Below are 115343 nucleotides of genomic sequence, written 5' to 3' on the forward strand. Positions count from 1 at the left end.
GAAACAGATTTTACTTTATTAAGGGCAACCGGCTTTTTACTGTTTTGATTTTTCTTATTCTGGTTATTCATGATGCTGATAGTTAATGTTATATTATAAAACCTGATAAATAAATGAAGCAAACCAAGGGCCGCGAAGGCGGTGTTGCCGTTAGTTTTTTTTCTTAATCTCTTCAAAAAGTGAGTTCAGTTCATCTTTGTTTTTGACAAGTATCAGCTGAAGCCTTTCTAACATTTCGTCCTTACGGCCTTCTCTGAAAAACAAATCATCTTCGGTAAGTACCGAAAATCTCTTTAGCAGTTTTGCTTTTTGTTTATTCCATTCCTCCCTTATTTCTTCTCTGTTCATTTTTATTCATGTTTGTTTGCAAAAGAATCTTTGCATCATAAAGATGCGCTATTTTATGACTAACCCCGTTATACAATTATTCAGAATACTTATATAATTCACACATACGGTAATTCGGGTGTTTGCAGGCAAATGCGCAGGTTCAGATATTTTCAATGGGTATGCGTTTTTTGTCTCTCAGCGATTTAAAAAAAGAAGGAGTAAGGCCGGTTACCTTTTTAAACTGATTAGAAAGATGCGCCACACTGCTGTAATTAAGCTTGTAAGAAATCTCGGTAAGATTTAGTTCGTTATAGATGAGCAACTCTTTTACCCTTTCTATTTTATGAATAATAATAAACTGCTCAATAGTAATGCCGGTGGCTTCTGAAAACAAATTGGCCAGGTAGGTGTAGTCATAATGAAGTTTTTCGCTGATGTATTCTGAGTTTTTCATTTTGGGCAGCTCGTCGTCATAATGCACCATTTCTATAATTACATTCTTTATTTTTTGTATCAGTATTGCCTTTTTATCGTCCATCAATTCAAGGCCCGACCTCAACAAATTAGCTTTCAATAGTTTGTGCTGCTCTTCTGTAATATTTCCTTCTATTTCAATTTCGCCCAGATCAATAGACCTCCACCTGAGCCCCAGTTTATCGAGTTCGGCTTTTACAAGCATTTTACAGCGAATACTCACCATAAATTTTACATATAGTTTCATAAGGCCGAGTTAAAAGTTTTAACATGGTAATACATTAATAAAAGTTTTTGACCTGCCGCAAAACATTTTCGAGACAATAAACAACTACCCTGTTTTAAAGGCTTTCAAGGTAACCAGCCCGTGCCTGGCAGTTGCCACCAACATTATTAACATTATCAAAAGCTAACATTAAATATGGTGGTATCAAAGCATATCAACACTTTGTGTGGCTGGTTTATGAGCGCTACGCTTAAACGTGTTGCAGCAGTACAGCATTAACAGTTGCCAGGTTAGTAGTTTTATAGGCTGCTAAAGACAATAAAACAGTAATAAAAAATACCACCTAAATTAGATGGCATTTTATGTCCGATTAACCTTTAACAAAAAAATTTGGGTTACAAAAATTTAAGGCTTGTCACGCCAAAAGGTATTATTTGTGCTGCCAATGGCTTTACCTGTTTTTATGAGAAAAGCATTCAGTTGTTGCTGAATAGACTCCAGGTATTGCTCAAAATTGATGGTACTGATGCGCTTCTCTTCATACGATAGAAACAAAGGTGTTTCGCCAAGATGAGCATACAATTCCGGATACTGGTTCTGAATCTGCTCGGTTATCAGAAAGATACCGGCTATTAATTGCCTGTTGGTTTTAGGTTTCATAACCACTTTTTATAACTGTCAATATCATTTTGAATCTGCCGTTGGCTTTTATCAAATTCGGGGCATGAGCCGGTATGATAATAGACTGCCCCGTTTTTAACTCATGCGATTCGCCATTAATTACCATATTGGCCGTACCTTCTATGATTTGAGCGTAGGTGTCAAATGGAGTGGTTTTCTCTGTCAGCCCTTCGCCGGCATCAAAAGACATTACGCTGATATTCCCTGTCGATTTCTTAAGAATGGTTTTAATAACTACAGAATTGGGCACATATTCGATAATTTCCACAGTGATGTGTACTTTGGACTTTTCAATTTCCGGAGTTCCCATACAATATTATGAAGTTTTATTTTGCTAAAAACAAATGATTTTTTATACCTGCCATTGCTATTATGGCTGGTGAAGTATGCTATGCTGAAATGATAAATGGTGAGATTAACTGTTAAATACCGTAGGTACTGTTCGAATTTTTAGAAATTCAGGTGGATTAGTCAGATTTAGTTCAGCATACAAACAGATTGTTTAAAGTACCAAAGATGGAACTATTACTCCGGAAAAACATTACAAAAATCTGTGAAAGATTTACATGATTCACACATTGGCTTGGCCTGCAACTTTATCCAGCTTATTTTTTATTTCTTCCAGCAACACAAATTGTCGGGCCTGGGTATCAAACAAAGTTTTTATTTGCTTTTCGAGCAGTAAATCTACTTTCTGATTCAAGCTTCTGATTTGCATTTCGGCCTTCAGGTTAATCAGGTAATCGTTCTCTGCCCTTTTTCTGTCTTTTTCTTCCTGCCGGTTCTGGCTCATCATAATGATAGGCGCCTGAAGCGCCGCAATGCACGACAAAATGAGATTCATTAAAATAAACGGGTACGGGTCAAACCTGTGGGCCTTAAGCACTACCCCGTTTAAAATAATCCAGATTATCAGCACCAGCCCGAAAATGATTATGAACTTCCAGCTGCCGCCGAACCTGGCAACTTTATCAGAGAGCCTCTGCCCTCCGGTAAGTGTTTCAATCGGCGGGTTTAAAAGATTCTGAATAATCAATTTTTCGGCTTTTATGGCTTCTTTTACAATCTGGTGCAGCTTGTCAAGATGCGCGTCTTCATCAGACAAAAGCTGGTTAATTTCGGTGTTTTCCATATTTAAAGGTTTTGTTGCCCGGGTAAGCAGTTACAGCTCGCTCATAACACCCACTTCTGGCGATGAGATATGTTTTATTGCTTCCGTCAGCTTGTTGCACAGGGTGTCAGAATCGTTTGGCTTTTGAATAAACCCCTTTGCCCCCAGCTGAAACAACAACGATTTTTGCGCGGCATCGGTTGAAAGAAATACAACGGGTATATTTTGGGTTTGCGGGTTCTTGACAATTTCTAAAAAGCATTCAATTCCGTTCATTAAAGGCATGTTGATGTCGGTAAAAATAATATCGGGCAGCACTTTAGTAGTACGCAGCATTTCTATGGCCTCTTTGCCGTTTCTGGCAATGTAAAACAACTTGGTATCTCTTATTCCGCGCAGTGCCTCAATAAAAAACTCCTGGTCGTCTTCATCATCTTCTATTAAAAGAATCATATTAGTTTTTTTCATTTCATCCAATTTTTAGAATATTGAAATAGGTTATCAGGCGAAAAATCAAACTTTTTGATGTTGAAAATGGCAAGCGGGTTGCCTTCAATAGGGGTTAGCAGTTAGCTGGCATGAGGGGGCAGTTTCTTATTAAATCAGTACTTTTTAACAGTTTTGCCGGGTTGCAGATACTTATATTTAGCTTAACAAAGATGATATATTTACCTGGGTAAGTTATTACACAATTGAGCAAATGTGTTACATTATTCTTACATATCGGTATTGAAAGGCTTTTAGTACTAATAAGACCCGGTAAAGAAATACCCAGTTAGTACAAACCAGCTGCGATCGTTGACGTTTTGAAAAAACTGAAAATGAACAAATAATGAAGTAGAATTAAAAGAACAAAATTGCGCCTTAGGCGGGCCCGAATGAAGCTGTTCAGCAATCAACAAGCCACCGTGTTTTATATCCATACGTCTTTGGGTAATACTTGAGCCAGCAAGACAACAATTACCCGTTGTCAGGGGGCAACAATGGTAAAAAGATAGATTATGAAAATAGCTATTAATACTAATCCCTGCATCAGATTGGTTTTGCCGGTTGTTAAAGAAATAGTTATAATAAACAAAGACAAACCCAACAGAATAGTTGATTTGATATCGATTCCTACGATCATTCTAATACCGGTAATGACAGACGTAATAGCTATGGCAGGAATACTAAGCCCGATGCTTGCAAGCGCCGAGCCAAATGCCAGATTTAACGAAGTTTGTATCTGGTTAGACCTGGCCGCACGGAAAGCCGCCATGCCTTCGGGCAATAAAATAATGGCAGCAATAATAACACCCACCAGCGACCTGGGCGCGCCTGCCCATGCCACTATGTGTTCTACATCTGCCGATAGTAATTTGGCCAGCAAAACCACTATGCCCAGACAAAGCACCAATAACGCAATGCTCACATACATTTCTTTTTTTGAGGGTTTTTCCGGAAGGTTTTCTTCTTCGTCATGGCCAATGAGCTTATTGGCCGGCGATATAAAATAACTACGGTGCCTGAAGGTTTGCACCATTGCAAAACCCACATACAAAACCAGACAAACGATGGCAATAAAAAGCAGCTGATAGGTGGTGTATTCGCCTTTGCCCTGGCTTATTGTATAATTGGGCAATATGAGTACAAAAATTATGATTGAAGTAAGCGTAATTAAGGCTGTGCTTACACCCTGAAGCGTAAAGCTCTGCTCTCTGTATTTAAGCGACCCTACAATGATGCACCCGCCTATAATACCGGTTAGAATAATCATAACGGCGGCAAAGATGGTGTCTCTGGCCAGCGTAATAGATTCGAGGCCTTTGGCGCCCAGTATAATAGAAATTATCAGGGCTACTTCAATTACGGTTATGGCAAAGGCCAGCAGTAATGTACCGAAAGGTTCACCCAGCCTGTAGGCAACCACTTCTGAGTGGTGCACTGCCGCTAAAACGCTACCCGTCAGTAACAAAGCCAGCAGGCCTGAATAATAATTATTGGCAAAATAGGTATGCCCGAAATATGCCAGCCATGCTAACGCCGGCACCAGGATTGTCCATAGCAAAAGGTAAATTTTTTTCTTCATTTTTTAATTGTGTGGTAAATCTAAGCGTGCTCAGGTTATAAATAAAAAAGTCTTTTACTTATAAACCAATCAGGCAAAGGCCATCCAGTCGCTGTTGCCGGCAATTTCATCAGCAGCCTGTATGTTTTTATGCCGGCTCATAGAGGCCAGCAGCACACCTATTTCATGTTTTACCAGTTCAATGCAATTATCTGTAAGGGCCTGGTTAAAACCTGTATCATTCAGTTTCAGCAAATCATTAACCGTAATAACCCTGGCCACAATTTTACCGAGGTCAACCATTTTGCGCTGTGGCAGCGTGCCGCTGATACTGAAATTCAGTTCTTCGGCATATATTTTTCCGGCATCTGCAGTCAGTTCGTTTTCGTACATATAGCTTCCTAAATGCTCAGTTTTTTTCTTTTTCATATCCTTCAGAATCGCTTCTGAAATCTGCGTATAAAGCATTTCGTTTGAACCCTCGAAAATCTGAAACGGCCGGCTATCCATAATTCCCCTGCCACCGATATGGCTTTTCCGGTAACCTTTGGCCCCAAACAACTGCACATTTATTTGTGCCGACTCTTGCATCATGTCAGTTACCAGTGCTTTCATGCTGTTGGCTTGCAAACCGCTGGCGGCTACATCGTTTTCAATTCCGCTTACCGAACAACTTTTTGCACACATGGCCGAACACAAAGTATAATACGACTGCATTTTTAAAAGCTGATACTGCACCTGGTCTAAAGACAACAGATTACCACTGCCTACTATTCTGTCATTACAATGCTGCATGGCATCGGCCATCATGCGTTTCAGAAAACCCATGCCCATGCCCGGAAACTGTAACCTGCTTCTATGAAGCGTATCGAGCATCATTTTCAGGCCGGTAGTTTCTGGTATCAGTTTATTTTGCAGCGGCAAATCAATATCTATTTTATTCAATCCGTAAGGAATCATATCTAAGCCGGCGTTATCGTAATATTCCAGCACTTTCACATTCTGTTCCTGATGGTGGGTATCGGCAATAAAAAAATCTACGTCTCTGTTCAAGCTACCGCTCGGCGATAAATTTCTTGATGTAATGAGCCAATAATCGGCCATTCCGGTAAGCCCCTGCCAATGCTTGGTACCGCTGATATGGTAAGAGTCGCCTTTCAGTTCGTTGCTGGTTTTCATATTCAGGGCATCACTACCAAAATCGGGCTCGGTTATCATTAAACCACCCATGGCGCCTTTGTTAAGAAAGTGCTCAAAAATTTCAGGTTTTATCAGCTCATTGCCATATTTGGCAACAGGCTCTAAAAACAAAGCTATATTGATACCGAATATTAAAGACAAGGATAGCGACTCATAAGATGCCGCTGATAAAATGCCCAGGCATTCTTTTACGCTTGTGCCTCTGCCGCCGAACATCTTCGGAATAGCAACCGACAAAGGTTTTAGATTCATGATTTCTTTCCAGACATGCGGAGGCAACCCTCTTGAAAGACTGAGTTGGTCAATATTTTCTCTTTTGAAAAGAGAAGAAAGCGAAGTTTTGAAACGGTTGAGAAAATCTGAGTACAATACTTCAGGCAGGGATACGGCAAATTGATTCATGCTGAGAACTTGGGGTAAAGTGCTGCATGCCGTATATACAACAATAAAAAAAGAGAGAGCAACTAGAGAATACTAATTAAGAATCTAAACCGGCAGATTTAATACTATAACGCAAAAATACTGGAAAAAGTTGTGTATTGAGGGGGGATAGTTTCATGCCTGGCGTACAGCCAGGTTTTCTAACAACCGAAACTCTACATTTTATAGATACCCATACGCCGCTAAAAACAAATAATTTCTGGTTTATGGTAATTGATTTATGAAATGATTTTAGCTGACTTTGCTCAATAAAGACGTACTTAAACTTACCAGTATTCAAGCGGCTGGCTTTAACCTTGAAGCCGGATTTCTGCATTTCAGTTCCGATTTTCCTCACTTCAGTCAGAATGACACAATGGCAAGGTTATAGATACGCTAATTTTGATAAAAGAATTAGTTAAAATCGAAGAAAAAATGAAGTTTTTGATGCCCCAAATCAAAAGATGCTTAGCGCTGTTTTTTGTGTTTATGATGCTTTTTCAAAGCTGTAAAAAAGACCAGAATGATACCCTCAGCGAATCGAAAAACATACAGGCTGAAATCATCGTGCTGCAACCAACCGAAGCCTTGGTCAATCAAACGTATCCAACCAGTTTACAGGGTAAGGAAAACGTACAACTCCGCCCGCAGATAAGCGGTTACATAGAAAAAATATATGTCGACGAAGGCGCTTTCGTAAAAGCAGGGCAGCCCCTGTTCAGGATTAATGCCAGCATTTACCGTGAACAGAAAAATACGGCATCGGCGGCGCTTTTAATTGCCAAAGCACAACTGGCGGCGGCTCAGCTAGAACTTGACAAATACAAAGTTTTGAGCGAAAACAAAGTGGTAGCAGATTTTCAATACGAAAAAGCAAGAATCAACTACGAAAACGCCAGGGCTGCCGTACAGCAACAACAAACATTGGTTGCGTCTGCTGATATAAATCTTGGCTTTGCTATTATAAAAGCACCCATCAGTGGCTACATTGGCAGAATCCTGAAACGTACAGGCGCGTTGGTAGGACCAAACGACTCTGAGGCATTAACCACTTTGTCGCAGGTAAATGAAATCTACGCCTACTTCTCGCTTCCTGAAAATGAAATACTGAAAATCAATGCTTCGCGCCCAGGAAAAACCCTGATTGAAAAACTGAAAAGCTATCCTGAATTAACCTTGTTGCTCGCCGATGGTAATAAGTACGGGCATTCCGGAAAAATTGATATGATGGACGGCCAGTTTGACCAGTCTACCGGCTCGGTTATAATCAGGGCTTCTTTCCCCAATCCTGAATCATTGCTCAGAACCGGTAACACAGGCAGAGTATTGTTAAGTTCAACCCTGCAAAACGTTTATAAAATTCCGTTACTGGCTACTTACGAGGTGCAAGACAAATTGTTTGTGGGCTTACTTGATAGTAAAAATAAAATGGAATGGGTGGCGCTAAAAGACTATGTTAAATCAGGAGATTATTTCATTGTGAAGTCAGGTTTCAAAGCTGGCGACAGAATTGTGGCCAATGAATTGGCGAGCATCCCTGAAAACTCTATTATAACACCTAAAGGGGTTAATTAAAATTTGAAAAAATGTTAAACAAGATTATAAAAAGGCCCGTACTGGCTACCGTTATTTCAATTATACTGGTTCTTTTAGGTATAGTGGGTTTATTGAGGATTCCGATGACACAGTTTCCTGAAATTGCGCCGCCAACTGTATTTGTATCGGGCGTTTATCCCGGAGCCAATGCTGAGAGTGTAATTCGTTCGGTGATTACACCATTAGAGCAGGCAATAAACGGGGTAGAGAATATGCAGTACATGACCTCCGGCTCATCTAACGACGGCAGCTTTTTTATTACCGTCATCTTTAAACAGGGCGTTAATCCGGATCAGGCTGCTGTAAATGTGCAAAACCGTGTGGCACAAGCTAACGCGCAACTACCGGCAGAGGTGATTCGCCTCGGGCTGAATACCACCAAGCAGCAGACCAGTAATCTGATGATTGTAAACATCAATAGCAATAAACCCGATAAATACAATGAGGCTTTTCTACAGAATTACGCCAATATTAATCTTATTCCTGAGCTGAAGCGAATACCCGGTGTAGGAAACGTGAATATGTTTGGGGCAAAAGACTATGCCGTAAGGGTTTGGATTAACCCGGCCAAGCTGGCATCTTATGGCCTTGTGCCTGCCGATGTTGAGACAGCCATACAAAACTATAGCTTTGAGGCATCGCCGGGAAGCCTGGGTCAGGAAACTGACGCATCTTTACAGTATGTTTTACGCTACAAAGGCAAGTTAAACAAACCGGAAGACTTTGAGCAGATTATTCTCCGTTCAAAAACCAATGGTTCAGTATTGAGGCTGAAAGACGTTGCCCGCATAGAGTTTGGTCTTTCCAATTATTCAAGCGATACCTTTACAGACGAAAAACCCTCGGTAGTTTTTGCAGTGATTCAGGCCAGTGGTTCTAATGCCAACAGCATTGCCATTGAGGTAGAAAAATCGCTTAAAAAGTTTCAGACAACAGCGCCTGACGGTATTTCGTTCGAGATAATTCAAAGTATGAAAGACCGGCTGGATGCTTCTATCTCTCAGATGAAATGGACATTAATAGAGGCCTTTATTCTGGTATTTATTGTGGTGCTGGTTTTTCTTCAGGATTTCCGCTCAACCATTATACCGGCCATAGCCGTGCCTGTCTCTATCATCGGCACATTCTTTTTTATTTATCTCATTGGGTTTTCTGTTAATGTATTAACCCTATTTGCGCTGGTGTTAGCTATTGGTATTGTGGTAGACGATGCCATTGTGGTTGTTGAGGCCGTTCATGCCAAAATGCAGCAAACCGGCGACACCGCCCGGGTAGCCACGGCCTCGGCCATGGGCGAAATCAGCGGTGCCATTATTTCTATTACACTGGTTATGTCGGCAGTTTTTCTTCCGGTAGGCTTTATGGAAGGCCCGGCGGGTGTATTCTATAAGCAGTTTTCGTACACACTTGCCATTGCCATTCTTATATCTGCAGTAAATGCACTTACATTAAGCCCGGCATTATGCGCCTTGTTATTGAAAAATACACATAATGATTCGGGCAAAGATAAACAGAATTTTACCCGGCGCTTTGCTGTTGCCTTCAATGTGGGTTTTGAGCAACTGACCCATAAATACATAAGGGCCGTAAAGTTTTTTGGTAAAAGAAAAATGATAACCGTGGTAGCGCTGGTAGCTATTTCTACCGGTGCATTTTTTCTGATGAATACAGCTCAGAAAGGCTTTGTACCGGAAGAAGATGACAACAACCTGACATTTGTGGTTAACCTTCAGGCTGGTGCCAATTTACAGTTTATTACAAAAGAAATGGAGAAAGCCACAAAAATTGTAATGGCACAGCCGGAGGTAAAAAGTATAAGCACAGTTACGGGCTTCAGCCTTTTCAGTTCGGGGTCTTCGCCAAATGCCGCTATGGGTTTTATTACTTTGAAAAACCCGAAAGACCGCGGAGAAACATCAGAAATTAACCAGGTGATGCACAAAATAGAAAGTGCAATGAAAGGAAAAATACGTGGCGAAATTCTTATATTCCGCAACCCTGCGGTAGAAGGTTTTGGTACGGCGGGCGGCGTAGAATTTGTGTTACAGGACCGGACTTCAGGAAACATTTCTGCCTTTGAATCCATCAGCCAAAAAGTTATAACGGCATTGAACGGACGGCCAGAGATTGGTACGGCATTTACTACATTCAGAAGTGATTACCCACAATATGAGGTGATACTAAACGAAGATAAGGCACAACAACTGGCATTAACCCCAAAAGAAGTAATGGATGCCCTTGAGCTTTATCTGACGGGGTCGCAAACAACAGACTTTGTGCGTTTTGGCAGGTTGTACAGGGTAAATGTACGCTCAGAGGCCGAGTTCCGGAAAGACGAATCTTCATTGAACAATATCATGATACGGAATAACCTAAACCAGATGGTACCCATTGCCACGCTTGTTACACTCAAAAAAGTATATGGCCCACAGGGTATCAGCCGGTATAATTTGTATAACAGTATCAGCGTAAATGTGAATGCTGCACCCGGTATAAGCAGTGGTAAAATTATGGATGTAATAGATGAGGTAATGAAAAAAGAACTGCCCAAAGGTATTAGTTACGAATATGCCGGGCTGAGCCTTCAGGAACGCAATTCAGGTTCGCAAATGGTGTTTATTTTTGGGCTAAGCATATTATTTGTGTACTTTCTGCTGGCTGCCCAGTACGAAAGCTACCTGCTGCCTTTGTCGGTTATGTTATCGCTGCCAACCGGTATTCTTGGGGTATTTCTGGCTACCAGGCTGGCAGGTATTGATAACAACATTTATGTGCAGATAGCCTTAATTATGCTTGTAGGGCTATTGGCCAAAAATGCTATTCTGATTGTTGAGTTTGCCATTCAGCAACGCAAAGCCGGGATGTCTGTTTATGATGCAGGTATTGCCGGTGCCCGATTACGCCTGCGGCCTATTCTGATGACATCTTTTGCTTTTATAGCCGGATTAATACCGTTGATTTTTGCCAAAGGCGGAACAGCCATCGGTAATAAGTCTATCAGTATCAGCGCTGCGGGTGGAATGTTAAGTGGGGTAATATTGGGTATAATAATAATCCCGGTTTTGTATATGATTTTCCAGAACCTGCAGGATAAAATAACCGGTAGCAGGCAAGCAAACTAAAATGAAAACACTCATCAAATATAGCATAGCCATTGTGTTGGTTGCTGGCGTCTTGCAATCGTGCAAGGTAACGAAAGACTATGCCCGCCCGGAGCTGCGCCTTCCGGCCTCATTCGGTAATTCAATATCAGTAGCCGACAGCGTGGCCGAATTACCCGCCTACCAGCAGTTTTTTTCAGATGTGTATCTGATAAGATTGCTTGACCAGGTGATGGAAAACAATCCTGATTTACTTGTGGCATCAGAACAGATGGTGGCCTCAGAAGCATCCTTAAAAAGTGTAAAACTCAATTATCTGCCTGATATTAACCTGCAGATTAATTCGGGTGCGCAAAGAATTTCAAAAAACAGTATGGTGGGGTCTTTTGCTGGCAACCTTTTGTTTGAAGAATATAATCTGGCCACGGCTGTATCGTGGGATATTGACTTCTGGGGCAGGCTTAAAAGACAACGTGAAGAGGCCCTGGCAAATTACCTGAGCCGTGCCGAAAACCGCCGGGCTTTACGGGTACAATTGGTGGCCCTTACTGCCCAGGCTTACTATAATCTGCTTGGTCTTGACGAACAACTACGGATTACGCAAGCGGTGGAGAAAACCATGACGGAAACACTTGGTTTACTAAAAACACAATGCTCTGTAGGAGACGCCACCTCGCTGGCAGTACAGCAATCAGCCGCACAATTGGCAGAAACCCGGGCATTAATTCCGGAAATAAAAGCCAGCATACAGGCGCAGGAAAATGCCCTGCGAACCTTAAGCGGCAATTACCCGGGTAACATTCAGCGCCCGGGGGCATTGCAAGGCAGGGCCTTCAGAATAGATATTGATGCCGGTATTCCTGCCGGATTGTTAGCCAACCGCCCTGATGTAAAACAGCAGGAATTACTTTTACAGGCCGCCAATGCAAGAATTGGCATAGCAAAAACAGCGTTTTACCCTGGTTTAATTGTTACGGGGCAAGGTGGGCTGAACGCAATTAAGGCAAGTACCTGGTTTTCAGTACCCGCTTCTCTGTTCGGAACCTTCTCGGCAGGTTTAACCCAGCCGGTTTTTAACAGGCGCAATATTAAATCTGCATACGAGCAGGCGGTGCATCAAAAAGGAGCAGCCGTGCATGAGTTCAGGAAGTCGGTGCTGGTAGCGGTTGAAGAAGTAAGTACTTCGCTGGCCCATATCGACCAGATAAAAGTGCAGTTGGCAGAAGTAAACAACCGCAAAATAGCTATGGAAAAGGCAATAGCTGATGCCCGGATGCTCTATGCGGCCGGAGAAGCCAACTATCTGGAAGTGCTGGATGTACAGCAACGCTACCTGCAAGCCAATTTGGCGTTTATAACTGTTACGCAAAAAGAAATAAATGCTTATATTGCCACATACAAAGCCTTAGGAGGAAATTAAATGGAGAACCAGGAAACAACCCGCAGCAGCCTTTTCTGGAAACGTGTTTTCCATTGGAGTGGCGTGCCGGTTTCTTTGGCATTAGCTAATTTTATCCAGTATCTTCTTAACCCAAAAAGTAGTTGTTGGTATTTTTATGTAGAAGCCAAATGGTTTGAAATCGGCCTTAACATTGCCGGTGGTATTTTGATGTACGGCATTCTGTTCTGGATGATCAGACTCATTTTCGGGTGGATTAATCAAAAAAATGTATTCAGAAATCACATGCTTCTGCATTTTCTCATCACTACCGGGGTGGTTATCTGTTGTATGTTCTTATTGCTATATCTTGAAAACGTGATTTATGATTGGAATTATCCGCAGACAGCGACAGACATCAAAGAGAGCGAACAAGGTCTGAGAAGTTATCTGGTGGTTAATATGCTAGTAGCTGCTTTTGTAAACAGCTTTTACCATTCTTATTACTTCTTTGAACAATGGAAAGCTAAAGTGATTGAAAGTAGTAAATTGGAGTTATTTTCTCATCAGTTGATAGAAAATGCCCTTCAGTCTGAATTGCAGATACTCAAGTTACAACTTGACCCGCATTTTCTGTTCAATAATTTTAGCATACTAACCCAACTGATTGAAACCGACAAAAAAGCCGCGCAGGAATTTTTGGCTAACTTATCAAAGGTTTATCGGTATATTCTGGCCACCGGAAAAACGGATGTAGTACCTCTGACAGAAGAACTGAAGTTTTTAGAAACCTATTTTCATCTTATTAAGATACGGCATGGTGAAACCATTCATTTAACGGCCAATATTTCAGATTCAGATAAAAGAAAGGGTATTCCACCCGTAACCTTACAACTATTGCTCGAAAACGCCATCAAACATAATATTTCAACCATTAAACAGCCCTTGAATTTAACTATTGAAAGCGCAGAAGATGGTAAAATTGTAGTAAAAAACAACCTGCAGCCCATCAATATTGATTATAAAAGTACAGGAATGGGCTTAAAAAATATTATGGAACGGTACCAGCTATTAGAAGGCAAAATACCGGAAATCACTAAAACGGCGTCTTCATTTGAAGTAAAACTGCCGCTGTTAAATGTATTGGTTGCACAATGAATTACCTGATTATAGAAGACGAACAGCACAATGCCGAACTACTGAAAAGCATGGTAGAAAAGGTAGCCAGAAATGCTCATTTACTGGCGGTTTTACCTACTGTTCAGGAGAGTATTGAATGGCTGAATGCCAACCCGGCTCCGGACCTGATTTTTATGGATATCCGCTTGGCCGACGGTTTGTCTTTCGAAATATACAAAGAAGTAAAGATTGAGTCGCCTGTTATTTTTACAACAGCTTATGATGAATACGCCTTGCGAGCCTTTAAGGTTTATGGTGCCGCTTACCTGTTGAAACCTGTGGCAAAAGAAGAGTTGGAAGAAGCCATAGAAAAAGTAAACGAATACCGTTCATTACTATCGGCGCAAGATGTGAATGGTATTTTTGATATTCTGCGAGCTCAGCAAAAAACATATAAAAGCCGGTTCCTGTTGCATTATCGCGAAACATACAAGGTAGTTTCGGTAAATGATATAGATTATATTTTTCTCGAACACAAGATAGTACATTTTAAGCTCCTTGATGGCTCAACCATTGCTGTCCCTTACACACTTGAGGAGCTGGAAGAACAACTAGACCCGGTTTTTTTCTTTCGGGTAAACAGGCAGTATATTATACATATTAACAGCATTGAAGGTATACACAAGTACTTTAGTGAGAAAGCCAAAATTGTATTGAAGAGTGATCGCAATGCAGAGGTAATTGTAAGCCGAAGCCGGATGCCGCAATTTAAACTGTGGCTTGGCGGATAAGTAGTTATAAAAACTAAACCCCGGATTCCGGAGCCTAAAACGCGGCTGTAAATTTAACTGAGTCAGGTGAAAATTTAGTTAAAATGACACAGTTCAGTTTACATAACCGTTAACAGGAATAAAAAAGGAAATGATAGATTTTAATTCCAGATTAATCGTTTCTTTTTTTGAAATGTCATCAGGCATACTTAAATTGCAGATATTTATTCATTGTGACTTTATGTTATTTATTGTTGGACAAAAATACTTCTGAAAATAAGTAATTTGCTAAATATCAATTCCTGAAACATTTCGCATCAAAGTTACTCTTTGGGTTTGCAAACTTTTTATTTCTGTTATCAATCATAATGAAAAAAAATCTACTAGCTTTTAGGTTTCTGCTTATTTGTATATTTCAAGAAGTTAAATCTCAGTCCATCAGTATGGGTTATTTATCTCCGGCACAATGTGCAGGCAACCGGATATAAGTACTTTTTTCAACCAGTGGTATTCGTCTATTCCTGAAAATAGTTGACTAAATCAAGGTAGAGTTACGGCAAACGTATATTTCTATGAAAGACCTATAAAACCACTAAATTAAAGAGTTCGTAACCAGCTTAAAAAAGGTAGAGCTAAAACACATAGCATAGAAGAAATTAGTAGCTATTGCAGATGAAACAGAAAGGATACCTATACTAAAAAAGGCAAAGCCAAACAATTGGCTAGCTGATACAAACCTATCCAATAAAAACAGGTATGCCTCATGAGTTACTTCGCCATAAACTTTACATTGACATGGTAATTTACGGTGCATAGAATAAAACCAGGCAGAGCATTTTTGCCTGGGATTTTAAGCAGTAAAGGTCTCTTCATAGAAGAGTAAAAGAGATTTAAACTCGCAACCAATTGTCCATTTCTAACTAATTGTATCGATTATTTAGACCTTGAAAATTGAATGGATTCCGTTGTTTCAGCACTGTAAATAATTAACAAAAAATTGTTTAATCAAAAACTTGAAAAATATTTATTAATTCATATTTTGCGATTCTTTTAAATCAATCATATAAGTTCTATTAATATTTCGAATGGCAATCACATTAACAAAAGGACAAAAAGTAGATATTGGTTTATCTAAAATTAGTGTTGGGCTTGGCTGGACACCCAACGAAGGTACTGGATTTAAGTTCGATTTAGATGTCTCTGCAATCTCGATTGATAAAAACAGACTCCTTCCTGAAGAAGAGTTTTTCGTGTTTTATGGTAATAATGATTCTCCGGATGGAGCAATTCATCATACAGGTGATGACCCTACCGGTGGAAATAGTGAAGAAGGAGACGATGAAACAATTGAAATTGATTTAAATAAGATTGACAATAGAATATTGGAAATACTATTTATTGTGACTATTGACGAAGCTTTTGCAAGAAAGCAAAATTTCGGACAAGTACGAAATTCCTATATTCGTATCGTTGATGACTCTACAGGTACTGAAATAGCCAAATACGAACTTGGAGAAGATTTTTCGATTGAAACCGGTATAGAATTTGGCAGACTTTATAAGCGTGAAGGTAAATGGAAGTTTGAGGCATCTGGTATTGGCTATAAAGAAGATTTGGCGTTTTTTCTTGCTAAGTACTTTAAAGGGCAAATTATTAAATAAAAAAACCTACTATAAATAAAAATGAACAATTCATTATTGCAATTTGCAATTTCTTTATACGCTGCTGACTTACCTCACGAAAGTATTATCAACTCATTGATTTCCAAAGGAGCAAGCCCTTCCGAAGCACAGCATATTTTAGACATCGCCACTATTACGTATTGTACTCAAAATGGACAAGTTTCGCAGCAGTCTGAGCCTGCCGAAGAAGAAGTTGGCTTTGGCGCAATAATAAAAGTCATATTTTCTATTATTGGTTTAGTCCTGGCGGTTGTTAAGTGTATGAATTAAAAAACTATTCAAAAGAGTACAAAAATCTTCAAAAAGTATGGCAATAAATCTTCAAAAAGGGCAAACTATCGACTTAAGAAAAAATGATAAAGGCGAAGTATATGATTTGACCAGAGTAATTATTGGTTTAGGTTGGGATATTCGTAAAAAGAACTTAAATTCGTCTAATTCGGATTACGACCTGGATGTTGTTGCTTTTGTTCTAGATTCAAATAAGAAAATTGCAAATCTGGGTAGAATGGTTGAATTTAATGGTAATAAATTTAACTTTATAGGCAGCGACATTATATTTTATAACAATCAAAAACACCCATCCGGACATATTAAATCAACAGGTGATAACCGGACAGGAGATGGTGATGGCGATGACGAACAAATCATTGTATCTTTAGATTCATTAAGTTCTGAGTATCAAAGTATCGTTATTTTAGTTACTATCTACCAGGGAAGATTAAATAATCAGCATTTTGGAATGGTTAATAATGCCTTCATAAGAGCGATAGATGCGAGGGGTAAAGAAATAGCTCGTTATAATCTTTCAAATGATGCTACTTATAATGGGATGTGTTCGATGACTTTTGCGGAGATTTATCGTAAAGATGGCACATGGAAATTTAGAGCAATTGGTGATCCTAGTCCCAATGATAATTTTACCGAATTGATAGGTAAATATCTAAATTAAAGCTTAGTTTAGTTTGAGAGTAGAAATAAATGTTTCTACGAGGTAAATTACTTATTGGTAATTGCGTATCAAATGCAAAATACCGCGGTTAAAAGTTTTAATTTATTAAGAATAAAGTCTACATACCGTTTGTAAACTTGGTGAGGTGTTTAATAAGTTTGATTTTACCTGAGCCGCTGTGCAAAATATTTATTATTTGAAAGACATAAGAATCAATATTGAGAGTTGTCAATCATTAGAAATAAAGCCTCTTTAAATTTTAATTCTCTGTTGTTAGATATAACCTATAGTAATAAAATTGATAAAGAAAATCTGTTCAGATGTAACCAAATCGATTATAAACCACAATATAAAACTTTTAAGAATGTAATAAAAAGTAATAAATAGAATAGAAATTCTCTTCTATCAACTTTGTGACTAATTGATGATTAGAAGAAACTGCCCAAAATCGTTTAATGGAAAAAAGACCAGCTTGTTGACTAAAATTACTACTTAACCGTAATACAGTTCTTAAAACATCTGGAAAACAGAAACTTAAGCAACATTAAAATTTCTATTATCAAATTGCTTTGCCGGTTATAAATAATTTAACTGAGCAAATCTTCCCAATTTTAAATTTTATAGTAAAGTAAATTAAAATTTGCAACGATAGAATATTTGACATTAACTAGGTTTAGCGTTAAAATATGAAAGTAATTGCCCACAATTGAACGCTAAACCAGTGTTTGTGATGACAGGTTTTAATGAAGACCAAAGCGATTCTTTCTTTGTTGCAATTCAATCAATGTTAAAAAAATTAAATTTTCAAGCAATTAGTATTGGTTAAACTCAGCGTAGCTAAACAGTAAAAAAAGAAATAGTTGAAGCTATTACAGGTTCTTCTTTAGAGGTTTCGGTTTTGGCAAGTGAGTGGCAGATTTTCATTATAAAGTTGGCTGTGGTATCAATGCCAATAAAGCAGTGGTATGACTTACCAAAAAAAACTGCCGTACACATTGATTTTGCGGTAAACAATACTTTAGATAATAAACATTTCACCAATCTATTTGAAATTTTGGCGAGCATATTGAAATCGATGGTCAAGAGTTAAGGATTTTCAAACAGTTAAAAAGAAATCCTTAGTACAAAATAGTTCATGAAAGATTTACTCGGCTTTTCATTATTTCAAAATAAATCGTGGTTTTAAACCTGGTAGAAGGTCAAATTATCGACTTATGAAAAAATGACATAGTAAAAAACATTCGTCTCAACTTTTATCATTAATGGTTTAGGCAGGGATGTAAAACCAAAAACCGATGATAAACTAATTGTACAAACTAGAGATAATTTGAATGGCAAATGAGATTGAATGACGAGCAAATAACTGTAAAACTGAATTCTGCTCCTGTTAGGTAAATTACATTCATGTTTATTTTCTGTATCTATCAAGGGTATCTAAAAAGCTGGCATTAGGGTAGTTTAGATAATGATTCTATTTAATCATCTGATACAAATAGTAAGAAAATTGTGCTTTACAGTATTTCAAATAGTTTTTAATGTAACGGAATGCGTTCAATGATTTTTAAAGAAACCTATCGTCAAAATAATAATTGGAAGCACTCTGCCATTGGTGAACCGCGTTCAGCAGACCATTTTGTAGGGATTTTAAAAGGACATATATATTTCTAGAAAGTAAATTTTTCTTTAATGCAACTTTATAAACATTACTCATTTGACCTGTGGCTAACACTTATCAAATCTAATCCTGATTTTAAGAAAGAAAGAGCCTTATTTTTTTACAGAAACTTTAATTTCAGCCCCAAAAAAAGTATTGAAGAAATAGAGAAAATATTTAGGCACGTAGATATTATATGCAACGCTATTAATGAAAAAACAGGTAAAAACATTGATGCTGATGAGATGTATTTAATGGTTATTTATCTGATAAATGATGGTTCAGCTGCTTTTTTAGACATTAATTTAGAAAAGTTATATCAGGAAATGGAGACTCTGGTTTTTAATTATCTGCCAATTCTATATAGCAACGAAACACCAGAAATACTAAAAAGAATAAAGGAATCAAATATAAGTACCATTGGAATTTTAAGCAACACAGCATTTATAAAAGGCCAAACGTTACGCAGAGTATTAGAAAAGCTTCAAATTGCTCAGTATTTTGATTTTCAACTTTATTCAGATGAAGTTGGTTTATCAAAACCTAATCGTTCTTTTTTTGATGTAATGATACAAACTGCTTTTGATAGTCACAACGAGTCACCAATAAAATTAAACGACATTATTCATATTGGCGATAACCCTAAGGCAGATATTGAAGGTGGTCTGTTAGCAGGGGTTAATGTTTTTCAAATAAATTCAAATGACAAAACTATTTTAAATTTGCTGAATTAAATGATTCATTCATTCTCTCTACACAAAATCTCCGATATTGACAGCTTTAGTTTTAATCCTGACGACTACAGCCGTTTCAAGTTTGGTGATAATCTTGCCGCTAAATTATTTGGCAAAAATTTAGCAATTGAATTCATCAATCAAGTGCTCATTTGTAAATATAATAAGGAACAGCTTGTTGTGATTTCGAGCCCCTACTCTTTTATACCTACTGCCACTTTTGCCATGAAAAACCAGTTCGTATTTACACTCAATCGTTGGTTATCAGAAAACGGTTTTCAGGTAGTGCAGGAAACCAAAGTCAGTCGCACAATAACATACAAGGAGGATTATGGCGAACTGAACGCAGAAGAAAGAATAAATTTAATTAAAAATGATTCTTTTCATATTGACAAAGAATTTATCAAAGGGAAAACACTTTTGTTCCTGGATGATATCCGAATTACTGGCAGCCATGAAATGATGATAACCCGAATGTTGACAGAATATAATCTAACCAATGAAACGTATCTGGTTTATTTTGCTGAGTTGGTAAATAAGAACATTCATCCAAACATTGAAAACTTTCTAAATTACCATTTTGTCAAATCAATCTTTCATTTGAATAGTATCATTAACAGTGAAGGCTTCAATTTTAATACACGGCTGGTAAAATACATACTTAACACCGAACCATCTGTTTTCAATTTATTTATACAAGAGCAAACTACAGAGTTTATTAATCTTTTGTACGATTTGGCACTGGGTAACGGCTACCATATAATTGAATCATACAAACCAAATTTGAATAATATTAAAAAGTTTTTACTTAATAATCATAAACTTTCATACAATGGCAATTAATCTTCAAAAAGGGCAAAGAGAAAACATTAACGCCCCAAAATTTACCATCGGTCTAGGATGGGATACCAACAACTCCTCAACAGGTTCAAATTTTGACTTAGATGCTTCTGTTTTTGTGTTAGGTGATAACAAAAAATTACTTTCTGATAATCATTTTGTTTTTTATAACAATTTAAAAACACCTTGTGGCGGTGTAGAACACACTGGCGATAATACTGATGGAGATGGAGACGGAGATGATGAACAAATTAAAGTTGATTTGTCAAAAATTGATCCCAATGCAAATGAAATTTGCCTCGTTGTAACTATACATGAAGCAGAGAGCAAAAGACAGAATTTTGGACAAATCCGTAACTCTTTTGTTAGAATTTTCAACTCCGATAATGTTGAAATTTTAAAATATGAGTTAGAAGAAGACTTTTCTGTAGAAACTGCTGTAGAATTTGGACGCATCTATAAACGCAACAACGATTGGAAGTTTGAAGCAGTAGGCACTGGTATGAAAGGAGGACTAGAAGACTTTTTAAATAAATATAACTAATAAAACAATGGCAATTAATTTAACCAAAGGTCAAAGAATTGACCTTAGAAAAGAAAATGGCTCAACACTTACTAATTTTTGTGTCGGCGTAAACTGGGGTGCAATTGAGACAATAAAGAAGGGCTTTTTTGGAGATAAAAAAACGATAGAAAAAGTAGATTTAGATTTGAGTTGTATATTGTTTGACAATCAGAATAACCTTTGCGACCACCTTTATTCACCATTATATCGTGTTGAAGTTTTGCAAAAATTTGGATTACCAAAAGGAAAATTACAAACCGTAGATAATGCGTTACGACATACCGGAGATGATTTGGCAGGAGATACCGGTGGGGATGATGGCTTGGATAACGAAATCATAACCGTTGATTTATCTAAAATTGCCGCAAATGTGAGCCAAATATTTTTCTTCTTAAATAATGCAGGTAAAGAGGACTTTTCGCAAATACCATACTCAAAAATTCGTATGTATGAAGGAACTCCAACATTTGTAAAAGAAGTTTTTGCTTCTTATAACGTAAGTGCTGAAAATCAATATTCGGGCAAAAAATCAATTATAATGGGGAAACTCTATAAGAAAGGTAGTGAATGGAAATTTAATGCTATTGGAGACCCTACCGAAGATATATTTTTAGGACAGACTATTCATCGCATTATAAAGAGTTATTTATAACAAATAGCATATCCTATGTGATGCTATTTGTTAAAGAAAAATTAAAGCCCTGTTTAGTATGTCAAGCCAAATAAATAATATCGAAGGTTTATCGGTTGGTCAAATTAAATCCTATTTCAACCATGGTAGAAAATTTGTGCTTTATCCATTTACAGTTTCCTTCTTTATAATGACACCTTGACGTAGTTCCGACATATATTTTATCTGGGCAGGTAAAAATCCGGCTAAATATTGATCAGGATTCATGAACATGAATTTGTTACCTGGCTGGCAGGATATGCTATGGGTACCCGCTTACACCATTGGTGCTTTAATAGAACACATAGGCGGCATAAGAGATATTACCTCAGAAGTGATGTCTTAACTTAATGCAAAATGATCTAAACGATGCAACGAACACGTAAAATAATGCTTTAGAAAATGATACGTCGTTGCAAACTGGAAGCTCAGTTTACAATAACTTAAATTTAAACAAAGGAAACTCTTCGAGTTGCCCTTACAATATCCAATAACAATGAGAAGACTACCCGTTTATTTATTATTAGACACTTCAGGGTCAATGAGTGGCGAGCCAATTGAAGCAGTAAAAAATGGTGTCCAGATAATGATAAGTTCATTGCGTCAAAATCCACAAGCAATAGAAACAGCCTTTCTTAGTATTATTACTTTTGATAGTTCTGCTAGGCAAATCATTCCACTCACTGATCTAGCATCTTTTCAAATGGTAGATATCAAAGCCTCCGGAACCACTGCTCTAGGTGAAGGACTAAAATTAGTGGCTGCTTGTATTGATAAGGAAGTTGCCAAAACCACAACCGAAAGTAAAGGTGATTGGAAGCCTCTAGTGTTTATTATGACAGATGGTGTACCTACTGATGATTGGAAAAGTGGACTAAATGAGTTCAGCAAAAGAAAAACCGCATACACTGTTGCTTGTGCCGCTGGTAGCGGGGTAGACACTTCGGTTTTAAGACAAATTACTGAAAATGTTGTAAGTTTAGATACTGCTGACGGGCAAAGTATTGCTAAATTTTTCCAATGGGTAACAGCATCAATTGGTGTTTCTTCTACAAAAGTGGAGGATTCAGGTAAAGAAGTTACCGGCTTAAATGAATTGCCCCCTCCGCCGCCAGAGCTGAACATTGTTGTTTAAATTTTATTTTACGAAAACAATTGTGCTGGAATAATATCACAAATTTATAATCACGAAATTTCCGGCACAATTTAGTTTTTCAGACATTTTTTAGATTGTGAAGAACGAAATTAATTTTTATTAACAATGCGACGACTCCCCGTTTATTTTTTGTTAGATACCTCAGGGTCAATGTATGGTGAGCCAATCCAGGCATTAAACAATGCACTTATCGGAATGTTAAATGCCTTAAGGTCAGATGCACAGGCATTAGATTCGCTTTGGCTATCAATGATAACATTTGATAGAGAAGTAAAAGAACTTATGCCGCTTACTGAGTTGGCTTTATTCCAGTTGCCAGAAATAACTTGCCCTCAAAGTGGGCCAACCCATACTGGGAAAGCACTTGAGATGCTCTATGAAAAAACGAAAAAAGAAGTAATTAAAGGCACTGAAACTCAAAAAGGAGATTGGAAACCTCTATTGTTTATCTTTACTGATGGTAAGCCTAATGACTTGATGTTGTATAGAGAAATGATTCCTAAAATAAAATCTTTAAACTTTGGAGCGATTGTCTGTTGTGCGGCTGGGTCAATGGCAGATGACAGCCTGTTGAAAGAATTAACACCCGATGTGGTTCATCTTGATAATGCAGATAGCACAACATTGAAACAGTTTTTCAAATGGGTTTCAGAAACTATTGAGCAGGGCAATAAAAGTCAAGGAACCGGCGAAAGCGTGGCCTTACCACCACCTCCGAGTGAAATAAATTTGGTGATTTGATTTATAATTTCCCTGAACATCTTTAATTCTCTATAAACCATTTAAGTAAAATAGCCTAACCCAACCTTCAGATGCTAATAAAACTATTTCTAAATGTATTAATAACAGGCTTATTTATTTTTTCAAAACTACTACCATTTAAGGACAAGTTAAGCAATAGTTATCTGGGTGTGTTTATTTTTTTTGAGAAGATTTTCAGTCCGATATTAAATGGTTTAAAATCATTCATAAGGCCATTCAAAGTGGGCAATGGTTTGTCGCTTGATATGACGCAAATAATTTTATTGATTATACTTTTGGTACTAAACAACTTTTTTTGACAACATGAGACGACTACCCATTTATTTTTTAATTGACATCTCTGAATCAATGGTAGGTGAGCAAATTCAGCAGGTAGAAGAGGGTATAGCTACTATTATTCAGACACTTAAGGCAGACCCCTATTCAATTGAAACGGTTTGGGTTTCGATAATAGTCTTTGCCGGGCAACCAAAAACAATTGTTCCATTACAAGAAATTGTAAATTTTTACCCTCCAAAGTTTCCAATTGGTAGCGGAACTTCATTGAGCAAAGGCTTGGGGCATTTAATGTTTGAACTCCGTACTAATATAGTAAAAACAACTTATGAACGTAAAGGAGATTGGAAACCAATAGTCTTTTTGTTTACCGATGGTGTGCCAACTGATGATACATCTGCTGCCATTGCTGAATGGAAGCAAAATTGGGCAAGAACGGCCAATATGGTTGCTATTTCGTTTGGAGATGAAAACAACACAAATCTTCTGGGAGAATTGACAGAGAATGTACTTTTATTTAAAAACACTGATGCTCAATCTTATAAACAGTTTTTCAAATGGGTAACTGACTCTATCAAGACAAGTAGCGAAAGGGTTGAACAAAATACATCTGGATTTGAGTTATCGAAACTAGACGAAGAAATAGTTACTAAAATCGATTTGTCTAAATCAAAACCATCTCGTACCTATGTAGATAATAATTTTGTGGTGCTGTCAGGCAAATGTCAGAACACAAAACGCCCTTACCTAATGAAGTATAAAAAAGTTATTAATAACTCTGGTTTTGCTGGACTAAATTATCAAACCGTAAGTTATCGATTGGTTGGTGCTTTTCAATTGGATAACACATATTATGAATTATCAGATGGAAATGATGCCAATCTAAAAATTAATACAAGCGAATTGATAGGTGCTCCTACTTGCCCTTGCTGTGGTAATCAATTTGCCTTTGCATTATGTGTGTGTGGCAAAATTCATTGTGTTGGATCTGAAGAAGTCAGCACTTGTCCTTGGTGCAATATGACTGGAACGTATGGATATGGTGGTGCAAACTTTGATGTAAACAGAACTCAAGGATAAACCAAAAGAAAGATGTCAGAAATTAAAGCATATATTAAAGCAATTTTAGAAAAACATAAACTCTCAATTTCTTCTAATAAAACCTTGCTTCTGGATGAATTTGTTAATGATGAAACTAACATTAATCTTTTTAATCAAATAAAAGAAACCCAACAATTGCTAATGGATAAATGGCTTTTAAAAAATAGAATTGACGATATTAAAAGTCAGGTTATTTCTATTCCGAACGGAACGGTAGGTAAAGCGTACTCTGCAAAAATAGAAATCGAAAAATGGCAATGGAGAGATATTGCATATTTAGAATTTGAAGGACTTGAAAACTTAAATCTACAATACAGCGACAAAACTGAATGGATTACTGGTATTCCCAGTCAAAGCGGCGAGCTAAAAATAAAAATGAAGTTCAGAATAAAAGGAGAAGCTGACGACTCTTTTCTTAACGAAAAGATTGTTTCTCTTGTTATCAACCCTGATCCAAAATCACTTTGGAAAAATATTGAAAGCGATAAGAATGCACTCTTTTGGAAAGAAGATAATATTAACGAATTAATTCCATTAGGTGATAGACATTTGGTTGTGGCATCAAAAAGAGGGCGCTCTCATGCAAATGTTGGTTCCTTCAGAGATGATGATTATGCGTTTAAGCATTTTGAGGAAAACGATTGGAGTATCGTAACCGTAGCTGATGGAGCGGGTTCTGCAAAGTATTCAAGGCAAGGCTCGAAGCTGGCGTGTCAGAAAACAATAGAGTTTTTTGAGACACAATTTTCAAAAGATTTGGTTTCAGAGATAAATGCTTTTTTTGAAAGTGAAAATACCCGAGGAGTTACAGAAGTACCCCAGGACTTAAAAAGAAAAATAATCCAAGAATTATATAAAATTACACTTTATGTTCATAACGAAATTGTAAGTTTTGCAAAGGCCACTGAAAATAATTTAAAGGACTTTCATACAACTCTTATTTTTAGCTTGTTCAGGAAGATACCAGAAGGATATATAATCCTGTCTTTTGGTGTGGGAGATTGCCCAATTGCATTACTTAACAGAGAAATCTCTGAAGTTTCATTACTTAATTGGCTTGATGTAGGAGAATACGGCGGTGGAACTCGTTTTATAACTATGCCAGAAATTTTTAGTTCTGAAAAAATGAGTTCAAGATTTAACGTAAAAATCATTAAAGATTTTTCATTTCTGATGCTAATGACAGATGGAATTTATGACCCAAAATTTGTGGTAGAAGCTAATCTCGAAAAAATTGATAAATGGAAAGAGTTTTTATTGGATTTAGATGGCAAAAACGATGAAAACTTAAAAGTTGATTTTCAAGCCGATAATAACAAGATTGCCGAGACATTAAACAGATGGTTAGATTTCTGGAGTCCTGGTAACCACGATGATAGAACTTTGGCAATAATATTTTAAAAGAAAAATATGAGTAATATTATTACAGTAAAATCAATAATTGATGCCACAAAAACATATCAGTATGTTGATGGCGAACCCAAAAGAGGTGGTGTAAAAGATGTTTACTTTAGCCCGGACAGAAAATATGTAGTGGCCATTTTTAGAGATAAACAGGATTTTAACCAACGAGAAAGACTCATACGGATTACAGACAAATATTATAAGCAGATTAAAGAAAAAGAGGCAGGTGATTATTATTTGGAAGAAATATATCGTTGGCCTACCGACGTAATTGAATTTGATGGCAAACTGGGGATTATTGTTCCGATTTATAAGCCAAAGTTCTTTTTCAAAAAAGGATATGTTTCAAGTGATTTGATAAAAGGAGAAGAGAAAAATGGAAAATGGTTTGCAGGTGCGAAGTTTAGAAATAAAAAATTTCCACTTAGCTTGGATGAGTCTGAGCTGGGAAACTGGATGAGTTATTTTCAGGTGAGCGTTAATATTGCCCGTGGTGTAAAAAAAATGCACTCAATGGGTTTATCTCATTCTGATCTATCTTATAATAATGTACTGGTAGACCCCGTATCAAAATCGGCGTGCATGATTGATTTGGATGGTTTAGTTGTGCCAGGTTTATTTCCGGCAGAAGTAATAGGTACTGCTGATTTTATTGCGCCTGAAGTACTGGCCACTAAGCATCTTAACAAATCTGACCCAAACCGGAAACTCCCTAAACGAGAAACAGATTTACACGCGCTCGCTTGTCTGATCTATATGTATTTATTACATCGCCATCCGCTAAAAGGTGGCAAAGTACATGATTTAGATACAGAAAAAGACGACTTGCTGTCAATGGGTGAGAAAGCACTATTTATTGAGCATCCCTCAGATAAGGCAAATCGGCCTAAATTAGACCAGGTATCTAAATGGGATTTGTTTTGGGCGGATGTTTCCCAATTACCTTACACTATCACCGGCCCATATTTGAAAACTCTGTTTGATAAAGCATTTATTGATGGTTTACATAATCCAATGCAAAGACCAACCGCCGATGAATGGGAACAGGCATTATTAAAAACAACCGATTTAATGCAACCATGCAGTAATACTGCCTGTGAGCAGAAATGGTACGTTTTTAATAATACTAACAAACCCAAATGCCCTTTCTGCGGAACTTACCACCAAGGTACCTTGCCTGTTCTGGATTTGTATTATCAGTTTAAGCCTGCAGTCTGGAAGCCTGAAAATCATCGCCTGATGGTTTATCATAACCAATATTTGTTTCAATGGCATGTAAATAGAAATATTATCCGTAACGAAAAACTCACTGATGCACAAAAAGTACCTCTTGGTTATTTTACTTTTCATAATGGCAAATGGGTATTGGTCAATCAAAAACTAACTTCCTTAAAAGACTTGACTGAAGATAAATTAATCCCGATCAATTCTATGGTTGAATTAACTGACGGTAAGAGACTTTTACTTTCAAATGAAGAGGGGGGGCGTGTAGTTCTTATTACTATGGCAAATAAATAATTCTATTTATTTTATGATTAGAAACACGCTACAATCTGGGTCACATTCAAATAATGCCTTAAAAAGTTATGTTGAAGATAATAAAATTTTGTTCAATGAACCGGTAATTCTCCAAAACAGCTCAAACATTATCGTTAAGCACTATTTATATTCCTGCCATTCTGAATAGTGGCTATAATTTACATTGCTTGGGTCTTCAGGCCTTGGCCATAAACTGTTAATCTGTAATACTTTTGATGTACAACTTAAAGCGGAATAATAACTATCAGAATAAATTAATAACTATAATACAAAAATAAGAATGAACGATTTTTTCCAAAACACCAGTCATTTATGGCAAGAAATTATTAATAACCCACTCCCATCATTGGCAATTATTGGAAATCTGATTATTATTGAAAGCTTACTTTCGGTCGACAATGCGGCAGTTTTGGCTACAATGGTGATGGATTTACCAGAAAAACAAAGAGACAAAGCACTAAAATATGGGATTTGGGGCGCTTACATTTTCAGAGGATTAGCAATGATTTTTGCAGCGATTTTAATTACCATTTGGTGGTTAAAACCTCTTGGTGGCGTATATTTACTTTACTTAGTGTGGGATTGGTGGAAAGGAAAACAAACCGAAACGAAAGAAGATGATATTATTGATAAAAAAGGCAATTGGCTATACCGCTCTACAGTTGGTTCTCTAGGTAACTTTTGGGCAACGGTCTGCATGGTTGAATTAATGGATATGGCTTTTTCTATTGATAACGTATTTGCAGCTGTAGCTTTCACACCGAACATTATTTTGGTTTGTACCGGTGTTTTTATCGGAATTTTGGCAATGCGATTCATAGCTCAGTGGTTTGTAAAATTGATGGAAAAATATGATTTTCTTGAAGGGGCTGCTTTTATTGTAATTGGTATCTTAGGTATTAAACTTGTTTTATCTCTATATGAGCATCTTTACCCCACAAGTGCAATCAGTAAATTTTTAGGCAGTCACGCCGCAGATATAGGCATTTCAGTTCTAACTGTTGCAATTTTCTTTGTGCCCATTCTCACCTCAACTTTATTTAATTTTCCAAAGAAAAACTAAAATGTACTGTTTAAACCTGACACCGATAAATTGTATTTCATAACGATTCGCTGCATCAAAGTATATAATAAATTTTAGTATAATTTGGCCACCCTTGGTAATTGTAAAAAGGGTAATCTTTATGGGGAATCCAGACTGCAAAAGCCTGGATTCTCTATTTAAGGAATCCGGGTCTTTGTTTTGTGCGATTTTCGGAAAAAGGATTATTGGATTTTAGGCCATCAGATTTATATTGAAAGTTTTCTTAAATGAAAACTATTTCGCATTATTTCGCTGATTTTTTCCGTTCTGAAGGCGTTGAGAGTGAAGGTTTCGATATATATAGAAACAGCGTTTAGTAAAAAAAGCAAGTTCACCAGATTAAAGCTGATTTAAAGAATGTGCGGCTATTTTATTACCACAAATACCCGCCAATTTTATAATTATATGCTCGTTGTTGGGTAATGGCTTGCAAACGCCACTGGGTGGTTTTAATATACAACTACACCATAATCTGCACTACTCACTACTCATCTGGTTTCTGATAACCCGGGCTTCACTGTTTTACATATCTAAAGTATAAAATTCACGTTTTTGAGCCTAAGCGTGCTTCCTTCTTGCTCTAATTCACATATAATTCTTATATTTAGCAGGTTTTGAAATAAACAACCACCGGAACAATAAACGATTACCATGTTATGAAAAAACTCCTGCTTTTTGTCTTTCTTCCCTGTTTCTCATTTGCGCAGATTGATAGTACTGATATCATCGTCAAAAAGATGATGGAGAAGCAAAAAATTGTTGGGCTTTCGTTGGCTGTTATAAAAAATGGTAAGGCCATTGTAAATAAAGGCTACGGGCTGGCTAATGTAGAGTTAAATGCACCGGTTACTTCTGAAACGGTAATCAGGCTGGGGTCGGTTAGTAAGCAGTTTTTTACAACCGCTGTCATGAAATTAGTGGAAGAAGGAAAACTAAGCATTGAGGATTCGGTGCATAAATTCTTTCCGGATGCGCCGGATACCTGGCGACCTATCCAAATTAAACACCTGATGTCGCACACATCGGGCCTGCAAAGAGAAGCGCCGGCCTACGACAATTTTAAAATCCAACCTGATTTAGATGTAATCAGGTCTGCCTATAACTTACCGTTGGTTTTTAAAACCGGTGAAAAATACCAATATTGTAATTTAGCATACTTTATGCTGGCTGAAATTATTAAACAGGTTAGTGGCAAGCCCTGGCAGGATTACATCCATGAAAAATTATTTGTACCTGCTGGCATGACCCATAGCTACCTGACAGATTTTTATCGGATTATCCCAAATCGCGCTGCCGGTTATATGCATAAACGCGACACCCTGATTAATGCAACAGCCATGCTTGGTATTAGGCCGAGTGGCGGATTTCTTTCTACTTCTTCTGATATGATTAAATGGGAGAAGGTATTAAGCAAAAAGGATATTATTCTTAAAAAAGCCAATTGGGAAAAGCTATGGGACCCATTCATTAAAACTACCGCCAGGGCTGAATCAAAAGAATACTATGGTTTTGGATGGTTAATAGATGAATACAAAGGGCATAAATTAATTATCCATGGTGGTTCAAATATTGGATTCAGGTCTGTGTTTGCACGCTTTGTAAATGACGGGCTTTCAATTATTATTTTAACCAATACAGACGAAGCAAATCCACGTGCAATTGCAAACGCGCTTGCAGATTATTATTTCAGAAAATAGTGATTTTATACGGTTTCATATTGAACTACAAATTTTAAGAGAAGGTACAGGCGCCAAATCAAGCTTTACCACAACCGTTTTTGGTGGCTTTCAGGTTCTGTACATCTCTGTTAACCCATAATGGTTGCGTCGGGGTCAACTTCTACCGAGGTTGGCTCATTGTTTACGATAAATTCTATCTTCATAGATACATTTTCCGGTTATTGAATAAGGAATTTGGCTTCACTAAATACAAACAAATACCATGAATATTTCTAACGGAGTGTTTCCGGTTTAAACAAAACACGTCCGTCTGGTTTAATTTGCCAGGCTGTAACCGGGTTCATGTGGTAGCCACCTTCGCTGCCTCTGGCCTCAAATAACTGCTTTAATGTGGGTTGTGTATAGCCTGTTTCATCAGTTACCCGGCTTAAAATCTCGGTTTCCTGCCCTTTCCAATGCCATAAATGCCTGAACTGCACGTGTGCTTTGTCTAAAACAGGTTCGTTGAGCTGTGCCGCCTGCCAGTTTTTACCGGCATCGGTGCTTACTTCAACTTTAATCACCTTCCCTCTGCCTGACCAGGCCAACCCCCGAATCTCTATCCAGCCTTTTTCAACTTTTTGCGGATACGACGGAAAAGTAATAATAGAGCGCGCATCTATATCGAAACTGAAAATCCTGTATTTCCCGTCTTTAATGGGCTCGGTATATTTGGAGGTTTCTTCTCTGGTATAGTATGGAGCATCTGATAATTCCAGTCTGCGGAGCCACTTGACACTGGTATTACCCTCCCAGCCGGGCAGGAAAAGCCTGACAGGAAAACCCTGCTCTGGTCTGATCGGCTCTCCATTCTGAGCATAAGCCACTATAGCATCGTCCCATCCTTTTTTTACAGGAATACTACGGGTCATTACGGCAGCATCGCCACCTTCAGCCAGAAACCACGTGGCATTGGGTTTCACCCCCACTTCTCTGAAAAGCGTTGAAAGTTTAACACCTGTCCACTCACTCTGGCTGGTTAGTCCACAAATATCCTGTGGAGTAAGATTCTCTTTTCCTCCTCTGAAATTTCCTGAACATTCTAAAAAAGCAATGCGCGAAACAGAAGGGAAACGCTTTAAGTCAGCAACGGTAAAAACCAATGGTTTTTCTACTAATCCATGAATGAGTAATTCATGTTTGGTGGGGTCAATGGCTGGCACGCCCGCATGATGACGTTCAAAATGTAGGTCTGATGGGGTAATCATTCCGTAAAAATCCTGCAGTGGCGACCTCGACGAAATATCAGAAAACTTTTTAACAGATTTCACAAAAGGCGAGCGCGTTCCGACTTCACCCGCAAGGACACCTAATTTTTTGGTGGGGTCATCAACAACATTTTCCGCAATACCCTTTTGTATGGTTTGCCCTTTGGCTGTCTGTATAATAGCCACCGCTGCCGTAGCTGCACCGCCCAGCAGTTTTCTTCTGGATATTTTCTTAGGAAACTCCTGCGTTATTTCAACAATCTTATCCATTTTCATCGGATTTCCGCCCCTCCTTTGCGGTCGTCAGGTATAAACAGTTTTCTGGCAGGCATCTCTATTTTTGAAAGGTTCTGGTCGTTAATTACAGTTTTTTCATCAATTATCTGGTTGGCATTTAATAAATAGGCTGTTAAATGATACACCTCTTCATTGCTTAGCGAGCCGGGCGCATTAAATGGCATTGCCCGGCGGATGTAATCAAAAACAGTGGTGGCATAAGGCCAGTAATTGCCAATCGTTTTTTCCTTACGGCCATTAGCAGGGGTTTTGCTGGTTACCAATGAGCCATTTGGGCCACCGACTCCCCCTGCCCCATGGCAAGCCGCACATTTGCTATCAAAAATTAGTTTACCTCTGGCTGCTATACCGGCCCCAGCCGGCAAGCCTTTTCCATCAGGGCGAATGTCAATATCCAGCCGGTCAATATCTGCTTGTGTTGCTTTTCTGCCAAAGCCAAATGTGTCCGGGGTGGTATCGCTAAACATCTGCGTATTAGTAAAAACAGCAGCGGGCTTCCCGCTTTTTACGGTTGAATCGCCGGTATGATAACCCACCTTCAGAATAATGCCCCCAATTAGTGGAAACACCAGTTTTATGATTGTTTTTTGTGTATAAATCACTTTTTCTGATTTTTAAAAAAATGCAAGTCGAACCGAATTTTAATCATACTTTCCGGCTTCAAGTGTACTACGGGAAAGCACATATTGTTTATTGAATCTGTCAAGCACTACCTTGATTGAATCTTTCTTTTCGTTAATACCAGACAAAACCACTCTGTTGCCACCGTTCAATACTGAATAATTCAATACCATCCGGTTACGTTTGGTAGGGCGACTTTCAGCCTGGATGCCTTTTGTGCGACGCGCTGAATAGGCAATTGGCTCAATTTTCTTATCTTCCGACCCTATAATTGCTTTTGCTTCATCCGGTATCCAATTATCAGCCTTTGTTTTTTCTGTTCTTTTTGTTGGCCGGGCGGCAGACCGGTTATCGCCTCCAAAGTCTGTCCTGTTACCTAAAAACTCGCGGCCTTCCTGCCTGTTACCACGGTTTTTATCCTGTAAATACAATACATGGTTTATGGTGTCTGCTTCATAGTAAAATACCCGCTGGCCACCGGCCACACCTGTCAATTCAAAAGTACGGTTAATGTCGCGCATCGGAGCACCTCCCCCATTCGACAAGTCCAGCTCTACAGGTTTGTTAGTTTTGAAAGTAAGCGTTGTCCATTTTTCAAAAGTTGCCTGTTGCCATCTGATAGAGTCTAAGGGTGAATATGGAATAACCTGATTATTGATTCTGAACTCAGTTACATTATAGTTGCCCCGTAATTCTTTTATGCCCTTCAGGGCCGGTTGTTTGTATGGGTCATATAAAAAATTGACTACTGCCAGATAAAGAAACACCGGCAGAAACAGCACAATGGTAGCTGTTTTCAAAGAAATACGGGTGATTTTCTGCCATGCCTTTGAAAATACCGGATAGTAAACCACCGGCACGGTATATTTCTCAAGAATCAGCAGGTTGTAGATTTGCGGAATATAACCAACCAGCAAAAAGGCAGAAAACAGAACGAAATATGAACTATATACATGCACCCCGCCATCATAAGCAAAATTGACATACACGATGTCTGCCAGCGCACCGAAAAGCAACACCGCCCCCCAGAATGTAGTGGCTCTGAAAAACAATAAAGCGCCTGCGGCTACCTCAACAACGCCTGTAAAAACCTCGTACCAGGGTACAATACCTATCGACAGCCAGTAAATCTTCTGAAGTGTCAAATCTCCGAAATTGGTGTTCAGTACACCCCATGACGGATACGGCAACTGAGTGGGTGTCAATTTTGTAAAACCAAATCCGATAATGCCAATACCAGCCCGATAACGCACTATTACATTGAGCCAATAATATAATCGATTATACTCGGCACGTTCAATTTTTCTGTATTTAGCAATGGCCGTCCAGACCAGACCCACTGCCACCGCAAAAATGAGCGTTATTACCCAAATGGCATAACCATTCAGAGTAGAACCAAAAATCCGGTTGCCAAAAATATTAAGACCCGAGCCAAAACGTGCAATATCATATAAATCGCGGTAGTGGAGGTGCAGCCAGTTGAAATTAAAAATTTCCTTATACCAGTCTGTGCTATTAGGCAAGCTCATGGCAATAAAAAACACGAACGCAATGCGAAATGCTATTTTCTGCCAGTTTTGCCATGGTTTATATGCGTTGTCTTTTGATTTTCTCTCAGGTAATTCTTCTCTCAAATCTCCCTGAACTATCTTTAGGTTTGAATCAGACATAATTGTGATGCTTTATGAGGTTGAGAATTATAATTTGAGCGCATTTCTGCGACCAGCTTTTTTGGCTTCAATTGTGAGATACTTTTTATTGATTTTATGTAGTACCGCATAAACAGAATCCTTGCCGGCACTTAAGCCAGTCAAAACAATTGTGGAGTCGTTCTTTTTTTGAAACGACAGCACCAATTGGTCTGAAGGATAATGTCTGTTCCGATTTTTCAGCCTTACTACTGATCGGGTCGAGTCAAAATCATAACTGTAATAGTGCCGCCCCTGAGTGCCCGCCAATTCATAAATACGGTCTTTGTCATCTGAATAGATTTCTTCAGTGTCCAGATTTTCTAACACAACCGCCTTGTTTGATTGAATACTAACGGTATTCCACTTTTCAAAAACCACGCTCTGCCAGCGGGTAGAGTCAGTTCTGGAGTATGGTATTAGCTGGCCATTCCATCTGAACTCACTTACGTTATAAAGGCCGCTTGTTTGTTCAATTCCTTTCTTTTCGGGAAAATGGTATCCGCCTTTTTTATACCCTGCATAGGTTTTGGCACCATACAACACCACAAAAAACAATATAAAGACCGATTTTAAACTCAGCCGGTATGGTTTCCATTTGTTATCAAAAACAGGCTGATAGTGGTTTGGCTGAACAGGCTTTTGAAGCGACAACAGATTAAACAGACGTACCGCATCAAAAGCGAACAGATAGAGCGCAAGGCTAACCAGATAAAAAGCATATACATATTCGCCGCCTTCATAAGCAATATTTGAAATGGCAATATTGCCCGTAAAAGGCAGAATAATAAAGGTGGCAATTATAGCAGTTTTACGATTGAGCAAAAGCAAGCCGCTGATAATTTCTACAAGCCCTAAAAACGACTGATAGTCTGGTACAACCCCTAAACCAAGAGAGAATAGTTTCCAGGCGGTAAAGTCGCCGTAATTGGTATTGAGATTACTGATAGAAGGAAAGGGAGCCTGAATAGGGAAAAACTTAAGGAAACCATAGGTTATTACACCCGCTGCCAGCCGGTAGCGCACCAATACTCTTAACCAATAATAGAGTTTGTCATAATTGATTGGTTTAGCATAGGCCTTGCCCCATAGCAATGTACCTGCAGAAGCCACTAGCGCAATAATTATCCAGTTAAGGAAGCTGTCTTGACCGGTAAAAGAAGGAGAATACCTGGAAAGGTAGAAGATATCGCGGTATTGCACATGCAACCAGTTGATTGAAAAAAGGTGTCTGAAAAACCGGATGTCTAGAGGCAATACCTGCAAAAAGAAATAAATGGCAAAAAACCTGAAAATGGTTTTTTCCTTGTTACTCCAATTCGTTTGCGAGTTTAGTTCAAGAATGTTAGACATAGAATATTTTGTTTTGGTAAGTGTCTTAAAAACCAAAGGTGTAATCCGGCCGGTAGCCAATACAGGTTTACAGGCCGGATTAAGTTTAAATCAATAGCCCGGGTTTTGGGAAAGCGCTTTATCAATCTGGATTTCTCCAACCGGAATGGGCAGCAAGAGTCGGTTTGGGTCGGTTACATTAAAAACCTGCGTTGCACGGCCAGTACGTACGATATCAAACCAACGATGTGGCTCCAGGGCAAACTCTACTCTTCTTTCATTTTCAACAGCAAGCAAAAGTGCGTCTTTTGTAGAGGCGGTGCTGGGTTCTATCGCTGCGCGGTCGCGTATGGCGTTCAGGTCTGCCAATCCATCTGTTATTTTGCCCAGATTGGCTCTTGCTTCTGAACGAATCAGATACAGCTCGGCAATGCGGAAAATATAGCTCGGGTCGGTGGCGGGTGTACGGTAATATAAGTTGCCATACCAGCGATTCTGATTATCTTTTGCTACCAATGCACTGCGGCCACCGCCAATTTTAGGGTCATTGAGCAAGGTTATCAGGGCATCATTCGGAGCCCATTGGCGAGTGCCTCCGTTGGTTTGGGGTTGCCATTGCCCCCGATGTGTGTTAGGCTCGTTGGCACTGTAGAAAATTTCAAAGACAGATTCCTGCGTACCTCGGGCATCATTGGCAAAAAAAGAACTGTATGGCTTTACTAATTTATAGTTCGTATCACTAATCAGTTTTGAAGCATATTCTTCTGCTTTAGCCCATTCTTTCAAATAAAGATGCAAACGCGCACGCAAGGCCCATACGGTTTTGCGCGTAGCCCGGTAACGGTCTGTTGTAGAGGGTAGCAGAGGCTCAGCCGTTTCAAGGTCTTTTAGTACCAGCGCATAGGTTTCTGCCTGGCTGCTTCTGGTCACACCTTTATTCTCAGTCGGTGCGGCAGTTGGTTTAGTAATCAAAGGAACACCTCCCCAGGTGCGTGCCAGATCAAAATAAGACAAAGCCCGTATAAAATAAGCCTCACCAACAATCTGATTTTTAAGCGTTTCTGTCAGAAGCGGGTCTGTTACCGCAGGTACCTTGGCAATTACATTATTCGCGCGATTGATGGTACGGTAGATGGCTGTCCAGGCTCCGGAGATGGTCGAGTTTTCAGGTTGCACTTTTTTATTGATAAATTCCTGCACCTGTGACTGCGAGCCTGTCCATTGAATATTATCACCGGATAAATAGCCTATTGACTGGAAAGTTGTACCATAATAGCTGCCGTTGCTTAATGCCGAGTACACGCCCCTTATAGCTGTTTCGGCAGAAGTTTTATCAAAAATGGTTTGGGTATCAGAAATTGACTCCAGAGGTTTTACATCCAGAAAATTACTGCAGGATGCACTCAGCGTAAGTATTCCTGCAGATAGAATATATTTTAATGATTTCATTTCCTTTAATTTTGGTTATCAGTTTTTAGAATGTGAGGCTCAAGCCGGCCTGAAAACTACGTGGCTGTGGAGGCGTACCCAAATCAATACCCTGTGCGTTCTGGTCACTGCTCGCGCTTGACTCCGGGTCTAAACCTGTGTATTTGGTTAAAAGGAATAGATTGGTGCCGTTCAGATACACTTTCAGGTTGTCTGCCTTTAGCCTGGCAGCCACTGCTTTAGGGAAATTGTAAGCCAGATTCAGGCTGCGGAGACGTAAGAAGGAGCCATCTTCCAGCCAGCGGCTTCCGCCGTCACGATAATTGTTTACATTCACGCCGTCTGGTCTGGGCACATCTGTAATATCGCCGGGTTTTTGCCATCTGGCATTGTTACTGGCAAAAATCACCCGGGCTGCATCTCTGGCACCGCCGCCTTCACCAAAAAACTTATTGTGGTTATATACCTTATTGCCATACTGGAAAGCCAGAAAGGCTGATAACTCAAAACCTTTATAACTGAAATTATTAGTAAAACCACCAAAGAATTTAGGCCAGATACTGCCTATAATCTGGCGGTCGGCAACGGTAATTTGGCCGTCTTTATTTACATCTTCATAGACTACGTTGCCTGTCTGAGAATCAACATACAATTGCTTGTAAACCCAGAAAGAATAAAGAGGAGTGCCTTGTTGTTGTAGAATTAATTCGCGGCTGCCATAGCGGAGCGGATTCTCAAGCTTTTCTATTTTATTGATATTCTGCGCTATGTTCAGGTTACTTGTCCATCTGAAACCCCCTTTCTCGTAGTTAATGGTGTTGATATTCAGCTCAAAGCCTTTGTTACTGATTTCGGCAGCATTGCTCCAGTAACTGCCAAAACCGGTAGTGCTTGGCAAAGCCAGTTGAAGCAGCCCATCGCGTGTGTATTTGGTGTAATAGTTAAGCTCAAAGCCGATTCTGCCATTCAGTATGGAGGCATCCAGGCCTACGTTAAACTGATTGGTTCGTTCCCATTTCAAATCGGGGTTGGCTAATTGCTGCGGAGCAATGCCGGGGCTACCCTGATAAGATGCTCCGCCTGTCCAGAGTCCCTGAGCAGCAAAGTTGCCTATACCGTTCTGGTTACCTACAATACCGTAACTGGTGCGGAGTTTCAGATCTGTCAGGAACGACAGGTCTTTGAGGAAGTCTTCCTGTTTGATACGCCAGGCAGCACCTACGGCGGGAAAGTACCCCCATTTGCGGTCATTGCCAAATCTTGAGGAGCCGTCGGCTCTTACACTAAAGTTAATGAGGTATTTACCATTAAAGCCATAATCTGCTTTGGCAAAGAAAGAGGCGAGCGTGCTTTTACTCCAGCTTTGTGAACTGGTAGTTGTAGCTGCCGAAGAAATGATTTTAAATGAATTATTGGCAAATCCACGGCCTTCTGCATAGGTTCTGGTGAGTACATCGCTTTGGAGAGTATTACCGACAACGACACCCAATGAATGTTTTTTACCTATTTTGTGGCGATACGTAAGTGTCTGTTCATTTAATAATGACGTGAACTGACTTATTGAAGAAGTGGCAAGGCCACCCTGAGCGCCCAGAAGAAGAAAAGTATTCCAATACTCAGACTCGTTGTAATTATTATAATCTACACCCCAACTGGAACGAAGCTTCAGATTTGGCAGTAGCTCGGCTTCTGCATATAAGTTGCCTATGTATCTGAGGCTGGTTGAGTGTACATCATAGTTTTGCAGCAGTAGTGTAAGGTTGTCAAACCCTGCCCTGCCAACCAGAACACCGTTTTCGGTTGGAGAAAGATATGTTGGTGTATGCAAAGCTGCCTGCAACAAGCCCCCTTGCGGGCCATCACCCGCCCGCGCCTGATTACGATAGGTACGGCTGAATGAATTGCTTACGCCTATCTGAACTCTGTCGTTTATTTTCTGATCGAGATTTACTTTAAAGCTTGCCCTGTTAAAAGCAATTGGCCTTAAGATAGACTCCTGAGCAGTGTACCCACCGCCTATATAGTACTTTGTTGATTTTGTGCCACCAACCAACGAGATATCATAGTTCTGCAAAGTTGCGGTGCGAAAAGCTTCGCTCAGTCGGTCGTAGGTTTGCTGTTCTTCCGGAAGGCCCCGCCCGCCTTCTGAAACCGGTCTGAATGGCCGATTGGCAAAAGTTCTGTTTAATGACGGCGTGTCTTTCCCTGTGTTTATCCACCATTCGTTTACAAGCTGGGCGTGTTCAGGCCCTGTAGTTAGCTCCCAGAGTTTAATTGCTTTGGCCTGCCCGTAGCTTACGTTGAAATTAACCTTGGGGGCCTGTTCAAAATTCCCTCTTTTGGTGGTAATCAAAATAACCCCGTTGGCTCCTCTTGACCCATACAATGCCGTAGCTTCGGCATCTTTTAAAACTTCAATACTCTGTATATCGACCGGATTAAGATCTGCAATGGGCGAAGTAGATTTGCCGCCGGTGCTGATGGTCTGTAAACTATTGCTGTTTACAAAAACGCCGTCAATCACATACAGAGGGTCGTTATCGGCATTAATTGAGGTGGCGCCGCGTACCCTTACGTTTACTGTTTCGCCGGGTACGCCGGTAGGCGAAGAAATCTGCACACCAGACACCTTTCCCTGAAGCTGGGCATCAATGCTGCCGACAGGTATCGCATTGACTTCGGCGGGGTCTACTTTGGTAATTGAGCCGATCAGGTTTTTGCGTTCCTGAGTACCATAACCAACCACAACAATTTCGTTCAATTGTTGTGCATTGGTCTTCAACGGCACAATAATGGTGCTTGTTGAAGCCAAAATTTCTAGTGTCTCATACCCAATAAAATTTACAACTAGTGTATAGGGGAATTTCTGGCCGGTTTTGAAGTAAAATTTGCCATCAACATCAGTAATGACTCCATGGGTGGTTCCCTTAATTTGCACAGATGCCCCAATGAGTGGTTCTTTGGTTTTTTCGTCAATTACCCTGCCGGAAAGCGTAGAATTAATGGTTGCATCTGATTGCTGGGCCAAAGCTACCGAAGGAATCAGCAGAATAGCCAGCAAAAACTGTACAAGTACGTTTTTTTTCATTTACTTTGTAATGGTTAAATTAAACAATTAGGTACCTGGCCGATTGCATCGCAATCGCCACAATCATGTCGCAATGAGCCTTTGTTTCGACCAGCCACTCTTGTTCCCGCAAGAGTGGCATTTTTAGGCTTTTTCTTGTCTTTTGCCTTTCAGCTTATCATCAATCAATACTTTACTTTTCCTGCCTTGAGTTACTACTTTTGTAAAAAAAAAGAAGGATTTATTTATTGAAATAGATACAACTTTAAGCAACAGAAACAAAACTAATATTATTATATATAATCTACCAAATAAGTAGACTATTATTTTTTACCATATTTGTTTTATTCTACTTTATCTACACATACTACAAAAACAAATGGTCGTTAATTAGTAGAAGCCTGTTGGTTATATACTGTTATTGATTTATAGTGATGGCACGACCCCGAATGGCCAGAATACGGATAAGCCTATCTTCATTGAAAATACAATTAAATATAAGACTAAAAAAGACAGGCTAAATGGCGTAAGAAAGGAAGCTACGACCCTTTGGTTATGGATTTTCAACTCGTTTATACGCAAAAGCGGTGAAGAAAGAAACAGCGAATTAATTAGGGTTGGCCTCCTTAAAAAATGTTTTTTCGTTGCCATAGGTAGTTATTCCATTTGCAACAACAAAAGCACGATAGATATATAAAGTACCTGCATTCAGGTTTGTGGCGTCAATAGAATATGTGGCCGGAAAAGCCGTTGGACTACCTTGAATGGAAGCTCCTGAAATACAAGTTATAGGTAAGGTATTTGAAAAGTCGTTGATATAAAACCAACAGACACCGTATTCAGTAATTGCATAATTACCTCTGGTGTTAATTGTGCCATATAATTTTTGGGATGTGGCCGAAATATACGTGGCATTTCCGGTAGTTAAAGTAGGAAAACCCTCTGTTTCCAGTTTATAAGTTTTTATGTCTCCATAGCTTACAACCCCATTAGATATAACATAAGCCCTGTAAAAAATCTCTGTATTGCTATTTAAACTATAAATGTTTACCGAAAATGTCTTTGGGAAAACCGTTATGCTATCGGGTATTTTTGCTTTAGAATGCTCAGTTGTTGGTGTTGAAAATCTTTGCGACCAACAAATGCCATATTCGGTGATGTCTGCAGAATTTCCGCCCGATTCAACTACTCCGTTAATTTTAACAGAAGTGGTAGAAGTTGTGGTGGCATCCAGGGTTTTTATAGTTGGCTGCGTTATGGCTAAAGTATTGAATTTCAGGGCGTCACCATAGGTAGTTACGCCATTGGAAACAACAAATGCGCGAAAATAATAAGCTGTATTTGGTGTCAAATTAGTTGCATCTACGGTATAAATCGTAGGAAAAACACTAATATTTGTTTTACCTGATTTCGAATCGGCTGTTGTTGGAAGGTTATTGGTCGACGACCAGCAAATGCCGTACTCGCTTACATCAAAAGAGCCTTTTGTTTCTACAATTCCTCTTAATTTTGCACTAGTTGTAAAAACCAGAATAACGGCATCAGTTTTTATAGCAGGTTGAATAACATCGGCAGTTTTGAAGGTCATGACAGGTCCAAAAATTGTTCCGGAAGCAATTACAGAATAAGACCTTGCAAAATAATTAGTGCTTGGTTTTAGGCCTTTCACAACATCTGAAAATTTGATGGGCGCAACATTCGGATCCGATACCGCTCCATGAGCTATTCTTGAATCTGCCAAAGTGGGGGTTGCGTTGGTTTCAGAATAAACAAAACCATAATCAGAAATAGATTGATTGCCAACATTGCTAATTGCGCATGACAGCAGCACCGAAGCAAAGGTTGTTTCAGAAACCGTAATGGTGTCTAAAGTTGGAGGGACAGGCACAATTTCTTTGGTTTTGCAAGAGCTAATTACAGTCAGGCTTAAGACAGTAACTAATATTGGGAAAGTCTTTTTCATGAGTACCGAATAATATTGGTTAAATACAAGTGAGTGGCTTATGCCTAAACAATTACAGCATCAGGTATGATTTTGGGAGTTCACCGGTATAATATTATTTTACGTTACGCAGCAGCAAGCCGTAGTTTTGGATTATTTGTTATGTACCATCTCACCCTTCGATGCCCCCTTTCATTAGTACTTCTTTTTTCTGCCTGATTTTATACATATTAACTTTTCAGTGGTAAGCCTTGCCAAAAAAATAGCAGAAAAAACGCATTGCTGCCATATTAAACCTTGCATTGTTTTCTTCCAGCCCGGCCTAACATCCAACCTTGCAAGTATCATGCAATTGATTATTTCCGATGAACCAGCTAAAAGCTATTTCAATTTTGTGCTGGAATTACTCGTGTCTGAATGCCTCATAAAACTCCATACTTTACAACGATAGCCAACTGACCTGCATGATAGGATGTATGTGAGATAATGCGACCCAATGCCTCAATTTTTGTTTTTGTTCCGAACTCTTTGGTGGTGATGAGTTCATCCCAATCTGAATCCTGCTGTGCTAAGATGGCCTCTTCTAACATCTGACATGCATATTGCTGGTATTGCAGCAATTCTGCTAAATCTGTCCATTCGCCGGTATCTTTCTGGTCAATGACTGTCTTTGCAATAACCTTTACTTCGCTGTATTTAAATACATTTTTAGCGAAGAGTAGTTCAACGTCTGCAATATGGCGAATCAGAAAGCCAGCAGAATTGGGTGAATCCCCTAGTTTTTTCAGAAGGTCTGTTCCGGTTATTTGTTTGAATTGATTCGAAAGCCTGGTTCGGGCTTCAAGCCATTGCGTGTACAATTGTTGCGTCAACATTTCAGTAGCCAGTTAAATTACGGTACAATAGTAACTTATCGTAAGCTCTAAAACTATGATGGTTAGCATAATTGGTGTGTTTCGGGCAAAAAAACTCACAGTTTGGGAATGCTGCAAATCGCGGCAGGTAGCCCGCAATAATCGCATACGGTCGCGCAGATTAATTTTTCAATTCTCCACAGCAATTTCCATTAACCCTCCTTCAGGAATCAAACCAACAAAAAAAGGAAACAATACACACATGCTCTATTCATCCCCCACCTCCTTTCTGATAACCCCCGAGTATCACTGCCGAGCATATCCAGTGCCCGATTCAGCTTGTCGAGCCTGAGGGTAGTTTTCCTTTCTTCCAACTTGCGCAATAAATGCAGACCAGCCCCTGCTTTCTGAGCCAGTTCTTCCTGCGTTAATTTTGCGTTTTTGCTTCACAAATACATTGATTGGGTTCATCATTGTTATGCCTTTTAGGTCTTAAGTTTTTTTCTAAGAACCAAAAAAAGCACCCATTTCTGAGCGCTTTTACGGGCTGAATGGGTCTATAATTCAACCCTTGGTACCCTTATTGGCTTTTTTGAATAGCCATGAATTTATTTAAGTTCAATATACCTAAATTATAATTCTTTGTCTTGCATTTTATTAGACACGACAGCCGCATCTCTTCAACTCTCTGAAAACTTTCTTTTGCAATATCTACTTCAAAAGCCACCAATAAACTCATAATGCAGCTACCCTGTTATTTTCTTATTCGGGTTATTAATTAATTCTGAATCCCATTTCTGAAAGAGCGGCTCTGGCTTTGCTGTCTATTGTATTTTTGTACTCATGATTTTTATATGAGATAGCTTTTTCAAAATAAATTTTTGCTTGATTTTTCTGGGCTTTTTCCAGAAAAATATAGCCTAATTGCAGAGCCGCACCAGCACCAAAATACCAGGGTTGCTTTTCATTGAGTACAATGGCCTTTTCGAAATTACCAATCGCTTTGTCGGCTTGGTTGTTCTTCTGGAAGGCTTTCCCTGCCAGATAGAAATATTCTGTTTTCTCCTTTTGTGTAATTAACTTCTGTTCGGTTATAGCCGCTATTAAATCAAGAGCATCAGTATAATACCCCCCGTCTAATGCAAGTTTTGCCTGCAATAATTCTTTATTGGGTAAAACATGAACTTTGGCATAACTTTCATAAAATTTTTCAGCCGCCTTATCCCCTTCACTAATTGTGCTGCCTACAGCCGGAATTTTAGAAAGGTATGCTAGTGCCAGTTTATCATTATTCATGAGATAATTACTTAAAAACAATTTGAAATAAGTATCCTTCACAAAAGTTTTGATTTTTACATTTTTCAGATAAAGGCCATAAAAGCCATTGGCTTGCTGGTACTGACGCTTCATTAATGCTACATCGGCTCTATAAAGGTCAAGAATTGGACATACGATGTATTCATTTCCCGTTGGCAGCTTTTTAAGAATTTTATGGGTCAGTTCTGCATTATTAGCTCGCATTGATACAGCTAAGCCTATGAAATGTACATTTAAATTATCAGGTTGACTTTCTATAAACTTCATTAATTCGGCTTGCTCTTTTTCATCTATTTTTCCTACAAATGCCTGTATATAATAAGAACAATATCTTGCTTCATTGCCCCATACAGAATCTTTTGCCGCCTTATCTAATTCAAGCAAACCTTGACTAACATTTCCTTTAAGCCCAAGTATTTTAAGTGCCCACTTGAAATTGTCTGGTACTGACCCTACAATAATATGAAGACATCCGAGCGATTTGTAATTGGGCAGAAAGCCCGGAAACAACCTCTGATTTTCTTCAAGCAATTTAGCTGCCTCTATGATATTAAAGGCGGCCTTAAGTTCATGCCCGAACCGAAGTTTATTTAATGCCCAGTGCATTTTTATTTCAGCTCTGAGAAAACGGTTATATGGAGATTTTTCATCCAGGTCCTCAATTAAATCCAGTCGCTCACCCTCTTTGTGCTTTATTCTTTCATAGTATTCCTCGTCGTCTGAATTCAACAATTCTACCATGTCAATATAATTTTCAAGATAAGCTCTGAAAGGGCTGTCTTTCTTTTCATTTACCAGAAGATTTCTACCTGCACGAATTTTATATTTAAAAACCTCGGTATATGCCTTTTGAAACCCGGGTGTAAGCTCAAAATCGGCGGCCCCGGAATAAGAAGAAAAAACAAGTAAAATAATAATAGGCCTAATGATAAAATTCATTGAATTGTCTTTATAAAAATGATTCGTAGGTCGCTAAATTCTTTTTAAAGTGTATTAAGATGCAAGCTTATATAAAATATTTCTATTATCCTACTTATATTATATACTAAATAGATTATTGTATTAAATTGAGGTGTACCTATAAGCTATTGCCGGCATAAATCAGCGTAATATCGATTCACTAACCTTAGCAAACGTTAAAACACCGCATTACGCATCATTAATTAAATTATAAATTGTACTTTAATAAGATACATGCATTTAGTTTAAAATTATCTTGCAGGCTAAGAAACTATTAATTTATTTTGTCGATAGATTTAGTAGAGTATTATTTTACTCATACTTTCTCCCTATCTACCTACTGCTGACAACCCTTGAAACATTAATTAATTTAAACCCAAAGAAGCATATATGAATTAAAAAATACCACTCCTGCTGGAACAAGAGTGGTAGGTCAAAAAAAAGGCTCATTGCGAATGATTCAGAAGGTTAAAATAACCTTCAGGTACCTTATTTTTTTATTTAACCATTACAAAGTAAATGAAAAAGAATGTAAAAGTACATTTCTACAGCCCGATTTTATCAAGTAGGCTCAATACGTTTATTACCCGATTTGTTTCAGGAATAAATGCTTTAATCTCCTCTCGTAAAGTCATTAACTATATTCAAAGAGCAAGGCTAAAGCCCTTTTCAACGTCTTTATTTACTTACCTGAAAGGTGATAAAATATAATGGGTAGTGCTATTGCAAAAAAGTGTCGCGTCAGGATTTTAGTCTCTTCTTTAATATACAATTGAAAAGACTAATGCAATGCTGAAATAATTCAATGCCGACCCAGAACTGCCATTGTTAAGAAGCATTTTCCAGATAGCTGAACGCTACCAACTACATCATTTACCATTATATCTCAGAATTTTCGGTCAATTAATCAAACAGCACATCATGAAATTTAACAGGTTTACATTTACTTTATTGATTTTAGTTCATTTATCTGCTCATGTTTTTGCGCAGTCAAAAACTATAACCGGCACAGTAAAGGACAAAGACAACGGCGAAGCGCTGCCGGGTGTTTCGGTAACAGTAAAAGGCACCAACACCGGTGTCGTTACTGATTTAACAGGTAGCTATAAGATTCAGGCTGCAGAAAGCAGCACACTGGTCTTCTCATTTATAGGCTATTCTACCATTGAAAAAGTGGTGGGCAATAGCGCCTCAATTTCTGTTGATTTGGTATCAGAAGCAAAATTACTCAGCGAAGTAAGGGTAGTTGGCTATGGCACCCAAACCAAAGCAGAATTTACAGGTTCGGCAGCAAGGGTTAGCGGAGACGTGGTAAAAGAACAACCTATTCAGAGTTTTGACCAGGCGCTGTCTGGCCGTGCCGCCGGGGTTAACATAGCACAGCCCAATGGTGTGTTAAACAACCCGCCGGTTATCCGTATACGTGGAGTTAACTCCATCTCTTTAAGTTCGTATCCTTTAGTGGTGGTAGATGGTATACCTATCAACACCGGTAATATATCTACCAGCACAGCCGTACCCAACAATCCGTTAGGAGACATCAACCCGGCTGACATAGAGTCGATAGACGTACTGAAAGATGCTGCCTCAACCGCAATCTATGGCTCACGTGCAGCCGGAGGTGTCATTCTGGTTACTACCAAGAGGGGTAAAACAGGTAAACCACGTATCACCTACGAAGCATGGGCAGGGGTATCTAATGTTACCCGTTTGCCTGAACTTTTAAATGCAGAACAGTTTATAGCCATTAAAAATGAGGCAGTTTTAAATGCTAAAGTACTAGGTGGCAATGCCAATAACGACAACGTGGCATCTGCCCTGTTTTTTCCGAATACCGATGCCAGCAACAAACCAGTAGATACCCGTTGGTACGATTACATCTACCGTCAGGGGGTTTCACAAAGTCATAATCTAAGCGTGTCGGGTGGCACTGCATCAACAAACTATTACTTTTCAGCAAACTTTACCAAACAGAATGGTTTTCTGGTAGGCAATGAATTCAACAGAAAGGCGGTTCGTTTCAATATCGACCAGGAGCTTACCTCATGGTTGAAATTCAAAGGCGGCTTATCTTACAATACCAGCTTTAATGAATCACCTTATGCCGGTTCATTGCCAAATTCCAATTTCTTTCTGGTTGGGGTAGCACGTTTAGCCATTGCCCTTCCACCCAATGTAGGGCCGTTTAATGCCGACGGAAGCTACAATGTAAACCCGGCAAGCCCAAATACCATTGGCGTGGGCAACAATAAGTTTATCAGTAACTGGGGTAACCCGGTGGCCTTGCTCAACGAAAACAGGTATACCTCTGCCAACGACCGGGTGATTGCCAACTTTACGCTTGATGCCGAAATCATTAAAAACCTGAAGTTTACGACTACCTATGCGGTAGACCGGCTTAAAACAGAAACAGTAAGTTTCGACAGCGCGATTCAGGGAAATGGGTTTTCTAGCAGAGGGAATGCTACGAATACCTCAGGTCTGAGAGACAACTGGAACTGGACAAACACCTTAGGTTATAACTTCGCCATTGGCGCAAAAAACAGCGTAGCTGCCTTGATAGGCTACGACATCCAGAAATTTGATGTGTCGTCATGGGGTGCTTCAAGAACGCAGACTTCTGACCCTTTCTTCGAGAATTATCAGGGTAACTGGGGCGCAATTGCCGCTTCCAACAACGAAATCGGCCAACGTGTATTTCTTTCTTCCTTTGCCCGCCTGAACTACGACTTCAGTAAAAAATACTTTGTTACTTTCAACTTCCGCCGCGACGGTAACTCTGCGCTGGGTACCGGCCGTAAATGGGGCAACTTTGGTGGTGTATCTGGTGGCTGGCAGCTTTCTGACGAAGAATTTTACAAAAACTCTTCTCTGGCAAGAGTACTTAACAGTGTGAAACTGAGAGCCAGCTGGGGCAGAGTCGGGAACGGCAATTTAAGCAACGAATACAGTTCTCTTGAACTATACAGCGGTTCATTGTACGGCAATGCGGCTACCTGGGCTATTGCACAGGCTGGAAACTCAAACTTAGGGTGGGAAACCAGCAAGCAAACCAACATAGGTGCAGAGCTGGGTTTTCTGAACGACCGCATACAACTGGAGGCAACTTATTTTAACAACGATGTTGATGGTTTGATATTAAGCGCGCCGCAGGCGGTATCAAAGGGGATTCCGGGCAATGCCATTCTGGGCAATGTGGGCTCTATGTATAACAGAGGCCTTGAGTTAGGCATTAATGCCAGCATTTTGCGCAAGGGAGATTTTTCGTGGAATGCCTCATTCAATATTACGACCTTGAAAAACAGAGTTACGGCACTTGCAGACGGCAATACCGATATAATAGGTACTACACACGTAGCCTATGAAACCACCAACATTACACGTGTAGGGCATTCGGTAGGTAGCTTGTACGGTGCCAGAACCGCAGGTGTGAATCCGGCTAACGGGCAGCGCATTTTTATCAATGCCAAGGGCGAACAAGTGCAGTTCAGTCAGGTAGTGTTACCGGGCCAAAGCCAATGGACTTACCTTGACGGCACAAAAGCACCTGCCATTACCGGTGCCGATTATTACCTGATAGGCAATGCCTTGCCTACCTTTTACGGAGGGTTGGCTAATAATTTCAAATATAAAAACTTCGACCTGGGTATTAATCTCTCGTATTCAGGCGGTAACTATATCATGAACGGTACCCGTGCTACTTTGCTAGACCAGAGAGCATATAACAATTCAACCGAGATACTGAACCGCTGGCAAAAACCGGGCGATATTACTGATATACCCAGATTGGTTTATAACGACCAGACCTCGAGCGGTTCTTCGTTCCCTGTTTCTGCCAATGCAGAGAAAGCAGACTTTATACGCCTGCAAAATGCTTCTCTGGGCTATCGCCTACCTAATTCGCAGGCTTTGTCTTCAATCGGCTTGTCGGCAGTGCGCGTGTACGTTCAGGGAGCTAACCTATTTCTAATTACCAGATATACGGGAACAGACCCTGAGTCTTCTGTGAATGGTAATTCCAATACAACGCCGGGTGTAGAGAAAAACTCGGTTGGGCAGGCGCGCACTTTCACATTTGGTATCAATGTAAGTTTCTGACCTGTAAAACCATAGTCAGAGCATATATACAATTAAAATCGTAAGAACAATGAAACTTATATCCAGAAATATATCATTAGCAAGCCTGCTGGCAGGTTCACTTTTTATACTCTCAGGCTGCGACCAGGAGAAAGAACTTAATCCGGCACCCATTACAGCCATTAGCGGCGTAAACGCATTCGATACCCCCGACCGTATTCTGGGCCTTGTGAATGGTATTTACAAAGCTGCCAAATCATCTAACTTTTATGGTGGCAACTATTACATCTATACTGAGGCTCGCGGAGAGGAGTTCATCAACAGAACCAGTAATACTTTTACGGCATTTGAAGCCTGGAGCCAGACCTTAAATTCGGGTTCAAACTTTGTGGCCGGTTTTTGGGAAGCAGGCTACAGAACCATTAATAATGCCAATATTCTGATTCAGGGCTTGAAGGATAATCCGAAGGTAGTTAGCGAAACCCTCAATAAACAGTATACAGCAGAGGCTAAGTTCCTAAGAGCTTTGAGCTATTATGCTTTGGTAACGCTGTATGCCCGCCCCTATAATGAAAACAAGGGCGCTTCGCCAGGATTACCCCTGCGCCTGAATGCTGAAAAATCAACTGCGAATAATGACTTAAAGCGTAGCTCGGTAGCAGAAGTATATGCACAGATTATCAAGGACCTCAATGAAGCTGAAGCAGATTTGCCCCTCACCTACGCAACAGCCTTGCTGAATACCACCCGCGCGCACCGCAACACGGCCATAGCGTTAAAAACGCGCGTGTATCTAAACAGCAGTAATTATGAGAAGGTAATTGAAGAAGCGAAGAAGATTGTTTCAACCGCTGCACCGTTTACTGCCTCATCTGGTGTGGTGCATAAGTTGCAAAACATTGTCGAGATTTTCACTACCAATTATACCAGTACAGAGTCTATCCTTTCTATTCCGATGACCGAACTGGATAACGTTACAGGTCAGCCGTCGTTCCCGTATGTATTTAATGCTAACGCAGAATATAACCTTAACCCAACGGGTATATGGGGTGATAAAGAATGGAAATCTACCGATTTGAGAAGGACATTTGCCCGTACGGCATCAGGCGTGCAGTTTCTGACCAAATATAATAAACCGTCTCCTTTTCTGGACTACATGCCGGTTATCAGGTACTCAGAGGTATTACTGAACTATGCCGAAGCTGCAGCACAAACCGGAGACCTGAAGAAAGCAACAGAACTTTTAAAGGCTGTTCGTAATCGTTCTGATGCTACTTATGAGTTCCCGACCTCGGCCATATCAACAGCGCCGGTATTGGTAAATACCATTCTTACCGAGCGCAGAATTGAGCTACTGGGTGAAGGCTTCCGGTCGAACGATTTGCTTAGAAATCTACTGCCGCTTCCTGCCAAGTCAAGCAGTTCTCTGACAGCCCCCGAAGTAAAACCGTCGCAAGATAATTACATATTCCCACTGCCTAATGTAGAAATAGTAACAAACAGGCTATTGCTTCAATAAGCCTCTTTTACTCTTGTTGAACCTTATTTACTCAAAAACTAAAAGAGCTATGTTACGTTTTCTTTTCTTTCTATTAATTCCATTCGGAATATATGCCCAGCGGGTTCGTGTAGGTGAAAACCAGCATGAGAACCACACAAGCAGCCAGGCTGAAGCACATGACGGAGGCGTAACCCATGACAACCATAGTCATCTGGAGCATATTTTAGGATACCGTAAAGAAACCGTCTATGTACCTAATTTACCTCCTCCAGTATTCTTTAAGGGTATTGGAGAGGTAAATTTTAAAATCAGCACTAAATCGGCTAAGACCCAGCAGTATTTTAATCAGGGCATAGCATTACTTCACTGCTTCTGGGACTTTGAGGCCTATCGGGCTTTTAAGGAAGCTATTAAGCACGATTCCTTAGCTATCATGCCTTATTATGGTTTGTATAGTGCCATTGGTGCGATAGAAGGAGATGAGTTTAAACCCGACCAGAAACTGGCATTAGCTAAAATCAAACAATTAAAGGAAAAAGCGAGTGACAGAGAAAAACTGTACGCTGAAGCCATTATACTAAGAGATGATGAGAAAACAGGTGGTAAAGCTGCTTATCAATCTAAGTTAGAATTGATTATTCACAAATATCCTGAAGATGTAGATGCAAAATTGTTTCTGGCTCTAAGTAAAATGGCTGGTTATGACACAAAGCTGAATCCTCGCGAAGGACAGCTTTATTCAGAGTATTTGCTGAAAGATATTCTCCGGAATCAACCTGACAATGCCGCAGCCCATCATTACTGGATTCATCTGAAAGAAAATTGCTGTCCGGAAGACGCCTTTCAAAGTGCTGAAACGCTATCAAGACTTGCGCCTAATTCAGGACACATGGTGCACATGCCAGGACACGTGTATTACAAAGCAGGCCTGTACCAGAAAGCCTATGAATCTTTTATTGCGGCTGTAAAAGTAGATTCGGCCTATATGAAAGATCAGAAAATACCAGAGGTTGATGCCTGGAATTACATACATAACATTAACTATCTGCTTTCTAACTGCGCCGAAGACGGTAGGTATAACACTGCGCTATACTATGCCGAAAAGCTGAAAAATATGCCTGCCACGAAGGAGCGAAAAAGAAAATTTGAAGGCAGATTTTTCTATCAGGGGGTGATTGCGCCTGCCAAGATGGAACTATGCTTTGGTTTCTATCAAAGAGCGGCGGATAAATTGGCGGCCATTAGACTAGACAAAGATAGTCTATTTACCAATAAAGCCATTGCTTACAAAAACGCGCTTTTCCATTTTGCCTCCGGAATGGCTGCCATAAAAGCAAACAACATTGCTCTTGCCAGCCAGCATTCAGAAGCATTAGATGCTCACCTATGGAGAAACCTAAATCAATCTGCAACCCAAGACCAGATGAATGCCAGGAGAGTAAGCGACTTGAATGTGGCATCTTTGGAATTGCAAGGAGTCATACAAAGTGCTGAAGGCAACTATGATGCTGCTATAGAAACACTTGAGTTAGCTACACAAAAAGAAGAGGATCTAGGCTATAGCGAGCCACCTACCTATGCCCGGCCTGTGCTGATTAGCCTGGCTGAAGCCCATCTGAAAGCTGGCAAATTTGAAAAAGCTGAAAAAACATATCAGCAACTTCTTAATAAACACCCTAACAGTGCTAATGGCATCTGGGGGCTGTGCAAGGTCTATAAGCAAAAAAATGACCACCACAAACTTCACGAGTACCAGGAAAAACTCAATGAAGTACTAAAGTATGGCGATAAAAGCCTGTTCCCGTTGTAATCAATCTGTTGTTTTATCATACACATTTATTCACATCAAAATTTAATTCTTATGAACAAGTACATAAAATGTCTGGCGCTACTACTACCATTGGCAGCGTTCTCGTTTGTGGTAGAAACTCCTTACGAAACATCTATTAAAAGCTGGCAACAGAAAAGAATAGAAAACCTGAAAAGTGAAGAAGGTTGGCTGAATCTGGCCGGATTATTCTGGCTGGAAGAAGGGGAAAATACGATTGGAGGGGATAAAAAGAACTCTATCGTATTCCCAGCCGACCATTCAGCACCTTTTATCGGGAAAATAATTTTAAAGAAAGGTCAAATTACTTTTGAAGCCGCACCAAATGCGGTAGTCTTACAAGGCAATGACCCTATATTGGAAACAACGCTTTTTCCGTATAACGGCTTTAAACCCACGGTTTTAAAACATAAAACCTTGCGTTGGTTTATTATTCAGAGAGGTGATAAATATGCTATCCGGCTGAGAGATCTAGAAGGAGAATACCTGTTGGGTTTTAAAGGCATTGAGACTTTCCCGATTAACGAAGCATGGAAAGTAAAAACCCGGTTTGTACCAACTGAAGGCAAAAAACTGAGCATTACCGATATTACCGGAAGAACTTACGAACAGGATTCGCCAGGGAAACTGGTATTTACTCTTGATGGTAAAGAGTATAGTTTAGCTGCAACAGGCAAGAAAGAACGCTTGCATGTTGTATTCAGCGATGCCACCAGCAAACACGAAACGTATGGAGCAGGCAGATTTCTGGATGCCGAAGCCCCGGATGCAGAGGGTAACATCTATTTAGATTTCAATAAGGCATATAACCCGCCATGTGCTTTTACACCGTATGCCACCTGCCCGCTTCCGGTTAAAGAGAATCAACTGACGGTAGCGATTAAAGCGGGTGAGAAATACAGCGGAAATCATTAAACTAACCTATTCAAGCAGTTGTTTTCAATCCTTATGGGTAACCCCTATAAGGGTTGAAAATAGCCAGTTTGTTCAATTATACCTATTTTTTTTGAAAACTGCTGATAAATTATCAATAGTCAGGATACCCCATAGAAAATTATAATAATCTATTTCTTTGCCTGAAATACGAGACTGAATCCCCCAAACATAGCCCAAACTTCCCTTAAGGTATTTGTTAAACGGATAATTTAATCCTGCATATAATCGGTTCTGGTCAAAAATATTTGGGTTACCTTTTACTGCTTTACCAAACTGAATAAATATTTCGTCATTTACAACAGTAGTGAGGGGCTTCTTCAAAAATGAAAATGTGATTGGCTTCTCAAATCTTAACATATAGCGCACCCGAAAATTAGGTCTGAATATCCCGTTATTTAGTAAGTCTCGCTGCCGGTATTCTAATCCATACCGATTATAGGTATTAAAGAATTTACCTTTTACCTCTTGCTCAATCCTTCCTGAAACACGCCATTCATTTACTGGCTCTTTCTCAAGGTCTGAAGGCTGATTAATGAGTACCCAGCTTTTAAAATAGCCGATCGGAGATAAAGAAAGCCTGACGTTAGGTGTCAGGTTATAATGTAGCCATAGCCAATAACTGGTAAACTGGCTTTGAGCCAATACATCCCAGTTTGTTTGTTGGGTATTCTGCCTTCTGTGTTGAAGGTAAACCTCCCAGCGTAATTTTTTACTTATTGTATCAGTCAAGACCAGCCGCCCCCAGACTATATTATGCTGATATTCCTTTTGTGAGTAGGTTTGAGTGAAAACTAATGAAATAATCAAAATCAGCGGTAATTTTTTCATCAAATGGGTACTATTTGGTTTTTATGATTTTTCGTTCTTTCAAATCAAACTTCTGACCTTTACTTAAAAAGAAAAATGGCCCGTTATTACCTGATTCCCCAGAGGGGTTTTCTTTTTTCCCATCAAAATTAGCTACATCATAAATAGCCACCACTGAATTACCTATTACTTCAAACAGATTCTGTTTGACTACTATAGCAGTGCTTTCATCAATACCTATTCCTAGCAAAGAAGGATACTTTCTGATCATGGGAATTAAATCAAACTGCCGGTTTCGTGGTAATATATGTTGGTCGATAGCTACATTATGAATAAAATCAAGCCCCTGAACATGGTTACCTTCAAGAACTGTATTGGCTTTTGTATCACCCCTTAGCAAAAAAGAACCTTGGATAGTGGCTCCGGCTGAAGTACCTCCTATTACCCCATTTCTGCCTAATAAATCTTTGAGCGCCTTGTGTGTAAGCGTATTCAGATAAGAATCTGCCAGGCGCCATTGTCTACCCCCAACAAACCACACGCCTGTAGCTTTTCTCAGGGGTAATACAAAGGTTTCAGAATTAGCTTCATTCGGATTGGTTGTGTGCAAAACCGTAACTGAAGCAACACCAAACTTCTCTAACAATTCTTTTTCAGGTGAAAACCCTTTGCTGGCTATTATACTTGAATCTCCTTGTGCTGTCGGGATAACTACAATATTTGCGCCTTAACCCCCTGCCAGTTCAATAAATTTTGCCCATATTTCAGCAGGCACTTTTCCTCCACCTACTATCACCAGAGAACCCCTTTCAGGGCCAATAAAAGAGCTTGCCGATTGCTGAGAAAATGCAAAACGACAAACAAGGAATAATGCAAGTGTGGTTAGTATATATCTTTTCATTGTGTACACAAGTTTTGTTTTAAACAGTAAAGGCCCTGATTTACTTATCTAGGCTTTCTGTACCCACTGATACATCCCAATGGGCATCCAATATCTCAAAGCGTCGGGATTCTTCTTTTTTAAACTTTGGCTGGTCAGGGTATAAAGTTTTCTTGTATGGCTCAGTCAGGTTTGGGTCAAAGGCTGCCTGCACATTTTTAAATACCAAGGTGATTCGATAGTCCCAGCGGCTTTCTTCAGTAGCATGATGTAAAGGCTTTTCTAATTTTATACTTAACAAATCTCCTTTTTCTATAGCTTTCTTAAGTAAAGGATAATGGTTCTTTTTATAGAGTTCCAGAAATTCAGACTGATAACCCCACTTTACCCTATAATAACCCTCAATCGTAAAAGTCTCTTCTTTGGGTGTCTGTGCAAATGCAGATAGGCTAAGCAATGTAATTGCTATGAGCAGAACGGTAAATGTTGGTTTCATATTACTATGGGTTAAAATGGTCCTTTATCTGAATAAAAAATAAGCAATGGCTGTCAATAAACAGGCTATTGCATCAAAATCTGTTTTTGCTTTTTGTCAGGTTCCCAAGTTCATTAGGGTTTGTACCATAAAAACAGCCGTCTGATTCAAACAGCTGTTTATGCGCTAAAAAAACCTGCTTATTTAGACATTTCACTCTTTTCGTTTGTTGATTTGAATATAGGGTAGCCCAGTTGGACATACCAGGGTTCTTCGTGGTAGTCGTCAAGACCTATTTTTTCAGGGAATTGTCTGGTTATTTTACCAGTCCCAAAAATTACATCCCATATAAAAAACATATTACCATAGTTGCCATTTACAACGCCGATACCATCATGGTCGTTGGCGGCATGGTGAGCATGGTGCGTAGCAGGGGTCGAAATCACTCGCTCTATCACCCACATCAGCGGATGTAACCATTTGATTTTATAGAGAGGCTTGTCCCACGGAATACTTGAATGAGAGGCAATGCCAATCAGTATTTTCAGAAAATAACCTACAATGAAGGCTTCGCCAAAACCCAGAAAAACCAAAGTTGCCGAAACGATTCTGGACGGAAACAGCAATAAATACAACCACGAATTTCGGCCGGAAAGCAACACGCTCATTTCAGGTGCGCTGTGATGCACTCTATGCCCTTTCCAGAGCCAGGGATAAGTATGTGCCGCTCTATGCCACCAGTATTGCGTAAAATCTTCAAGCAGACAGGTAATCAATAAACCTACCCAGAAAGGCACATTGGCATAGTAATTTGCGTAATCAGAGAAAAAATAGGTTAGCACGTAAGTGGTAAAAAGGAAACTAAGTGGACGAGTAATTACACTTGACAACGCAAGACCAGCCACTGTAATATGCCACTCATTCTTGTTCCATTTTCCACTTTTAAAAGCGCCTGTAAAAAACTCAGCTAAGCTGAAAAATATGAGAAGCGCTAAAATCTCATAATAAATTGTGCTTTCTGTAAATTTCATATTACAAAAATTTTAATGGTAAAAAATTCAGGGTTCCAGGTGAAATTCATCTGTGATAAGGCCGTGTTGAAGACACCACCCTATGCACTTTTCATTGTTTATACAATTAAGTTGAAGTGACTGACACCTGCGAAGGCATAATCTAAGACCTTCTATTAGTCTACTTAATCGATAGGCAAAGTAAATTATATGACATTGGTTTTCCAAGAAATTTTACATCTTTTTTCATAAAATTTCCAGGCGCTTTTGGCTAGAGCATTTCAGACCTTATTTTTTGGTACAATAAAAGTAGATACGGTTATATCATTCCGTTAGTAAGTACGCCGATTTGCATGATTAAAAAATGCTTTGTTAATCACAGAACACATGAAAAATACTGATTGTTTTAAGGGGCTACCTCAACCCTTACACCCGCTGGTAAATGTGCTTGATTTTGCAATACGGACAACAAACAGGTGATTTTGATGAAGATATGATGGTTTTTATGGCCTCTGGTCAGCGTTTTTAAATAAATGCCGAAGAAAAAGTACTATCTGCCACTCAGGATGGATAGTACTCATAGCCCCGCAGTTGCTTTTTTACGCCAGGCTGGCTAAGGATATTAAACAGAATGCTTAGTTCCGCTATTCAATTAATGAGGCTATGTTTATTTCTGATAAAGAAGAAAAAATAACCAGGAGGAAATTATCAGACATTGCCAACGAATGCCGGCCAGACATTGGTAATTCAGTGAGCCTGAGATAATAGTTCAGCTATCGCTACGGCATACGTAGGCAGATAGCTATTCCTACAGCAATACTGTGTATGATTTAGGTTTTGAACACCCTCCATCGTTCAGCAGGTTATACAAAACAACAACCAAACTATATCTTTTGAAATTCAGAGAAAGTTTTAGTGAATGCATCGCCCAATTTACCTACGATAACATACATACGCGTACCCTGCATTAGTCATCTAACCTAATTTCAAAGGCAAGCTTCTGAGTCTTTTGCCGGTAATATCAAATACTGCCGCGGCAATAGCAGGCGCTACTGGCGACAGTGGGGGTTCTCCTACCCCCAGCGGAACGGCTTCTCCTTCAATGATTATTACCTCAATTTCCGGGGTATCGGCCAAGGTAACCATCGGGTACTTATCAAAGTTGCTATTAGTAATTGCACCATCTTTTATTTCTATCTGCTCATACAAGGCTGCTGTTATGCCCATCATTGTGGCTCCTTCTACCTGCATCCGTATGCCGTCGGGGTTAATGGCAAGCCCTGCATCTATTACCTGGGTAATTCGTTTAACAAGTATCTTGTCTCCGTCTATGCTAACCTCAGCCACTACTGCCGAAATGGTTTTACGGTCGTTGCAGATTGCCACTCCTCTCCCCTGTCCTGGTTTTTTTGGCTGAATCCAGCCGCTTTTTGCTTTTAAGGTTTTTAATACTTTTACACACCGGGTATTTATCTTTTCATCTCCCTTCAACAGTTCTATGCGCATATCAATAGGGTCTTTGCGGGTTTCATGTGCCAATTCGTTAAAGAAGCACTCTATGGCAAAGGTATTGGCAAACATACCTACACCCCGCCAGATACCTACATCTATCGGCAATTTATTATGCCACATAGTAGCCGACTTATTTTCTAAGTTGTACATGATACTTGCCCCATGACCCGCAGATATAAAATCGGCCCCAAGAATAGTTGGCCCCAAATTGGCCGGTATCTGCGCAAATATCTGGTCAGGCGTGGCCTGGTTATGGCTAACGGCTTCAATTCTGCCGTCACTATTGATTTTTGCTGCCAGTACATGATGTGTCTGCGGGCGATAAATGCCACTCTGAAACTCCTGCTCTCTGGTATTAAACAGGTGCACCGGCTTACCCATTATGCGGGATATTCTGGCAGCCGCAATAGCTAGTTTGGCATCCATTCTTCGGCCAAAGCCACCACCTGCATAAGTTAAATGTACTTTAACATGTTTAGACCGGAGGTCTAGCGCAGTGGCTACTGCTTTTCTGAGCAGGTCTGGGGCTTGTGTTCCGACAATGAGTTGTAATTGGCCTTTACTGAAAGCGGCAATGGCACCGTTAGGCTCCATGTGCGCATGGGCACCTATAGAGGTTCGGTATTGGCGGGTAAAAGCTGCTTTTCCGGTTTCTTTCAGTAGCCTCCCGGTTACCCCCTCTTTCTGAACATTTACCTCATTGCCCTTACCCACTTGTGTGAATTGCTCAATGTCTTGCTGCTGCCACTTTTTTGGGATATCCCATTCAACTTTTATTTTTCCAAGACCTTTTTCGGCTGCATACCGGTTGCTCGCCACAACGGCTATTAAATTATCTTCTTCAATTACTCTCAAAACGCCGGTCTGCTTTAAGGCTTCTGCCGTTTGTATGGCCTTTACGCCTGCACCTATATATGGCGACTGCAGCAATGTAGCGTAAACCATTTCGGGCATGCTGTGGTCAATGGCATATACGGGCTCACCCAATACCTTTGGTTTCAGGTCTATGCGTTTTACTTCTTTTCCTATATATCTGTACTGGTCTCTGGTTCTTAATTCGGGTTGAGAAGGCATTTCCCATTCCTTCACTGACTTCGTAAGTTCGCCGTATGTAATTCTCCGGGTTCCAGCGGTTAATACGCCATCTTTGGTGCTTATAGCGGCTACGTTTACATCCCATTTTTTAGCGGCTGTTGCTTTCAGCATCTCTCGTATATAGGCTGCCATTTCTCTGATGGTTTCATAGAGCGACGACGTAGAACTGCTGCCCCCGGTACTGATTTTATCAATGGGGCCGTCAGCTGTATTGGCATGTACTACTTGTATCATTTCAGGCAGCACGTCCAGTTCTTCGGCTGCCAACATGGCAAAACCTGTAAAAATGCCTTGACCCATCTCTATTTTGGGCGATTTTAGGAGAACCGTATTATTGCCCAGAATCTCAAACCATACCAGGGGTTCATTTTTGTCTATCAATGCCGGTGCATCCAGGGTTTCAGCCATTTGTGCAGCGAATCTTCTGATAACACCACGACAGAAATATCCGGCCACCACCACTCCGCCCAGAACAATAGCCCCCCTCTGGAAAAACTTACGACGAGAAAACTCTTTGGTATCATTGTCTGTCATGATTTCTGCTCTGTTTGAGTATTTTGTTTGATTTCGGCGGCTCGTTTGATGGCTTTTAAAATGCGGGGATGGGTGCCACACCGACATATATTGGTGATACCGGATTTTATTTCATCGTCTGTTGGATTACCGTTCTGCTCAAGCAGTTGCGCGGCAGCCATCATGAACCCGGGCTGACAGTACCCGCATTGAGGTACGTTTTCGTCTATCCAGGCCTGCTGAACAGGGTGCAGCTTTTCTGCATTTACAGACAGGCCCTCTAAGGTTGTTACTTTTTTATTGGCGGCGTATTGTACCGGAAAAGAACACGAACGGACAGCGCTGCCATCCACATGCAATGTACAGGCGCCACACAGGGCTTTGCCACAACCATATTTGGTGGCCTTCAGGTTCAGTTCATCTCTGACAACCCATAAAAGTGGCATATCAGGGTCAACGTCCACCGAAGTTGGCACATTGTTTACAATAAATTCTATCTTCATGGATATTTAATCAGTTTCCGGTTATTGAAATGGGCATTTGCCCTCTCTAAAATCAAACTAATGAGTTAAAAATCCAAACAAATGCCATGAATCTTTCTACCGGAGCGTTTCCGGTGTAAACAAAATACATCCGTCTTGTACAATTTGCATGGCTGTAACCCGGTTCGTGTAGTAGCCACCATCGCTGCCTTTGGCGCCAAATAACTGTTTTAGTGTGGGCTGGGTGTAGTAGGTTTTATTAATTACAGGGTTTAAACATTTATGATTTCACCTTTCATGCTTTTGCACATGCAAAAAGCACCTAAGGTTATGGTTTTCTCATTTTATATGCCTTAAACTTCATTATATCTTTAGTCAGGGATTTGTCCTTCGGATTAAAGTTTAAAAGCTCGGATGCAATTCGTGGCTGAGCTTCAATGCAGTCAGCAACAATTTCATAAGCAATGTCCCTCAAAGGCACCTGAATCGATGGGTGTTTATGAAATTCAATCTTGATAACCTGTAAAAAGGTTTCTTGCTTGCTTTTTTCAAGTTCATTGGCATAAAAACGTCTTATTTCATTTAACAGCAGTTCAGTATTTTCAATGTTTACGAAGTAATTATTAAGGCAGTTAAAAGCGTCCTGGTTCTGGTGCCAACCTTGCAGAAGAAGCGCTTGCCCTTTTAAAGGCTGTTTCATCTTTTTACGATAGATAATTGAGGCTCTTACATACTGTTTGTTTTTTATGTAATCTTCAACAACCATTTCATAATAGCGGTTGGCTTCTTTCGAATTCTTTAGCAGTGTATACAAGTCGGCTACTTTTTCAGGCTGTTGCAATTCTTTATAAATTTCTATGGCTTTCATATATAGGCGGCCTTTCTCAAAACACGTTGCCGCCCGGTCTCTATCTTTGCAATGCTTCAGGTAAATAGCTCCTGCTTCGCCATAGTAGCCTCCTTCTTCTAAAACCTGACCTGCCATGAACGGGTTATTCAGCAATTTTAGATAGACCGCTGCCGCCTTATGGTATTCCTTCTGAGCAACAAAATCTTTGGCAAGCTTTTCATATTGGTTTTGTAATGTTTCAAATTTGGACATATCTATTCTGGCAGCCCTGGAAGAACGCCTGTTTCCATCCGGTGATGCCTTAAAGGCTTTATAAATTAACCAGATGGCTATCAAAATTACAGGGATTGAAGAAGCATCCTTTTTATTGGTAAAAAATACTGCTATAAAAACTATGGCAGCAATCAATACCCATATTCTGGCTGCCAGACCAATTTTTGACCCTTCTCTTGATTCTCCGCCTATCGTTTTACCAAACTTAAACTTTCCGTCTCCTCCACCGCGATAACTACCCATAACATCAAGCGGAATACCCAATAGTAGAGCCTTTTCAGGATGTTTCTTCAGAAGTTCCAATAGTTTATCAACCTCCCTGTGATTGCCCTTCATTAATTTATCAATATTTAAAGACAGGTCATAAGCCGCATCGGTTTTTACCTGTTCTTCTATACTTTTGGCAAGGCTGTTTTCATCAGCCTGTATACTGATCGAGTGAAGCTTATCAGGAATATAAATTCCTTCAGAAGGGCGCGTTATTTCTGCCTCTGCTACATCTGGTAATTTTATTAGCTGGCTCCAGTCAATTTCTTCTGTTAGTTCTACCATACCTATATGCGGATGCATTACATAAGCATGGCCTGAAAATTGCCGTGACCATTCTGCCTGACTGATTTCAGGAAAAGTGATAGTGTTTTCAGGAATAAAAAGCTTGTTATTGATACACTGCATATAGTTGTTACTGCCAATATCGATAGGTTCTATCCCCTTTTCGGGTACAACAAGGCAACCGAATATTTTATTGGCTGTATTATCAGGCAGTGCATATATCCGGGCCTTTTCAGGGTCAATGCCCATTTTATATATGCCTTGCAGCCATTCCCGGGCATCAGAGCCTTTTATGAGTATTCCCTTTCGGGGAAAACTATTTTTATGAAAGGGCTTAATCTCAAACACCATGGCTTAGAATAGTATTTATAAATGGCTGTAAAAATCTCTTTTCAAATTCTTCTACTGATATTATCTCCATATGCGCAGGTTCTTCTTTAAAATAGTCTTTACTGCCTGCAAAACAAGAGTCTGTGGCCATTGCCAGCTCAGTATTCAGTGTAGTAGGCAAGTAGAAAGTTGGTATACTCCTATCACTACTTATAAATATCAGCATCCCCAACTTGTCTCGTTGTATGATACTGCCATCAGGAAAAAGAAACCTGTTTTCTTTTTTTTCATAGACACTTTCTATTGCGGGCACAAAATCTCTGCTTGTTACTAAACTGATTCGGGTGTAATTAGAAGATCTTTTATCAAAAGCGAGACAATGTTTACCAAGCTGTAATTGTTTTTTTTTCGTGACGAATAAAGGATTGAAGTTCTGCAATATATCATTCCCAACATTGCCTTTCTCAAATATATCAATCCTCTCTTTAACCTCCATAAAAAAACCATTTAAGTGTTCTAATGATTCAACATGCTTGATATGCAGTGCTTCGTTCTGAACAATTAATTTGAAGTTTTCTTTTATAGTTTTGTTAAAAAGGTAGAAGCCATTATTATAAAAAATTGAATAGTCGTAAGCTTGACCTTTTAATTGGATTTTTTGCTTATGAAATTCTCCGGTATTAAGATTGAGAACACTCACATACATTTTATTTGGATAAAAAGCGGCAAGTATGTAATTGCCATCTTCATTTACATCTAAAGCATACTTACCGTTTTGACTGACTGAAAGGTTTTGGAGCATTAGTTCTGCACCTTTGAGATGTCTAAAGTAATGATGGGCATCAGAAGGTATTTCTACCTGAGTTTTAAACAAATGTCCGGAATTTGTAAGCTGGTAAAACACGTCTTTATTAAGTGAGAAAACGGCAATACTCTTTTTAGGTGGTGGCAATAGTATCGGGTAATTCAAATCAGGTGTTGTATTGCCCCTCACTTTAGTGGCGTGTGGCTGCTGTGTTTTACCTGAAGGTGAGGGCTTTTGGCTCCATAGTTCTTCCAGCGGCAAATAAATATGCTGTATCAGTTTCCTTCCACGGTTTTGTACTTTAAAAAAGTTAATATTCCCATCTGCCTCAACTGTAATTATATATTTTATCTTATCATAGTTTTCGCTTAATGCTCGTTGCATATCAGTAGATGAAAGAGCATCTTCTGATGTTATTAAAAAGAACTCCGAGTGTTTCAGGTCAGTATTGATTGTCAGTATCTCATTAAGTAAAGCAGCTGTATCCAGTTTTGTACCTAAACTGTTAAGGCCATCTATCACATCAATAACAGTCTCTGCAACTACTTCCTTATATCCATTTCCTAAAGTGAATATCCTGCATTCAATATCTGTTTTTGGATGGGTTGCAATTGCCAAAGCCGATGCGAACGCAAGTATTTTGGGAGTACCCCAGTTTTTAAGTGAACAGTCTATCAACAGCAGGCGTACTAATTTGTCAGTCTCAGGAGGTACCTCTCTTTTTAAGTACAGTGCTTCGTTATTAGCAATACGCGTCATAAAAACCTCATCATCATTGGCGAACTCAGATATAAGCAATTTATCAAAATCACCTTTATTGGCAAGGTCGGATACACCACCCAAAGGCTGGTGGCTTGGTGCAGAATGATGCAGTGGTATGTTCAACCCTCCCCAGATACGATGAATAAGACTGCCAATCTGGAATGTCCTGCGCTCATGGATAAGCTCATCTACAAAACTTCGCGATGGCCCGGGGGTGGGTTCCTGCTCCATGATTTTTTCATTAAGCGCAGGCAGTGGCTCAGGTAAACCTGTTATAGCAGCTAAAACAGACTCAGTTGTAGGATATTTTACATGCAAATACGCCAGTGTATGAAGGTCTCTTTTAATATTAGTTTCTGGAAAAAGCTTTTTTTCGGCGCACTCTATAAGCAAACGCTTATTAGTCTTATAAGTGCGCATTATAATTTGTGCCTTATAATCTGCAACCCGATTATGGCAGCCTTTAAAAATTGCCTGCAATACTTGCTTTCTCTTATCGCCTGTTTTTAATTCAGGAGGCAGTTCAGTAAGGGTTTTCAGAAAGTTATGGGCATTTGTAAAACTTTTGGGATATTCTTGTGCTTTCTGTACAGTCTGACTCCTGTCTATTATCTCAAAGACTTTAATGAGTGAGTCCTCAGCTGTAGGGTTTGTGGCTATCAGTGCCAGCAGCAATGAGCCAAACGGTGGGAAGCCATCTAAAGAAAGCAGTTCCAGGGTTTCCATCACAAAGCTTTCGTAGGCTATGGTATTGCCTTCAGGTATTGAAAGGGTCTCAAAAACGCTGTCAGCAGCATGTATTTCGTTTTCCCACTCCCAAAAATAATTGTCATACGACTGGAAATAATTCTGAAAATCCATATTAGTTACCCTGCGGATAGGTTAAACGAAATGAACTTATAGAGAGCTGCACAAAAGCCACTTTTTCTATAGGTATGTAAGTGTTGTCATCCTGCCATAAAATAACCATGTTGTTCATCGGGTCTATCTGCTGTTTTAGCTTTTTGGCAAGCAGAGGTAATTCAAATTCAAAACCTGATGGCAGTAAAAAATCATTATTTAGCCAGTAGGTGCGCCCGGGCAAAGGCAGTAATGGTGTACCTGCAATGAGCAGATTATCGTCGATGCCCACCCATTTTAGCTTGTTGAGCCTTACTTTTGGCGCAGTCTGTATATATTCCCCAGCGTTTTTTTTGTCTGCAAGCAGGGCAAAAACGGGCTGCTCTTTATCAGCAGCCACTATTCTGATAGCAATTTTTTGTCTTATACCAAAATAATTATGGTTAAACGATGGTAACGTTAAAGGTAAAGTATAAGCCAATGGCGACCACAGATTGCCCTGAGGTAATTTCTTTACCGGCAAAAGGCTATCTTTTAAAAAAAGAAGCCCGTTTTTCAAATAATATACTTTACTATATGGCAGCCCTTTAATTAAAACGCTGTCAGCCTGCTCAGAGTTAATATCCTTTAGCCATAGAGTGTCTCCTTCAAAAGCTGCCCTTAGATTGTCCCAGTGCCTGATGGAGCCCAATGTTTCTTTATGGGCAGCAGGTATCTCCAGCAGGTAATCTTTTATAGCGTTTGCAGTATTTTCTGCCATAAGGCTTCAATTTCTTGTTGTATATATTGTTTTTGTTCGTTGTTCTTAATCCAGTCGCAACGGGTCTGCAAGTAACGGAGTTTATCTTTTATAACATTTTTCTCTTCAAAAGAGAGTGAGCTATCCTCCCATCTTTCGGCAAGCTGTCGCACATCTTTAATTACCTCCTCAGGATTCGGAGCCTTATTAAATGCGGCCTGCGGATGTGCCGCTGCATTTGTGTCTTTTTCTATAACCTTATTTATAATGCTTTCAAGCACTTCTATCTGTTCTTCGGTATCCCAAATGTATTTGAGTACCCATAAATCAGAAAGAGTTGCCTCTTTGCGGCCGCACATCAATGCACTTGCGGCAATAAGACTCTGAAGTTTCACAGCCCTTCTGTCAGATACTTTTATACCTGTGTTTCTAAGGGTGTGCACGAGGTCTGCATATTGCTGGCGGATGCCTTTCAGTTCTACATTCTTGCAGAATGCCTGTAATTGTATTATCTCTTCTGCATCTATGGTAGCAAGCTCGCTGGCAATAGAATTCTCTAGTTTCCACCCAGCTACGAGCACTTCATTCAACTGGTCGGGGTCAACATAATCACATTTAATACGAATAAGGAAACGATCAAGTAACGCATTGAGGGCTTCATCCTCAGGCAGTACGTTACTGGCCCCTACAAACATAAGTGCCGGTAGTTTTCTGGTTTCTTTGCCTCTTCTGAAAATCTTTTCGTTAAGTGCCATCAGCAAGCTATTTAAAATGGCAGAGTTGGCATTGAAAATCTCATCAAGAAAAACCATTGATGCCTCAGGCAACATGCCTTCTGTATTGGTGACAAGTTCGCCTTCCTTTAGCTTTTTAATATCAAAAGGGCCAAATATCTCATTAGGCTCCGTAAAACGGGTAAGTAAATATTCAAAATTTTTGCCCTGTGCTATTCTTTCTGACAAGGCTCTTACAATGGCACTTTTTGCTGTTCCCGGAGGCCCCAGTAAAAAGGCATTTTCTCTGGCTACAAGGCCAATTCCTAATAAATCTATTATTTCGTTCTTGCCTACAAAAATGCTTTTAAGCTCAGTTAATGCCTTGTTTAATTTTTCTACAGTAGCCATATATACTTTAGATGATTGCCCTAGGGCGTTGATATTTGGTTAGTGAATTCGCGCCATAAACTACTTTGATAATTGCCCAAATTAGCAAGTAATGCGCTGTTCATGTCGGGTTGTTCTGCCCATTCTGCTGCCTTTCTTTCTGTAATTCTGTCTAGATAAAGCTGCTTAAGGCAATTATTTTCAATAATGGTTTCTATATTCGTGTCAAAAAATTCTTCGTAAATGTCTATAGCTGAATAAGGAAATTGTTTAAGGTGTTGTTCTACTAAGGGTATCAGTGGGTCATTTACATCTATTTCTTCGAGCGCATTTTTCAACTTTGGCAAAAAGCGCAGGCATAAGTCAGCCGATAGCATAACGGATGCATCTATACTGCCTATGTACGGTGGAACAAGTAAGTGTAGCTCAGCCGGTTTTTTTTCACGATAAACAAATAGCTGTGCTACTGCATATATCGTTTTAGCTGCCCATAGTGCCGCCGACGATGAAAAGGCAGGAGGCGTAAAAGGATAATCAACACTTTCCTTCTCGTATTCACTTTTCAAAAAAACTATAACCTCTTGCTTCTCTTCATTAGGAATATCCTTCAATTTTTCATAGAGGGTAATGTGCTCATTAGCACGCAAATGATAGATTGTTTCAAGAAAAGGCTTGAGTGGGTAATTCATACAAAATTCTACCTGTTTAAAGAAAACAACTGATTTAGTCTATTAAAAATTTGAGGATTAAGTAATTTTACGATAAAGGATTTACAGAAATCTACCTATCAACAATTAGTAGTTAAGACTTGGCACCCACACTTAGCAATTATACTCAAAAAAAAGGCAAATCGATACCATTCAGCCTGATATCGATTTGAAGCCTATTTAGCTTGTAACTATCAATTTCACCTTGCCAGCTTAAATTGCCAGGCTGGCATAATGAAACTCAATAAAATTAAATATGTCATTTCTAAGGTTACTGAGGGTATAAATAAATAGTGTTAACGATTTGTTTACTTAATCCCTTATCATTCGACCATCGAAGTCTGGCTGCGCCAGTATAACCGCCATCCCAGATTTCAAATTTTATTGAATACTTTTGTCCGGCTTGTAAATACACAGTTTTGGTAGCTGTAAACTCGGTTTCCGGATGCGAAGTATTATCATCTATTAATTGTTCAGAGTTTATCCATAACCTGACACCATCATCTCCGGCACCGTAGAAGGTATAATTTCCGCTTACTGGTGGTTCTATATACCCTTCCCATCTCACAGAAAAATCATTATTTACACCTGCCACGGGCGATAAGGCCCATTCGAAGTCAATCTTAGGGTCAATTTTGGTTACAGCCGGGGTTGTCTGGTTCATACCACTAAAAGATGTAGTATTAAAATACCTGGCTGTCAGGCCGGTTCCGTTAGGTGGTGGTGTCTGTCTAACTGAAACGGTTAGAGAAGCAGCCTCTCCTTTAATAGATACAATACCAAACTTTGTTACTCTGTTTGAAATTTCTGTTGCTGTATAGGCCGGAACGGTTACACTAATCTGTTTGTCTCCATAAGCATTATACGGATTTGTGTTTATCCAGTTTTCGTTAACCGTGGCCGACCAAAATTTGCTTGATGTTACATTAACAAGTTCTGTTCCGCCCGCAGAGCCGAAAACAAGCGAACTTTTATCAACTATTAAAGTATTTGAGTTAGTCGGGCAACCTATAGGCTGAAATTTAAACTCCCGGTAAGAGCCTGTAAATGTAATGGCTTTTGTAAATCCACCTTCATCTGTCCAGTCGATTCCATAATTCTGGTTATATTGTCTGAAGTTGAAACGCTCATTTTCTGAAGGTGTTATGGTCCATTTTTGTGAGATTTTGTCACTAAAAAAACCTGTGCTTACTATTTTGGCCGGATGCTCGCCAAAAGGTATAAATGCCTCCAGGATTTTCCCCTGGAAATCTGACATTGAAATAACTTTGTAATAATCACCAACCTTCTCTAATTTCCATACCTGGTCTTTGTTTCCGGTATAACCTTTAAATTGGGTTGTATAATTTTCCATCATTTGTAGCACTTTATCGTTGGCCACACCTCTGATAACAAAGCATTTGTTATGTAGCAAATCTGATTCATTTGCCGTTGGTGTATACTTCGGATACAGGTATTGTTGAGGGATTATTTGTTTAGAAATACCAGCATTGCTAGACCATTTCAACTTGAATGCCCCAACTCCTCCCATATCCCATGCAAAAATTCTGATAGGGTATTTATATCCGGCCTTCAATTCTAAAGTTTTAAGGCCTTGCACTTCAATATCAAAATTATTTATTTCAGAATCAACTATCTTTTCGTTATTGATAAATGCCCTCATTCCATCATCCATATTTGCATAAAAGGTGTAGATACCGTTATCTGGCACTTCCAGGTAGCCTTCCCAGATAATCATGAAATCGAGTAGCATACCAGGAACCGGATTGCCACCATAGTTTACATTTACTGTTGGCTCAACCCTAATTAAATCAGGTGATATGGTTTTGATGGCTAGTGAATCCTGACCAACTATACCAGAAATTCGGTTATAATATTGAGCCAGTAAACCAGTGCCATTTGACACACCGGCCTGTCTTACATCTATTTCTCTTACTATTCCATCAATAGAGATTCTGATGGTTCCCTTTCTTTCCTCGCCGGCATTGGCAGTTACACTAAGCGTAAAAGTACCATTATTAACCCCCGAAACAATCGACCGGTTAAGCCAGGTGGAGTCGGTTGTTGATATCTGCCAGCTGGTATTTGATGTTACAGCAATACTTACTGACTGAGCCTTGTTTGAAAAAACCAGGTCATACTTGTCCAGCTCCAACTTTAAATCTTTAAGAACTTCACTCTGAACTTCTTTCCAGTTTGAAACATTGCCATTTTCGGTAACAGACCTTATCTGGTATTTATAGGCTTTCGTAAACTCTACTTTTTCATCTACAAAGCTATATGCAGTGGTATCGCCTGCTGAAACCACCGTTAGAAGTGACGGTTTTTCTTCAGGCGTTTTCACTTCAGCTCTGTAAATTTCAAATTCTTTGGCAGCATTCGGTGTATAACCCCAGTTTAGCTGAACGCTTTTGATTGAGTGCATGGCAACAGCTGTAAAAGGGGTTGGCATTGGTCTTTTCAGGGTGTCGGGCAATGACACCACATACAATTGCATACAATTACACTCTACACTGTTATTAAGCGCGGTATCGGCAGGCATGGCAGGTGCCAGATTAGGAGTGTTAAAGCACGACCGGTTGTTGGTGCCATCGTAAGCAATAATACTATAGACATACGATTTACCAGCCAAAGCAGTTGGGTCTTCCCATTCTATCGTATTATCGGTGGCGGTAAAGTATTTAACCCTCTGAAAATTACAATCTGAATTTGTCAGTTCTTTTCTGACAATCTCATGGCGTATTACCTTTCCTGCTATCTGTTTTTCAGGGCTCTGGTCAAAATAGATTTTCAATTTGCCATTACTGTTATACCCGTGCTTTTTTATGATGGGAGGCATAGGCCGACGGGTATCAGGCTTCTGATGCGTAATATAGGTGGGCAAAGATTCATTATAATTTGAATCATAGGCCATTACGGCATACTTAAACTGCGGAAACTCCATATTCAGCGATAGGGTATCAACCACATTCAACACCTTTCGTATACCTCTGCCCAGAAAAATCTTTTCAGTTTCGGCACCAACTTGCCTGTAAACCTGATAACCCAGCAGGTCTGGGTCTGTATTGGCGTTCCAGGAAAGAGTAATCCGGTAATCGCCATCTGTTTTTAATGTATTAATGGCAAGGCCTGTGGGTGCGGCAGGTGGGGTTCTGTCTATACGGGTAACAATATACGCCAGCGAGAAAGTGGTGTCTCCACCAATGCCCAGCGCCCCTATTCTGAAATAAACAGAGCTTGTGGTATCGCTTAGTTTATTAAATATGGTAGAAGCAGGTATGTTAAGGGTGGTTAAGGTTTTAGTGATAGCCGTAGTGCCTGAAACAACCGAATTGGCCGCAAACAAAGTGTCAGTTTTTGATGCCTGAATTACATACCCGTTAATATTATTGAGATGCTCGGTAGTCTGGGTAGTGGCTATCGGAAATTGCCATGTAAATTTATAGTTTGCACCTATTCTTTCAATATCTGTAAAACCCGGAATCTCTTTCAGTTCCCGATAAATTGTTGTGTCTTTGGTTGTACTGGCAACCTCGTCGCCAAAGTAAGAAATACCCGTTACTTTATACCGGTACATCTTGGTTGTGTTCAGTATTGAGTCTGAATAGTAGTTGGCATTCAGCTCAGTAAAGTTTATAAATGGCAAGGAGTTATTGGCCGAATCTACAGTTAAACGTTTAAAGGCTCCCCAGTTAGCGTCGCTTGTCAACTTTTCGGCTCTGTCAATGTAATAGCCTGCATATATTTTCCGCTCGCTGTCATCCTCCTCATTGGTGGTTACGCCCCACTTCAGAATTACCCGCCCTTTCGAGTCTTTGTTTTTTACAGTTTTAAGACCTTTCGGCTGTGGCAAAACCGTGTTCTGTACCTGAATAGGTGGCGAAGTATATCTGGCCTGAACAACGCTTGAACTGTTGAGCAACTCTACCCTGTAAGTATAAAAAACGCCTGTACTTACATTGGTATCAGTATATCCTAACCCGGCCAGCTTTGCTGCACCGTATCTTAAATCTGCTGCAAGCGAAGCCATAAAGTGCCTTTCTGAAAGCGCTCCGCTGATGAGGTTGTCCTTACTTGGGTTGGGGTTAGTACTGAACGGATAATATGCATTAAACAGAAGTTTATAGAACAGGTCATTCCAATTGGCCTGCCAGGCTGTGGTTGATGAGTCTGTTGATATCAGTTTCAGATTTGAGGTAGTAATTGTTTCCAGCGGGGTTCCCGTTGTATCACTGGTGCTATATTTCCTCCTGATCAGCCTGAAACTCCCGCCTTGTGTGGCAATATTCCACTTGGCAGAGTCTTCGGGCATCCAACGCATTAAAATCTGATTCGACGGGCTGGTTTTGGTCAGATACTTAAAATCAAAGGCATTTTGGCCAAAGGCTGTATCTGCGAAGAACAATAAAAAGCAAAGGGTAAATATATGTTTGTAAACTTTCATGTTTTTAAATCTTTGTGGCATAAGCATTAAATACCGTAGCAGTCTTTACCCAGGGTAACGCCAAAGTTGAGTGTCTTCCGTTTGGTAAGTCTAAGGCCAATCTGCCCGTTAAACTTCGATGGAGCAAAGCCCTGGGCCTCCAGCAAAACGCCCAGACCCGCACTAAATAACTGCACTTTTTTTCTAAAGATGTAAATACCTGCTCTGGCATTAACGATACCATACAACCTGCCGTTGGCTCTGAACTTGTTATTACAGGCAGGGTTACTGGCCAGTATCACATCAAGGCCTGCGGTGGCATCACCAATTATGTACCCAATACCACCATCCAGGTTATATTGCATCTTTATTTTCGCACCAAATGCAAATCCGTTTCCGTTAGCAACTGTGCTTATATCGGAGTAATTCCGGCTGGTACTTGGCGCATCGCTGCCCGAATAGCCAAAAAATGCCTGTACGTCAGGGTCAACCGGTATGTAGCTTGGAACGCCTCTTCCTATCATTAAATAAGCCGATGCCTCAGCAAAATTGCCAAGTCTGATACCAATGCGATTGTAGTATGAACCCAGATGGACATAAAAGCCTCCGTTAAGTTTTCCGCCAATATGAATTACCCCTCTTCCTGCCAACCCGTTGTTAATACCCACCAGTTGCATGCCCCCTGCCGAGGTATTGATATAAACCTCAGCCTCTGCGTGCAAAAATTTCTTTTCAAAATCAAGCATAAAACCCAGTGCAACCGCTATATCGCCTTTCGACTCTATGTCTGCCTGTGTCTGTCTGGTTCTGGCTTTGGTAGAGACACTATTCTGTGTATGAGGAGGAACCTTGTTAGTGGCCTCTTCAGTTGATAAACCTGTTGATGAATTGCCGGTGGCCATTTTAACATAGTCAGTCTTTAAATCCGGCGCTCTGTACTCACTGGTAAAGACACCATTACCCCACAAGGCAATGTTGTTTATACCACCATTATTGTTCATTGAAAAATCAATGCTGACCCTACCCAGAAACGTAGGCTTTAATGAAGTTCCTGCCTTATTCTGAATGCCTACCATGGCTTTAAAGCCAAATGCAATATTTTTGTCTTTGATGTATTCAATATCCGTACCGTTCAGCACAGGTTTCATGTTAAAATACACACCCAAACCTACACCGTTGATACCGAGGTCAAGAAATCCGGTTGGAATAGACCCGGAAGAAGTGGTGCCTGGTGTTATTATGGGGTCTCCGGAAGTATTATAAGTAACAACTGAAGGGGCGCTAGAGGCATAAAAACTGGCGTAACCGTATCTGTAATTATTCGCCTTGTCGTATCCGAACTTTACCTGCGCATCTACACCAAATGGAAATGGCTTTTTCATAGCCACTATCAGGGTTCCATCAAAGCCTTTATCGGTAGCGTTGTCAAAAATGTTTACATAGCCCAGAAAATCCATAGCCGTGGTTGAGCCATTGATTCTGATACTTTTCAGTTGAAACCCTTTAAATTTGAGTTTCCCGGTAGAAGGAATGTACTCCGACTTAAGTGTAAAGGTACTGGTACCGGAGAATCTGTTTTGTGCCAGTGATATTTTCAACCCCATACCAATGTTAATGATATTCGAATTGGCATTGGCTTCTTTGCTTAATTTTGTAACCACTACAGGAAAGTTAGCAATTCGGGAATTATCGCTACTTACATACTCAATGCCCTCAAGGCCTACCTCCATATTCCCGGTAGTTACATTCCTTTTGGCACTCAGCCCAGTAAACTGTATACCTTTAAAATTAATGGTCTCGCTGTCGGTGTAGGTTGGGCTGTCAGATTCTGACGCCGTGTATTTGCCTCCAATCTTCACCTCACCACTCAGGTATGCCGATGGGTAGAACTGCCCGTTTTGTACCAGCAGCTCAACCTTAGACCCTGCATATATTTTTCCTTTAGCAGGCCAGCATTTAAAGTTAATTTCTGTGTTTGTTACTGTATTGACAGAGAACAGAAAACTACCATCCTGATTGACACTGGCATCATACTGAAACAAGTCCGAATCGCCATCGCCCGTCATAGGGGTGCTTATACCCCCGCCAAAGCCTCCGTTGGTGAGTCTGTTCTGTACAAAACCCAGATTCAAAGAGTTGAGGGTTAACCGCCATTTAGAGGCGTCGCAGTCTGCCAGATTTCCTGTGGCACTTATCTGCCCCGTAAAACCTGAGCGGTCTATAATGGTATTACTTACATTCAAGCTAAAAGGCGTAACATTACCCCCGCTACTGCGACTTTTGAATTCTTTGGATAATAACACACTCAGGCTACCGATATACAAGCCCCTCCACTTTTCATCTTTATCACCCGAGTAGGCAGCCGGAAATGCTGTGCCGGGCATACCCATCTGTTTATCGCTTAAGTCAATAATAGCATTCTGTAACTTAAAGCCGAATTTTTCAAAACCGGCCACAGCAAAGGCTTTGTTTGTGTTGATAGGTATAACCAGGTCTCTTAAACCTGTTGGCCCGACCCAGATTCCGGAGCTACTATTATAGGTTTGAAGCGTTACTCTTTCATTACCTGCTATTACCTCACGTGTGGTTTCATTGAAAGGGACAATCACATTTCTTGGGAACACCACATCGGCGGCTATGCTCAGACCTGCAAACTTACCGCAATCGTATTGTATAAAGGTCTTGCTTAAATCGGTACTGGCAGCACTGGCTGCCCCTTTCAGGGTCATGGTCCAGCTTTTCATCGGTATCGGAAAATCTCCCAGTAATACCAGTTTGATAGGTGAGCCTGATGTGCCTTTCATACCGCCACTCCGGCTGATTCTGACACCCGATACCCCAAAGAACAAATCTCTCTCTTTTTGCTCTACATCGGGGTTATCAAGCATAAACTTGTACCTCACAAATATGGTGGCCTCGGCGTGGTCGCTGAAAAAGTTGACCTCGCTGATGCCCAGCATTATTTCTGAGTTGTCTGAGATAACCTCTTTAATACCCACAGGTACCTTAAACAGATCATCATAATTGATGTCTGCCAGCACCTTGTCTGGGTTGTTGTCAAGATGATTGAAAACCTTGGCTGCGGCGCTTCTGTCGTTTGTGGCAGAGGGGGGTACAAAGAGCTTCAGGTCCTCCATCTTGTCTACATAGCCCTGCGCACTCAGCTGGGTTTGTAGCTTGGCAAATGCCTTGTGCAGCTCTGCATTTACTGCCGCTTTAGGTACCGCAGCTTCATCCACTGCCACAGCAGCGGGTAGTGGTTTATCTGACTCCTTTTTCTTAGTACCCGGCCCGTCATCGCTGGCATGAGCCGCCAACGTAAAGCCGCATACTAATAACAGCAAAGCCCAGATTTTACATATAGGTTTGTAGAATTGCTTCATTTTATAGGTTTTTCTCTTTAAATATCACAGTGAGGATGGTGTTTGGTAATTTTATGCTCTTTTTACTTTTGGTTAAAAACATATTTCTAAATACTGTATTTCAAACTTTCTTGCGTTTTTCGAGACTATTTGAATAATCTTTATCGCTGTTAACATCTCCTTCTAATTGCTTCATCTTTTCCTCATTTAATTAAGAAGTTAAATACTCTTTGTCAATTTCTTTCAAGTCGCAACAGTAAGAAATTATATTTTTGCTCTTCTCTGCTTACTTAGTGGCAACATTAGATAGAATATATCAAACCCTCTATCGTCATAAATGTCTAATACTGTTATAAACTCTTCTTGATTTATACATACTTGAATCCTTAAGTTAAGTGCTGGCTCTTTAGCCATTTCATAATTAAAATGATTCTCCAATAATAATTTTAAAAAGAATTCATCTATATCTGTATCTTCTACGAAAATAACACCAGGAATTTTACCATAATTGTATGAAATACTAATATTGAAGTTATTATTGCTAGAATTATTGAAGAACTCTTTCAAAACCTCATCATTTTCCCAGTAAAGAATTTTATAGGTTACAGTTTTAATACATTTAATAGATAAGATGAATTTAATGATGAAGCCAGCCTTCTTTTTTAATTCAATATTTTCTATATCAAACCTACCTGTTATTATATTTTTACCCTTCTTACTTTTCAATAATTTAAGAAGCAGTATATCAAAATTTTCAGAATTGATAAAATTTTTACTCATCATTCTTATCTTTTAAAAATATTAAGGTTTTCGTCTGCTGTTCCTATCCTTTTTAACTTACCACCCACTTCTTCGAATACTTTCCAAGCACCACCATTATGAGAATCTACATCCTTTGAATAATACTTCCCTTTATATTCATAAACTTTTTGACCATGCTGATAGCCAAATTTCTTTGTTTGTGTAAATCCTTTAGGAATAACACTCTTTGCATTCTTAGCGAGTTCAACTCCAACTTCACTAACATTATCGCAATTTTTACCCTTCGGGGGATTAGCATTTACACGCAAATTACTACCAATTGCGCATATCCCCCAAAGGTCATAAGTTCCTTTTCCTTTAGTACCATCGGCAAATTCCACCTCACCCTCTATAGTACCCAGATACTGGTTATGTGCAGAAGTTTTCTTTTTAACTTTTTTATAAACTCCGTTTACATACTCCATCGCCTCGCCAGCAATACCACCCGTTGCATTACGAATTATAAACTTACCTGTTTTACCAGCTCCTTTCTTAAAAGCAACGCCGGCCTTACTCATTATTTTTGAGGTAACGTCAAGTTTGTTAGATATTTCAGATACCTTTTGTACCACTTCGGCGAGCTTAGCCGCTTTCATGGCTTTCAGACCAACTGTTATTGTTCCGGCTCCAATAAACATAGACGCTATCTCAAAAGCTGTGCGCCCGTTGTAATATCTGTTCATTGGCGCCATACCCACATTGTTTTCTATAAACTTCCCAACTTGCGTTACAACGCCACCCCATACTTTTTCAAATGCATCTTTATTAAAAAGACCCACCAGGCCTTGAACAGCCTCCCAGGAATCTGTAACCATTTTTTTGCAATCATCCCTAAAAAAAGCGGTGGCGTTCAGGCAGCTAACAACCTTTGCTAATTGCCATACAGAAGTACCTGTTTCCTTAAGTGCAATATAACCCCCATCAAGAAGTCCACTATAAAAGGCGAGTGTACCGTCGTTTTCATATAAAGATTTAGGAATAAATCCGCCATCTACAGGACTTGAGCTAAGTGCCTGACTTATCTTTGTAAAGTATTTCCCTAAATATTTATCGTAAATGGACGTTACCAAATCACGTCCCCACGGAAAGTCAAAGGAGGTGCTAGCCACACGTGTATTAGATGAACTGTATGCACTTAAACTGCTCAACAATTCGTCCAATTCCGCAAGTGCTGGTGCTTTTTCAGCATCAGTAAGTGCATAATCGTCCTGAATGGAGTCTCTGAGTTTTTGTCCGGATTCAAGAAGCATTGCCGCAGCTTCTTTACTTTCTATTGAACTTGACGAAGCTCCGTAAGTCTGTGCGGCTTTTTCAAAATCTTCATAGAAATCACCCAACAACTCAATAAACTTACTAGGCTCAATGAAATTACCCCACGTTGGGTCATACTGTACTGATACTTTGTTGGTAATGCCTGATTTCAGCTGGTAACACTGGTCTATCTGTATACCAGTAAACTCAACGGCTACATCGGTCTGTGCGTCTCCTTTTATGGTTAGAGTGGTATAGCCTTTACCTGTCCAACCGTTTACTTCGTTACCGGTTACTTCGGTTACTTTTACTTCGTAGTCTCCGGCATTGAAATAATCCCCTACCGACAATGCTTTTAGTTTGTTATTATCTATTGTGCCTACGGCTCCTGTATCACCGCAGTTTTTAAAGGAGTCATCCAGCAGTGTACAAGGCTGAGAAGAAATATCCAGCACCACTTCGCATCCGGCGGCAATGGTTGCCTTGTAAGTACCCATCACCGGGGCTTCCACTGTCAAGGCATCCGCGCCTTGTTGCGGAGAGCCATTAGGCCCTGTCCAAACCGGTTTCAGGTATAGTGGTCTAACGCCGTCGTAGGTTTCAAGGGTTATTACCAGTTTATCAAACTGGTCGCGGGTGTTAGGTTTACGCGGCATCCGGCTGGTGTATTCACCGGTTATAGGGTTCTGGGCGCGTAGTACAAAATCATCACACAAAGACACCATCAAATCGGTAGTGCCAGTGGTTTCGCAAAAGGCATCAGGGTTTGCGCCGCTTACCTTTGCTTTTACGGTATATACTCCGCTGTAAGTAACCTCGGGGTTAGTAATGGTTACGGTTCTTCCACCAGCGCCAAAGGTAATTTTGTTGGCAATGGCTACCACCTCGGTGCCGTCGGGGTAATACCATTTATAGGTAGCCCCTTCAATAGCCGTGGCCGTCAGCGTTACACTGCCGTTGGTAGTTACAGGGCCGTTATTAGATGCCTTGAAACTCTCTGAAAACGGCGACTCTATGGATATTTCTTTGGGGTCGCTGTAATAACTATTGTCGGGCTTGTTACACCTTACGGCTACTGTCTGCGGCAAATACACCGTTATACTCTGGCTGAAGTTGTTCCAGCCTCTTTCGGCAGTGTACCATTGGTAATACCAGGCCTGGCCGTTAGATTCAACCGGGCAGCCGGTGGCAGTTAACGTTACAGGGTTGTTTGGGCAAACCCTGGCAGCGCCTGTTACAATGGCGCCTATGTCTCCGGCAGGCGCAAGGTATATCATAGACCAGTCTGGCGCTACGCCGGGGTCGTTTACACAACGGGCAGAATAGTAGCCCGGCCCTGATACTGTTAGTGGGTTAACGTTACCAGCGGTGCCGCTGCTACCCCATTTCCATTGCAGCTGGCCGTAGTCACAGCCGTAGGCGGTAAGTGTGGCGGTTTCAGATACAGCTACCTGCTTTTTATTAGATACTATTCTTAGGGCGTCACCGGGTGCCAGTAATACTTCGGCAGTGCGCAATGGCCCTATGCCCCCGCCGGGCAGCGTACAGGCTGCTTCAATTTTTACAGGACCCTGTACAGAAAAAGCTTTTTCGAATTTAACGGTATGAGACCCATCAGCAAAAATAACCTTGGCATAATAAGTTGCCGGATTACAACCACTCAGGCTTACATTGACCAGGTCTGATGGGCGCGCCAACAGTTTGTCGGTGGCAATATTGGCGGCATCGGGCTGGCAAGCCGTAACATTAATAGATGTTTCAGGGCCGCTTACTCCAAAGCGGTTACAGAATACCTTGTAAGTGCCGGGCCCAACAGAGCTGAGTGTACGGCCTATTTCGGTGGCGCCTGATGGCAATACCCAGTTGACGGTTCCGTCTGAACAGCCATTGGTTGTGAGCAGAAATGCCTCATTAGTAAACACGCAAGACTTGCTGGTAATCATGTTTACTGCACCAGGCGGAGCAGTTTCAATGTTTATTTCGCTCCAGGGGCCTGCACTTCTGTCTGTTACCACGCATCGTGCTCTGTAACGGCCCGGCCCTGTAAATGTAACCGGTGAACCTGACACAAAGCCCGCTTTGGTTTCCCACTGAACCGAGCCCATAGTACAGCCCGTTGCGGTGGCAATAAACTGCTCGAACGGACCCACCTTTATAACAGGGTTGCCAGGTGCGTCTTTATTGGTGGTTATCTGCACACCCGGTACCTTAAGCATGTATAAGATTACCTCTGCCCATGGCCCCACCTGATTACCCACAACGCAGCGGGCGCGGTAAGTTCCGGCGCCGATTACATTTGTAGTGTTTCCTGTTCTTATATCGCCGAAGATATCCCATTGCACACCGGCCAGACTGCTTGTACAGCCCGAGGCAGTAAGGGTTATGTTTTCGTTATCATAAACATTATATTTTGATGCCGAAATAGCGATGGCATCCACTGTATTCGGATGGATGGTAATATAGACCCACTCGCTAGTCTGGTTACCCATTACGCAGCGCGCCTGATAGGTACCGGGTCCTGTTACGGTCTGGTTTCTGCCGGAAACATAGGTTTCACCAAATTTCCACTGGATACCTGCTCTGGAATCATTACAGCCAAGTGCATTAAGACTCACCGATTCTACCTCAAATGCTTTTACCTTGTCTGAAGTAAGCTGAATGTTATCGAGATTTTTGGCATTAATGATGGTTCTTTCCCAAGGGCCTGTAACAGGCCCCGAATAAAGGCATGCAGCCAGATAAGCACCCGAGCCAGTAACATTGACAGTCGATACATTATTAATTATTGTTCCATTGATATTCCATGAATAATTGCCGGGGCAACCTGAAGCTGTAAGTGTAACAACGTCAATATCGTAAGCATCAGTTTGATTTGCTGTTATTTTCGGCTTATCATACTGTTTGAGTGTTATAGTAATTGTAGTAAATTGAAATTCTGTCTCCAGAGCATTAGCCGCAATGTGGGTAGGAACACAACGCGCCGCATAAGTACCCGGCCCACTTACAGATAACGGGTTCTTGTTTTCAGAATCCGTAATATAGGCACCATCTTTTTTCCATTGTATTTTTGAATTTTGTGCAGGGCAGCCCATTGCCTTAATTGCAAATGTCTGGCCTGCCACAGCCTCATAACCTGGCAAATCAGGTTTCAGGGTTAAACCTGCCGTTACTTTTATTTCGTTAGATTTTGGACTTTCGCCGCAATTTGAATTAAAGCAGCTGGCGAAGTAAACACCAATATCAGCGATTTTAACTGGCGTTCCAGTTATAGGCAGCAATGAATACCCGTTTTCTTCAACTCTATACCATTTTATAGTTTCGTTTACACCTTTACAGCCATCAGTACTTAAAGTAGCAACCTCTGGCAGGCTTATATTCGTCGGGTTACCTGTAATCGTTGGCGCCGATGGAGTTTGGCTGTTAATGATAATTTGATTTGATGTGGCCGTTGTAACTACACCAACAATTGTGACGGAGCAGGTAGCATAATAAACACCCTGCTCTTTTACTGAAAGCGTTAAAGACGCTTTGGGCTCGCTAAAGTCTTTTCCTTGGCTATGCCATCTAACAGTATTTGCCTGACATACTTTAGGCTCAGCCACCAGATTAATTGCTGGCACAGCGCATAGTGAAGTACCGTTTGTTTCTTTAATACTTATGGCCGGGGTAATGGTACATTTGGTAATGGTAATGGGCAACTGGTATGTTACTGTTGAACTTACCTTACACCGGGCAGTGTACGTTTTGTCTGCAGTAACTACAAATGGACGATTAATGTCGCTTAATCTCGTAGTACCATCAAACCATCCACTTTCAGCACTATTATCAGGACAGTTCAAGGCTGTCAGGGAGATAGATTTTACCTTATCACAAAGTTCTGTTGAACCTGATGTATTCTGTATTGTGAAATTTTTAACGGTAAATGTATTTGATTCCAACGAAGACCAGGACGGCGAATTACCGGAACAACCAACGTTATAAATTCCTTCATACACAGTTATTGTCGGATGACCAATGAAGCGCGGCACAGTTCCATACATCTCCTCATCCGAGTCCCAAATAAATTGAGATCCGGCAGGACAATTGGTTGATAGTGTAACTGGCTGAGGAGTAGGACACTGAGGACATGAAACCGATAAGCCAGTAATTGTGGGTTTAAAAGATGAAATACCAATTGATTTGGTTACATTCGCACATCCAGTTCTTTTTGCAGTTACTGTATAGGTTGTAGCAACATATTTTGAAACGTAGATTTCCTTAGTCGTTGCTCCATTTGACCATTCATAATTTACGTTTGATTGAGAAGAATGTGCAATTAATTTAATTTGTTCTCCAACTTCCTGAGCCGTTATTGAGAGATCAAGGTTATCGCACAAAAATTCACAAGAAAGTTTGTCTGCACCAGTTGTAACATTTAAATCCAAAAAAGTCTGATAGTCAGGACCATTACCAGGACCCCAATAATTGGAAACAAGGAGGACATAAAACTTATCTTTTTGTAAATTTAAATCTATTTTTTCTTCATGGTTCCTGCTGTAGCTACACCAGCCTGAAGCTACTCTATCTCCTGCACACACAAATGGAGTTGATTGCGTTTTAGAAAGAGAGTCAGTAAGAACAGGCTTGTTGTCAAATGGACCCCAAACAATAAAGTCTAAGTCATTATCACCATTCTTCTCATCTTTATTCTCTTGCTTTAAACGTGTTTTAATATTAGCCTTAAATGCACCATTGTTTGATGCTTTAAAATACATCCATGTTACTCTGGAAGGTGGAGAACAATTCCCTGCAAGACACCCCCAGTTGGGAACATTTGTGGGTGCAGAACCATCCTGAATAATAACTTTACTTGTCTGATTACAAATTGGAATAGCATCTGAAAGAGATGCGCCTTTTGTTTCTATTGCTGCCTCCCTCGCCTTTACCTTATCAATATACAAGTCTTCTGATATTGATTGCGGGCAGCCAAGGTTTCTCTCAGATACCACATAACCGTTAAACCGATTGCCTTTAATTTCAAATTCGCTGTTTGTACTAAAATTTACACCATCATCAGAAAACAGATATTTGTCATTGCCCTTTACTCTTAAACTAATATAGTTTTTACCCTCTTTTATAAACTGATGGCTGCCTAAATGATACGCTTCATACTTGCACTTTTGGGCATCATACACAGTTACGATCAGTTCGGCTTTTTTTACAAATGTATTTTTATCATTAAAATCGCCATTGGTTCTGATTAACGTAAAACCCGTGGTGTTATCAATAGGAAGCGAAGTAAAGTATCCTCTTAAAGTATATACTCGCTTCCGGGTGTTGGCATTCAACTGGGCTCTCAGGTAATCATAATAATCTCCGCCCGTCTGTACAAAGCCATTAGGTAAAACTACCTTTATGGTATAGTCTTTGAGTTCTTCAAAAGTATAGAGTTGCTGCGGTGATACAGGCAGTAGCTCAGCAGTGATGGTCAGTTCCAGTTCTTCACCTATGGCAATAGAATCTTTGCTTGCTTTTAGCCTGAATACAATAGGGTCATTACCATTTGCTTTTTCATCGGTTGAATGAATAGTGGCAAATGCCGGGGCTTTGGCAACAGAATCGCGTTCAGAAACAATAGTAGATTCATTATTGGAAAAGGTACCTGAAGAATCAGTTGCTAAAGTAGCAGACTCAATTAAAGGCTGAACCTCTGCTATAGGCTGGGGGACTGAATTTGGCACATACCATTTCTGAGGCTGATACTGACTTTGTACTACCGGAATTGACGGTTCACTGAAAACACTTGTGCTTCCATCAGAAATGCCGGATAATGTATAATTGGCTTGTTCAGGTTCATTTTGAAAATTAACTGCATTGAGCAGAGAAACAGTGGGTATGTTTTCTGCGGCAGGTAAAAGAATTTTGTAATAATTTAACCTACCTGCTACCAGGAGCGGTATTAAAACAGTTAATAAAAGAAACCTAATGTAGAAGTTTTTCATATTAATTTTTGTAAGTCCTTAGCGGTTGTTGTCTGGTTGACACTGATATTTTATTAGGCCTTGCTTTAAGATTAATTTTTGTAAGTATTTCTTGCTCTGGTCGTTTCAGTCCATAGCGCTATTGCCTGACAAATTGAAATGCCAGGGCAAGAAACGGAGTGCCAATATCTTTGTTTAGTGACATGAACACATGATAAAACAATGGATTAGCCAATCAAGAAGTGAAAAAATCTTGAAATTGATTGGTTAACTATTGGCTTAAGTTTCCAGAAATAGTAATTGAATGAAGATGCTGTAAATAAAAAACAGCGGGGGGTGTGGTGGATAAAAGTCTATTCATAAATTTTAAGGATAGTGGAAGTTTCGTTTAAATATGTGGTTAATAAGAAAATCAATAGCCTAATCGGCATATCACTCAAATAGTGATTACCGAGATGAACCTAAGTTTTTTATGATTGATTTAAAAAGACAATCTCTTGCACAGCACATCTAAATATCTCTTAAATCAGACTGATTAACAATTGAAGAAAAAATAACTTTTGGAATGGAATTTTAGTCACAAATTTTATCCAAATCAAGTTGTAATATCAGTTTCAAGAAAACACCTAAAAAAAGTATTTTTCAATAGTACAAAGTAAATTTTTTGAAAATTAAAAAACAATAGTTCGTTCTTTTTTTTGTTCTTGCAAAGATTGTACTATTATTCGGGCACAACAAAATGACCTAAATATTTATAGAATGAATAAAATTTAGGTTAACTCAAAATTCGGTTTTACATTAACTACCGCCAGTCCGCAAACTTTAACAACATCTGCCACTAAATTCCAAATAAACTGTTTTTATAAGGTTATGGCTATACCATTATTAGCATTTGACAAGCCGAAAAACTTTATGGTTCCATGTTGAAAAGCCCTGAGCATTAATTTTTTTACAGAACCCAGGAAGGCGCACAGTAAAGGCAAAAGTTTGAATATCTCAGGCAAGTGATGCTCTCAATTATTGCATCACCCCACAACTTTTAGGGTTTGAACCTATATTATACCAAAAAGCTCGAAATAGGCCAAATTTGAGCATATCCCAGGCTTATCTATGCTCTAATATATTAATAATCAAAAAAAATGTCGCTACAAAGGGAAGCCTTCGTGTGCGGAAAATTGGATTACCTCTCAGGAACAACTATTGTTAGACCCAGATATTATCTGGTATGGTGGTCAGCAATATCATAACGGTAAAGAAAATTTCAGTGGTAAATCTTTTGGATTCATACCTTAAACTTAATTGTGATTATAGTTCCGCCATTTTTTGAGGATTCAATTAATATGTCACCATGTCAGTGTTCTTTCACTCTGAAAATGATATTTTCTAAACCCTTACCGTTCAAGGGAGAATTTTGCACCTCAAATCCGTTTCCGTCGTCTTCAATCATTACTGTGAGTTTTTCATGACTTTGTTTAAAAATTACCGCAATCTCACTGGCCTCAGCATTTTTGAGGGCATTATTGATGCTCTCCTGTATAATTGCATACAAAGCCATTTCTTTTTTTGAACTTAAACGAGTAGTAAAATTATTGTTCTGAATGATAACTTTAGGATTATCGGAATCTCGGTACATTTCTAATAACATAGGCACCAGTCCAAGCTTTATTAATGTACTTGAAGCCAGGCTATGTGAAATATTTCTTACCTCTTCTGAGGTTAAATCAAGCATTTTAAGTATTGTACCTAAAGACTCTGTATCTTGGCTTTGTAATTGCTTGTTACCCAACAAAAGTGTAAGGTTTATTTTTAACGCTCCCAGCAATCCCCCCAGCTTGTCGTGTAAGTCTTGTGCAATTCTTTTACTTTCGGTTTCCTGTACTTGTGTTTCTATTACAAAAACTTCTTACTGCAATTTTTTCTTTTCATCCTGTGCTATCTTATACCGAAGAGCCAGCCCAAGTGTAAGTACAAACATTTCAAACACTGTTGCAGAATAACAGATGGTATGCATAAGCTGTACCGGAATATGATGCAGGTCTGAGAAAGTCTCTAAAACACCTAAACACAGTACCGGCACAGTAGCAAATAGGAATAGCCAGGCAGGCTTGTATTTTCTTTTGATGCTACGGAACACCAGCACAAAAGTAAGGGAACAAAGACAGAAAATAAGCAGGTATGTAAAATAACGATACTGATAGAAACTCAAGTGCAAAATAAGAAATAGCAAAATGACCACAACTGTAATGCTAGACAACCAAATGGTGAACCGTTTTAAGACACCATCTTTATCATAGCCGTACATTAGAAACTCTTTGGCAAAAAACAAATAAAACATGGGTACAAAAGTGGTAGGAATACCAAAGAAGTTTTTATTGCGGATAAATTCAGGGGCTGTATCAAAAATAAGATAGTAGTACCCGTTATACACCAGCATCATAATCATTGAAAAAAGCACACAGAGCAGGTAGTAGAAATATATCCATTCTTTAAAAAAAATCAGCAAAGCAAGACTAAACAACAAAAGGAAAACCATAATGCCAATATACAGGCTCTGAAAGAGATCTCTTGTTTTAAGAAAGGAAATGGCCTTGTACTTGCTCAATAATTTAAGATAGATATATGCTTAACGGATAACTAACGTTTTTTACGCGGAGATATATTGTGGTCTGTTGATGGGGCAATAATACAAAGTTAGATGTAAGATGCGAACTGGAAATTTCTCTTTTCTGAATCGAGATGTGGTCGCCGGTAAAGCTGTTTCTGATTATCACTCCATTGGCATCGTCTATTTGGTAAGTCCATTAGCTGTCGACACCTTTGGTGAATAGAATGAAGTCTCCGGATGCGGCAGATTGATTTGCAATTGTAACCTTCAGCCATAGGTAAGAAGGGTTACTGCCAAAATTAATCATCCATCCTTTCAGCTTTTTGAAACCGGGGTTTAGCATAGCTTCCTGAATGGACATACTCCCCGAAGAATCTATCAGAAACCCGGTTTCAGGTATTAAATCTATTTTAGCGGGCAATGAGGTAATCTTTACAGAATTCGTCTGCGCAAATCCGGTTATTGAAATAGCCACAAACGAAAAAAAAAACAATAATTTTTCTAATCATAAAAGCCCAGCTTGAAATGCATTTCGTATCAATTCGGCGGTATTTTTGGCATTCATTTTCTTAATCAGTTTATCTCTGTATTCATTCACCTTATCCTTCTTCAATTTGAGCGCATTCGCAATGTCTTCACTTCTGTATCCTCTTGAAATATACTCCAGCACTTCTTTTTCGCGCTTGGTGAGAGAGACCGCATTCACAAATTCATCGCTTTCATCAAAATATTTCTGTTTTAATTTCAAAGCCTTTTCTATCTCATCAGGAACAAATACTTTATTATGATATACAGCCCTTATGGCTTCAACAATATCACTGACAGAAGTATTTTTAAGCAAGTATCCCGAAGCACCTAAATTGAAAGACTGTCTAATAAGCCCGTAATCGTTATAGCTGGAGATAATAATTACTTTCGTTTTGCTATTTTTTTTTTGTCTTCCAAAACTTCAAATCCCGATGCTCTAGGTAGATCACTGCCCACTATTGGCATATTTAAATCAAGCAATAACACATCCGGATGATGGATTTCAATATTCCAAAGTGTATCTTTACAGGTGTGGCAAACACTCACTACTTCAAACTCTTCGTGAGTGTTTAGTGTGTTTTCAAGAGATTGTGCAAGTAATCGATGGTCATCAGCAATCGCAATTCTTATTTTCATCATTTCAGATTGATTCTTAAAGGTATTAAAAGGTTTTTAAATCAAAAATTACAATAGCTAATTTATTTGTTCCGATACACAAACGATAAGAATTGCCTCTCTAATTAGATTGGCTATCAGGTTTTACGCATTCATCAACACTTTTCAGGCTTATATTAAACTTGAATAATACAATTGTTACTTAGCAGGCAACCTTTGCCCATAAAGAGCAAAGCACCAATAATAGCATCCCAAAAATATTAACTGTCTGCCGCCCCATGAACTCATTATTCCGCTGAATATTAAGCATATACCAACTAAAGTGGTAACATCGACCAGAAAAAAAATGTTATAATAGTTGGTGTGTACATCTTTTCAATCTTGACTCAGATAAGGTTTAAAGGATAAAAAATTATAGAAAAAAATAAGATTATGCTTTCGCTGGTAAGGCTATTTCGATTCCGGAGCCGGATAGTCAGCATTGATGACCCTTTTTTTGGTCAGCGCTTTAACACTTGCATTCTTTTTTAGAAATTTTTTAAAGGCACTCGTTTTCCGTCTGGAAATAGTAAGAATTGAATTGTCTGTCATTTCAATTAAATACCTGGTCTTTCTGTCAGACATATAGTTTACATTGACCAGATATGACTTATGAATACGACAAAAAGGATAAGACTGAAGCTTTTCTTCAATCTTTTTCAAAGGCACGCAAATTATTTCTGTCCGGTTTTTATAATAAATAATTGTATAATTTATGCCTGCTACAAAATACATCATCTCATTAGGCAGAATGCTTGTCTTAAAATTGAGATTTATCTGGGTCATAGCTACAGTAGTTTTGGGTAATAAATAAGTTGAAACAAAGTACCTCTATAGCCAAAAAAGAACCAACCCCCATTAATAAGGGGTATTGGTTCTTTTTTTAATAATAATTCAAAAAATGTAAGGTATAAGTGCCCATGTTCTTTTCATATAAGCGCGGTATTCATCCCCGAAATGAGCTATGAGTAATTTTTCTTCCAGCTTAATTCTGTATAGATATACAGCCAATAAGAGAAACACGCTAACGGTGAGGCTCAACCATGATTCGAACAAGACAGACGTACCAAGCATGGTAATAATGGCGCCTGTATAAGATGGATGCCGAACATACTGATACAACCCTGTCTGGATTAGTTTCCAGTCCTTATCCACCCTGACTTCGTTTGTAAAAAATTTCTTTAGCTGGTGCATGGCCTTGAGGCGTAAATACAAACCACAAAAAAGCATAAACGAGCCCAGGTAAGTCCATATAGTAGTTGGTAAGCACAACCATGTCTGTCCTTGCGTTTTCCACTCAAGCAACGGCATTGCCTGAGTTATCATTCCGACAAACACAATCAGGATGGTAGAATATCCATCAGTAGCAGAGTGCTTGCTGATATTTTTCAGATTTAACTCTTTTTGCTCAATCAATAACCAAAGACTACATATTGTTGGAATAATCAACTTTATATCCAACATAAAAGATGGTTTATCAAGCAAAGGGCAATAGAGCATAAGCCCTGCAATCAATACAGAGGTAAGAATTTTTTTCATTTTTTGTATTTAAGAAAAGTTTTAGGAGAAGCCCGCTCTGTTAAAGAGCAGGCTTATTGATTTCTATTGTGATTTTACCATCATCAATCAGGTACTGGAATTTTTCAAGCGCTTTGAACGAATCGGCCATAGTAGCTGTAATGAAGTTTACATTGTTAGGGTAATTACCCATACCTTCTCTGATTGACGATTCCATACGGAGAGGCTCGGTAGCAATAATCTCAACCGGAATGCCCAAGTTCAGAATATTCTGCAGTAGATTGTTATGAACAGAAGCCACCCATCTTGTAATACCCTTCAACTGACTATACGCCTTCACTGCCAGCAAAAGAGAGATGTAGATGTAAGCATCATTGTTTTTGTGCTCGGGTTTATCACTCTTTACCAGTCGCCCCATTTCTAATGTGGTTGCCAAATCAACGTATGAAGGAGTTTTGAAACCAAAGTAAAAATTAGACGGAAATATCTTCTTCTCATCAGGGCGCGTAAGCGTAATCGTACCAATTATTTCATCTGTTTCATCACAATAGGCATTGAAAACAATCTTCTCAAATGGAGGTGACAGTCGGCTAACTGCCTTGTAATCAAACTTATGATACTTCTTGAAAATATATTCAACCAGTTTGTTGGATGATACGTAATCTAACTGTTCTATGATTTGCCTGGTAAGTACACTCATGATATTTTTCGTTTTGTTCAAGCAATAGTTCCCCTATCCCATGAAAAAGGGCTCTATCGCATTATTGAGTAAATGAACCCGTAGTGCATTTAGGTAATTGAAATTTTAATTTTGTTCAATTTTCTGTTAGCAAGATGATTTAGATACTGAATTACTGTTAAAGCAGTGATTTTAGTCAACAATCTGGTTTTATATCCTTGAAACGATTTTGAGTAATTTCTTCTAATCATAAACTGGTCACAAAGTTGAGAGAACAAGGTTTCTATTCTTTTGCGTGCTTTCTTAAAAGGATAATACTGAGGTTTGTAATCTTTCTGGTTATTTCTCATTGGGACCTGCAATCGAATATTGTTACTGTTGAATAAATCTAACTGATAATCAACACTTAAGTAGGCTTTATCTCCGATTATAGTACAATTTTCATGATTGTTTTTGATGTCTTTCAAAAAATGGATGTCATGCACAGAAGCTTTGGTTAAATCAAAACTTTTAAAAACACCGCCAATACTACAAACAGCATGCAACTTATAGCCATAGTAACATAAACCTGGAGAGGCACAGTAGCCTTTATCCGGAGCGCTCTCAAAGGTTTCTTTGCAAATGGCTGACCTGGCGCTTCTGCTTAGCTTACACACCTCTAATGGCATGGAATCTACTATTAAATACTCTTCATAGGGAACCAGTATAGAAGCAAGTTTACTTCTGAGTATTTCTATAAAACCAAAAAGCCTTCTCTTTCTACGATTATAAACTGTCCTCTCTATTTTGTCTGACAAATTATCAGGAAGTATCCTAAACAGCTAATGCTCAGAGTCAATGCAGCCGTTAATGCTAAAGAAATTAACTCGATATCTGACAATTTGGAAACTCCAATCTGATTTAAAAAATTACTTTTACTAGCTATAACTCTTAAAACATTCAAAATTTGTTCATAACTTTCACCGAAGTTGTTCATAGTATTTAATCGACTGGTAGTCAATTAAATATACGACATTTATGTCAATATGAACAGCTTTTTTTTATCCCTCTCCAAATGCACTACGGGTTTAATTATTCTTTTTATACAACTGTTTTTTTGATAATTCTAAGTTCTAGAAAATGGAAATTGAAAGCAAAGAAAAGTTATTTATCGGCATCTTTATATTTAAGGCATTATTACTTCGTACAATTTAATTTGCCTTTGTTTTAATTCTTTCCAGCGCTTTTCTCCTATTCTCAAGTACTCCTTCTTCGGTTCTACTCTAAGAAATTTTCAATTTAATAAACTAGCCGCAATGCCAGTTGTGCCGGAGAAGGGACTTGAGTTGATAGGGTAAGTAGTTATTTTAGATTCTTTTTTTTAGAGGGAGCTAGGTTATTGAAGATTCATTGCTTGGGCTACTTGTGAGTGTAATAATAGAAGGAGGCGTCTGGCTTATAATTCTCTGTATTCTCCCGTAATCGATTGCGCCGGTTTTCTGCCCATTCTGGCGTGCAGCCCCACTTTGGCAGGCATCAATTAAAATAATGCGCTTGCAGTCCAGGTCTTTAATATTATCAATCACATCGTTCTGATAGCTAATAAGGGAATACCGGCTTATGGAAGCATTGGCATCACTTGTTTCCAGATAAAAATCATCAGAATCATTGAGGCTATTAATTCCATGCCCAGAAAAGAAGAGAATCAAAACGTCGTTTCGCCGCAAGCCCTGAAATTTGATTTTCTCAATAGTAGTAGCAATTTTTGCTTTCGTAGTGTTTTCCGGACAAACCAGAAGCTCACCTCTAACGGTCTGGAATAAACTGGCAAACTGTCCGTTGAAAATATTATAAATGCTTTCGGCATCTTTTTGGGTAAAGTTCAGATCAGAACTTACACCTACACTCACTATGTAGAGAGGTGGTTTTTCTTCACTAAGAAGATTAACTTCCAGTTTTTCACTAATCTTCCTGACTTGGCCAGGTATTGCCAACTCTATTTCAATGAAATTTTTGTCCTCGGGTAAATAAATCTGTTGAGAAACGAGGCAGTCGCGCTCTTTTTTCTGATTTCTCTTACACCTAAGTTTTTTTTACCTTCTTTCGTATCCACACCATTAACCAGAATCCTGAGGTGGTTTTTGACATCCTCCTCTTTCTGCGTTGTTTTATAATAAACTCAAGTTTCAACGATTCATTGTTAGTAAAAATAACACCATCGTTATACTTAATAGGGTTAGGATTTAACCATGTGACCTCGAGCTGATTAACGTTCTGAGAAAAGACAAAACAGGAATTGAATACTAATAAGAATGAGAAAAGAGTTCGCATAGTCGGATTTAGGCTTTTAGTCGCATTTCACGAACTAAATTATGCCTTAATCAGACGATACGAAACCCCTACAAATAGGGGTTAACATGAAAATGGAGTACTCTCCTTAAACTGGCTAGCTATTGAAATTTGTACGTTAGTATTAATTAACTCAAGTTGTCAGCCATAAAAATAGTGTTATCCTTAGCAAGGCGGTACTTTAAAAATCACGACAAATCAAGAGATACAATGCAAAAATACGACACTGTGGTCATATACATTATTATAGATAACATTTGCAATGGCCAGCTTACCAAGAAGATGGTCAACATCTAGTAAATGATGCGATGCTTCCGACAACCGCACTAATTAGTGGATGGTATTCTGGTGCTAACTGGGTGGATAGGGCTTTCTAAAAAGCCAAGCACTGTCAAAGATTATTTGGCGGCACTTGGCTTTTTAGACACCCCTATTTCAGTATTGACGGCAGAAAAAAAAGGTAATGGACACCATTTAATTAATACTGGTAATTGTGTATATTTGGGCTATACCGGAAGTACCCATGAGCTCAATATTTGGCATTATAAGTAAACATAGATTCGTCGAGCAACAGAAGTTACAAAATATGCAGGCCAGGCTGGATCATTGGGCGGCCGATGCGTCAGGGCTCTGGCAAAGTAACCGGGTTGGTCTCGGACATCTGATGCTTCACAACACGCCGGAATCACTTCATGAACATCTTCCGCTTTACAGCAAGGATACAGGATTGGCTATAACTGCAGATGGTCGCATAGATAACCGCGAAGAACTGATAATAAAGCTTAACCTACCCCAGCATCCAAAGGATCAACCTGCGCCGGATAGTACACTCATACTGGCAGCTTATGAAAAATATGGCGAAAACTGTGTAGACCATCTGATTGGCGATTTTGCATTTGCTATCTGGGATGAAAAAGCAGAAAAGTTATTCGTGGCGCGGGATCATATGGGTATCCGACCGCTTTATTATTATGAAGATGATGATTTATTTGCCTTTTCCTCTGAAATTAAAGGATTACTCGCAATTGGTATTAACGAAGAAATCAACGAACTCTACCTTAAATATTTACTAGCTGGTCTTCACACCCGGGAAAAAACCTGCTATACATTTGTACAGAGGCTATGTGCAGCTCATTGCCTGAGCCTGGAAAAAGGCAAAATAACTACCAGAAAATATTGGGAACTTGATACAACTAAAGAAACCATATTTAAAGACCCTGAACAATATGCAAAAAGGTTTTACGAATTGCTTGAGCAAGCTGTAAAATGCAGGACCAGATCGGCATTTCCGGTTGGTTTTGAGGTGAGTGGTGGTATGGACTCAACATCAATTGCCTGTATCGCGGCTAAACAACTCCATCTTGCCGGAAAAAGTACAATAGGAGTATCATTCCAAAGGCCGCCCGATCTTGAGTTTCCGGAATTAACTAACAAGGAGTCTTTCTATGTTGAGGAAGTAAGAAAATATGCGCCCCTTGATTATCTTGAAGTGTATATTGACGGAGATTATACGAGAGATTCGATTAATGAAATCAAGGTCAATTTGGAAAGGAATGACGGCCCCTGCTCTCATCTTGATATCGGATTCCTCCATATGAAGCAGTTAAGTCAGAAACACGGGGTACGCAGTATATTATCAGGTTATTTGGGTGATCATATGGCTACCTGGTGGACTAAGCATCCCTTTTACCTGGAATATTTGTCTAAGTATAAGTTAATCCGTTATTTCAGGGAAGCCTGGAAAATGAAGCAGGTAAATTTTGCTACAAAACTCCTGTTGCGCGTAATACTTCAGAAGCTTTTTCCGGCATTTGTTTTATCGCTAGTGAGAAAAAAAAGAAATAACGACATTAAAAACTCCCCAACGAACCTGTTGCTGCCCCAATATTTCGATGAACTTGCCGCTGATATTGAGGATGATTTTTATAGATTGCCTAGCACTTTCAGAGAAATTCAGGTAAATGAAGCTACGAATGACTATTCATCGCAAAGAATGGAGGGAGAGATCCGATCTACAAAAGAGATGAAAATGGAAATTGCGTATCCAATGGCCGATATAAGGCTTATAGAGTACGTACTAAGTGTCCCGGTTGAATATAAAGTGACCGCAGCAAATCGCCGAAAACTCTTTAGAGAGGCCATGGCTTACAAAATACCGGCATCTATTCTTAATAATCATCTTAAAATGGCGATTCCGGTAGGGAATACGACACGAAAATGGATGAAGCGGGCAGAAAGTATGCGAAGCTGGCTGAACGAATTGCCTGACCTAAATAATATCCTTCCCTACCTTAACAAAGACCTTTTTCTGGATGCCTATAAAGAAACCAGCATTGATGAACTGGAAAAAAGAATTTTATCTATGAAACTTCCGACTAAGCGAGTGGCGGAAAGCATAATTATTTGGAAATTAAAAAAAACTATGTAAATTTATTAAAAAATTAGTACTAAATAAATATACATAATATGCAAGTAGATCCTAAAGAAAATCCTGATTCAGAAAAACCTGATTCAAAAAAGCTGTGGGTAGATCCCTCACTAACGATTATTCCAAGACAGGCTGTTCAAAGTGGCCCTACCCGTGGATCAGAAGATACTGATATATCACCATCCTGATTTTGGTGTTTAGTTTCTTCACTGTATGATACCATACCACATTTCATTTAATACTATCGAAGGTGAAGTATTTTGGGTCGACATTGGCTTATCAAAATTTGATAAGCCATTTTTTGACCATGTGATTGAGGATCATATCAGCATTTTAGAGGCAGGTCATAAGACCTTAACTACCTCTACTGAGACGCTTTTAAATTCAGCCTTACTTCTCCCTGCTGTTCCGCCATCTGGATTTGTTTTTCATGTATCACGCTGCGGCTCCACGCTTCTTTCAAATGCTTTGCAGCAAATTAAAGGAGCCACTGTTATATCCGAAGCCGGAATTTTAAACACATTATTTCAATCGTACTTACTTTCCAATTCTTTGGCAGATACACAGTTTTCCAAGGACAAGGTTAAGCAGTTTATACAATCGGTAGTCACCCTTCTGGGGCATTCACAAAGTGAATGCGATCGATTATTCATCAAATTCAGCAGTTGGAATATACTGTTCTTACCACTTATCCGGGAAATATGGCCGGATGTTCCCATAGCTTTTGCTTTTCGTGACCCTTTCCAGGTAGTGGAGTCGTTAATCCGTGCCAAACCGGGTTGGTCCAATTTGTTCCTAAATCCAGAACTTGTTTCGGCTATGCTTCGCATCAACAAAAAAGAGGTAGCCACCTGGGCCTACATAGATTTTATTGTCAACATACTATCAGGAATTTACAATGCCGGACAGGCTTTGGAACATAATGCGCTATTCATCCACTACAGCGAAGACAAAGTGCTACATATTAAGCAACTATTTGATCATTTCAATGTTAGCGCTGAAGAAAACGAATGGGCCGCTATACGTTCCGGATGTAATATTTATTCAAAAGACCCAAATCGGTCTTCTCATTACTTACAAAACGTAATGGTGAGCAGTTTTGTGCTCAATGAACGTGTAATGTCACTTATAAAAACCAAACTTTGGGAAGATTACATGAAGCTGAAGTCATTCGTTTCTGTCTAACCTTAAACATGCTCAAATGTTCAGGCTATTGACACAATTTCTAATATTCCGTGCTTAATCAGCAACCTGATGCCTTGTACTAATGCCGGATCGTTAAACTTGCCAGGCAGTTCGCGTATCATAATTTCCTCTGTTGTTAAAAGTTTGAGCAATAAGTCCTTTTGAGACAATGGGAAAGTTAATTTTGTGTCATAAAATTCTATTGTCACAAAGTCTTTGTGTTCAGTCAATGTAGGAGGTGGCTTCATACTACACCGCAGGCGGCTGTCTGGCGTAAGTTGCCTGTGATGTAATACATCGAAGAGGCGTCCCCTTGGTTCCACAAAGTTCTTGTTCTGTAATTCGGCATCATGCAGTGAAAGTCCGATGCTGAGATGCAGCGAAGGTTCATCAACCGAGATCGCCTCGTGAATGAATCCACAGGGGAGGTAAAGCGTGTCACCCTGCTTTAAAGTAAATTCATGGCTCGGGGCGGTAGGTGTCCATTTGGCTCTATCAAACGGCTCATGAGGGCTGGCAACGGGCATATCATATAATTTCCAGACTTTTGAACCATATACCTGTATCACAATTATTTCGTGCATGTCGTAATGCGGCCTGAATGCCTTAGATGCTGATGGCGTTAAATAACCGTTGATATTCAACTTTGCCTGGAACTGTTGGGCCAAATTTTGAGACAGCGCATACAGGGATGGAAAAGCCAGGTTCATTTGTTGTCCTACTACGGTGGAGCCATCGGCTAATAAACCAAATACTTTCCTGATATTAATTTTCTCAAGCGTCCTGTTACCAAAAGTACTTTGATTTACATAAAAGCTTGTGGGCAATTCCATGCCATCTTTCACAACTCTTATACTTGGATAAATCAGATCCTTTCGCTCCAGATAATCAGCCATGCTTTCAATGGACAGCAATTCTTTAAAAAAATCCGGTTGGTCGCGCTGAATAAGAAGCGGTTGGCGTTTAAAGAAATCGACATAGAAAGCTTTGGTTGTGACAGGAGCAATAAGCTGCTCGAAATTTTGCTGCATATAGTTCATTTACTGTTCAACCTAGGTAAATAATGCATAACCTTTTCAACGAGCTGGGCAACAGTATTATCTGAACTTTTTCTAGATATCTCGTATACCGGAACCTTGGCAATAAGTGCCGAAATAGTTAAAAAATGCTGGCCGCGCATACCCATTGCATTGATCTGACCGGTCCGATAGGTTTGTGATTGAATTTTCATAAAGCTTGTCATTGGAGGCAGTGATTGAATGCTAACTTCTTCATTCCCGTTTTCAGCGGGGTTTAGCAGAAAAATTTTCAACACGGGCATTGAATCTGTCTGATAATTGGTGTGAATAAATTTTGAATACTTATTTACACCAGGTCTAATTTCCATGTCGGAGTCTGGCTTTCTAAGACCAAGCTTTTCAAAACTATCTTCCCAAAGCTTCATCATTGGGTATGTCGGTGATACTTTTACTTCATCAATTGCATTTTCGCACTTTAGTATACATACATCATCCGAAAAGATTTGGTATCCTCTTGCCTGGAGTGAGGCAGCTATTGTTGACTTACCCGCGCCAGAATGTCCGCAAAACAAAACAACACCACCTTTGACACACACAGCTGATGCATGCAGCATTATTTCATTCCGTTGGTGAAGTATCGCGGCCATAGCATTACTAAGCAAAAACAGTCGTACACTCTTTTCGTCAGATTCTTTGGAGGGGCTTACCACAATTGATTTTCCCGACGACACATAATAACGAGCCACGGGAAGCCAAAGCAAGTATTGATCAGGTGATATTGAGCAATTGCTTTTATGTACCACTTTGTCACCTGCGATAGCCGATGGAGTTTCACCATAACTGATCTTTAAATCAGGTTCATCCACGAATTCGCGCGGAAGCAATTCGGGAAATTCCAACTCCGATTCAATATGAAGGCCGTAGCCCCAATAACGATACATATTAATTCTAACTTCGTCTAAAGTAAGTATTCGTTTTCTATTTAACAACTTCCATAAATGGGAATTGACCCATCCAATTATCCAATCAAGAACAGAACTGTTTTTCTGCGAAGGCTGGAATTAAATAACAAATAAACGGTGTCACGATTGAATATGGCAGAAACTCAATAAGGCTCTTCTTTACAGCAGAGAGCCTTAAATTGTTGGTTATCAAACTCATAGTTTATATTTATTGTCAGTTCTAATCGATAATCTGTTAGATTTGATATTGGGTCAATTACCCGCTTATACTATGAGTAAATATAAGTACTTTCTCGTAAGTAACCAATAGTAAAATAAAGTAAACTTACTTATCTATACGACATTGAATAGCCTGTATGAAAATGGCATATAAATTTTGGGGGCAATAATTTTGTGAGTGCTTCCAATAATCCTCATCGGGAGCGTCGAATGCAACGCTTAGCGTTTTTTTCTGAACGCCCGATAACATAAGTTACTTCCGCAACTTTTTTGTTATGGCGCCCAAAAAGTGGTCGTGGGCGGCACTTACGGTTCTTTTCGAATGCAAGTGGCTCGTAACGCTCATAAAGGCTACTGTACATAAAATCAAAATTGCTGTTATCGATAAATAACAATCCGGACACATTTAATTTAGCATCTAGGAATATGAGCCTTCCAATTACCTTTTCGAAGGTCACGCTTACCGCCATTGGCGATACCAATATCAAACCTTTATTGACCCGAATGTCTGACCTGAATATACCACTTAAAAGAAGTGTAAGGTCGTTCATTATAGAGACAAATAAATTAAACGCTTTACTATTCCTTTTTCCTAAACGAAAATATGCAAGATTATGATATTACACCCTCGGCAAAAGCATTCTTATCTAAGACCAGAGATATAATTCAAAAAATTATTTATTGCAAGTAATTATACTATCTTTTGATTATACTATCTTTAAAGATTAAAATTAAGGAATAATGATCACTCCTCAATCTCTGATCATACGGAATGACCAGCAGTTCCTGACAAGCGAACTTAGTAATGAACTCCTTATGATGAACCTGGATACTGGCAATTATATACTTCTAAATGAAGTAAGTGCCGATGTCTGGAAATTGCTCGAACAACCCCTACGTGCTGAAAGCATTGTTGATAAACTGGTAGATATTTACACCATTTCAAAAGAGGATTGCTTGCAGAAAACATTTCTTTTCTTGAAGGAAATGGCAGATAATGAACTGGTGTCTGTCCGGTAATATGCTTAAAAATACCTTTAGGAAAACCGTAGGTTTTCTTGAATCCCTTTTTCATTAAAGCTGCTATTTATTGAAGCATTCCTGACCTCCGGGTGGGTGAAACTTACGCTTATATTTTTCGAGCCAGGCAGGTTGGCAGGGGGGCGCGAACTTTGGAACTCCTGCAGATACTGACCCAGCAACTTTGGAACTCAGAAAGCAGGCGGATCTCGTACTTGGTCTTGGTAATAGTTATGCCCCCTGGCCTGCTGAATGTTATACCCGTGCGCTTACAGGTAAACTGCTTCTTAAAAGAAGAACGATTGATTCTACTCTATAGATTGGGTTAAAAAAGATGATAGCGGTAATTACAAGGGACATGCCTGGTTGCGCTCCCGAGATACTTATACTACCGGATAATACCAGGCCCAGGAATTGAGCATAAATTATATATTCAGTTAATGTTTACTTAATCTGAAGTAGCTTACCAGATTGTGGAAAATCACACAAGGGTTGGGCCTCAAATTATCTTTGAAATGGTCAACAGAAAGCGGGATTAGGGGCTGAATCGAAAGGTAATGTCCAACAGAGTATTAATAAATTACACAATTACGGGCACTAACCAGCTGTTAAGATTGATCTATATCTACCCCCGAAATTGCAGAAAACAAAAAAAGCACTCATTTCTGAGTGCTTTTGCGGACTGAATGGACTTGCAATCGAACCCTTGGTCCCATTTTTAACTTTTTTGGAAGATTTAAAAATCGGTTGAATATAATCGTTTGCTTATGGATTCCAATTCTGGGATTTGACATGCTAAATAGATAACTTAAATATGCGAGACTGTAAATTAAACTGTGTCAAGGTAAAATTTAGCTAAAATGTTAATTTTACTTTAAACACAGTTTTTTTATGGAACAGAATGAAGAATTCGAGCGGGTCGCCGCTGCGATTTGAAGAGTTTAAAAGGCAAGCAATTGCAGGGATGTATGCTGGGAAACCTTTTAGTGGAGAGAAAGGGATTTTTGCACCTTTAATGAAACATTTCTTGGAGGCCGCCTTAGCTGGGGAATTAGAAAATCATCTGTCAGAATCAAAAGCAAAAGGGGTAGCTAATCGTAAAAATGGAAAGACACAAAAGCAGGTAAAGAGTTTATCAGGAGAATTTGAACTGGAGAGTAACAGAGACCGTTCAGGGACTTTTGAGCCTATGATTTTACCTAAGAGACAGGTAATCATTACAGAAGAACTTGAAGCTAAAGTTATAGGATTGTATGGTTTAGGCATGTCTACCAGAGATATATCTTCACATATCAAGGAGTTATATCAAATGGATATTTCAGCTACCCAGTTATCAACGATTACAGACAAAGTAATTCCAGCCATGCAGGAATGGCGTAGCAGACCTTTAGAGAGCATCTACCCTATTGTTTTTATGGATTGCATACATTATAAAGTTAAGGAAGATGGGAGAGTGGTTTCGCGAGATATATACAACATCTTAGGAGTAGATTTAGAGGGGAAAAAAGATTTAATAGGTATGTACGTGGCTGAAACCGAAGGTGCCAAGTTCTGGCTTTCTGTTTTAACAGACTTAAAACGAAGAGGTGTAGATGATATCTTAATTGCATGCATTGATGGACTAAAAGGCTTTCCTGAAGCTATAGCTACTATATATCCCCAAACTCAAATACAACTTTGTATTGTCCATCAGATAAGGAATAGTTTAAAATACGTTCCTGAAAAGGATAAAAAGGCTTTTATAGCTGACCTTAAACTTGTGTATACTGCTCTAAACAAAGAAGAGGGTTTTAGACAATTAGAGGCTTTAGAAGCTAAATGGGGCAAGAAATACATCATTGCTGTTCAATCCTGGTTTACTAACTGGGAAAACCTATCAAGCTTCTATGAGTATGCAGAAGACATTAGAAGATTGATTTATACGACAAACCCTATTGAGGGTTTTCATAGGCAAGTCAGAAAAGTCACTAAAACTAAAGGCTCATTTACATCAGATACAGCACTTTTGAAACTGATTTATCTGGTCGTACAAAGAATCTCCCAAAAGTGGACGGGGTCGCCCAGACTATGCCTGTCCGAAATTGGAGTGTCACCTTATCGCAGTTATACATTATTTTTGGAGATAGAATGAAATTCCATAATTTTGAAAAAACTCACTTGAAGCCAACTCCAAGTGAGTAGTAAAAATCCTTGACACAGTTCAGTTTACGCTCCCTAGTCATTAAATTTTATCACCCACAACACCTTCTTTTCTAACTAGTGCAATTTTTGCACTAGTTCCAATTTCAACAACTAACATTTCTATCTCTACCAAAAACTCAGCTATTGGTAGTTCACTACTATAAACTGTAACTTTATCTTTTTAAGAATCGCTTTAAAGTTTCTCCCATAGTTTCTGTTTTGGAATATGTGACAACCCTTAAACCATGTTGGAAATTTTTAAAAGCCGGTGGCATCAGCCCATAAACGGAAATGGCTTTACGAACCCTTTTAGTATCGAAACATATTTCTTTATAAACCTTGCGCAGTCGGATATTAAAATAAAACAGACACATTATGTCGGCAACCCAATAATTTAGTTGGGACTATCTAGCCAAACTTCTAATTTTGGAAAAATTACCGAAGAAGAAATTATGATGATTTATCTTTTCTTTACAGTTTTCCTGGATAAAATCCATTGAACTTCCCCTTTTTACTATTTCTTCCTAATGCCTTGTAACGAGCTCTACAATAGTCAAAATTTTAGTTTTCGTTTACATTTCCTGTATTTTCAATCTTTTGCCTGATGATTTGTTTTTCCCGCTCTATTTCAGCAATCAATTCATCCTCTGTAGGTAAGTATAACATGTACTTTGCAGCAAATATTGAAGAGTTATCATTCATTACGGAGTATTTTACAACTGTCTCACTTTTTTCGGTACATAATATTATTCCAACAGTAGGGTTATCACCTTCCGGCTTTTTGAGATCGTCAAACAGCCTTCGGTACATGTCCATTTGGCCAATGTCCTGATGGCTTAGTTTGCCTACTTTGAGATCAATAAGTACAAAACTTTTAAGCAGATAGTTATAAAATACGAGATCTATATAAAAGTGTTCCAGTTCAGTACTTATACGGTACTGTCTCCCTACAAAGGAAAACCCTTTGCCTAGCTCTAGCAAAAACTTCTGCAAATTATTTATCAGAGCAGTTTCGATCTCTTTTTCAGAGGCTGTGACTGGTTGTTCAATATTTAGAAATTCGAAAATATAAGGATCTTTGATAAAATCACCGGGAGTATGTTTTTCCAGTTTCTCACTATGGTGTAAAGCTTGTTTTTTATTGCCCGTTGTGAGCAGCCTTTCATAATAGAAACTGGTAATATTTCGCTCTAAAGTCCTTACACTCCAATTCTGTTCTGCTGCTTCTTTTAGATAGTATTCGCGGGCTTTCATATTTTCAACCCGCATAATCAATCTATTATGACTCCATGTCAATTTTCTACACACTGTGTAGAAAATCTCATAATCAGAGAAAGTTAAATAAAACTGTCTAAAATTATACAGGTTAGTAAACGAATACCCCCTGCCATATTTAGCATTTAATTCCTTTGATAGTTCTTTCAGTATGGCCTCTCCATAAGTAGCACGTTCTTTTCCCTGCTGTTCTTCTTCTACAATACGTTTGCCTGTCAGCCAATAGGCCTCTACCATAGCCGAATTAATAGCACTATATGCTTTCTTTCGGCCATCTTCTATTATGGCAACAATATCGGCAACTACATTTTTTATCATTAGCTATTTCTCCAATAAGTTTAATTACTCACTTCACAAGTTTATCGACTCCGGTTTTATTGTTCATTTTCATATCCGATATTATATTGAAGAAAATAGATATCGGCTTATTCTTTACTGTACTCATACTTCCTCTAATAACACCAATTCGGCTTATTTGCTGAAAAAACACTAACACAAAAGTAGAAAAATATTAGGTAACCTTATGCGTAATGGATTCCGGAAATCTTAATTAATAGGTCTTCATTAGTTGAAAGAATTACCGAATAGGCAAGTAAGAGAAAATATTTTTGTGAAAGCCTTAGATTATACCGAAAATAGAGACTGTAAATTAAACTGTGTCAAGGTAAAATTTAGCTAAAATGTTAATTTTACTTTAAACACAGTTTTTTTATGGAACAGAATGAAGAATTCGAGCGGGTCGCCGCTGCGATTTGAAGAGTTTAAAAGGCAAGCAATTGCAGGGATGTATGCTGGGAAACCTTTTAGTGGAGAGAAAGGGATTTTTGCACCTTTAATGAAACATTTCTTGGAGGCCGCCTTAGCTGGGGAATTAGAAAATCATCTGTCAGAATCAAAAGCAAAAGGGGTATCTAATCGTAAAAATGGAAAGACACAAAAGCAGGTAAAGAGCTTATCAGGAGAATTTGAACTGGAGAGTAACAGAGACCGTTCAGGGACTTTTGAGCCTATGATTTTACCTAAGAGACAGGTAATCATTACAGAAGAACTTGAAGCTAAAGTTATAGGATTGTATGGTTTAGGCATGTCTACCAGAGATATATCTTCACATATCAAGGAGTTATATCAAATGGATATTTCAGCTACCCAGTTATCAACGATTACAGACAAAGTAATTCCAGCCATGCAGGAATGGCGTAGCAGACCTTTAGAGAGCATCTACCCTATTGTTTTTATGGATTGCATACATTATAAAGTTAAGGAAGATGGGAGAGTGGTTTCGCGAGCAATATACAACATCTTAGGAGTAGATTTAGAGGGGAAAAAAGATTTAATAGGTATGTACGTGGCTGAAACCGAAGGTGCCAAGTTCTGGCTTTCTGTTTTAACAGACTTAAAACGAAGAGGTGTAGATGATATCTTAATTGCATGCATTGATGGACTAAAAGGCTTTCCTGAAGCTATAGCTACTATATATCCCCAAACTCAAATGCAACTTTGTATTGTCCATCAGATAAGGAATAGTTTAAAATACGTTCCTGAAAAGGATAAAAAGGCTTTTATAGCTGACCTTAAACTTGTGTATACTGCTCTAAACAAAGAAGAGGGTTTTAGACAATTAGAGGCTTTAGAAGCTAAATGGGGCAAGAAATACATCATTGCTGTTCAATCCTGGTTTACTAACTGGGAAAACCTATCAAGCTTCTATGAGTATGCAGAAGACATTAGAAGATTGATTTATACGACAAACCCTATTGAGGGTTTTCATAGGCAAGTCAGAAAAGTCACTAAAACTAAAGGCTCATTTACATCAGATACAGCACTTTTGAAACTGATTTATCTGGTCGTACAAAGAATCTCCCAAAAGTGGACGGGGTCGCCCAGACTATGCCTGTCCGAAATTGGGGTGTTACACTATCACAGTTGTACATCATTTTTGGCGATAGATTGAAATTTCATAATTTTGAAAAAACTCACTTGAAGCCAACTCCAAGTGAGTAGTAAAAATCCTTGACACAGTTCAGTTTACGCTCCCTGATAAGTTGAACTTTTTTATATTACCTTTTATGAAAACAGTTCTGATTTAAAATAAGATATAATCTCCAAATAATTCTTAATATTCATTTTCCTATTTAAATGCATCTATTGAATGTTGTTTTCAATTTTATTATACTCTATATGGGATAGGCAAATTTTAATTTTCTAGTTCTGAAAGGAGTGGATTTTTGGCGAATAATTATTAACCGTATTGAATAAATATTATATTGAAAGGGGCCGGTAAATAAAAATTCCAGTAATGATGACTAAACTTTAAGGAATTTTAAAGAAATTAGCATTATATGGTCTTAAAAATATTATATATTCTTTTACTATGATTTTAAAAGTAATATTTATAGCCCTCCATTTGTAATCTAATAAGCGAAAAATCTTTCTTTATAATTACTAAATTAAACTATTGTATATTATGATTATAGATATTAATGAGAGAAAAAAGAAAATTTCTAATTATCGGAATGAATTATTCAAACTTAGGCAAGAAAAAGGGATTAAGTTACAGCCCAGCATAGTACACCAATTGCTAGAGTTAGCTAATGCCATAAAACCATCAACAAATTCTTTTGAAAGAAGTCAGGACTTACTTACAAATTTGGCTAAAAGATGCACGTTTTATCATAGTTGTTCAAAATGGTTGTCAGCAGCAATCCATACTGATAGCAAGTACTTATATAGGATACAATCGTTTGAATCAACAGTTAAATACAATGAAATAAGAAAGAGAAATATATACAGAATAAATAAAGACGATATAGAACTTGAAGGTTTTTATAAAGAATCATATGAAAAAATAGTTAATAATTTTCATAGAAATAATAACAATTGGCAACATTTTGGAAATTTAATCACACAGTGGACTCCAAATAGAAGCTTTTCTTGGTGGACAGATTCTTTACCAAAAACAGATTTCATTCTTGAAAACGATAATTTTTTTTCTCCAGATCAGATAATTAATGAATGGGTGGTTGAATTGGCGCATAATATTGGTTTTCCAAATGATTGGCTATCCGAGAAAAGTCTTATTTTGAGAATTGAAGTTGATAAAGTAAAAGACCTATTATTTGTGCCAAGTGCTATAGACGCTTTTACTCAAGAGGTTTTTTCTCCAGTTGACGAAGTTACAAAACCTTCAGCAGGTAAAGCAATTAAAATCGACAAGACTTTGAGTACTGGATTTAATGAGTACTTAATACCGTTATTTGATATAAGCTTAATTGAATTTTTACCTGTTAGATTAAATATTAAAGCTGTTATTAATACTTTACCTTTTGCAAGCTTAGTGCCCCCAACAATTAATTTTCAACTTTATGAAGAGTTATTAGCATACCATAATTAACTTGAATGTCAATGGATTATAATAGATTAAATGTGGTTTTGACCAAAGAATTTTGGTTAAGTGAATGTATTAGTTTAATAGACGGTAATATTTCTGACCGATCTTTGGAAGAATTAGGCATAAGTGAGTATTTAAGGAGATATATTGAAAATTATGGCGATTTATTCGAAAGTAAAAGAAATCTTCAAATTGTAGTTAATGAAATTTCTAAGAGCTTCAATTATTTTGAGCCAGAGAAAATACTGATAAATTATGAAAAAATAGACCGTTTTTTAAATTTAATCTCTTCATTTGGTGAAGGGCAATATTGGTGCATTAATAGATTGATGAAAATTATTAATGATATATATAGTTATACTTTCAATAATCAAGATGCCAATAATAAAATTCTAAGTAAAGTATTGAAAAAGTGTATATTAATCTTAAACCACAACTTCAGAATATTACGTCTAAACAACCCAAAATATCTTAAGATTACATCATTTGAAACTATACCTTCCGAGATACTCCTATTTGAAGATTATTTAAATATTATCTATGATTTCTCGAAACTGCAAAAAATCGGTTTAGATGTTTTAGCACAAATACTAAATACTCTAATACAATTTGAATATGATAGAATTTCTTTCATCGAAGATAATACTTTTCTTGAACCATTTTTTATTGATAAAATATTTTCTGATGATGAGCTATACTCAGTAGTAATTGAATCATTTCTTAATTCAGAGAATATAGAGGCATATAATAATTTCGTTTTTTCTCTAGCATTAAATAAGAACTACAAGGATAAGTTTTTAGAATTTGTCAATAGCGCAGGAGTTAGTGAGAAGCCTTTGATTGAGACGAAACATGAAACAATTCAAATTAAGATAACAAACTATAAAGGGAAATCAATAAATACTATGCGGTTTGTTAAGGATTTGGTAAGAATAACCTATCTTTTTATGCAAGTTTCATATAATGTTCAGGGTTCCCATAAATAAATGTGTATGTAAATGAAAAGACATTTTTTATATTTAGACAGTTTCAATACTTGTATTGCTGAATCCGATTATGAGCATCAATTCTATTTTGATGCATTTGATTTAATAGATATAATGCAAGGCTTTGGAGCATTTTATAAGAATAAAATTTTACTTTCTGATTTTGAAAATGAAAAGTTTGAATCTGACCAAACCCTCATTCAGAGTCTTGCTTCAGGAGGCTTTTTAGGTTTAAATATTAAAATATTACCATGGCATCAGTCTGAATTTTATCATCATCTATCTGATAATTTTGGAATGCCCAATAGGTTACCTAATTATAGAGAAGTTTTTAAAAAATTTCTGGGCGACGTTTATGGACAGAATAATGCTTCTTTAAATTCAAGAATAACCGAATTTAAAAATAATATAGAGAATCATATATTTGAAGAGCATTCAGAAGAAAAAAGAAGAACGTTTAATGTATTGAGAACAATAAACGATTTTACATGGCAAGAGAGATTTTATAATCTTTTTGAGGAAAAGAAAATTTTCGTTCTTGAGAAAGAGGATGTTTACAGTTCAAATCCGGATTTTTTTGATTCAATTTTGTTCGCATTTAATATTAAGAGGCCATCAAAGAAGCAAGAAAATTTTAATGATGCGCAGGCGTTAAATTTTATCAGAGAAAGGGTAATGGAATTTAACGAAGGTAAGATAAAGGTAATTCCAATATTTTATGACTCTCTAGGAACCATAACTGAGGCATTAAGGGATAGAAACTTATTAAGTCTGTTTGAAATAAACCTGAACGGAATTACTGTCTCAGCAATAAGAAGTGCAGATTACTTCCTTTGCTATTCTCTTGGATATACGATTAATAATAAAGAATTGGAAGAGGTTAGTAATTATCAGAAGATAGTAAGAAGACAAGAAGAATTTTCCGTTTTTGTGGATAAAGTAATAGACTCAAGAAATAAGCGCTTTAGAGAAAAAGAATCAGAATTTATTAATAAAGAGCTTCAGAATTTAGAGAATGAAATCTCAGATTTCATTAGATATGATTTCTTTAAGAATGTTGTTTTACCAAGCTTTTCAAACGAGGATTATCAGAAAGTAATTGAAAATGTGACACATAACCTCGTAGATAATCAGCAGTATCAAAAGCTTCTTGAGAGAAAAATTGAAAAAGTTATTACTCAATTAGAGAAGTCATATAAATCATTACAGGGTACTTTTAATTTGTATAATGAAATAACAACAAACATTGATTTATTAGTTTCTAAAGTAGCAATTCCAAATAGTTTTGATGTATTTAAAGACTTTAGTTTAATTCGTTTTTTTATTCCTGAAGAGATTCATCCGGTAATTCGCGATATGTTTAATTCAGAAAAAGGATGTTTATCTACAGACTCAAAAGATAGAAATCGTGTTGCAGTGGGAGTTTTAAATTTAATTACTCGAATTAGAAATAATGAAAGTATAAATGACAATGACATCTTTAAAGTTTTAACAGCTTTTTGGGTTTTGGAACTATATAATAATGTTAAATTACTCTCAATTGAAAAAGACTTCTGGAATAGATTTAAATTTTCTCAATTAATGTTGGCAGGTGCATGTTGGATAAAGTCAAAAAACTCATTTGAAGATGTTAAAAATACTCTTTTTACAATTATTAAGCTGCTCAAAAATATGATTAACAATAAAGAAGGGGTCCCCTACACTTTGCAAGAGGCCCAAATATGTGCTGCCCTAGGATATTTAAATTTTCATTTGTGGTGTAAAAAAACAGATAATTCGTTATGTACAATTAAGAGAAGGATTCCAGAATGTGAGCCAGGAAACTTAAATTATGAAGCGATTTATTATATTGAAAAGGCATATAATTATTTCAGCGAAAGAAATGAAGTCGATAGCGTTCAAAAAATGTATGTTACTAATATTTTTTTATTTTATTCAACAGAAGCTGGTGGAAAAGAAGAATTTGGAAAATTGAATCAAGTTCATGCATACTTAACACAAATTGTTAAGACTGCTAATGCAGAATGGCACTATCGATATGATGACTCAATTGCTAGATTCTTCATTCGGCAATCTATAAGTATTGATATTGAAAATGAAAAAAATTTAAATCTAAAGATAGAGAAAATTAATCATAAGGTTTTTTTAATAAATCAGGCACAGAAGATTTTAGAACAAGCGAAAGTACAATTGAAAGGTAAAGAAAATCTGAGAGATGTTCATGACTTATTTCTCTATGCGGATGTAATTACAACATATAAAACTGAAATATTGACTTCATATTGATTTGTTTACTTAGTTAATTTCAAGAAATAAATTCAAGATAGTTATTATGTGTTGACTCAAATAATAATACTCTTCACTAATCTATAACACAAAACACATGGTTCAGGAAATACAGGTTTAGTAAGGGAGCGTAAACTGAACTGTGTCAAGGATTTTTACTACTCACTTGGAGTTGGCTTCAAGTGAGTTTTTTCAAAATTATGGAATTTCATTCTATCTCCAAAAATAATGTATAACTGCGATAAGGTGACACTCCAATTTCGGACAGGCATAGTCTGGGCGACCCCGTCCACTTTTGGGAGATTCTTTGTACGACCAGATAAATCAGTTTCAAAAGTGCTGTATCTGATGTAAATGAGCCTTTAGTTTTAGTGACTTTTCTGACTTGCCTATGAAAACCCTCAATAGGGTTTGTCGTATAAATCAATCTTCTAATGTCTTCTGCATACTCATAGAAGCTTGATAGGTTTTCCCAGTTAGTAAACCAGGATTGAACAGCAATGATGTATTTCTTGCCCCATTTAGCTTCTAAAGCCTCTAATTGTCTAAAACCCTCTTCTTTGTTTAGAGCAGTATACACAAGTTTAAGGTCAGCTATAAAAGCCTTTTTGTCTTTTTCAGGAACATATTTCAGGCTATTCCGTATTTGATGAACAATACAGAGCTGTATTTGAGCTTGGGGATATAGGGTAGCAATAGCATCAGGAAAACCTTTCAGTCCATCAATACAGGCAATTAAAATGTCCTCTACACCTCTTCTTTTTAAATCTGTTAAGACAGAAAGCCAGAATTTAGCACCCTCTGTTTCTGCCACATACATACCTATTAAGTCTTTTTTCCCCTCTAAGTCTACTCCTAAGATGTTGTAAATAGCTCGTGAAACCACTCTGCCATCCTCTTTGACTTTATAATGTATGCAATCCATAAAAACAATGGGATAGATGCTCTCCAAGGGTCTGCTACGCCATTCTTGCATGGCAGGGATTACCTTATCTGTAATAGTAGATAACTGCGTAGCTGAAATATCCATTTGATATAGCTCCTTGATATGAGAAGATATATCTCTGGTAGACATTCCTAAACCATATAAACCTATAACTTTAGTTTCAAGTTCTTCTGTAATTATTACCTGTCTCTTAGGTAAAATCATAGGCTCAAAAGTCCCTGAACGATCTCTGCCACTCTCCAGTTCAAATTCTCCTGATAAGCTCTTTACCTGCTTTTGTGTCTTTCCATTTTTACGATTAGATACTCCTTTTGCTTTTGATTCTGCCAGATGATTTTCTAACTCACCAGACAAAGCAGCTTCCAAAAAATGTTTCATTAATGGCGCAAAAATGCCTTTCTCTCCACTAAAAGGCTTACCAGCATACATTCCAGCAATTGCTTGCTTTTTGAACTCTTCGAAATCAAATTCTTGCTTCTCTTCCATAAAAAAACTGTGTTTAAAGTAAAATTAACATTTTAGCTAAATTTTACCTTGACACAGTTTAATTTACAGTCTCGGGGACTACGCATAAATCTTGGCGAGTCTAAAGAGGAAGAAAGTAATATTTCTTACACCTCTAAACTGGTTTCTTAGTGCTTTAACTTTCGCGTTGAACGATTCTGCTGATGCATTGGTGCTTCTTCTATCGAAGAAGTTCAGGATTTTCTCATAATGATTCTGAATCGTTCTGGCAATTGTATTGAATGAATCGAAACTTGCCTTTTCAATCTGATTATACCATAGTGCCAGCTTTTTGAATGCTACAATTCTTTCTTTGGAATGGGTAAAAATGTCAGATAATCCTCTACTCAATCCATAAGCTTCTGCAATGTCTGGATATAATCTGAATAAGATTTGAGCTCTGTGTGTTTGTGATTCAGACCAGTTATGTGGCTTCTTATAAAGTAAATACCGACTTCGGGCTAAAAGTTGTTTGAGTGTATCTCCGTTCTCTAGTATTTGAGGGGTAAAAGATACTTTTTGTTCTTTAGCTGATTGCATTTGCCCGTTTTCTTCTTCCATTGCCTGCCACCTGTGTTGGATTCTAATCTCTTGTACTGCATCACAGGCTAGCTGTTGAACATGAAACCTATCCGCTACAAGTTTGGCTTTAGGGAATGTTCTTCTGGCTATTTTCTCCATTGTAGGAGCTAAATCTAAAGTCACTTCTTTTACCCTCTTCCTTAAAGATTCAGGTATCTGACGTAATACTTCTATGATTTTCTCACTTTCAGTGCCTTTTATCATGGCTACCAAAGTTCCTTTACGGCCTTTAGCCGCTTTATTAGTTAGAATAGTATAAAGCTCTCCCTGCGATAAGCTCGTCTCATCAATAGATAGATATTCACCAATATTCTCAGTGAACAACAACCAATCTTCAGCATATGAGGCCTGTGGCCAACTCTTAAAGTCACTTAAATGACTCACGTACTGCTCCTGGAATCGCTTGCCATCTAAGCCATAAAGTTCTCCCAGTGTTTTACAACTAATGGGGGTATTATCTACCAAGTCCTTTCGGTCGGCGTTCCGATAAAAAAAATGCGAATTCCTTTGTCATTCGAGTGCCATCTGCTACCATTTCCCAATTTCTATAGACTGTTTTACCAGTAGTGAGATTCAGCCATTTCCTGCGCTTGATTTTTAGATAGCACGCTTTACCTCGTAAAGGAAAATCTCTTACAGTTTCTTCATCAAAGAATCCCTTAGATTGTAGTTGGTCGGATTGATATTCTTGTGGTGGTAGATTCTTCTCTGATAAAAACAGATAGTAAGATTACTCTTTCTTTATCACATTAGTTAATTCAAAGTATTCTAAAATGCCTTCAGGAAGTAGTAATGATAGTAGCGTCGTATCCAAGTCCGTATTCTTTTTCGCAAAGTAACTCCTTTTTTACCTACTCCCCAACTTTTCAGATTGGTCCACAATAGGCTCTCCTTGAAGGCATCCATTGAACACTTAAGCAGTGACCAAAGCAAGAAATTCAGAATTTTAGAAAACAATTTAGAGAAGCTAACTGACCTGGAATTTGTTTTTAACAAGACCAATGCGTTGGAAAAACAGGAGCAGATAAATATGGTGTTCGATCAAAAACTCTACTATCAAGAGGGTATGTATCGAACCCCGACAATGATTGATTTACTATCGCAAACTGCTTGATAATGAGCAAGAAAGGCTTACTGGATTATCAAAAAAAACGGGGGAATTTTTCAATTCCCCCGCTCAGCGGTCCGGACGGGACTCGAACCCGCGACCCCCTGCGTGACAGGCAGGTATTCTAACCAACTGAACTACCGGACCTTTTTCTCCTTAACGCTTCGTGATTTTTATTTTCTCTCATCGTTTGGGACTGCAAAGGTAGGAACATTATATTTGCGTGTCAAGACCTGAATCAAAAAAAATATGAAAATTTTTAAACCTACTCCGCAAGAGTATAACGCCCTTTCGTATCAACACAGTTATATTCAGCAAGTTATCTCTGACGACGCCCTCAAACAAATGTCAGAAAATATTTCAATTGTGGATAACTTCTATCAATCATTACCTGCAGAAAAACACTTTTACCGATACGACACCGGTAAATGGACACCCATTGAGATACTCGGCCATCTGATTGATACAGAAAGAATACTGGCCTACCGTGCCTTGTGCATTGCCAGAGGCGAAAAACAGTCGCTGCCGGGTTTTAATGAGGCTCAATATATGGCAGGCACCAACTTTAACAAAAAAAGTCTCAGAAGTTTACGCTTACAATATAAAGCGCAGCGAAAATCTACTATATTGCTTTTCAAATCGTTCAGCAATGATGAGTTGCATCGGGTTGGTTTGGCCAATAACCAGCCTACTTCTACAAGAGCGCTGGCCTGGTTGATTCCGGGGCATGAGTTGCACCATCTAAAAATCCTGAACGAACGCTATCTGTAATTTTATTAAGATGAATAAAGCTTTAATCTTTCTGCTTCTATTACCGGGTTTTAATGGGCTGGCGCAAAAAATCAGTCCGGTCGAAAAAAAAGTGGCAGAACATATAACCGCCCACATTGCCCAAACCGAGCAATTGCTTGAAAAAGTGGTGAATATCAATAGTGGCACCCTGAACCTCGAAGGTGTAAAACAGGTCGGACAGCTATTCCGTCAGGAATTTGAGGCTATGGGCTTCACAACAGAGTGGGTTGCCCTGCCAGATTCCCTCAATCGTGCCGGTCATCTGGTGGCGTACCGGAAAGGCAAAAAAGGTAAAAAATTATTCCTGATTGGCCATCTAGACACCGTTTTTGAGAAATCAATGCCTTTTACACCCTTTACCCGGCTGAACGAAACTTTTGCTACCGGGCAGGGGGTAAATGATATGAAAGGAGGCGATGTAATGATTATTGCCGCTCTGAAAGCCCTGCATGCTCAGAACTTACTCGACGACACCAGCATAACTATTTACTTTACCGGCGACGAAGAGAGTTCGGGCAAACCCACCAGCATCAGCCGCAAAGATTTTATTGAGCGTGCCCGCCAGTCAGACATTGCTCTGGCTTACGAAACCGCTCAGAGTTTCAGCATTGCTGCCACTGCACGCCGGGGTGCAAGTGGTTGGGAATTAACTACCACGGGTAAAACTGGTCATTCGTCAGGTATATTCAATGCCGGTATGGGTTACGGAGCCATTTATGAAGCTGCCCGTATTTTAGACCGCTTCAGAGAAACCCTGAGCGCCGAAAAATACCTGACCTTTAATCCGGGCGTAATTTCAGGTGGAACCGAGGTAAGTTATAACCCGGCTACTGCCAAAGGTGAGGCCGTGGGCAAAACAAACATCATTGCCCAAAAGGTAATAGTAACCGGCGATTTACGCTTTATCAGCGAAGCACAGAAAGAAAAAGCCCGTAATAAAATGCGTGAGATTGTGGCTCAAAACCTGAACGGAACAACTGCAGAAATAAAGTTTTCAGACGGTATTCCGGCCATGGAACCAACACAGGCCAATGCTGATTTGCTGAAAGTGCTGAATCAGGTGAGCCTTGATTTGGGTGTGGGCGAAGTAAAAGCCGGAGACCCGGGTTCTCGCGGTGCCGGAGATATTTCTTATATTGCGCAGTATGTACCTTGTCTCGACGGCCTTGGCGCATCCGGACAGGGAGCGCACGCGCCCGGAGAAACCATTAATCTGAAGGAGTTTCCGGCACTTACGCAACGCGCGGCTTTATTAATTTACCGACTTACCCGATGAGAATAAAAGACATAACTAACTATATTGAAAGACTTGCTCCCCTGCCCTATCAGGAGTCTTATGACAACGCAGGGCTTATTGTGGGTAGTCCTGACGAAAATGTAACAGGTATACTGGTAACGCTCGATTCTACCGAAGATGTGGTGGAAGAGGCCATTCAGCGCGGTTGTAACCTTATTGTGGCGCACCACCCCATTGTTTTTAAGGGTATCAAGCGGCTGAACGGCAAAAATTACATAGAACGCACCGTTATAAAAGCCATCAAGAACGACATCGCCATTTATGCCACCCATACCAACCTTGACAACGTGGTTGATGGCGTCAGTTTTAAAATTGCCCAGAAACTGGGCTTGCTAAGGGTGAAAATTCTGGCGCCCAAAACCGATTTACTAATGAAGCTGGTGGTTTTTACACCAGTAGAACACACAGGAGAGCTGCTGGATGCGCTTTATGCCGCCGGGGCGGGCGAAATAGGCAATTACAGCCAATGCAGTTTCAGGGTTGAAGGCAAAGGCACATTTAAACCCGGGGCAGCGGCTGATCCGGTAATCGGGCAGTCGGGCGGGCCAATGGAAGAAGTTGAAGAAAACCGGGTAGAAGTTATTTTTCCGGCATACCTGAAAAACCAGATACTAGCCGCCATGCGTAAAGGGCATGTGTACGAAGAGATCGCCTACTACCTTACCCAGCTGGATAACCGCCATCAGGAAGTGGGCTCGGGTGCAGTTGGTTACCTGCCTGCGCCGATGGCGCCAACAGATTTTCTGGCCTATCTGAAACAAAATATGCAGGTTTCAGTTATCAGACATACAGGTTTACTGAATAAACCTATAAGCAAAGTTGCCTTGTGCGGCGGTGCGGGTAGCTTTTTGTTGGGCGACGCCATCGGAGCCGGTGCCGACATATTCATAACTGCTGATTATAAGTATCATGAGTTTTTTGATGCCGAAAATCGCATCATCATTGCAGATATTGGCCATTATGAAAGCGAGCAATTTACAAAAGAATTGTTGAAAGATTATATTTGCAAAAAATTCACTAACTTTGCAGTCCATTTGTCGGAAACACCTACAAATCCTGTTCAATATTATTATTAATCAGATGATTGCAGGGGTAGTCTCCGCAGCAAACAACAACGCTTTAAATTCAAGACGGTCCGCCGTAGCGGTTCATATATTATGGAATTAACAGTTGCACAAAAATTAGATGCTCTTCTAAATCTTCAATCTATTGATTCAGAGCTGGACGAAATAAAAAAGCTACGTGGTGATTTACCAGACGAAGTACGCGATCTGGAAGATGAGGTGATTGGTTTTGAAACACGTATTTCTAAGTTTAAAAAAGAAGTAGATGCTTTAGAAGCCGAAATCAACGGGTATCGTCTGAATAAAAAAGATGCCGAGAAGCTGATTCAGAAGTATAAAGACCAACAAATGAATGTTCGCAATAACCGCGAATATGATGCCATATCTAAAGAATTAGAGTTACAGGAACTTGAAATTCAGCTGGCCGACAAACGCATCAAAGAAGCTGACTTCAAAATCAGAAATAAAAGCCTTGAGATTGCTGATGTAGAAGCAGCCATGAATGGCCGTAAAAAAGACCTTGAGGTAAAACGCAAAGAGCTGGATGTTTTGGTTGCCGAAAGCCAGGAAGAAGAAAAAGCGCTGGTTGGCCAACGCGACAAAGCCGCACT

Annotated in this window: 80 protein-coding genes, 1 tRNA gene and 5 pseudogenes (2 of these 86 cut by a window edge); 36 read left to right on the top strand and 50 right to left on the bottom strand. The window is 39.1% G+C overall.

Features of this window, described 5'->3' with window-relative positions; all coding sequences use genetic code 11:
- From MB380_RS14925 to MB380_RS14965, 9 genes are all read right to left on the bottom strand, one after another.
- Nucleotides 1-71, bottom strand: the 5' portion of a protein-coding gene (locus MB380_RS14925) for a hypothetical protein (protein ID WP_253526127.1). The gene continues 82 nt to the left of window position 1, outside the view; the window shows 71 of its 153 coding nt (coding positions 1-71); its start codon is at nucleotides 69-71; its stop codon lies off the left edge, out of view.
- A 79-nt stretch (nucleotides 72-150) separates the two neighbouring features.
- Nucleotides 151-348 carry a hypothetical protein gene (locus tag MB380_RS14930; protein WP_253526135.1) on the bottom strand — a complete coding sequence of 66 codons (198 nt, stop codon included), beginning with the start codon at nucleotides 346-348 and terminating at the stop codon, nucleotides 151-153.
- Between the two features lie 142 nt (nucleotides 349-490).
- Nucleotides 491-1051 (bottom strand): AraC family transcriptional regulator, encoded by a 561-nt coding sequence (locus tag MB380_RS14935; RefSeq protein ID WP_253526137.1) that lies wholly within the window; start codon nucleotides 1049-1051, stop codon nucleotides 491-493.
- Between the two features lie 384 nt (nucleotides 1052-1435).
- On the bottom strand, nucleotides 1436-1690 hold the full coding sequence (locus MB380_RS14940) for a hypothetical protein (RefSeq protein WP_253526146.1): 255 nt from the start codon (nucleotides 1688-1690) through the stop codon (nucleotides 1436-1438).
- Nucleotides 1680-2021, bottom strand: coding sequence for a cupin domain-containing protein (locus MB380_RS14945; RefSeq protein ID WP_253526148.1), 342 nt, complete (start codon nucleotides 2019-2021; stop codon nucleotides 1680-1682). Before MB380_RS14945 ends, MB380_RS14940 begins: the two co-directional genes overlap by 11 nt.
- Before the next feature lie 261 nt (nucleotides 2022-2282).
- On the bottom strand, nucleotides 2283-2843 hold the full coding sequence (locus MB380_RS14950; RefSeq protein ID WP_253526150.1) for a DUF1003 domain-containing protein: 561 nt from the start codon (nucleotides 2841-2843) through the stop codon (nucleotides 2283-2285).
- Between the two features lie 30 nt (nucleotides 2844-2873).
- On the bottom strand, nucleotides 2874-3290 hold the full coding sequence (locus tag MB380_RS14955; RefSeq protein ID WP_253526159.1) for a response regulator: 417 nt from the start codon (nucleotides 3288-3290) through the stop codon (nucleotides 2874-2876).
- Between the two features lie 502 nt (nucleotides 3291-3792).
- On the bottom strand, nucleotides 3793-4890 hold the full coding sequence (locus MB380_RS14960) for a calcium:proton antiporter (protein WP_253526166.1): 1098 nt from the start codon (nucleotides 4888-4890) through the stop codon (nucleotides 3793-3795).
- Between the two features lie 69 nt (nucleotides 4891-4959).
- Complete coding sequence (locus MB380_RS14965; protein WP_253526168.1) at nucleotides 4960-6471, bottom strand: acyl-CoA dehydrogenase family protein; 1512 nt, start codon at nucleotides 6469-6471, stop codon at nucleotides 4960-4962.
- 465 nt (nucleotides 6472-6936) lie between these two features.
- Between MB380_RS14965 and MB380_RS14970 the strand changes: the two genes are divergently transcribed.
- The 19 genes from MB380_RS14970 (at nucleotide 6937) to MB380_RS15060 (ending at nucleotide 30569) form a co-directional block, all read left to right on the top strand.
- Nucleotides 6937-8064, top strand: coding sequence for an efflux RND transporter periplasmic adaptor subunit (locus MB380_RS14970; RefSeq protein ID WP_253526170.1), 1128 nt, complete (start codon nucleotides 6937-6939; stop codon nucleotides 8062-8064).
- 11 nt (nucleotides 8065-8075) lie between these two features.
- Nucleotides 8076-11207 (top strand): efflux RND transporter permease subunit, encoded by a 3132-nt coding sequence (locus MB380_RS14975; protein ID WP_253526172.1) that lies wholly within the window; start codon nucleotides 8076-8078, stop codon nucleotides 11205-11207.
- A gap of 1 nt (nucleotide 11208) precedes the next feature.
- Nucleotides 11209-12606 carry an efflux transporter outer membrane subunit gene (locus MB380_RS14980; RefSeq protein WP_253526174.1) on the top strand — a complete coding sequence of 466 codons (1398 nt, stop codon included), beginning with the start codon at nucleotides 11209-11211 and terminating at the stop codon, nucleotides 12604-12606.
- The gene (locus MB380_RS14985; RefSeq protein WP_253526183.1) at nucleotides 12607-13722 is read left to right on the top strand and encodes a sensor histidine kinase; all 1116 of its coding nucleotides are present in this window, start codon (nucleotides 12607-12609) and stop codon (nucleotides 13720-13722) included.
- The gene (locus MB380_RS14990; RefSeq protein ID WP_253526185.1) at nucleotides 13719-14474 is read left to right on the top strand and encodes a LytTR family DNA-binding domain-containing protein; all 756 of its coding nucleotides are present in this window, start codon (nucleotides 13719-13721) and stop codon (nucleotides 14472-14474) included. The genes MB380_RS14985 and MB380_RS14990 overlap by 4 nt, the downstream gene beginning before the upstream one ends.
- A gap of 1064 nt (nucleotides 14475-15538) precedes the next feature.
- Nucleotides 15539-16114, top strand: coding sequence for a TerD family protein (locus tag MB380_RS14995; RefSeq protein WP_253526194.1), 576 nt, complete (start codon nucleotides 15539-15541; stop codon nucleotides 16112-16114).
- 21 nt (nucleotides 16115-16135) lie between these two features.
- Nucleotides 16136-16405 carry a hypothetical protein gene (locus MB380_RS15000; protein ID WP_253526196.1) on the top strand — a complete coding sequence of 90 codons (270 nt, stop codon included), beginning with the start codon at nucleotides 16136-16138 and terminating at the stop codon, nucleotides 16403-16405.
- Between the two features lie 37 nt (nucleotides 16406-16442).
- A complete protein-coding gene (locus MB380_RS15005) occupies nucleotides 16443-17087 on the top strand; it encodes a TerD family protein (RefSeq protein ID WP_253526213.1) in 645 nt (214 codons plus the stop codon).
- 1686 nt (nucleotides 17088-18773) lie between these two features.
- Nucleotides 18774-19475 (top strand): HAD family hydrolase, encoded by a 702-nt coding sequence (locus tag MB380_RS15010; RefSeq protein WP_253526215.1) that lies wholly within the window; start codon nucleotides 18774-18776, stop codon nucleotides 19473-19475.
- Nucleotides 19476-20318: a phosphoribosyltransferase family protein gene (locus MB380_RS15015; RefSeq protein ID WP_253526217.1), complete on the top strand. Its 843-nt coding sequence runs from the start codon at nucleotides 19476-19478 to the stop codon at nucleotides 20316-20318.
- Complete coding sequence (locus MB380_RS15020; protein WP_253526219.1) at nucleotides 20308-20859, top strand: TerD family protein; 552 nt, start codon at nucleotides 20308-20310, stop codon at nucleotides 20857-20859. The genes MB380_RS15015 and MB380_RS15020 overlap by 11 nt, the downstream gene beginning before the upstream one ends.
- Nucleotides 20860-20866: 7 nt before the next feature.
- Nucleotides 20867-21532, top strand: coding sequence for a TerD family protein (locus tag MB380_RS15025; RefSeq protein WP_253526227.1), 666 nt, complete (start codon nucleotides 20867-20869; stop codon nucleotides 21530-21532).
- A 514-nt stretch (nucleotides 21533-22046) separates the two neighbouring features.
- Nucleotides 22047-22685, top strand: coding sequence for a VWA domain-containing protein (locus tag MB380_RS15030; RefSeq protein WP_253526228.1), 639 nt, complete (start codon nucleotides 22047-22049; stop codon nucleotides 22683-22685).
- A 126-nt stretch (nucleotides 22686-22811) separates the two neighbouring features.
- The gene (locus MB380_RS15035) at nucleotides 22812-23447 is read left to right on the top strand and encodes a VWA domain-containing protein (RefSeq protein WP_253526233.1); all 636 of its coding nucleotides are present in this window, start codon (nucleotides 22812-22814) and stop codon (nucleotides 23445-23447) included.
- A 324-nt stretch (nucleotides 23448-23771) separates the two neighbouring features.
- Entirely contained in the window at nucleotides 23772-24824 is a 1053-nt protein-coding gene (locus tag MB380_RS15040; RefSeq protein ID WP_253526235.1) for a TerY-C metal binding domain-containing protein, read from the top strand.
- Nucleotides 24825-24836: 12 nt separating this feature from the next.
- Nucleotides 24837-26246: a PP2C family serine/threonine-protein phosphatase gene (locus MB380_RS15045; RefSeq protein ID WP_253526237.1), complete on the top strand. Its 1410-nt coding sequence runs from the start codon at nucleotides 24837-24839 to the stop codon at nucleotides 26244-26246.
- A 132-nt stretch (nucleotides 26247-26378) separates the two neighbouring features.
- Entirely contained in the window at nucleotides 26379-27767 is a 1389-nt protein-coding gene (locus MB380_RS15050) for a helix-hairpin-helix domain-containing protein (protein WP_253526246.1), read from the top strand.
- A gap of 301 nt (nucleotides 27768-28068) precedes the next feature.
- On the top strand, nucleotides 28069-28851 hold the full coding sequence (locus MB380_RS15055; RefSeq protein WP_253526255.1) for a TerC family protein: 783 nt from the start codon (nucleotides 28069-28071) through the stop codon (nucleotides 28849-28851).
- Between the two features lie 677 nt (nucleotides 28852-29528).
- The gene (locus MB380_RS15060) at nucleotides 29529-30569 is read left to right on the top strand and encodes a serine hydrolase (protein ID WP_253526263.1); all 1041 of its coding nucleotides are present in this window, start codon (nucleotides 29529-29531) and stop codon (nucleotides 30567-30569) included.
- A gap of 254 nt (nucleotides 30570-30823) precedes the next feature.
- Here the strand turns inward: MB380_RS15060 and soxC are convergent, their stop codons facing one another.
- The 9 genes from soxC to MB380_RS15105 form a co-directional block, all read right to left on the bottom strand.
- The gene (gene soxC / locus MB380_RS15065) at nucleotides 30824-32068 is read right to left on the bottom strand and encodes a sulfite dehydrogenase (protein WP_409014583.1); all 1245 of its coding nucleotides are present in this window, start codon (nucleotides 32066-32068) and stop codon (nucleotides 30824-30826) included.
- A 2-nt stretch (nucleotides 32069-32070) separates the two neighbouring features.
- Nucleotides 32071-32562 carry a c-type cytochrome gene (locus MB380_RS15070; RefSeq protein ID WP_253535585.1) on the bottom strand — a complete coding sequence of 164 codons (492 nt, stop codon included), beginning with the start codon at nucleotides 32560-32562 and terminating at the stop codon, nucleotides 32071-32073.
- 174 nt (nucleotides 32563-32736) lie between these two features.
- Complete coding sequence (locus tag MB380_RS15075; protein WP_253526275.1) at nucleotides 32737-34386, bottom strand: hypothetical protein; 1650 nt, start codon at nucleotides 34384-34386, stop codon at nucleotides 32737-32739.
- A 27-nt stretch (nucleotides 34387-34413) separates the two neighbouring features.
- Entirely contained in the window at nucleotides 34414-35757 is a 1344-nt protein-coding gene (locus MB380_RS15080; RefSeq protein ID WP_253526277.1) for a DoxX family protein, read from the bottom strand.
- A 90-nt stretch (nucleotides 35758-35847) separates the two neighbouring features.
- Complete coding sequence (locus MB380_RS15085; protein ID WP_253526279.1) at nucleotides 35848-37185, bottom strand: RagB/SusD family nutrient uptake outer membrane protein; 1338 nt, start codon at nucleotides 37183-37185, stop codon at nucleotides 35848-35850.
- Between the two features lie 25 nt (nucleotides 37186-37210).
- Nucleotides 37211-40252: a TonB-dependent receptor gene (locus tag MB380_RS15090; RefSeq protein ID WP_253526287.1), complete on the bottom strand. Its 3042-nt coding sequence runs from the start codon at nucleotides 40250-40252 to the stop codon at nucleotides 37211-37213.
- A 586-nt stretch (nucleotides 40253-40838) separates the two neighbouring features.
- Entirely contained in the window at nucleotides 40839-42194 is a 1356-nt protein-coding gene (locus tag MB380_RS15095) for a hypothetical protein (RefSeq protein ID WP_253526290.1), read from the bottom strand.
- 401 nt (nucleotides 42195-42595) lie between these two features.
- Nucleotides 42596-43048, bottom strand: coding sequence for a DinB family protein (locus tag MB380_RS15100; protein ID WP_253526293.1), 453 nt, complete (start codon nucleotides 43046-43048; stop codon nucleotides 42596-42598).
- Nucleotides 43049-43801: 753 nt separating this feature from the next.
- On the bottom strand, nucleotides 43802-44875 hold the full coding sequence (locus MB380_RS15105) for a M48 family metallopeptidase (protein ID WP_253526296.1): 1074 nt from the start codon (nucleotides 44873-44875) through the stop codon (nucleotides 43802-43804).
- A 1350-nt stretch (nucleotides 44876-46225) separates the two neighbouring features.
- On the opposite strand from MB380_RS15105, the gene MB380_RS15110 reads away from it, so the two are divergent.
- From MB380_RS15110 to MB380_RS15125, 4 genes are read left to right on the top strand one after another with little or no spacing between them, the layout of a single operon-like run.
- Complete coding sequence (locus MB380_RS15110) at nucleotides 46226-49402, top strand: TonB-dependent receptor (protein ID WP_253526307.1); 3177 nt, start codon at nucleotides 46226-46228, stop codon at nucleotides 49400-49402.
- Nucleotides 49403-49451: 49 nt separating this feature from the next.
- The gene (locus MB380_RS15115) at nucleotides 49452-50900 is read left to right on the top strand and encodes a RagB/SusD family nutrient uptake outer membrane protein (protein ID WP_253526323.1); all 1449 of its coding nucleotides are present in this window, start codon (nucleotides 49452-49454) and stop codon (nucleotides 50898-50900) included.
- 49 nt (nucleotides 50901-50949) lie between these two features.
- The gene (locus MB380_RS15120; RefSeq protein ID WP_253526327.1) at nucleotides 50950-52692 is read left to right on the top strand and encodes a tetratricopeptide repeat protein; all 1743 of its coding nucleotides are present in this window, start codon (nucleotides 50950-50952) and stop codon (nucleotides 52690-52692) included.
- Between the two features lie 51 nt (nucleotides 52693-52743).
- Nucleotides 52744-53625 carry a DUF1684 domain-containing protein gene (locus MB380_RS15125; protein WP_253526330.1) on the top strand — a complete coding sequence of 294 codons (882 nt, stop codon included), beginning with the start codon at nucleotides 52744-52746 and terminating at the stop codon, nucleotides 53623-53625.
- 72 nt (nucleotides 53626-53697) lie between these two features.
- Here MB380_RS15125 and MB380_RS15130 read toward each other — a convergent pair whose 3' ends face one another.
- The 26 genes and pseudogenes from MB380_RS15130 to MB380_RS15255 all read right to left on the bottom strand — a co-directional run bounded on the left by MB380_RS15130 (nucleotide 53698) and on the right by MB380_RS15255 (nucleotide 91135).
- A complete protein-coding gene (locus MB380_RS15130) occupies nucleotides 53698-54474 on the bottom strand; it encodes a DUF2490 domain-containing protein (RefSeq protein WP_253526333.1) in 777 nt (258 codons plus the stop codon).
- 10 nt (nucleotides 54475-54484) lie between these two features.
- Complete coding sequence (locus MB380_RS15135; RefSeq protein WP_305882502.1) at nucleotides 54485-55171, bottom strand: cyanophycinase; 687 nt, start codon at nucleotides 55169-55171, stop codon at nucleotides 54485-54487.
- 9 nt (nucleotides 55172-55180) lie between these two features.
- Nucleotides 55181-55354, bottom strand: a complete 174-nt coding sequence (locus MB380_RS15140) for a hypothetical protein (protein WP_253526336.1) — start codon at nucleotides 55352-55354, stop codon at nucleotides 55181-55183.
- A gap of 40 nt (nucleotides 55355-55394) precedes the next feature.
- Nucleotides 55395-55829 carry a hypothetical protein gene (locus tag MB380_RS15145; protein WP_253526339.1) on the bottom strand — a complete coding sequence of 145 codons (435 nt, stop codon included), beginning with the start codon at nucleotides 55827-55829 and terminating at the stop codon, nucleotides 55395-55397.
- A gap of 179 nt (nucleotides 55830-56008) precedes the next feature.
- A complete protein-coding gene (locus tag MB380_RS15150; RefSeq protein WP_253526342.1) occupies nucleotides 56009-56839 on the bottom strand; it encodes a sterol desaturase family protein in 831 nt (276 codons plus the stop codon).
- Between the two features lie 954 nt (nucleotides 56840-57793).
- Nucleotides 57794-59959, bottom strand: a complete 2166-nt coding sequence (locus tag MB380_RS15155; protein ID WP_253526366.1) for a xanthine dehydrogenase family protein molybdopterin-binding subunit — start codon at nucleotides 59957-59959, stop codon at nucleotides 57794-57796.
- Nucleotides 59956-60441, bottom strand: a complete 486-nt coding sequence (locus MB380_RS15160; RefSeq protein WP_253526382.1) for a (2Fe-2S)-binding protein — start codon at nucleotides 60439-60441, stop codon at nucleotides 59956-59958. The genes MB380_RS15155 and MB380_RS15160 overlap by 4 nt, the downstream gene beginning before the upstream one ends.
- 307 nt (nucleotides 60442-60748) lie before the next feature.
- Nucleotides 60749-62446 (bottom strand): hypothetical protein, encoded by a 1698-nt coding sequence (locus MB380_RS15165; RefSeq protein ID WP_253526399.1) that lies wholly within the window; start codon nucleotides 62444-62446, stop codon nucleotides 60749-60751.
- On the bottom strand, nucleotides 62436-64853 hold the full coding sequence (locus tag MB380_RS15170) for a hypothetical protein (protein WP_253526402.1): 2418 nt from the start codon (nucleotides 64851-64853) through the stop codon (nucleotides 62436-62438). Before MB380_RS15170 ends, MB380_RS15165 begins: the two co-directional genes overlap by 11 nt.
- Before the next feature lies 1 nt (nucleotide 64854).
- A complete protein-coding gene (locus MB380_RS15175; protein ID WP_253526405.1) occupies nucleotides 64855-65592 on the bottom strand; it encodes a hypothetical protein in 738 nt (245 codons plus the stop codon).
- Complete coding sequence (locus MB380_RS15180) at nucleotides 65565-66695, bottom strand: AAA family ATPase (protein WP_253526408.1); 1131 nt, start codon at nucleotides 66693-66695, stop codon at nucleotides 65565-65567. Before MB380_RS15180 ends, MB380_RS15175 begins: the two co-directional genes overlap by 28 nt.
- 20 nt (nucleotides 66696-66715) lie before the next feature.
- Nucleotides 66716-67363 carry a hypothetical protein gene (locus tag MB380_RS15185; RefSeq protein WP_253526410.1) on the bottom strand — a complete coding sequence of 216 codons (648 nt, stop codon included), beginning with the start codon at nucleotides 67361-67363 and terminating at the stop codon, nucleotides 66716-66718.
- Nucleotides 67364-67652: 289 nt separating this feature from the next.
- A complete protein-coding gene (locus MB380_RS15190; RefSeq protein WP_253526413.1) occupies nucleotides 67653-71825 on the bottom strand; it encodes a PA14 domain-containing protein in 4173 nt (1390 codons plus the stop codon).
- 26 nt (nucleotides 71826-71851) lie between these two features.
- Complete coding sequence (locus MB380_RS15195; RefSeq protein ID WP_253526416.1) at nucleotides 71852-75187, bottom strand: hypothetical protein; 3336 nt, start codon at nucleotides 75185-75187, stop codon at nucleotides 71852-71854.
- Nucleotides 75188-75430: 243 nt separating this feature from the next.
- Entirely contained in the window at nucleotides 75431-75949 is a 519-nt protein-coding gene (locus tag MB380_RS15200; protein WP_253526450.1) for a hypothetical protein, read from the bottom strand.
- Between the two features lie 2 nt (nucleotides 75950-75951).
- Entirely contained in the window at nucleotides 75952-83199 is a 7248-nt protein-coding gene (locus MB380_RS15205; RefSeq protein WP_253526469.1) for a toxin C-terminal domain-containing protein, read from the bottom strand.
- A gap of 1330 nt (nucleotides 83200-84529) precedes the next feature.
- Nucleotides 84530-85069, bottom strand: a complete 540-nt coding sequence (locus tag MB380_RS15210; protein ID WP_310587384.1) for a histidine kinase — start codon at nucleotides 85067-85069, stop codon at nucleotides 84530-84532.
- A gap of 12 nt (nucleotides 85070-85081) precedes the next feature.
- Nucleotides 85082-85780 (bottom strand): 7TM-DISM domain-containing protein, encoded by a 699-nt coding sequence (locus MB380_RS15215; protein WP_253526505.1) that lies wholly within the window; start codon nucleotides 85778-85780, stop codon nucleotides 85082-85084.
- 4 nt (nucleotides 85781-85784) lie between these two features.
- A pseudogene (locus tag MB380_RS21980) lies at nucleotides 85785-86144 on the bottom strand (7TM-DISM domain-containing protein).
- Between the two features lie 144 nt (nucleotides 86145-86288).
- A complete protein-coding gene (locus MB380_RS15225; protein ID WP_253526508.1) occupies nucleotides 86289-86624 on the bottom strand; it encodes a LuxR C-terminal-related transcriptional regulator in 336 nt (111 codons plus the stop codon).
- 68 nt (nucleotides 86625-86692) lie between these two features.
- The gene (locus MB380_RS15230; protein ID WP_253526511.1) at nucleotides 86693-86950 is read right to left on the bottom strand and encodes a response regulator transcription factor; all 258 of its coding nucleotides are present in this window, start codon (nucleotides 86948-86950) and stop codon (nucleotides 86693-86695) included.
- 426 nt (nucleotides 86951-87376) lie between these two features.
- A complete protein-coding gene (locus MB380_RS15235; RefSeq protein WP_253526514.1) occupies nucleotides 87377-87751 on the bottom strand; it encodes a LytTR family DNA-binding domain-containing protein in 375 nt (124 codons plus the stop codon).
- A 108-nt stretch (nucleotides 87752-87859) separates the two neighbouring features.
- Nucleotides 87860-88504, bottom strand: coding sequence for an isoprenylcysteine carboxylmethyltransferase family protein (locus MB380_RS15240; RefSeq protein ID WP_253526526.1), 645 nt, complete (start codon nucleotides 88502-88504; stop codon nucleotides 87860-87862).
- A 40-nt stretch (nucleotides 88505-88544) separates the two neighbouring features.
- Nucleotides 88545-89183, bottom strand: a complete 639-nt coding sequence (locus MB380_RS15245; protein WP_253526528.1) for a hypothetical protein — start codon at nucleotides 89181-89183, stop codon at nucleotides 88545-88547.
- Nucleotides 89184-89272: 89 nt separating this feature from the next.
- Nucleotides 89273-90138: pseudogene (locus MB380_RS15250) on the bottom strand (IS982 family transposase).
- Nucleotides 90139-90532: 394 nt separating this feature from the next.
- Nucleotides 90533-91135, bottom strand: coding sequence for a caspase family protein (locus MB380_RS15255; RefSeq protein WP_253526530.1), 603 nt, complete (start codon nucleotides 91133-91135; stop codon nucleotides 90533-90535).
- Between the two features lie 688 nt (nucleotides 91136-91823).
- On the opposite strand from MB380_RS15255, the gene MB380_RS15260 reads away from it, so the two are divergent.
- The 3 genes from MB380_RS15260 to MB380_RS15270 all read left to right on the top strand — a co-directional run bounded on the left by MB380_RS15260 (nucleotide 91824) and on the right by MB380_RS15270 (nucleotide 95103).
- Nucleotides 91824-92042: a hypothetical protein gene (locus tag MB380_RS15260; RefSeq protein ID WP_253526532.1), complete on the top strand. Its 219-nt coding sequence runs from the start codon at nucleotides 91824-91826 to the stop codon at nucleotides 92040-92042.
- Nucleotides 92014-93918 (top strand): asparagine synthase-related protein, encoded by a 1905-nt coding sequence (locus MB380_RS15265; RefSeq protein WP_253526541.1) that lies wholly within the window; start codon nucleotides 92014-92016, stop codon nucleotides 93916-93918. The genes MB380_RS15260 and MB380_RS15265 overlap by 29 nt, the downstream gene beginning before the upstream one ends.
- Before the next feature lie 213 nt (nucleotides 93919-94131).
- The gene (locus MB380_RS15270; protein WP_253526543.1) at nucleotides 94132-95103 is read left to right on the top strand and encodes a hypothetical protein; all 972 of its coding nucleotides are present in this window, start codon (nucleotides 94132-94134) and stop codon (nucleotides 95101-95103) included.
- A 20-nt stretch (nucleotides 95104-95123) separates the two neighbouring features.
- Here the strand turns inward: MB380_RS15270 and MB380_RS15275 are convergent, their stop codons facing one another.
- Nucleotides 95124-96134, bottom strand: coding sequence for a cupin domain-containing protein (locus MB380_RS15275; RefSeq protein ID WP_253526545.1), 1011 nt, complete (start codon nucleotides 96132-96134; stop codon nucleotides 95124-95126).
- 5 nt (nucleotides 96135-96139) lie between these two features.
- Nucleotides 96140-97063, bottom strand: coding sequence for a hypothetical protein (locus MB380_RS15280; RefSeq protein WP_253526547.1), 924 nt, complete (start codon nucleotides 97061-97063; stop codon nucleotides 96140-96142).
- A 981-nt stretch (nucleotides 97064-98044) separates the two neighbouring features.
- On the opposite strand from MB380_RS15280, the gene MB380_RS15285 reads away from it, so the two are divergent.
- Nucleotides 98045-98323 (top strand): PqqD family protein, encoded by a 279-nt coding sequence (locus MB380_RS15285; RefSeq protein ID WP_253526549.1) that lies wholly within the window; start codon nucleotides 98045-98047, stop codon nucleotides 98321-98323.
- Between the two features lie 901 nt (nucleotides 98324-99224).
- Nucleotides 99225-100504 (top strand): annotated as a pseudogene (locus MB380_RS15290) (IS256 family transposase).
- 561 nt (nucleotides 100505-101065) lie between these two features.
- Here the strand turns inward: MB380_RS15290 and MB380_RS15295 are convergent.
- The gene (locus MB380_RS15295) at nucleotides 101066-102097 is read right to left on the bottom strand and encodes a YhcG family protein (protein ID WP_253526551.1); all 1032 of its coding nucleotides are present in this window, start codon (nucleotides 102095-102097) and stop codon (nucleotides 101066-101068) included.
- A 403-nt stretch (nucleotides 102098-102500) separates the two neighbouring features.
- On the opposite strand from MB380_RS15295, the pseudogene MB380_RS15300 reads away from it, so the two are divergent.
- From MB380_RS15300 to MB380_RS15315, 4 genes and pseudogenes are all read left to right on the top strand, one after another.
- A pseudogene (locus MB380_RS15300) lies at nucleotides 102501-103780 on the top strand (IS256 family transposase).
- Nucleotides 103781-104243: 463 nt separating this feature from the next.
- Nucleotides 104244-105170, top strand: a complete 927-nt coding sequence (locus tag MB380_RS15305) for a hypothetical protein (RefSeq protein WP_253526553.1) — start codon at nucleotides 104244-104246, stop codon at nucleotides 105168-105170.
- An 11-nt stretch (nucleotides 105171-105181) separates the two neighbouring features.
- Nucleotides 105182-106153, top strand: a complete 972-nt coding sequence (locus MB380_RS15310; protein ID WP_253526555.1) for a hypothetical protein — start codon at nucleotides 105182-105184, stop codon at nucleotides 106151-106153.
- A gap of 12 nt (nucleotides 106154-106165) precedes the next feature.
- On the top strand, nucleotides 106166-108439 hold the full coding sequence (locus MB380_RS15315) for a hypothetical protein (protein WP_253526557.1): 2274 nt from the start codon (nucleotides 106166-106168) through the stop codon (nucleotides 108437-108439).
- Nucleotides 108440-108597: 158 nt separating this feature from the next.
- Here the strand turns inward: MB380_RS15315 and MB380_RS15320 are convergent.
- The 3 genes and pseudogenes from MB380_RS15320 to MB380_RS15335 form a co-directional block, all read right to left on the bottom strand.
- Nucleotides 108598-109871, bottom strand: a pseudogene (locus tag MB380_RS15320) (IS256 family transposase).
- 78 nt (nucleotides 109872-109949) lie between these two features.
- Nucleotides 109950-110903, bottom strand: coding sequence for a transposase (locus MB380_RS15325; protein WP_253535589.1), 954 nt, complete (start codon nucleotides 110901-110903; stop codon nucleotides 109950-109952).
- A 749-nt stretch (nucleotides 110904-111652) separates the two neighbouring features.
- A tRNA-Asp gene (locus MB380_RS15335) sits at nucleotides 111653-111726 on the bottom strand.
- A gap of 102 nt (nucleotides 111727-111828) precedes the next feature.
- On the opposite strand from MB380_RS15335, the gene MB380_RS15340 reads away from it, so the two are divergent.
- From MB380_RS15340 to MB380_RS15355, 4 genes are all read left to right on the top strand, one after another.
- Nucleotides 111829-112350, top strand: a complete 522-nt coding sequence (locus MB380_RS15340; protein ID WP_101725652.1) for a DinB family protein — start codon at nucleotides 111829-111831, stop codon at nucleotides 112348-112350.
- Nucleotides 112351-112360: 10 nt separating this feature from the next.
- Nucleotides 112361-113647, top strand: coding sequence for a M20/M25/M40 family metallo-hydrolase (locus MB380_RS15345; RefSeq protein ID WP_253526559.1), 1287 nt, complete (start codon nucleotides 112361-112363; stop codon nucleotides 113645-113647).
- On the top strand, nucleotides 113644-114744 hold the full coding sequence (locus tag MB380_RS15350) for a Nif3-like dinuclear metal center hexameric protein (protein WP_253526561.1): 1101 nt from the start codon (nucleotides 113644-113646) through the stop codon (nucleotides 114742-114744). Before MB380_RS15345 ends, MB380_RS15350 begins: the two co-directional genes overlap by 4 nt.
- Before the next feature lie 81 nt (nucleotides 114745-114825).
- On the top strand, nucleotides 114826-115343 hold the 5' portion of the coding sequence (locus MB380_RS15355; protein ID WP_101725655.1) for a zinc ribbon domain-containing protein. Its footprint extends 223 nt past the window's final position; the window shows 518 of its 741 coding nt (coding positions 1-518); the start codon lies at nucleotides 114826-114828; its stop codon lies beyond the right edge, outside the window.

The sequence above is a fragment of the Emticicia sp. 21SJ11W-3 genome, assembly GCF_024138715.1.
Lineage (GTDB): Bacteria > Bacteroidota > Bacteroidia > Cytophagales > Spirosomataceae > Emticicia > Emticicia fluvialis.

What these genes read in the sequence shown, in the direction of transcription:
- MB380_RS14930 (WP_253526135.1), bottom strand. Translation starts at nt 348, where the DNA reads ATGAACAGAGAAGAAATAAGGGAGGAATGGAATAAACAAAAAGCAAAA.
- MB380_RS14935 (WP_253526137.1), bottom strand. Translation starts at nt 1,051, where the DNA reads ATGAAACTATATGTAAAATTTATGGTGAGTATTCGCTGTAAAATGCTT.
- MB380_RS14940 (WP_253526146.1), bottom strand. Translation starts at nt 1,690, where the DNA reads ATGAAACCTAAAACCAACAGGCAATTAATAGCCGGTATCTTTCTGATA.
- MB380_RS14945 (WP_253526148.1), bottom strand. Translation starts at nt 2,021, where the DNA reads ATGGGAACTCCGGAAATTGAAAAGTCCAAAGTACACATCACTGTGGAA.
- MB380_RS14950 (WP_253526150.1), bottom strand. Translation starts at nt 2,843, where the DNA reads ATGGAAAACACCGAAATTAACCAGCTTTTGTCTGATGAAGACGCGCAT.
- MB380_RS14955 (WP_253526159.1), bottom strand. Translation starts at nt 3,290, where the DNA reads ATGAAAAAAACTAATATGATTCTTTTAATAGAAGATGATGAAGACGAC.
- MB380_RS14960 (WP_253526166.1), bottom strand. Translation starts at nt 4,890, where the DNA reads ATGAAGAAAAAAATTTACCTTTTGCTATGGACAATCCTGGTGCCGGCG.
- MB380_RS14965 (WP_253526168.1), bottom strand. Translation starts at nt 6,471, where the DNA reads ATGAATCAATTTGCCGTATCCCTGCCTGAAGTATTGTACTCAGATTTT.
- MB380_RS14970 (WP_253526170.1), top strand. Translation starts at nt 6,937, where the DNA reads ATGCCCCAAATCAAAAGATGCTTAGCGCTGTTTTTTGTGTTTATGATG.
- MB380_RS14975 (WP_253526172.1), top strand. Translation starts at nt 8,076, where the DNA reads ATGTTAAACAAGATTATAAAAAGGCCCGTACTGGCTACCGTTATTTCA.
- MB380_RS14980 (WP_253526174.1), top strand. Translation starts at nt 11,209, where the DNA reads ATGAAAACACTCATCAAATATAGCATAGCCATTGTGTTGGTTGCTGGC.
- MB380_RS14985 (WP_253526183.1), top strand. Translation starts at nt 12,607, where the DNA reads ATGGAGAACCAGGAAACAACCCGCAGCAGCCTTTTCTGGAAACGTGTT.
- MB380_RS14990 (WP_253526185.1), top strand. Translation starts at nt 13,719, where the DNA reads ATGAATTACCTGATTATAGAAGACGAACAGCACAATGCCGAACTACTG.
- MB380_RS14995 (WP_253526194.1), top strand. Translation starts at nt 15,539, where the DNA reads ATGGCAATCACATTAACAAAAGGACAAAAAGTAGATATTGGTTTATCT.
- MB380_RS15000 (WP_253526196.1), top strand. Translation starts at nt 16,136, where the DNA reads ATGAACAATTCATTATTGCAATTTGCAATTTCTTTATACGCTGCTGAC.
- MB380_RS15005 (WP_253526213.1), top strand. Translation starts at nt 16,443, where the DNA reads ATGGCAATAAATCTTCAAAAAGGGCAAACTATCGACTTAAGAAAAAAT.
- MB380_RS15010 (WP_253526215.1), top strand. Translation starts at nt 18,774, where the DNA reads ATGCAACTTTATAAACATTACTCATTTGACCTGTGGCTAACACTTATC.
- MB380_RS15015 (WP_253526217.1), top strand. Translation starts at nt 19,476, where the DNA reads ATGATTCATTCATTCTCTCTACACAAAATCTCCGATATTGACAGCTTT.
- MB380_RS15020 (WP_253526219.1), top strand. Translation starts at nt 20,308, where the DNA reads ATGGCAATTAATCTTCAAAAAGGGCAAAGAGAAAACATTAACGCCCCA.
- MB380_RS15025 (WP_253526227.1), top strand. Translation starts at nt 20,867, where the DNA reads ATGGCAATTAATTTAACCAAAGGTCAAAGAATTGACCTTAGAAAAGAA.
- MB380_RS15030 (WP_253526228.1), top strand. Translation starts at nt 22,047, where the DNA reads ATGAGAAGACTACCCGTTTATTTATTATTAGACACTTCAGGGTCAATG.
- MB380_RS15035 (WP_253526233.1), top strand. Translation starts at nt 22,812, where the DNA reads ATGCGACGACTCCCCGTTTATTTTTTGTTAGATACCTCAGGGTCAATG.
- MB380_RS15040 (WP_253526235.1), top strand. Translation starts at nt 23,772, where the DNA reads ATGAGACGACTACCCATTTATTTTTTAATTGACATCTCTGAATCAATG.
- MB380_RS15045 (WP_253526237.1), top strand. Translation starts at nt 24,837, where the DNA reads ATGTCAGAAATTAAAGCATATATTAAAGCAATTTTAGAAAAACATAAA.
- MB380_RS15055 (WP_253526255.1), top strand. Translation starts at nt 28,069, where the DNA reads ATGAACGATTTTTTCCAAAACACCAGTCATTTATGGCAAGAAATTATT.
- MB380_RS15060 (WP_253526263.1), top strand. Translation starts at nt 29,529, where the DNA reads ATGAAAAAACTCCTGCTTTTTGTCTTTCTTCCCTGTTTCTCATTTGCG.
- soxC (WP_409014583.1), bottom strand. Translation starts at nt 32,068, where the DNA reads ATGGATAAGATTGTTGAAATAACGCAGGAGTTTCCTAAGAAAATATCC.
- MB380_RS15070 (WP_253535585.1), bottom strand. Translation starts at nt 32,562, where the DNA reads ATGTTTAGCGATACCACCCCGGACACATTTGGCTTTGGCAGAAAAGCA.
- MB380_RS15075 (WP_253526275.1), bottom strand. Translation starts at nt 34,386, where the DNA reads ATGTCTGATTCAAACCTAAAGATAGTTCAGGGAGATTTGAGAGAAGAA.
- MB380_RS15080 (WP_253526277.1), bottom strand. Translation starts at nt 35,757, where the DNA reads ATGTCTAACATTCTTGAACTAAACTCGCAAACGAATTGGAGTAACAAG.
- MB380_RS15085 (WP_253526279.1), bottom strand. Translation starts at nt 37,185, where the DNA reads ATGAAATCATTAAAATATATTCTATCTGCAGGAATACTTACGCTGAGT.
- MB380_RS15090 (WP_253526287.1), bottom strand. Translation starts at nt 40,252, where the DNA reads ATGAAAAAAAACGTACTTGTACAGTTTTTGCTGGCTATTCTGCTGATT.
- MB380_RS15095 (WP_253526290.1), bottom strand. Translation starts at nt 42,194, where the DNA reads ATGAAAAAGACTTTCCCAATATTAGTTACTGTCTTAAGCCTGACTGTA.
- MB380_RS15100 (WP_253526293.1), bottom strand. Translation starts at nt 43,048, where the DNA reads ATGTTGACGCAACAATTGTACACGCAATGGCTTGAAGCCCGAACCAGG.
- MB380_RS15110 (WP_253526307.1), top strand. Translation starts at nt 46,226, where the DNA reads ATGAAATTTAACAGGTTTACATTTACTTTATTGATTTTAGTTCATTTA.
- MB380_RS15115 (WP_253526323.1), top strand. Translation starts at nt 49,452, where the DNA reads ATGAAACTTATATCCAGAAATATATCATTAGCAAGCCTGCTGGCAGGT.
- MB380_RS15120 (WP_253526327.1), top strand. Translation starts at nt 50,950, where the DNA reads ATGTTACGTTTTCTTTTCTTTCTATTAATTCCATTCGGAATATATGCC.
- MB380_RS15125 (WP_253526330.1), top strand. Translation starts at nt 52,744, where the DNA reads ATGAACAAGTACATAAAATGTCTGGCGCTACTACTACCATTGGCAGCG.
- MB380_RS15130 (WP_253526333.1), bottom strand. Translation starts at nt 54,474, where the DNA reads ATGAAAAAATTACCGCTGATTTTGATTATTTCATTAGTTTTCACTCAA.
- MB380_RS15140 (WP_253526336.1), bottom strand. Translation starts at nt 55,354, where the DNA reads ATGAAAAGATATATACTAACCACACTTGCATTATTCCTTGTTTGTCGT.
- MB380_RS15145 (WP_253526339.1), bottom strand. Translation starts at nt 55,829, where the DNA reads ATGAAACCAACATTTACCGTTCTGCTCATAGCAATTACATTGCTTAGC.
- MB380_RS15150 (WP_253526342.1), bottom strand. Translation starts at nt 56,839, where the DNA reads ATGAAATTTACAGAAAGCACAATTTATTATGAGATTTTAGCGCTTCTC.
- MB380_RS15155 (WP_253526366.1), bottom strand. Translation starts at nt 59,959, where the DNA reads ATGACAGACAATGATACCAAAGAGTTTTCTCGTCGTAAGTTTTTCCAG.
- MB380_RS15160 (WP_253526382.1), bottom strand. Translation starts at nt 60,441, where the DNA reads ATGAAGATAGAATTTATTGTAAACAATGTGCCAACTTCGGTGGACGTT.
- MB380_RS15165 (WP_253526399.1), bottom strand. Translation starts at nt 62,446, where the DNA reads ATGGTGTTTGAGATTAAGCCCTTTCATAAAAATAGTTTTCCCCGAAAG.
- MB380_RS15170 (WP_253526402.1), bottom strand. Translation starts at nt 64,853, where the DNA reads ATGGATTTTCAGAATTATTTCCAGTCGTATGACAATTATTTTTGGGAG.
- MB380_RS15175 (WP_253526405.1), bottom strand. Translation starts at nt 65,592, where the DNA reads ATGGCAGAAAATACTGCAAACGCTATAAAAGATTACCTGCTGGAGATA.
- MB380_RS15180 (WP_253526408.1), bottom strand. Translation starts at nt 66,695, where the DNA reads ATGGCTACTGTAGAAAAATTAAACAAGGCATTAACTGAGCTTAAAAGC.
- MB380_RS15185 (WP_253526410.1), bottom strand. Translation starts at nt 67,363, where the DNA reads ATGAATTACCCACTCAAGCCTTTTCTTGAAACAATCTATCATTTGCGT.
- MB380_RS15190 (WP_253526413.1), bottom strand. Translation starts at nt 71,825, where the DNA reads ATGAAAGTTTACAAACATATATTTACCCTTTGCTTTTTATTGTTCTTC.
- MB380_RS15195 (WP_253526416.1), bottom strand. Translation starts at nt 75,187, where the DNA reads ATGAAGCAATTCTACAAACCTATATGTAAAATCTGGGCTTTGCTGTTA.
- MB380_RS15200 (WP_253526450.1), bottom strand. Translation starts at nt 75,949, where the DNA reads ATGATGAGTAAAAATTTTATCAATTCTGAAAATTTTGATATACTGCTT.
- MB380_RS15205 (WP_253526469.1), bottom strand. Translation starts at nt 83,199, where the DNA reads ATGAAAAACTTCTACATTAGGTTTCTTTTATTAACTGTTTTAATACCG.
- MB380_RS15230 (WP_253526511.1), bottom strand. Translation starts at nt 86,950, where the DNA reads ATGATGAAAATAAGAATTGCGATTGCTGATGACCATCGATTACTTGCA.
- MB380_RS15235 (WP_253526514.1), bottom strand. Translation starts at nt 87,751, where the DNA reads ATGACCCAGATAAATCTCAATTTTAAGACAAGCATTCTGCCTAATGAG.
- MB380_RS15240 (WP_253526526.1), bottom strand. Translation starts at nt 88,504, where the DNA reads ATGAAAAAAATTCTTACCTCTGTATTGATTGCAGGGCTTATGCTCTAT.
- MB380_RS15245 (WP_253526528.1), bottom strand. Translation starts at nt 89,183, where the DNA reads ATGAGTGTACTTACCAGGCAAATCATAGAACAGTTAGATTACGTATCA.
- MB380_RS15265 (WP_253526541.1), top strand. Translation starts at nt 92,014, where the DNA reads ATGAGCTCAATATTTGGCATTATAAGTAAACATAGATTCGTCGAGCAA.
- MB380_RS15270 (WP_253526543.1), top strand. Translation starts at nt 94,132, where the DNA reads ATGATACCATACCACATTTCATTTAATACTATCGAAGGTGAAGTATTT.
- MB380_RS15275 (WP_253526545.1), bottom strand. Translation starts at nt 96,134, where the DNA reads ATGCAGCAAAATTTCGAGCAGCTTATTGCTCCTGTCACAACCAAAGCT.
- MB380_RS15280 (WP_253526547.1), bottom strand. Translation starts at nt 97,063, where the DNA reads ATGTATCGTTATTGGGGCTACGGCCTTCATATTGAATCGGAGTTGGAA.
- MB380_RS15285 (WP_253526549.1), top strand. Translation starts at nt 98,045, where the DNA reads ATGATCACTCCTCAATCTCTGATCATACGGAATGACCAGCAGTTCCTG.
- MB380_RS15295 (WP_253526551.1), bottom strand. Translation starts at nt 102,097, where the DNA reads ATGATAAAAAATGTAGTTGCCGATATTGTTGCCATAATAGAAGATGGC.
- MB380_RS15305 (WP_253526553.1), top strand. Translation starts at nt 104,244, where the DNA reads ATGATTATAGATATTAATGAGAGAAAAAAGAAAATTTCTAATTATCGG.
- MB380_RS15310 (WP_253526555.1), top strand. Translation starts at nt 105,182, where the DNA reads ATGGATTATAATAGATTAAATGTGGTTTTGACCAAAGAATTTTGGTTA.
- MB380_RS15315 (WP_253526557.1), top strand. Translation starts at nt 106,166, where the DNA reads ATGAAAAGACATTTTTTATATTTAGACAGTTTCAATACTTGTATTGCT.
- MB380_RS15340 (WP_101725652.1), top strand. Translation starts at nt 111,829, where the DNA reads ATGAAAATTTTTAAACCTACTCCGCAAGAGTATAACGCCCTTTCGTAT.
- MB380_RS15345 (WP_253526559.1), top strand. Translation starts at nt 112,361, where the DNA reads ATGAATAAAGCTTTAATCTTTCTGCTTCTATTACCGGGTTTTAATGGG.
- MB380_RS15350 (WP_253526561.1), top strand. Translation starts at nt 113,644, where the DNA reads ATGAGAATAAAAGACATAACTAACTATATTGAAAGACTTGCTCCCCTG.